General features: G+C 46.8%; 96 protein-coding genes (2 of these 96 running past the window's edge). 53 read left to right on the forward strand and 43 right to left on the reverse strand.

The window, feature by feature from the left end; all coding sequences use genetic code 11:
- Positions 1 to 628: the 5' portion of an LPS export ABC transporter ATP-binding protein gene (lptB, locus tag AC3WS5_RS01000; protein ID WP_492465324.1), read on the reverse strand. Its footprint begins 200 nt before the window's first position; the window shows 628 of its 828 coding nt (coding positions 1–628); the start codon lies at positions 626 to 628; its stop codon lies beyond the left edge, outside the window.
- A gap of 67 nt (positions 629 to 695) precedes the next feature.
- On the opposite strand from lptB, the gene AC3WS5_RS01005 reads away from it, so the two are divergent.
- From AC3WS5_RS01005 to AC3WS5_RS01060, 12 genes are all read left to right on the forward strand, one after another.
- Complete coding sequence (locus tag AC3WS5_RS01005) at positions 696 to 1,646, forward strand: methylenetetrahydrofolate reductase (protein WP_492465325.1); 951 nt, start codon at positions 696 to 698, stop codon at positions 1,644 to 1,646.
- Positions 1,647 to 1,684: 38 nt separating this feature from the next.
- Positions 1,685 to 3,112, forward strand: coding sequence for a 23S rRNA (uracil(1939)-C(5))-methyltransferase RlmD (rlmD, locus tag AC3WS5_RS01010; RefSeq protein WP_492465326.1), 1,428 nt, complete (start codon positions 1,685 to 1,687; stop codon positions 3,110 to 3,112).
- A 185-nt stretch (positions 3,113 to 3,297) separates the two neighbouring features.
- The gene (locus AC3WS5_RS01015) at positions 3,298 to 3,624 is read left to right on the forward strand and encodes a hypothetical protein (RefSeq protein ID WP_492465327.1); all 327 of its coding nucleotides are present in this window, start codon (positions 3,298 to 3,300) and stop codon (positions 3,622 to 3,624) included.
- Positions 3,625 to 3,792: 168 nt separating this feature from the next.
- The gene (locus tag AC3WS5_RS01020; protein WP_492465328.1) at positions 3,793 to 4,446 is read left to right on the forward strand and encodes a rhomboid family intramembrane serine protease; all 654 of its coding nucleotides are present in this window, start codon (positions 3,793 to 3,795) and stop codon (positions 4,444 to 4,446) included.
- A 43-nt stretch (positions 4,447 to 4,489) separates the two neighbouring features.
- Entirely contained in the window at positions 4,490 to 5,440 is a 951-nt protein-coding gene (locus AC3WS5_RS01025; RefSeq protein WP_492465329.1) for a rhomboid family intramembrane serine protease, read from the forward strand.
- A gap of 121 nt (positions 5,441 to 5,561) precedes the next feature.
- Positions 5,562 to 6,680 carry an endonuclease/exonuclease/phosphatase family protein gene (locus AC3WS5_RS01030; protein WP_492465330.1) on the forward strand — a complete coding sequence of 373 codons (1,119 nt, stop codon included), beginning with the start codon at positions 5,562 to 5,564 and terminating at the stop codon, positions 6,678 to 6,680.
- A gap of 158 nt (positions 6,681 to 6,838) precedes the next feature.
- On the forward strand, positions 6,839 to 8,341 hold the full coding sequence (gene cysS, locus AC3WS5_RS01035; protein WP_492465331.1) for a cysteine--tRNA ligase: 1,503 nt from the start codon (positions 6,839 to 6,841) through the stop codon (positions 8,339 to 8,341).
- Positions 8,342 to 8,409: 68 nt separating this feature from the next.
- Positions 8,410 to 9,699, forward strand: a complete 1,290-nt coding sequence (locus AC3WS5_RS01040; protein ID WP_492465332.1) for an ABC transporter permease — start codon at positions 8,410 to 8,412, stop codon at positions 9,697 to 9,699.
- A 53-nt stretch (positions 9,700 to 9,752) separates the two neighbouring features.
- Positions 9,753 to 10,016, forward strand: a complete 264-nt coding sequence (locus AC3WS5_RS01045) for a phosphopantetheine-binding protein (protein WP_492465333.1) — start codon at positions 9,753 to 9,755, stop codon at positions 10,014 to 10,016.
- 6 nt (positions 10,017 to 10,022) lie between these two features.
- Positions 10,023 to 11,237, forward strand: a complete 1,215-nt coding sequence (locus tag AC3WS5_RS01050; protein WP_492465334.1) for a beta-ketoacyl-[acyl-carrier-protein] synthase family protein — start codon at positions 10,023 to 10,025, stop codon at positions 11,235 to 11,237.
- 3 nt (positions 11,238 to 11,240) lie between these two features.
- A complete protein-coding gene (locus AC3WS5_RS01055; protein ID WP_492465335.1) occupies positions 11,241 to 12,389 on the forward strand; it encodes a beta-ketoacyl synthase chain length factor in 1,149 nt (382 codons plus the stop codon).
- 73 nt (positions 12,390 to 12,462) lie between these two features.
- Positions 12,463 to 13,230, forward strand: a complete 768-nt coding sequence (locus AC3WS5_RS01060; protein WP_492465336.1) for a hypothetical protein — start codon at positions 12,463 to 12,465, stop codon at positions 13,228 to 13,230.
- A gap of 173 nt (positions 13,231 to 13,403) precedes the next feature.
- Here the strand turns inward: AC3WS5_RS01060 and AC3WS5_RS01065 are convergent, their stop codons facing one another.
- The 4 genes from AC3WS5_RS01065 to AC3WS5_RS01080 all read right to left on the reverse strand — a co-directional run bounded on the left by AC3WS5_RS01065 (position 13,404) and on the right by AC3WS5_RS01080 (position 17,266).
- On the reverse strand, positions 13,404 to 14,225 hold the full coding sequence (locus tag AC3WS5_RS01065; protein ID WP_492465337.1) for a glycerophosphodiester phosphodiesterase: 822 nt from the start codon (positions 14,223 to 14,225) through the stop codon (positions 13,404 to 13,406).
- Positions 14,226 to 14,441: 216 nt separating this feature from the next.
- Positions 14,442 to 14,780, reverse strand: a complete 339-nt coding sequence (locus AC3WS5_RS01070) for a DUF4157 domain-containing protein (RefSeq protein WP_492465338.1) — start codon at positions 14,778 to 14,780, stop codon at positions 14,442 to 14,444.
- Positions 14,777 to 15,247 (reverse strand): thioredoxin-dependent thiol peroxidase, encoded by a 471-nt coding sequence (bcp, locus tag AC3WS5_RS01075; RefSeq protein ID WP_492465339.1) that lies wholly within the window; start codon positions 15,245 to 15,247, stop codon positions 14,777 to 14,779. The genes AC3WS5_RS01070 and bcp overlap by 4 nt, the downstream gene beginning before the upstream one ends.
- Before the next feature lie 42 nt (positions 15,248 to 15,289).
- On the reverse strand, positions 15,290 to 17,266 hold the full coding sequence (locus AC3WS5_RS01080; protein ID WP_492465340.1) for a peptidoglycan DD-metalloendopeptidase family protein: 1,977 nt from the start codon (positions 17,264 to 17,266) through the stop codon (positions 15,290 to 15,292).
- Positions 17,267 to 17,524: 258 nt separating this feature from the next.
- On the opposite strand from AC3WS5_RS01080, the gene carB reads away from it, so the two are divergent.
- The 3 genes from carB (at position 17,525) to AC3WS5_RS01095 (ending at position 23,821) form a co-directional block, all read left to right on the forward strand.
- On the forward strand, positions 17,525 to 20,428 hold the full coding sequence (carB, locus tag AC3WS5_RS01085; protein WP_492465341.1) for a carbamoyl-phosphate synthase large subunit: 2,904 nt from the start codon (positions 17,525 to 17,527) through the stop codon (positions 20,426 to 20,428).
- A gap of 276 nt (positions 20,429 to 20,704) precedes the next feature.
- Complete coding sequence (locus AC3WS5_RS01090) at positions 20,705 to 23,059, forward strand: S9 family peptidase (protein WP_492465342.1); 2,355 nt, start codon at positions 20,705 to 20,707, stop codon at positions 23,057 to 23,059.
- Positions 23,060 to 23,149: 90 nt separating this feature from the next.
- A complete protein-coding gene (locus AC3WS5_RS01095; protein WP_492465343.1) occupies positions 23,150 to 23,821 on the forward strand; it encodes a TapB family protein in 672 nt (223 codons plus the stop codon).
- Positions 23,822 to 23,911: 90 nt separating this feature from the next.
- Here AC3WS5_RS01095 and AC3WS5_RS01100 read toward each other — a convergent pair whose 3' ends face one another.
- The 8 genes from AC3WS5_RS01100 to gcvT all read right to left on the reverse strand — a co-directional run bounded on the left by AC3WS5_RS01100 (position 23,912) and on the right by gcvT (position 34,646).
- Positions 23,912 to 24,370, reverse strand: coding sequence for a hypothetical protein (locus AC3WS5_RS01100; RefSeq protein ID WP_492465344.1), 459 nt, complete (start codon positions 24,368 to 24,370; stop codon positions 23,912 to 23,914).
- 83 nt (positions 24,371 to 24,453) lie between these two features.
- Complete coding sequence (uvrB, locus tag AC3WS5_RS01105) at positions 24,454 to 26,493, reverse strand: excinuclease ABC subunit UvrB (protein WP_492465345.1); 2,040 nt, start codon at positions 26,491 to 26,493, stop codon at positions 24,454 to 24,456.
- A gap of 86 nt (positions 26,494 to 26,579) precedes the next feature.
- Entirely contained in the window at positions 26,580 to 27,056 is a 477-nt protein-coding gene (locus AC3WS5_RS01110) for a methylglyoxal synthase (RefSeq protein WP_492465346.1), read from the reverse strand.
- An 80-nt stretch (positions 27,057 to 27,136) separates the two neighbouring features.
- Complete coding sequence (locus AC3WS5_RS01115; protein ID WP_492465347.1) at positions 27,137 to 27,433, reverse strand: hypothetical protein; 297 nt, start codon at positions 27,431 to 27,433, stop codon at positions 27,137 to 27,139.
- Positions 27,434 to 27,607: 174 nt separating this feature from the next.
- The gene (locus AC3WS5_RS01120; RefSeq protein ID WP_492465348.1) at positions 27,608 to 28,675 is read right to left on the reverse strand and encodes a glycoside hydrolase family 5 protein; all 1,068 of its coding nucleotides are present in this window, start codon (positions 28,673 to 28,675) and stop codon (positions 27,608 to 27,610) included.
- Between the two features lie 135 nt (positions 28,676 to 28,810).
- A complete protein-coding gene (locus tag AC3WS5_RS01125) occupies positions 28,811 to 32,578 on the reverse strand; it encodes a DEAD/DEAH box helicase (RefSeq protein ID WP_492465349.1) in 3,768 nt (1,255 codons plus the stop codon).
- Between the two features lie 141 nt (positions 32,579 to 32,719).
- Positions 32,720 to 33,454 (reverse strand): 2-phosphosulfolactate phosphatase, encoded by a 735-nt coding sequence (locus AC3WS5_RS01130; RefSeq protein ID WP_492465350.1) that lies wholly within the window; start codon positions 33,452 to 33,454, stop codon positions 32,720 to 32,722.
- Between the two features lie 85 nt (positions 33,455 to 33,539).
- On the reverse strand, positions 33,540 to 34,646 hold the full coding sequence (gene gcvT, locus AC3WS5_RS01135; protein ID WP_492465351.1) for a glycine cleavage system aminomethyltransferase GcvT: 1,107 nt from the start codon (positions 34,644 to 34,646) through the stop codon (positions 33,540 to 33,542).
- A gap of 107 nt (positions 34,647 to 34,753) precedes the next feature.
- Between gcvT and AC3WS5_RS01140 the strand changes: the two genes are divergently transcribed.
- Positions 34,754 to 35,995, forward strand: coding sequence for a serine hydrolase (locus AC3WS5_RS01140; protein WP_492465352.1), 1,242 nt, complete (start codon positions 34,754 to 34,756; stop codon positions 35,993 to 35,995).
- A gap of 75 nt (positions 35,996 to 36,070) precedes the next feature.
- Positions 36,071 to 36,742, forward strand: a complete 672-nt coding sequence (locus AC3WS5_RS01145; RefSeq protein ID WP_492465353.1) for a sterol desaturase family protein — start codon at positions 36,071 to 36,073, stop codon at positions 36,740 to 36,742.
- 67 nt (positions 36,743 to 36,809) lie between these two features.
- On the opposite strand, the gene AC3WS5_RS01150 is transcribed toward AC3WS5_RS01145, so the two are convergent.
- Together AC3WS5_RS01150 and AC3WS5_RS01155 are read right to left on the reverse strand one after the other, a co-directional pair.
- The gene (locus AC3WS5_RS01150; RefSeq protein ID WP_492465354.1) at positions 36,810 to 38,024 is read right to left on the reverse strand and encodes a RagB/SusD family nutrient uptake outer membrane protein; all 1,215 of its coding nucleotides are present in this window, start codon (positions 38,022 to 38,024) and stop codon (positions 36,810 to 36,812) included.
- Between the two features lie 63 nt (positions 38,025 to 38,087).
- Positions 38,088 to 40,481 carry an efflux RND transporter permease subunit gene (locus tag AC3WS5_RS01155; RefSeq protein WP_492465355.1) on the reverse strand — a complete coding sequence of 798 codons (2,394 nt, stop codon included), beginning with the start codon at positions 40,479 to 40,481 and terminating at the stop codon, positions 38,088 to 38,090.
- A 127-nt stretch (positions 40,482 to 40,608) separates the two neighbouring features.
- Here AC3WS5_RS01155 and recO point away from each other — a divergent pair, with 127 nt between their 5' ends.
- Positions 40,609 to 41,367, forward strand: coding sequence for a DNA repair protein RecO (gene recO / locus AC3WS5_RS01160; protein WP_492465356.1), 759 nt, complete (start codon positions 40,609 to 40,611; stop codon positions 41,365 to 41,367).
- Between the two features lie 90 nt (positions 41,368 to 41,457).
- On the opposite strand, the gene AC3WS5_RS01165 is transcribed toward recO, so the two are convergent.
- From AC3WS5_RS01165 to AC3WS5_RS01200, 8 genes are all read right to left on the reverse strand, one after another.
- Positions 41,458 to 42,999, reverse strand: a complete 1,542-nt coding sequence (locus AC3WS5_RS01165) for a M28 family peptidase (RefSeq protein WP_492465357.1) — start codon at positions 42,997 to 42,999, stop codon at positions 41,458 to 41,460.
- Between the two features lie 250 nt (positions 43,000 to 43,249).
- Positions 43,250 to 43,705: a ribose 5-phosphate isomerase B gene (gene rpiB, locus AC3WS5_RS01170; RefSeq protein WP_492465358.1), complete on the reverse strand. Its 456-nt coding sequence runs from the start codon at positions 43,703 to 43,705 to the stop codon at positions 43,250 to 43,252.
- Positions 43,706 to 43,723: 18 nt separating this feature from the next.
- Positions 43,724 to 44,572, reverse strand: coding sequence for a twin-arginine translocase subunit TatC (tatC, locus tag AC3WS5_RS01175; RefSeq protein ID WP_492465359.1), 849 nt, complete (start codon positions 44,570 to 44,572; stop codon positions 43,724 to 43,726).
- Positions 44,573 to 44,699: 127 nt separating this feature from the next.
- Positions 44,700 to 45,950, reverse strand: a complete 1,251-nt coding sequence (locus AC3WS5_RS01180) for a hemolysin family protein (protein ID WP_492465360.1) — start codon at positions 45,948 to 45,950, stop codon at positions 44,700 to 44,702.
- 29 nt (positions 45,951 to 45,979) lie between these two features.
- Positions 45,980 to 46,615, reverse strand: coding sequence for a guanylate kinase (gene gmk / locus AC3WS5_RS01185; protein ID WP_492465361.1), 636 nt, complete (start codon positions 46,613 to 46,615; stop codon positions 45,980 to 45,982).
- A 37-nt stretch (positions 46,616 to 46,652) separates the two neighbouring features.
- The gene (gene murA, locus AC3WS5_RS01190; RefSeq protein WP_492465362.1) at positions 46,653 to 47,963 is read right to left on the reverse strand and encodes a UDP-N-acetylglucosamine 1-carboxyvinyltransferase; all 1,311 of its coding nucleotides are present in this window, start codon (positions 47,961 to 47,963) and stop codon (positions 46,653 to 46,655) included.
- Positions 47,964 to 48,025: 62 nt separating this feature from the next.
- The gene (locus tag AC3WS5_RS01195) at positions 48,026 to 48,565 is read right to left on the reverse strand and encodes a DUF420 domain-containing protein (RefSeq protein ID WP_492465363.1); all 540 of its coding nucleotides are present in this window, start codon (positions 48,563 to 48,565) and stop codon (positions 48,026 to 48,028) included.
- Entirely contained in the window at positions 48,558 to 49,361 is an 804-nt protein-coding gene (locus AC3WS5_RS01200) for an SCO family protein (protein WP_492465364.1), read from the reverse strand. The genes AC3WS5_RS01195 and AC3WS5_RS01200 overlap by 8 nt, the downstream gene beginning before the upstream one ends.
- Before the next feature lie 205 nt (positions 49,362 to 49,566).
- Here AC3WS5_RS01200 and AC3WS5_RS01205 point away from each other — a divergent pair, with 205 nt between their 5' ends.
- The 4 genes from AC3WS5_RS01205 to AC3WS5_RS01220 all read left to right on the forward strand — a co-directional run bounded on the left by AC3WS5_RS01205 (position 49,567) and on the right by AC3WS5_RS01220 (position 55,073).
- Positions 49,567 to 50,802, forward strand: coding sequence for a PQQ-dependent sugar dehydrogenase (locus AC3WS5_RS01205; protein WP_492465365.1), 1,236 nt, complete (start codon positions 49,567 to 49,569; stop codon positions 50,800 to 50,802).
- 117 nt (positions 50,803 to 50,919) lie between these two features.
- Entirely contained in the window at positions 50,920 to 53,025 is a 2,106-nt protein-coding gene (locus AC3WS5_RS01210) for a ComEC/Rec2 family competence protein (protein ID WP_492465366.1), read from the forward strand.
- A 34-nt stretch (positions 53,026 to 53,059) separates the two neighbouring features.
- Positions 53,060 to 54,583 carry a bifunctional phosphoribosylaminoimidazolecarboxamide formyltransferase/IMP cyclohydrolase gene (gene purH, locus AC3WS5_RS01215; RefSeq protein WP_492465367.1) on the forward strand — a complete coding sequence of 508 codons (1,524 nt, stop codon included), beginning with the start codon at positions 53,060 to 53,062 and terminating at the stop codon, positions 54,581 to 54,583.
- A gap of 166 nt (positions 54,584 to 54,749) precedes the next feature.
- A complete protein-coding gene (locus AC3WS5_RS01220; protein ID WP_492465368.1) occupies positions 54,750 to 55,073 on the forward strand; it encodes an HPF/RaiA family ribosome-associated protein in 324 nt (107 codons plus the stop codon).
- A gap of 6 nt (positions 55,074 to 55,079) precedes the next feature.
- Here the strand turns inward: AC3WS5_RS01220 and AC3WS5_RS01225 are convergent, their stop codons facing one another.
- The 5 genes from AC3WS5_RS01225 to mutY all read right to left on the reverse strand — a co-directional run bounded on the left by AC3WS5_RS01225 (position 55,080) and on the right by mutY (position 60,296).
- Positions 55,080 to 56,459: a LutB/LldF family L-lactate oxidation iron-sulfur protein gene (locus AC3WS5_RS01225; RefSeq protein WP_492465369.1), complete on the reverse strand. Its 1,380-nt coding sequence runs from the start codon at positions 56,457 to 56,459 to the stop codon at positions 55,080 to 55,082.
- 39 nt (positions 56,460 to 56,498) lie between these two features.
- The gene (locus AC3WS5_RS01230; protein ID WP_492465370.1) at positions 56,499 to 57,092 is read right to left on the reverse strand and encodes a DUF3109 family protein; all 594 of its coding nucleotides are present in this window, start codon (positions 57,090 to 57,092) and stop codon (positions 56,499 to 56,501) included.
- Positions 57,093 to 57,167: 75 nt separating this feature from the next.
- Complete coding sequence (gene gldE / locus AC3WS5_RS01235) at positions 57,168 to 58,526, reverse strand: gliding motility-associated protein GldE (protein WP_492465371.1); 1,359 nt, start codon at positions 58,524 to 58,526, stop codon at positions 57,168 to 57,170.
- Between the two features lie 84 nt (positions 58,527 to 58,610).
- Positions 58,611 to 59,021, reverse strand: a complete 411-nt coding sequence (locus tag AC3WS5_RS01240) for a single-stranded DNA-binding protein (protein ID WP_492465372.1) — start codon at positions 59,019 to 59,021, stop codon at positions 58,611 to 58,613.
- 180 nt (positions 59,022 to 59,201) lie between these two features.
- Entirely contained in the window at positions 59,202 to 60,296 is a 1,095-nt protein-coding gene (gene mutY / locus AC3WS5_RS01245; RefSeq protein ID WP_492465373.1) for an A/G-specific adenine glycosylase, read from the reverse strand.
- 127 nt (positions 60,297 to 60,423) lie between these two features.
- Here mutY and AC3WS5_RS01250 point away from each other — a divergent pair, with 127 nt between their 5' ends.
- From AC3WS5_RS01250 to AC3WS5_RS01260, 3 genes are all read left to right on the forward strand, one after another.
- Positions 60,424 to 60,747, forward strand: a complete 324-nt coding sequence (locus AC3WS5_RS01250) for an HU family DNA-binding protein (protein ID WP_492465374.1) — start codon at positions 60,424 to 60,426, stop codon at positions 60,745 to 60,747.
- A 65-nt stretch (positions 60,748 to 60,812) separates the two neighbouring features.
- Positions 60,813 to 61,685, forward strand: a complete 873-nt coding sequence (locus tag AC3WS5_RS01255) for a tetratricopeptide repeat protein (RefSeq protein ID WP_492465375.1) — start codon at positions 60,813 to 60,815, stop codon at positions 61,683 to 61,685.
- Positions 61,686 to 62,077: 392 nt separating this feature from the next.
- Positions 62,078 to 63,631 carry an Rne/Rng family ribonuclease gene (locus AC3WS5_RS01260; protein WP_492465376.1) on the forward strand — a complete coding sequence of 518 codons (1,554 nt, stop codon included), beginning with the start codon at positions 62,078 to 62,080 and terminating at the stop codon, positions 63,629 to 63,631.
- A gap of 41 nt (positions 63,632 to 63,672) precedes the next feature.
- Here the strand turns inward: AC3WS5_RS01260 and AC3WS5_RS01265 are convergent, their stop codons facing one another.
- The gene (locus AC3WS5_RS01265; RefSeq protein ID WP_492465377.1) at positions 63,673 to 63,921 is read right to left on the reverse strand and encodes a hypothetical protein; all 249 of its coding nucleotides are present in this window, start codon (positions 63,919 to 63,921) and stop codon (positions 63,673 to 63,675) included.
- Between the two features lie 153 nt (positions 63,922 to 64,074).
- Here AC3WS5_RS01265 and AC3WS5_RS01270 point away from each other — a divergent pair, with 153 nt between their 5' ends.
- Complete coding sequence (locus AC3WS5_RS01270; protein WP_492465378.1) at positions 64,075 to 65,184, forward strand: glycosyltransferase; 1,110 nt, start codon at positions 64,075 to 64,077, stop codon at positions 65,182 to 65,184.
- Position 65,185: 1 nt separating this feature from the next.
- On the opposite strand, the gene AC3WS5_RS01275 is transcribed toward AC3WS5_RS01270, so the two are convergent.
- Complete coding sequence (locus AC3WS5_RS01275) at positions 65,186 to 65,680, reverse strand: SixA phosphatase family protein (RefSeq protein ID WP_492465379.1); 495 nt, start codon at positions 65,678 to 65,680, stop codon at positions 65,186 to 65,188.
- Positions 65,681 to 66,247: 567 nt separating this feature from the next.
- Between AC3WS5_RS01275 and AC3WS5_RS01280 the strand changes: the two genes are divergently transcribed.
- The 4 genes from AC3WS5_RS01280 (at position 66,248) to AC3WS5_RS01295 (ending at position 71,767) form a co-directional block, all read left to right on the forward strand.
- The gene (locus AC3WS5_RS01280) at positions 66,248 to 68,119 is read left to right on the forward strand and encodes a SusC/RagA family TonB-linked outer membrane protein (protein WP_492465380.1); all 1,872 of its coding nucleotides are present in this window, start codon (positions 66,248 to 66,250) and stop codon (positions 68,117 to 68,119) included.
- Positions 68,101 to 69,459: a TonB-dependent receptor domain-containing protein gene (locus AC3WS5_RS01285; protein ID WP_492466461.1), complete on the forward strand. Its 1,359-nt coding sequence runs from the start codon at positions 68,101 to 68,103 to the stop codon at positions 69,457 to 69,459. The genes AC3WS5_RS01280 and AC3WS5_RS01285 overlap by 19 nt, the downstream gene beginning before the upstream one ends.
- Before the next feature lie 21 nt (positions 69,460 to 69,480).
- Complete coding sequence (locus AC3WS5_RS01290) at positions 69,481 to 71,247, forward strand: RagB/SusD family nutrient uptake outer membrane protein (protein ID WP_492465381.1); 1,767 nt, start codon at positions 69,481 to 69,483, stop codon at positions 71,245 to 71,247.
- A gap of 61 nt (positions 71,248 to 71,308) precedes the next feature.
- A complete protein-coding gene (locus AC3WS5_RS01295; RefSeq protein WP_492465382.1) occupies positions 71,309 to 71,767 on the forward strand; it encodes a DUF1573 domain-containing protein in 459 nt (152 codons plus the stop codon).
- A 167-nt stretch (positions 71,768 to 71,934) separates the two neighbouring features.
- On the opposite strand, the gene AC3WS5_RS01300 is transcribed toward AC3WS5_RS01295, so the two are convergent.
- From AC3WS5_RS01300 to AC3WS5_RS01315, 4 genes are all read right to left on the reverse strand, one after another.
- On the reverse strand, positions 71,935 to 73,782 hold the full coding sequence (locus AC3WS5_RS01300; RefSeq protein ID WP_492465383.1) for an amidophosphoribosyltransferase: 1,848 nt from the start codon (positions 73,780 to 73,782) through the stop codon (positions 71,935 to 71,937).
- 102 nt (positions 73,783 to 73,884) lie between these two features.
- Positions 73,885 to 75,825, reverse strand: a complete 1,941-nt coding sequence (locus AC3WS5_RS01305) for an alpha-ketoacid dehydrogenase subunit alpha/beta (protein WP_492465384.1) — start codon at positions 75,823 to 75,825, stop codon at positions 73,885 to 73,887.
- Between the two features lie 262 nt (positions 75,826 to 76,087).
- Positions 76,088 to 77,062, reverse strand: a complete 975-nt coding sequence (locus AC3WS5_RS01310; RefSeq protein ID WP_492465385.1) for a 2-hydroxyacid dehydrogenase — start codon at positions 77,060 to 77,062, stop codon at positions 76,088 to 76,090.
- Positions 77,063 to 77,180: 118 nt separating this feature from the next.
- Positions 77,181 to 77,663 carry a GxxExxY protein gene (locus AC3WS5_RS01315; protein ID WP_492465386.1) on the reverse strand — a complete coding sequence of 161 codons (483 nt, stop codon included), beginning with the start codon at positions 77,661 to 77,663 and terminating at the stop codon, positions 77,181 to 77,183.
- A gap of 386 nt (positions 77,664 to 78,049) precedes the next feature.
- Here AC3WS5_RS01315 and AC3WS5_RS01320 point away from each other — a divergent pair, with 386 nt between their 5' ends.
- The 3 genes from AC3WS5_RS01320 (at position 78,050) to lysS (ending at position 82,412) form a co-directional block, all read left to right on the forward strand.
- Positions 78,050 to 78,529: a PadR family transcriptional regulator gene (locus tag AC3WS5_RS01320; RefSeq protein WP_492465387.1), complete on the forward strand. Its 480-nt coding sequence runs from the start codon at positions 78,050 to 78,052 to the stop codon at positions 78,527 to 78,529.
- Between the two features lie 22 nt (positions 78,530 to 78,551).
- Positions 78,552 to 80,726, forward strand: coding sequence for a PspC domain-containing protein (locus AC3WS5_RS01325; protein WP_492465388.1), 2,175 nt, complete (start codon positions 78,552 to 78,554; stop codon positions 80,724 to 80,726).
- A 162-nt stretch (positions 80,727 to 80,888) separates the two neighbouring features.
- Positions 80,889 to 82,412, forward strand: coding sequence for a lysine--tRNA ligase (gene lysS / locus AC3WS5_RS01330; protein ID WP_492465389.1), 1,524 nt, complete (start codon positions 80,889 to 80,891; stop codon positions 82,410 to 82,412).
- Between the two features lie 42 nt (positions 82,413 to 82,454).
- Here the strand turns inward: lysS and AC3WS5_RS01335 are convergent, their stop codons facing one another.
- On the reverse strand, positions 82,455 to 82,928 hold the full coding sequence (locus tag AC3WS5_RS01335; protein ID WP_492465390.1) for an Lrp/AsnC ligand binding domain-containing protein: 474 nt from the start codon (positions 82,926 to 82,928) through the stop codon (positions 82,455 to 82,457).
- Between the two features lie 632 nt (positions 82,929 to 83,560).
- Here AC3WS5_RS01335 and AC3WS5_RS01340 point away from each other — a divergent pair.
- From AC3WS5_RS01340 to AC3WS5_RS01365, 6 genes are read left to right on the forward strand one after another with little or no spacing between them, the layout of a single operon-like run.
- Positions 83,561 to 84,493, forward strand: a complete 933-nt coding sequence (locus AC3WS5_RS01340) for a DUF3078 domain-containing protein (RefSeq protein ID WP_492465391.1) — start codon at positions 83,561 to 83,563, stop codon at positions 84,491 to 84,493.
- Positions 84,494 to 84,512: 19 nt separating this feature from the next.
- Positions 84,513 to 85,217 (forward strand): tRNA (guanosine(46)-N7)-methyltransferase TrmB, encoded by a 705-nt coding sequence (trmB, locus tag AC3WS5_RS01345; protein ID WP_492465392.1) that lies wholly within the window; start codon positions 84,513 to 84,515, stop codon positions 85,215 to 85,217.
- Entirely contained in the window at positions 85,204 to 85,395 is a 192-nt protein-coding gene (locus AC3WS5_RS01350; RefSeq protein ID WP_492465393.1) for a C1orf53 family protein, read from the forward strand. The genes trmB and AC3WS5_RS01350 overlap by 14 nt, the downstream gene beginning before the upstream one ends.
- On the forward strand, positions 85,367 to 85,780 hold the full coding sequence (locus AC3WS5_RS01355; protein WP_492465394.1) for an MGMT family protein: 414 nt from the start codon (positions 85,367 to 85,369) through the stop codon (positions 85,778 to 85,780). The genes AC3WS5_RS01350 and AC3WS5_RS01355 overlap by 29 nt, the downstream gene beginning before the upstream one ends.
- A gap of 57 nt (positions 85,781 to 85,837) precedes the next feature.
- On the forward strand, positions 85,838 to 86,233 hold the full coding sequence (locus tag AC3WS5_RS01360) for a hypothetical protein (protein ID WP_492465395.1): 396 nt from the start codon (positions 85,838 to 85,840) through the stop codon (positions 86,231 to 86,233).
- Between the two features lie 8 nt (positions 86,234 to 86,241).
- On the forward strand, positions 86,242 to 88,176 hold the full coding sequence (locus AC3WS5_RS01365) for a TonB-dependent receptor plug domain-containing protein (protein ID WP_492465396.1): 1,935 nt from the start codon (positions 86,242 to 86,244) through the stop codon (positions 88,174 to 88,176).
- 51 nt (positions 88,177 to 88,227) lie between these two features.
- On the opposite strand, the gene AC3WS5_RS01370 is transcribed toward AC3WS5_RS01365, so the two are convergent.
- Positions 88,228 to 88,896 carry a DUF4290 domain-containing protein gene (locus AC3WS5_RS01370; protein ID WP_492465397.1) on the reverse strand — a complete coding sequence of 223 codons (669 nt, stop codon included), beginning with the start codon at positions 88,894 to 88,896 and terminating at the stop codon, positions 88,228 to 88,230.
- Between the two features lie 149 nt (positions 88,897 to 89,045).
- On the opposite strand from AC3WS5_RS01370, the gene AC3WS5_RS01375 reads away from it, so the two are divergent.
- From AC3WS5_RS01375 to AC3WS5_RS01410, 8 genes are all read left to right on the forward strand, one after another.
- A complete protein-coding gene (locus tag AC3WS5_RS01375) occupies positions 89,046 to 90,113 on the forward strand; it encodes a glycosyltransferase (protein ID WP_492465398.1) in 1,068 nt (355 codons plus the stop codon).
- A 41-nt stretch (positions 90,114 to 90,154) separates the two neighbouring features.
- A complete protein-coding gene (gene gldC / locus AC3WS5_RS01380) occupies positions 90,155 to 90,505 on the forward strand; it encodes a gliding motility protein GldC (protein WP_492465399.1) in 351 nt (116 codons plus the stop codon).
- 65 nt (positions 90,506 to 90,570) lie between these two features.
- The gene (locus tag AC3WS5_RS01385; protein WP_492465400.1) at positions 90,571 to 91,023 is read left to right on the forward strand and encodes a GatB/YqeY domain-containing protein; all 453 of its coding nucleotides are present in this window, start codon (positions 90,571 to 90,573) and stop codon (positions 91,021 to 91,023) included.
- A 210-nt stretch (positions 91,024 to 91,233) separates the two neighbouring features.
- Positions 91,234 to 92,013 (forward strand): alpha/beta fold hydrolase, encoded by a 780-nt coding sequence (locus AC3WS5_RS01390; RefSeq protein WP_492465401.1) that lies wholly within the window; start codon positions 91,234 to 91,236, stop codon positions 92,011 to 92,013.
- A 29-nt stretch (positions 92,014 to 92,042) separates the two neighbouring features.
- The gene (locus AC3WS5_RS01395; RefSeq protein ID WP_492465402.1) at positions 92,043 to 92,702 is read left to right on the forward strand and encodes a CBS domain-containing protein; all 660 of its coding nucleotides are present in this window, start codon (positions 92,043 to 92,045) and stop codon (positions 92,700 to 92,702) included.
- A 122-nt stretch (positions 92,703 to 92,824) separates the two neighbouring features.
- Positions 92,825 to 94,219 carry a POTRA domain-containing protein gene (locus AC3WS5_RS01400; protein ID WP_492465403.1) on the forward strand — a complete coding sequence of 465 codons (1,395 nt, stop codon included), beginning with the start codon at positions 92,825 to 92,827 and terminating at the stop codon, positions 94,217 to 94,219.
- 1 nt (position 94,220) lies between these two features.
- Positions 94,221 to 95,099 carry an NAD kinase gene (locus AC3WS5_RS01405; protein ID WP_492465404.1) on the forward strand — a complete coding sequence of 293 codons (879 nt, stop codon included), beginning with the start codon at positions 94,221 to 94,223 and terminating at the stop codon, positions 95,097 to 95,099.
- 137 nt (positions 95,100 to 95,236) lie between these two features.
- Complete coding sequence (locus tag AC3WS5_RS01410; RefSeq protein ID WP_492465405.1) at positions 95,237 to 95,620, forward strand: hypothetical protein; 384 nt, start codon at positions 95,237 to 95,239, stop codon at positions 95,618 to 95,620.
- Positions 95,621 to 95,664: 44 nt separating this feature from the next.
- Here the strand turns inward: AC3WS5_RS01410 and rnhB are convergent, their stop codons facing one another.
- The 4 genes from rnhB to AC3WS5_RS01430 form a co-directional block, all read right to left on the reverse strand.
- On the reverse strand, positions 95,665 to 96,276 hold the full coding sequence (gene rnhB / locus AC3WS5_RS01415) for a ribonuclease HII (protein ID WP_492465406.1): 612 nt from the start codon (positions 96,274 to 96,276) through the stop codon (positions 95,665 to 95,667).
- Positions 96,254 to 97,192 carry a diacylglycerol/lipid kinase family protein gene (locus tag AC3WS5_RS01420; RefSeq protein ID WP_492465407.1) on the reverse strand — a complete coding sequence of 313 codons (939 nt, stop codon included), beginning with the start codon at positions 97,190 to 97,192 and terminating at the stop codon, positions 96,254 to 96,256. Before AC3WS5_RS01420 ends, rnhB begins: the two co-directional genes overlap by 23 nt.
- A gap of 79 nt (positions 97,193 to 97,271) precedes the next feature.
- Positions 97,272 to 98,321: a 3-oxoacyl-ACP synthase III family protein gene (locus AC3WS5_RS01425; RefSeq protein WP_492465408.1), complete on the reverse strand. Its 1,050-nt coding sequence runs from the start codon at positions 98,319 to 98,321 to the stop codon at positions 97,272 to 97,274.
- A gap of 49 nt (positions 98,322 to 98,370) precedes the next feature.
- Positions 98,371 to 101,349 (reverse strand): serine hydrolase domain-containing protein, encoded by a 2,979-nt coding sequence (locus tag AC3WS5_RS01430; RefSeq protein WP_492465409.1) that lies wholly within the window; start codon positions 101,347 to 101,349, stop codon positions 98,371 to 98,373.
- 71 nt (positions 101,350 to 101,420) lie between these two features.
- Between AC3WS5_RS01430 and mutL the strand changes: the two genes are divergently transcribed.
- On the forward strand, positions 101,421 to 103,277 hold the full coding sequence (mutL, locus tag AC3WS5_RS01435; protein WP_492465410.1) for a DNA mismatch repair endonuclease MutL: 1,857 nt from the start codon (positions 101,421 to 101,423) through the stop codon (positions 103,275 to 103,277).
- A gap of 6 nt (positions 103,278 to 103,283) precedes the next feature.
- Here the strand turns inward: mutL and AC3WS5_RS01440 are convergent, their stop codons facing one another.
- From AC3WS5_RS01440 to pheS, 3 genes are all read right to left on the reverse strand, one after another.
- The gene (locus AC3WS5_RS01440) at positions 103,284 to 104,327 is read right to left on the reverse strand and encodes an SDR family NAD(P)-dependent oxidoreductase (RefSeq protein ID WP_492466462.1); all 1,044 of its coding nucleotides are present in this window, start codon (positions 104,325 to 104,327) and stop codon (positions 103,284 to 103,286) included.
- Entirely contained in the window at positions 104,324 to 104,854 is a 531-nt protein-coding gene (locus tag AC3WS5_RS01445; RefSeq protein WP_492465411.1) for a hypothetical protein, read from the reverse strand. Before AC3WS5_RS01445 ends, AC3WS5_RS01440 begins: the two co-directional genes overlap by 4 nt.
- A gap of 234 nt (positions 104,855 to 105,088) precedes the next feature.
- Positions 105,089 to 106,138 (reverse strand): phenylalanine--tRNA ligase subunit alpha, encoded by a 1,050-nt coding sequence (pheS, locus tag AC3WS5_RS01450; RefSeq protein WP_492465412.1) that lies wholly within the window; start codon positions 106,136 to 106,138, stop codon positions 105,089 to 105,091.
- Between the two features lie 213 nt (positions 106,139 to 106,351).
- Between pheS and AC3WS5_RS01455 the strand changes: the two genes are divergently transcribed.
- From AC3WS5_RS01455 to metH, 5 genes are all read left to right on the forward strand, one after another.
- A complete protein-coding gene (locus AC3WS5_RS01455; protein ID WP_492465413.1) occupies positions 106,352 to 107,524 on the forward strand; it encodes a formimidoylglutamase in 1,173 nt (390 codons plus the stop codon).
- A gap of 332 nt (positions 107,525 to 107,856) precedes the next feature.
- A complete protein-coding gene (locus AC3WS5_RS01460; protein ID WP_492465414.1) occupies positions 107,857 to 109,101 on the forward strand; it encodes a 6-bladed beta-propeller in 1,245 nt (414 codons plus the stop codon).
- Between the two features lie 2 nt (positions 109,102 to 109,103).
- A complete protein-coding gene (locus AC3WS5_RS01465) occupies positions 109,104 to 111,944 on the forward strand; it encodes an outer membrane beta-barrel protein (RefSeq protein WP_492465415.1) in 2,841 nt (946 codons plus the stop codon).
- 335 nt (positions 111,945 to 112,279) lie between these two features.
- Positions 112,280 to 113,287, forward strand: coding sequence for a homocysteine S-methyltransferase family protein (locus tag AC3WS5_RS01470; RefSeq protein WP_492465416.1), 1,008 nt, complete (start codon positions 112,280 to 112,282; stop codon positions 113,285 to 113,287).
- A gap of 167 nt (positions 113,288 to 113,454) precedes the next feature.
- Positions 113,455 to 115,343: the 5' portion of a methionine synthase gene (gene metH / locus AC3WS5_RS01475; RefSeq protein WP_492465417.1), read on the forward strand. Its footprint extends 805 nt past the window's final position; only the first 1,889 of its 2,694 coding nucleotides appear in the window; the start codon lies at positions 113,455 to 113,457; its stop codon lies off the right edge, out of view.

Genomic DNA, 115,343 nt, shown 5'->3' on the forward strand with positions numbered 1-115,343 from the left:
TATGATCGGTAATTAAAATCCCGATGTTTTTGTATTTAAGCCGGGCTACGATGCTCTGAATATCTTCCACTGCAATGGGGTCAATCCCTGCGAACGGTTCATCCAGGAGGATGAATTTGGGATCTACTGCCAGTGCCCGGGCGATCTCCGTTCGCCGCCGCTCACCACCACTGAGTACGTCGCCATTACTTTTCCTCACGTGCTCAAGACGGAATTCCGCGATCAGCGATTCCCTTTTTTCACGCTGCTCTTCGCGGGTCAGTTTGGTCATCTCCAGCACTGCCGCAATATTATCTTCCACGCTGAGCTTCCTGAAAACAGAGGCCTCCTGCGGCAGGTAACCGATGCCCAGTTTGGCCCTTTTATACATGGGCAAAGGGGTGATATTTTCATCGTTCAGGAATACATCCCCTTCATCGGGTTTGATAAGTCCCACGACCTGGTAAAAAGAAGTCGTTTTCCCGGCGCCATTCGGCCCAAGTAAACCAACGATCTCTCCCTGGTTGACTTCAAAGGATACGTGGTCTACTACGGTCCTGGCACCGTAGCGCTTTACAAGGTTTTTTGTATAGATAGTAATACTCATCCAGGGCAAAAATAGCGAAAGCAGGAAGATTTGCCTTCCCAAAGGAAGAATTATGATTTTTTTACCGGCAAGGGACGGCCTGTTAACGAATATCTTAGATTTGCAGCCTATGAAGGTAATTGACCATATCAACCAGGCAAAAGATACGCTCATTTCGTTTGAAATTCTGCCTCCGCTGAAAGGCAGAGGTATTGAGGCGCTCTATGATCACCTGGATCCGCTGATGGAATTCCAACCGGCCTATATTAATGTCACCTACCATCGCAGCGAACATGTCTTTAAGAAAAATCCCGATGGAAGTTTCAAAAAAGTAATCGTGCGAAAGAGGCCGGGAACAGAAAGCATCTGTGCTGCCATTATGAATAAATATAATGTGGACACCGTACCCCACCTGATCTGTGGGGGATTTAGTATCAGCGAAACGGAAGATGCGCTGATTAATCTGAATTACCTCGGCATTGACAATGTGCTGGTGCTTCGGGGTGATGCAGCTAAAAATGAAACGGCATTTATACCAAACCCCGATGGCCATCATTACGCTTCGGAACTTCTTAAACAAGTGGTGAACCTAAACAATGGCATTTACCTGGAAGATGACCTCAAAAACAGGAAGAAGACTGATTTTAGTATAGGTGTGGCAGGATATCCGGAGAAACATTTTGAGGCGCCAAACATGGAAACGGACCTCAGTTATTTAAAAAGTAAGGTGGACCTCGGCGCAGATTATATTGTCACGCAGATGTTTTTTGATAATTCAAGGTTTTATGCATTTGAAAAAGCATGCCGTGAAATAGGTATTACCGTGCCAATCATTCCCGGACTAAAACCCATTGCTGTCAAAAACCAGATGACCGTGCTGCCGAAAATCTTTCATATCGACCTGCCCACTGATCTCTCCAGGGAACTGCAAAGATGCGGATCCAATGAAGATGTGGAGAAAGTGGGACAGGAATGGCTGCTGATGCAGGCAAAGGATCTGAAAAAGCATGGGGTCCCGGTGCTGCACTTTTACACACTGGGGAATCCCGATCGTGTTGGAAATGTGGTCAGACAACTATAACCAACCCCGTCAGGCTGATTACCTGCTATTTTTGTTGTATGGCTCGAAGGAAAAAAGATATCATTCTTGAAAAAGTCCGGATGGAAGATTATGCCGCCGAAGGAAAATCTCTGGCCCGGGTGGACGGGAAGGTGATCTTTGTGGAACAGGTTGTGCCCGGTGATATCGTGGATATCCGCCTTGTAAAAAACAAAAAAGATTGGGGGGAAGGATACCCGGTGCGTTTTCATCTGTTGTCGCCCGACCGTACCGACCCGTTTTGCAGCCATTTTGGGGTTTGTGGTGGGTGCCAGTGGCAAATGCTGCCCTACGAAAAGCAACTATTGTACAAACAGAAGCAGGTCACCAACAGCCTGCAAAGAATTGGGAAATTAAAAATCCCCGAAATCCAGCCGATTTTAGGCGCCGCCGAGACCATGCGGTACCGGAATAAACTTGAGTACACTTTTGCAACGGAGACCTTTATTCCAAAAGAAGAATTTGCAGCGCTGAAAGAAAAAGGCGCCGACCCTCACCTGGCAGGTAAGCAAAATGTGGCAGGTTTTCATGCAAAAAAATTCTGGGATAAGATCGTGGATATCCAAACTTGTCACTTGCAGCAAGAGCCTTCGAATGAGATCAGACTGGCTGTGAAGGCATTTGCTCTGGAGAACGGTTACAGTTTTTACGATCTTAGAAACCATCGCGGACTGTTGCGAAACCTCCAGGTACGTATCTGCGAAACCGGGGAATGGATGATCAATCTTGTTTTTGGCTATGACGATCCCGAAAAGATCAACGCCCTGTTGCAACATGTTGTTGCGAAGTTTCCGGGCATTACCTCCGTATTGTACACTATCAACAATAAATTCAACGACAGCCTGCATGGCCTTGAGCCGGTGGTATTTTCCGGAAAGGGCTATGTCATAGAAAAAATGGAAGATTTCCAGTTCAAGATCGGACCTAAATCATTTTTTCAAACCAATACCAGACAAGCAACAAAACTATATGAAGTGACACGCCGGTTTGCTGAACTGACCGGCAGGGAAACCCTGTACGACCTGTATTGCGGTACGGGCAGTATTGGGATTTTCTGCGGTAAAAACGTGGGTAAATTGATTGGTGTGGAAATGGTGGCAGAGGCGGTGGAAGACGCAAGGCTCAATGCCGAACTGAACAACTTGAAAAACAGTTCGTTTTACACCGGCGATGTGACTGATATCTGTAACGATGATTTTTTTGATGCACATGGCAGGCCGGACGTAATCATTACGGACCCGCCTCGGGCCGGAATGCATGAGAAACTGGTTAGAAAGATCAATGAAATGGAAGCACCAGTGGTGGTTTACGTGAGCTGCAATCCCGCTACGCAGGCGCGGGATCTGGCCATTCTTGACGAACAATACGAGGTAACCCGTATCCAACCCGTGGACATGTTTCCACATACTCTGCATATAGAAAATGTCGTACAACTCAAACGGCGGTAACTGGCGAGAAATAATAATGTGTGGAAGGTCGATTTATCTCAGTGTCAGGTAACAACCCATTATTTTTTACAAATTCACTTCTCATGCGGCCAGGGAAAATGCTCCCGAAAAATTTGTGGCAGGAAGTTTTGAGCGTGAGGGGAAACCTTAACGTTTAATTACCTAATATTGTGAACGTATTCACAATGAAAAAGGAGCATCTCACTTTTTACTGCCTTGTCATGATAATTTCAATGACCGTAAGTTCCTGTGGCGGTAGTGAAAAGAAGGCTCCACCGCCACTGCCCGACACGTTGATCCGCATTACGGAGTCCGTAGAATTGGACTCTGCAACCGTCAGGCTACCGGCAGATTCTGCCTTCCGGGCGCCGGTGGACAGCATCACGCGTACCGATAGTGCATTTCTCATGAAGAAAAGGCTGACTTCTGACACTGTCCGGAAAATCCCGGCCAGGGAAAAAGGAGAAATGGAAAATGTACGCAGATATATGCAGCGCAAGCGCGGCGGCTAATTGTTTGTGCAACTTTTACCCCCCGCTTGATGTGGTTTTCCTGGAAATGCCGGGTTGATGTTTGAATTCCGGGTCTGCTAAGGCGTAATCATGTTGAATTTGCGATAGTTTCTGCTACTTAATATGATTGTCCGGCTAAATTTTGTGACCATACCTTATTTTTGTTGAATGAGTAACTTCAGTTATCAGCGTCCACCTGAAAATTTTCCACCGGCGGTTCGAAATCTTATCCTCACAAATGTGCTTGTATGGGTAGCCCAGTTACTCTACGATCCAAAATATGACCTGACATCCAAGATAGGCCTCTGGCCGATCGGCACCTCTGAATTCAGGCCATGGCAGATCATCACGCACATGTTCGCCCATGCTTCTTACAGCCCCAGTGGCGGAATAGTGTTTTACCACATCCTGTTCAATATGTTCGCCCTGTGGATGTTCGGGAGAATCATGGAAAATGTTTGGGGTTCGAAAAGATTTTTGATCTTTTATTTGATCTGCGGACTTGGTGCCGCGGCGTCTCATCTCCTGATGCAATCTATACTTGGCTCAGGCGATGTTGCTGTGGGAGCATCCGGAGCCGTATTTGGCGTGCTTGTCGCCTTTGGGGTTACCTTTCCCAACACGGAATTGTATATCATGTTCATTCCCATTCCCATCAAGGCCAAATGGGCCATTCTGGGCCTCGTAGCATTGGACCTGTTCGGGGGCATCTCACAAATGTCGGGAGACAACATCGCGCACTTCGCGCACCTGGGAGGAGCAGTCACGGGATTTATTTTATTGAAAATCTGGAACAAAACCAATCGAAAAACGTTATTCTAGAAAGTGTTTACCGTGATCCGCGAGCGGGTCTAAATTTTTTCTTATGTCCATCTCAGACAGAGACTATGACAGTAGGTTGTCTTTCGGCACGACCGTCAACCCCCTGGTTGTTTTGATTGCGATCAGCATGATCCTGTTTGTCATTTTAGCGTTCTTTAAAGCTATCATCTACGTGTTCATGCCCGAAGGCGGTGCGGTAGCTGAGAATTTTAACCGCAATGTATTAAGCTGGTTCGCATTGTCTTCAGACCCGGGTAAAGCCATTGCGAGACCATGGACCTTTCTGACTTACTCACTGGTGCATCTCCAAATTTGGCCATTATTTGCCAATATGCTATGGCTGTGGTCTTTCGGATATATTTTTATCGACTTGACAGGAAACCGTAAGCTGATACCCATGTTTATATACGGTACCCTGGCTGGTGCTGCTGCATTCCTGGTGGTGGCCAGGTTCACTTCTGTGGGACAGGACACATCCGGGCTGTTTCACTATTTCGGATCGGCCCCGGCCATTCTCGCGATTGCTATTGCGGCTACGACCATTTCACCGGGTTATAAGGTATTGCCGGTTCTCGGCGGTGGTTTTTCACTATGGATCCTTACAGTCATCTTTCTGGTAGTAGATCTGGCGGGACTTTCTCCGGGCAATGCACCGATTCTCGTCTCCCATATTGTCGGCGCACTATCGGGTTTCCTTTTTATCATGATTCTGCGAAGAGGTTATGACGGCAGTGAATGGATGAATGCCCTTTACGATTGGTTTACCAATCTCTTCAACCCGGATAAAACCCGCAGCAAGACCGTCTGGGGCGGCAGTTCCTCCCTGTTTTATCATACACCTGGCCTGCCCTATCGGAAATCAACCCGCGTCACACAGCAAAAATTGGATGAATTGCTCGATAAGATCAATCAATCCGGCGGGTATGATAACCTGAGCAGTGAAGAAAAAGATATGCTGGAGCGGGCCAGCCGTGAGGAAGATCTGGAAAAATAACCATCTACAGGACATCGCAGTTTTCTACCGTTGAAATCCATTTCTTTAGACCGTTTTTAGGGTTGCTGGAATTAGGTTGAAAAGCGATACATGCTTATCTTTCAGTTAACGTGAATCATTCATGAGAAAATTCAAACGGATAAGCAATCGAGTGCTGCTCATCATCAACCTGTTGGTCGTGGGTCTGTTCCTGCTTGCCTGTATCAACCCATGGTTCAATCCGCGCATCTGGCCACTGTTTTCACTGATCGGCCTGGCATTCCCCATGCTGCTGCTTGCTGTACTGGTCTTCCTGGTCTGGTGGATCCTGGCCCGGAATAAACTTGCATTTATCTCACTTGCAACCATTTTACTGGGAGGTGGACAGATCGTTAACTTTTATGCCTTTCATTTTCCAGGCAGGTTCCGGGAAGAAAAGCAGCCAAACCATATTCGCATTGCCACCTGGAATGTGGCGAGATTCGTAGAAATGGTAAAAAACAATAATGCCGGCAGCCAGACCCGCTACAAGATGTTGCAGCAGATTCAGCGGGTGCACGCCGATATCCTCTGTTTCCAGGAGTTCAGTTCGTCCATCGATCCCGACTGGTACAATAACATCGTGGCAGTCAGCAAAGGATTGGGTTATCCTTATTATTACTATTCCCATGACTGGGATGGCGACCGTTTGTTTAACGGAAGCGTTATCTTCAGCCGTTACCCTGTTCAGGATACAGGTATTGTCAGGTTTCCCCGGCCAACCCTGCCCGAAGCGCTGATATTTGTGGATCTCCGGATCGGAAATCGGACGGTAAGAGTGTATACTACACACCTTCAATCAAACCAGTTCGAGAAGGGGGATCTTTCAAAGATTGAAGAATTGAAAGGAGGCAAAGGAAAAATAATGGATAATGCATTTCACATTTTCAGAAAACTCTCCGTTGCTATCAGTCACCGTAGTATTCAGGCCGATATGGTAGGAGATATCATGAAGAACAGTCTGTTCCCGTTAGTTTTTTGCGGCGACCTGAACGATGTTCCCAATTCCTATACCTACAGAACCTTGAAAGGAAACCTGCGGGATGCCTTCCTCGTCAAAAGTCACGGAATAGGCCGAACCTATAATTCAATTTCACCTACGCTCCGAATAGATTATATTTTACCCGACAACCATTTTAATGTCGCGCAGTTCAAACGGATCACGACTCCCTATTCTGATCATTATATGCTGGTAGCCGATATTGAGCTCAAAAATAACTAACCCTGATTGTTGGACATCAAAGAGGCCCGGAGAACCGGATCTTTCTCGGTTCCGGAGCGGGGAGACCGGCACTTATCGCTGAAATTCCTATTTTCGCCCTGGCATCAAACCCAAATGCTTTCTTTATTTTTGCACCCTTAGTAAAAGTTTACAAATCCATGAGTGAGTTGAAAATATACAATTCCATGACCAGGCGAAAAGAGATCTTTACACCTATCACACCCGGTTATGTGGGAATGTATGTGTGCGGCCCGACCGTCAGCGGGGAAAGTCATTTGGGTCATGCCAGGCCCTATGTCACCTTTGACGTTGTTTTTCGATACCTGACCCATTTAGGTTACAAGGTCAGGTATGTCCGAAATATAACGGATGCGGGACATTTTGAAGAAGAGGGACGTGAAGCGGAGGATAAGATCTCTTCTAAGGCCGTACTGGAAAAGCTTGAACCGATGGAGTTGGTACAGAAATATACCAATCTGTTTCACTGGGCCATGGCGCAATTCAATAACCTGCCGCCTTCTATCGAACCAACAGCCACCGGTCATATTATGGAGCAGATAGACATGATCAGGAAACTCATAGATGAGGGTTACGCCTATGAATCAAACGGATCAGTTTATTTTGATGTAAAAAAATATGCCGCAGGTCACGATTACGGCAAGCTGAGTGGCCGGAAAATAGAAGACCTCATGGAGGCAACCCGGGACCTTGAAGGTCAGCAGGAAAAGAGGAATTCAGCAGATTTTGCCTTATGGAAAGCCGCGCCGCCACAGCATATCATGCGTTGGAATAGCCCTTGGGGCCAGGGTTTCCCGGGCTGGCATATCGAGTGCTCGGCAATGTCAACCAAATACCTCGGCAAGAAGTTCGACATCCACGGTGGTGGTATGGACCTGCTTTTTCCACATCACGAAAGTGAAATCGCGCAAAGCACGATCTGCAACCACACGGCGCCGGTCCGCTACTGGATGCACAATAATATGATCACCATTAACGGCCGGAAGATGGGCAAGAGCTACAATAATGTGATCAAGCTGACGGAATTGTTCAGTGGTGATCATCCACTCCTGAGCCAGGCTTTTCATCCGATGACTGTTAGATTTTTCATCCTGCAAAGTCATTACCGCAGCACGCTGGATTTCAGCAATGACGCGTTACAGGCTTCGGAGAAAGGTCTGAAACGGCTTTGGGAGGCTTATCAAAACCTCCAGAAACTGAAACTGCGTTCGGGTGAATTAACGGAAACCGCGGGAGATGCGGACCTGGATAAAAAAGTGTCCACCCTGATCGAAGAATCCGACAGCTTTATCAAAGATGATTTCAACACAGCAAAGGTGCTGGCCAATATGTTTGAGCTGGCGCCTGTCATCAATGGAATCAAAGACAATATTTTGCCGGTCACTTCATTGTCAGTATCCACATTTGAACAATTACAGGATTTTTTCAAATTATACCTGGAAGATATTTTTGGATTGAAAGACGTTTCAGAAGCAGATAATGAAAAACTGAAGGAGGTCATGCAGGTACTGATGGATATCCGCAAAGAAGCGCGGAGCAGAAAAGATTTTGTTACTTCGGATAATATCAGAAACCGCCTCACGCAGGTCGGGATTTCCTTAAAGGACGACAAAGACGGCACGGTAAGCTGGAATGTTGAATAGTTTTCGCGTTACACAAACTCATCGGGAATATCACCGGTTGGGTACAATTACACATCTCCTCCAACAATATGTTTAAACTCTGGTCAAGCTTTCTGAAAGACTGGCGGATCCTTGTCCGCGACCGGATGGGCCTTGCGTTAATGTTCATCATGCCAATCGTCCTGGCCATTGTCATTGCAATGGTGCAGAACAGTACGTTTGAATTGGTCAGCAATAAGAAAGTCGTCCTGCTGCTGCTAAACAGAGACACCGGAGAGGCTGCAAAGCAGTTGGAGACTTCTCTCAGGAGTGGTGGCGTTTTCATCATTAAACAGATGCCGGATGGCAGCAGCGACTCCCTGCTGAAACAAAAGATAAGAGATAAAGATGCGCTCCTGGGCCTGGTGATACCGGAGGGATATTCCCGCCAGGTGTTGCAGAAAGCTGAAAATGTAGCTTCCCGTGCTCTTCAGGTGGCGCCTCTGCCGGTTACGGGTCAGGTTGTGGACAGTTTGGAAAACAAAATCCTGCCGGTACAGCTTTTTTACCACCCCGCGTTGCAAAAGTCATTCAGGCAGGGTATGGATGCCGCGCTGGGCAATGTTTTCCAGATGGTGCAAAGTAAATATATCATCCGGCAACTTTACAGCGGAATAAACGACTCTGCAGCCATCCCTGAGAATCTGGAGAAAGAGATCCTGGCCAACGAAACGCCCATCAATCAGCAACCAGTTTCAAGGGGAAATAGTGCAGTCATACCCAATGCAACACAGCACAATATTCCCGCCTGGACCGTTTTTGCGATGTTCTTTATCGTGATTTCGCTGGGCAGCAGTATCGTCAGGGAAAAAACTTCCGGAAGCTTCATGCGGCTGAAAACGATGCCCACTCCTGCGTGGTTGTCAGTCATTTCGAAGCAGATCACCTATATACTGATTACAATTCTTCAGGCTGTGGTCATTTTTGCCATTGGTCGATGGGTATTTCCGCAAATCGGCTTGCCTCCTTTAAATTTACCCGGAGATTACCTGGGTTTATTTCTCATTGTGGTAGTCTGCGGATGGTGCGCAACCAGTTTTGGGATATTAGTCGGCGTTTTTGCCCGTACACAGGAACAAAGTAACGGTGCCGGAGCCATATCTATCGTCCTTTTTGCTGCGATTGGGGGATTACTCGTCCCTGCCTTCGCCATGCCGGAGTCTTTTTCACTGATTATGAAGTTTTCCCCCCTCTATTGGTGTCTCGAAGCTTTCTACAACCTGTTCCTGGAGGGTGGCAAATTAAAGGATGCGATGGCCAGCGTAATCCCCATGCTGCTCATGATCCTTGTCTTCCAGGTCACTGCTCTGATCCGCATGAGGCGGGAAATGTATATATAATTAATACTTCCGATTATATTTGTAACTAAATATTCTGACAACTATTATTTAAAATGGAAAAAGAGCAGTTAAAACAGCAGGTGAAGGAACAGGTTGTAAAATTTTTGAATCTCAATACGATAAAACCTGAGGATATCAAGGACGATGAGCCTTTGTTTGGCGAGGGACTGGGGTTGGATTCCATCGATTCTATTGAGCTGATCGTTATGCTTTCCAGGGAATATGGGATCAACATCCAGGATCCCAAGGAAGGAAGAAAAATTCTGACCACCATTAATACCATGGTGGACTATATTGAGCAACACAGAACCAAATAGTTTGATTTGGAAAGAGTCGTGGTAACCGGAATGGGCATGATTACGGCCATTGGCGATCATGTCGCAATAAACCGGCAGTCACTGATCAGCGGCCGCAGCGGTATTGGGCCCGCCCGCTTTTTTCAGTCGAAATATACGAGCCTGCTTCCCTTCGGCGAAGTCAGCCATTCGACCGAAGATCTTCAAAATATACTTCAAATCGACAGCCCGGGTATTACCCGGACTGAACTTTTAGGCATGTTCGCTATCCGGGAAGCCATTTCAGATGCGGGACTTTCGGACGAACTATTGCAGTCACACGAGACAGCCCTGATAGGGGCGAGTACCGTCGGCGGAATGTGTCTGACGGACCAGATGTACCAGGACGCAAACCAGCAGGGAGATACAGGGTCTGCTTTTCTGGGTGCCTATTCCAACAGCGCCAGCACCCTTTTCCTACAGTCTCAGTTGAAAATTGGCGGATGGGTTGACACCCTGAACACCGCTTGCTCTTCTTCAGCCAATTCGATCATGTACGGGACAAGGCTCATACAGCATGGCCGGGCAAAAAGGGTGATTGCGGGAGGGATCGATAGTCTGTCGAAATTTACGGTGAACGGTTTCAACGCCCTGATGATCTTATCTGATGAGCCGTGCCGGCCATTTGACCGGGGTCGCAAAGGGCTGAACCTGGGTGAGGGAGCTGCATTTGTTGTGCTGGAACCGGAATCAGAAGTGGGGAGTAAAAAAATCTATGCCGAAGTTTTGGGATCCGGCAACAGCAATGACGCCTTTCATGCCTCTTCCACATCCCCTGAAGGGGACGGCCCATACCTCAGCATGCAGCGTGCACTCGCGTCGGCTGGTTTAAAACCGGAGGATATTGAGTTTATCAACGCCCATGGTACGGCAACAGAAAACAATGATGAGACGGAAAGCATTGCCATGCTTCGCTTATTTCAGAAGATGCCGGAATTTGCCAGTACAAAAAGTTATACCGGGCATTGTCTTGGTGCCGCGGGTGCCGTAGAAGCAATCTTTTCCATTTTGAGCCTGTACCACGGCGAAGTTTATCCTTCTCTGAATTTTGAAAACGTCATTGAAACCACAAAGCTGGCTCCCATCAGAGCCTATGCGCCACGAAAGCTCCGTCACGTCATGTCAAACTCCTTTGGCTTTGGGGGAAACTGTACTTCTCTGATTTTCGGAAATTCCGCAAAAGCATTGGAACAAACCCCCTGACCTTTGGTCAGATTCATTTACATTGTGTACATTGAGCTGGCGAGTATGCAGAAACCACGTAACCATACAAAATCCGAGGCATATCCCTCACTCCCGCAACAGGGAACTACGGGAGAGGGCTTGTATATTCTTGATCACCGGTGTATTTCACCCCAGCAAAGTTTCGGGACTACAGACCTGGATCATCCGGTCGTTTCACGGGCAGGTAAGCTGCAGGCCATTGAACCGCCGCTGGAAGGTGTGGCTCCCGGTATGTTGAGACGAATGAGCAAGGCGGTTAGAATGAGTCTGGGTGCCGGATTGCCCTTGTTGAGAGGACACGAAACCGACGGGATCATTATCGGCACTGCTTACGGCGGTATGGATAACTGTATCAAATTCCTGAACCAGATCATCGATTATGAGGAGGGCCTGCTGACTCCGGGGGATTTTGTCCAGAGCACCCCAAATGCCATCGCCGGGCAACTTAGCCTGGTTACAAAGAATCAAAAATACAATATCACCCATGTGCATTTCGGACTGGCGTTTGAAAACGCGTTAATGGACGCGATGATGCTGCTGCAGGAAAATCCCGAAAACCACTACCTGGTTGGGGGGGTAGATGAAATATCGACGTATAATTATAATATCGATAGACTCGCCGGTTGGTATAATCCAACGTTCAGCAGCGAACACCTGTTTGAGCGTCAAACAACCGGATCGGTGGCCGGTGAGGGGGCTGCCATGTTCCTGGCTGGCCTCACACCAGGAATTTCGAATATCAGGTTGGAGGCTGTGGAGATATTTCACGCCACTGATGTTGAAAAAGTGGCAAAATGGTTCGGGGAAACAATCGGTTCAACCCCGGCGGGGACAGGGGAGGGCAGGCTTTTCTTCAGTGGTGAAAACGGGGATATACGCATGGATCCCTTTAACCTGGCTTGCGAAAAGATCATACCTGACCTACCGGTGATCCGTTTCAAACAGCTTTGCGGCGATTACCCTACGGCCTCGGCTTTCGCTTTGTGGCTGGCCTGCGAGGTGCTTCAAGTGCAAACAATTCCGAAGCATCTGGTGAAAAAGGGAATTATTCCAAAGACGATCGACACGATCATCATCTATAATAATTATCAGGGGAAGCAGCATAGTTTTATACAGGTGGGCATAAAATAATATAGCCGGACTTCGTCGTTAAAAAATTAACATTAGTTTTGTAGTGTGTCAGATCAAGCCTGATATTCTCCGTATGAAATATTTCCTGATTTTATTTTATTTCCTGATACCAAGTTTTTTGGTACGGGCCCAGGGTTTCGACATAAAGTTGAGCGCTGGTGCCAACTCCACGTACATGCGGAACTTTGATGGTAATTATACAATCGAGACCGGCGAGCTGGGTGTTACGCCTAGTCTGAACCAGCTGCCATCTCATACGACTCAAGGCTTTGGAAATGTTCATTCAGTCGCGAATTATAAAGTGGGCGCGTTCGCGGATGCCGAGTTTGGGATTGAGTTCTGGAATAAATGGCGATTGTCATTTTCTCTCGGCGGTAACCAGATCACCTACACTTATGATACGAAGATACCCGCAAATAACTGGACCGGCAAGGACACCAGCGTAAAGGCCATGATTCCTTCTTACGGAGATACCAGGCTTCTTTATTTAAGTTCCAGATTTGCGAATCTTTCAAAATCCTTTGGGAAGATCTCGCTGCAGGCGGGCCCCGTACTGCACTACCTCCTGCATAAGAAATACGAGAGCGCTTTTTATTTCAGGGATACCGTAAACAAGACTTACAGCAACTTTATAGAGGAACGGGGAGCAGCTAATCATTTTCTCCTGGGCGGCAATCTGAATTTCCGCTACTCACTCATACGCGAGTTGGAAGTTATGGTGGGCACGCAATATTTCTTTAGCAAGTTGTACGACAAAGAAGGCACAGCCAAAGACCAGTATCAAAAAAGTAAACCTTTGCAACTTCAGGTTGGACTGAGCTACCGGATTGCGTATTTCTAGATGTTAGACGCTAGACGTTAGATACTAGACGCTAGATATTAGATATATGTAAATATGTCTTAAACTTAACCTTACCTCCCGGTTTACCCTCCTTCGGCGGGCAGGCCAGTCGAGGCAGGCAGGGGATTTAGATGTTATATACTACACTTTTTGATATGTAAACGTATCTTAACCTACATCGTAACCTTAACTTCAACTTCGTCCTGCAGTTTCTTCAGCAGCATTTCCGGTTCGTCGGTAGTGATCAGGTCAATGCCCTGTGCCAGTAGTTCGTCCATTATCGCCGGATTGTTGACCGTCCACGCATTGACAACAATTCCTTTACTCCGTGCATCAGCAATCCAACCTTTATTCTTCTGAAAGACGCTGAAATGATAATCCGCATCCAGCCCGTCAGCTTTTAGCTTCTCAGCCGATGCATCGCCGTTGAGATACTGAACCCGAGCACCAGGATCGATCTGTTTTACCTTTTTGCATATATCATAATCAAAAGATATATAAGTGACCCAGTTTTGTGCCTTAAGCCGGTGAACAGTCTCAACGACCTTTTCGGCCAGCCTGAGTGAATGCTCTTTTCCCAGGGTCGACACTTTAATCTCAGCAATAAGTTTTGTCTGCTTTTGCGACATGCCCGTTTTCAGATAAGCCTCAAAAGTAGGAATGGATTCGCCGTTTGACATTTTTTTCTTTAACAAGGCGGCATATGGATTTGAATCCACCGGTATCCCAAGGAAATCAGCGTCATGATTGATAACAAGTATCCCATCGCTCGTCATCCGGATATCAAATTCTGAACCACCGCAGCCAAGCCTGATGGCTTCACGCAAAGAAGCCAGTGAATTCTGAGGAGCCCCGGAATGCTTCCAGGCGCCACGATGAGCAATCACTTTGTTGGGCGGACTCCCCTGGTTGCCGGACGATTTGCGTGATTGCAGGCATCCCTGGGTCACAGCCAGCATCATAGTCATCATTAAAATATTAATTATTATCTTCATGTATAAATTTTTGTTTTTTCTCTGGTGATCTACCTTCGGCAGACAAGCCTACCTTCGGCAGACAGGCCTATCTACCGACAGCAGATTTACCATTTAAAACTTTACGCGCATTATTTGTTATTTATTTTAGCCCTTATGAGCGCTTCGCAGTTCATTTTGGTCGGATAAATCTGCTCGAAAATTTTTATCGACATTTCATATAAACAAATTTTCGCTTCATGCCCGGCTTTCTCTCCCCCGGTATTGAAACAAAGCCAGCAGATTCTCATCTTTTTCGGCCGCCCGTGCCTCTTTTTCAAAAGAACAATTCTCATAACCGTGGATAGCGCATTCCCAGAGATACTTTACCAGAAAGGGAAAAAATCCATGCCTTTCAAATTGCTGAACGTGCTTCAGCTCATGCCGGAGCCACCGCTCGTTGCTCAGGAATTCAGCCTTGCTCACACCATGCAAATGGATACGATGCCCCAGGACAATGGCTGCATTCGCTCCTTTCAGCTTCCAGGCTGCAAACCTGGCCAGGCCTGACTGTTCCCTGATTGAAAAAAAATTCACTTTTTGGGGATATTCTCAATGATCTCCGCAGCGTGATTAGCAGAATTGGGTTTCTGGAAAATTTTGCTGATCTTTCCTCTCCCGTCAATTAAAAAGGTCGTGCGCAAAACGCCCATATACTTATTTCCAAACATCTGTTTCTCGCCCCAAACGCCATATTTATCGATGATTTTATGTTTCGGATCAGGGAGAAGAGAGAAAGGTAAATCATACTTCCGGGTAAACTTCTCGTGATCCTCTGCTTCATCGGGACTAATCCCGATCAACTTCAACCCGTGTTGCTGAAGCTCAGCATAGTTATCCCTGAGATTACAGGCCTGAACCGTACAGGTTGGCGTGTCATCCTGCGGATAAAAATACAGTACTACTAGCTGTCCCCGAAAATCAGGCAGCGAGACCTTATTCCCAAGCTGATCCACGCCGGTGAATGAGGGCGCTCGCATTCCTTCCTTTAAATGTGTTGCCATATGTATAAATCGCTTTTTGACGAGTAATAAACTGCAAATTACTCATTTCTTCTTTTGCAGTTTCTTATGAGGCTCCTTCTTTGCACCGGCTACTCCCTTTTTGGCCGCAGATCCGTGGGAAACAGCAGCTTTTCTCTCATGCGATGTCTTTTTAGAAATAGTTGCCTTCGCTTTGCTGTCAGCAGCTTTCGAAGTTGACCGGGCTTGTATATGCCCACCGGTTTTTTTCCCAGCTACCCGAGGCGCCGCCACCGTTTCTTCGTCGCTTTCTCCCTCACCCTTAAACCCACGTTGTGCCGGCTCTTTACTCGTTACCGCCGCACCGCGTCTGAACCGCCAGGTTCGTTCAGTTTCATTTCCTGCGATATCAGTGACCGTTACCTTCAGGTTGTGTTCGCCGGGTGAAATTCGCCCATCAAAATAGTAAACCCAGGTCCGCCCCTTATCATTCGTAAACCGGATCCATTTCCCGTCCACCTCGGCCCTGAATGACGCAATACCAAAATTATCTGTCGGGGTGAAGGAGATGCGACCGGTTCTGTCAAAATTCAGCACTGTCCCACTTCCCGGCGAGGGAATGGTAGGCGGCACCGTGTCCAGAAAGGCCTCAAACCGACCAAAATCGCGGAACTGGGCGGTTAACCAGTCACCACTCCATTCCGCTTTCTGAACGGTATTCGTCCGCGCAAAACGTTTGATCACCACACGGTTCCTGTGTGATGCCGGAATCCCTTTATCCGGCTTGATCCTGACTTCAAAATAGTTCTGAACAGGAATATATACCTCACCCAGTTTGTGCTGAGCTGAGACACTGCTGCCACCCGTTGATGGCAGGCGTTCATACCCGCTGTTCATCTGGTCATAGAACGCAAACATGGGAAAATAGGCTTCAAAATCGTATTTAAAAAGCCTGTTTAACGTATTCGGCTTCCACTCGTACATCGCGGAAGCGGGGGGCTGAGCCCTGTCATTCCTGAGCAGGAAATTGAGGGTTGAAACGTTACCATCGGCATCGCTGACTAAAATACGGACCTCATGTTCCAGGGTATCATTCAGGTTGATCAGGTTGTTCGCGCCAAGATCATAATAGACCCCGCTCCGGTCGCCCGGAAGTTTATTTACCTGCTGTACCCACAGGCCATCTTCGGTCCTTAGTTTATAGTCTATCTGACAGTTCATATAACGCGTGTCGCCATAGCCGATGCTATCGAGATAAAAACTGCTGATCTCCCGGCCGTCCAGGAACAACCTGGCGCTATAGATGCCGTCCTGATTGCTGGTGCCGTTACGGGTATCGTAGGCCTGAATCGCAAACCCTGTCTTGTTGAGATTCGTCACGATGCTGCCACCTGGTACGGCATACTCTCCCTCACGCTTTGACAGGCGAATCATCTGAGGTGTCTGGTAATAGATCGATTTAGCCCTGTCATACATGACCAGCCTGACCAGGGTCGGGGGGATATTATCCCGGATCTCGTGCACAAAAAACGTAGGGTTCAGCCTTCGTTCCGAACGGGTGTCGAAGATTTCCCAATGCAAATGAGGACCCATCGATCCGCCGGTGGTACCGCTGTAGGAAATAAAATCTCCCTTTTTAACCGGGAATTTACCCGACGGTATCTCCGCTTCCAGTTCCCATGACTCATTTTTGTATTGCAGTTCTGTGATATAGGCTTCGAGTTTTGGTTCAAAATTGTTCAAATGGCCATAGAGTGTGGATAGTCCATTCGGATGCCGGATCACGATCCACCGGCCAAAACTCAATGGTTTTATCCCCACAAATGCGATATAACCGTCTGCTGCGGCTACAACCCGCTGGTTTACAACCTGGTTGGTCCGGATATCTAACCCCATATGCCAATGGTTGTTCCGAAGTTCACCCATGTTCGCGACGATATCAGGCCGGATGACGGTAGGCCACCGGAAATAGTTCTGGGGATAGACAGGTTTCTTGTAAAGTTGGGCAGATACAGCTACGGTCATCCATGTAAAAACGATAAGGAGGAAGGTTTTAGACATTGTGCCAAATATAATAAATCGCCCGTATTAGGGTGGGAACATGCCTGTTTTAACGATTATTTCAGGAACCCGAAAACCAGGTGCTTTATTCATTTCATATTCGCTGCCGGGTATACCGATGCGGAGGAAACCACCTAAAAACTATGACCATAGCAAGGTTAACCGGAAATTTCCGTCTTTACTTCCCGCCAAAAAACCTAATTTTGCGTCCCGATATCCATCGGAACACATTATATCATCTATTTTTTCTAATCTGAAATGCCCAGAGACAATTCCATTCAATCCGTATTGATTATTGGTTCAGGTCCCATTATCATTGGTCAGGCCTGCGAATTTGATTATTCAGGTACCCAGGCAGCCCGAAGTCTGAGAGAAGAGGGTATCCGCGTGGTACTGATCAACAGTAACCCCGCGACCATCATGACCGACCCGATGATGGCGGATAAGGTTTATCTGTTGCCGCTGACTACAGAAAGCATTGAACAGATCCTTCAGGAAAATCAAATTGACGCAGTGTTGCCGACCATGGGTGGTCAGACAGCACTCAACCTGGCAAAAGAAGCAGAGGATCTCGGCATATGGAAACAGTACAACGTGCGTCTGATCGGGGTGGATATCAAAGCCATCGATAAGGCAGAAGACCGGGAGTTTTTCCGGGACTGGATGATTGAGCTGGGTATTTCGGTGGCGCCTGCCCGGATTGCAAATTCTTTCCTGGAAGGAAAAGAATTCGCCCAGGAGATCGGGTATCCGCTGGTTATCCGTCCTTCCTACACCCTTGGCGGTACAGGCGGTGGATTCGTACATGATAAAGACGAGCTGGATGAAGCCCTGAACCGGGGATTACAAGCCTCCCCTATCCATGAAGTTCTGGTGGAAAAGGCTGTGCTGGGATGGAAAGAATTTGAGCTGGAGTTATTGCGCGATAGCGGCGACAATGTATGTATCATTTGTACCGTTGAGAACTTCGACCCGATGGGTGTGCATACCGGTGACTCGATCACCGTTGCCCCGGCCATGACCCTGAGCGATTCGGGCATGCAACTGATGCGCGACACCGCTATCCGGATGATGCGTAGCCTGGGGAATTTTGCCGGCGGTTGTAATGTGCAGTTTGCCATGAACCCTGAAACGGAAGAGATCATCGCCATCGAGATCAACCCAAGGGTGAGTCGGTCATCTGCACTGGCTTCCAAAGCAACCGGTTACCCCATCGCAAAAATAGCTGCCAAACTGGCCATCGGGTATAACCTGGATGAGCTGGAAAACCAGATCACGCAAACCACTTCGGCTTACTTTGAACCTGCCCTGGATTATGTGATCGTAAAAATTCCGCGCTGGAATTTTGATAAATTCAAAGGAGCCAATGACACCCTCGGCCTGCAGATGAAAAGTGTAGGAGAGGTTATGGCTATTGGCCGGAGCTTTAATGAAGCTATTCAGAAAGCCTGCCAGAGCCTGGAGAATAATGCCATCGGCCTGGGTTATTACGGTAAGAGCCTTAAACATGCCGAAGACCTTCTTGAATACCTGAAAGTTCCCAAATGGGATCGTATTTTCAGGATCAAAGATGCCCTGATGGCGGGTATATCTGTAGGTACAATTTCTAAGGCGACTAATGGTATCGACCGCTGGTTCCTGTCAGAGATCAATAAGATCTGTGACATAGAAAAAGAGCTCGCTAAATACGATCTGGAAACGCTTCCGATTGAACTGTTCCGGGAAGCCAAAGTCAATGGCTTTAGTGATGCGCAAATTGGAGACCTTACTTCCGGGCCAAGATATGACGAGGACGTGGTGTATAATCGCCGAAAAGAGCTGGGAATTGGGCGCGTGTATAAAATGGTGGATACCTGCAGTGCAGAATTTGAAGCGAAAACGCCTTATTTCTACTCTACTTTCGAAACACCGACGCTGATCCAGGAAACGTGTAAAAATGGCGATACAAAACTGGTTCCGTCGGCACTGGAACAAAACGAATCAAAAATCGACCCGGTAAAAAAGAATGGAAAAGGATCTATCATCGTGCTAGGGTCCGGCCCCAACAGGATCGGGCAGGGTATAGAATTCGACTACTGCTGCGTGCACGGATTACTGGCGGTAAAAGAGGCGGGCTATGAAGCCATCATGATGAACTGTAATCCCGAGACGGTAAGTACCGATTTCGATATGGCCGACAAACTTTATTTTGAACCAATCTACTGGGAGCATGTGCGGGAACTGATCGACTTTGAAAAGCCAGAGGGCGTTATTGTCCAGCTTGGAGGACAGACAGCCCTGAAACTGGCTGAGAAGATCAGCGACCTCGGCGTAAGGATCATCGGAACCTCGTTTGATAACATGGATATCGCGGAGGACAGGGGCAGGTTCAGTGATATGCTGAAAGAGCTCAAAATCCCCTATCCGGCATATGGCACTGCCCACACTGTGGATGAAGCCATCGAGACGGCAAATCGGGTAGGATACCCTGTTTTAGTACGGCCTTCTTATGTATTGGGCGGCCAGCGCATGCGGATCGTACTGAATGACGACGAAGTGGAAAAAGCAGTCATCTCCCTGCTGAAACATATCCCTGGGAACAAGATCCTGATAGATCACTTCTTAGACAGATGTCAGGAGGCGGAAATCGATGCCATTTATGATGGCGAGACCTTTCACGTCATGGGCGTCATGGAGCATATTGAGCCGGCAGGTATTCACAGCGGCGACAGCCATGCTATGCTTCCTGAGTTTAACCTCAGCAAAATGGAGGTTACCACTATGGAATACTATGCGGAGAAAATTGCCAAGGCACTGAATATCCGCGGACTGATCAATATCCAGTATGCGATCAAAGACGGGACGGTGTATGTCATCGAAGCCAATCCACGTGCCAGCCGAACAACACCGTTCATCGCCAAAGCCTACGGTATCCCTTACCTGAATATCGCCACCAAGATCATGATGGGGGTAAATAAACTGAGCGACTTCACCTTTGAGAAAAAACTAAAGGGTTTTGCCATCAAAGAACCAGTGTTCAGTTTCAATAAATTCCCAGGAGTAAATAAAGAACTCGGCCCTGAAATGAAAAGCACAGGCGAGTCTATCCGCTTCATCAAAGATCTCCGGGATCCTTACTTCAGGAAATTATACCAGGATAGAAGCATGTACCTGAGTAAATAGTTCAACATTATTCATAATATCCAGGCCGGCTGCTTTTTTCGCAGCCGGCTCTTTTTATGAGAACTGCGAGCAAATCGATATCCGGGCGGCTCACGCAGACCATCAACCGGGAGTAAACGGGGAAGAAAATTTCATCTCAATACTTCCATGGGGTTCAGTCAGACCATCGGCTGGGCGTAAACCAGTAGCGCTCGGCCGATCCCTAGCCATTGATTAAAAAAATGACCTGCTTAAAGTTTAGGTTCGTAACTTCCTCTTTTCCCAAAACAAGGGTCTATGCTTAGAAAAGTTATTCCATTGCTGTCGGTCCTGCTGTACACTACACTTTATGGTCAGCAGGCGCCCGGTGTGTTGCGCGTTGAGACCATCATGCAGGATCCCCGGTGGATGGGAACCTCACCCGACAATATATCCTGGGGTGCAGATGGAAAATCCATTCTTTTCACCTGGAACCCCGAAAAAGCGCCTTCGGATTCGCTCTACAAGATCACCCTCGGGAATACGGTGCCGCAGAAATTGAGTCCTGGCGGGAAAAACGAGCTCGTAACCCAGGACATCATGGAGTACAATAAACATCGCAATGCAGTAGCATGGTCACTACATGGTGATATTTATTACCAGAACAGTGGAGGGAAGATCGTCAGGGTAACCCAAACCCCCGAAACCGAATCGTCACCTGTTTTTAGCTTCAACGACACCAAACTGGTTTATGCCCGCCAGACTAATCTCTTTGCCTGGGATATCGCTACCGGGATTACAGAACAACTCACACAATTCATACCGGGGTCGGGCTTGCCAAAGGAAGTCATACCGACGCAAGAAGAAGCATGGCTAAAGAAGGATCAGCTATCCTATATGCAGGTTTTGAAAGAAAGGGAAGATAAGAAAGAGGCTGGCAATGACTATAACAAACAACATGGGATAAAAAAACTAAGGAGCATTGCGCTGGAGGGAAAATCGGTAGCTAACCTGCAGATCAGTCCGGACGGCCGGTTCGTCACTTATAATCTTTTTTCACACGGAACAGCTAAGGGAACCATCGTTCCGGCATTTGTTACTGAATCCGGATATACTACTGATCTGAGCGGCCGGACAAAAGTTGGGCAACCTCAGGGCACATCCGCATTTTACCTGTATGACAGGCGGAGGGATACGGTCTATGAAATAAAAACAGACCATATCCCGGGCATCAGGGATCTGCCGCCCTACCTGAAAGATTATCCCGAAGCACTACAGAAAATGCGTAAAGATTCCGCCCTGCGTTCGGTCTCCGTTTCCGGCATTTCCTGGTCACCAGGAGGGAAAGCAGGCATCGTGGAAATAAGAGCGAAGGATAATAAAGACCGCTGGATCATGCTGCTGAATCCGGAGGATGTGAAACTGACGCTGGTCGACCGGCAGCACGATGATGCCTGGATCGGAGGTCCGGGGATTTTTCGTAACCTGGGATGGATTGACCGTGAGAATCTTTGGTTTCAAAGTGAAGAAAGCGGGTACTCGCATATTTATATATATAATATTTCGCGTTATCAAAAGAAGGCGCTCACCCAGGGGGACTTTGAAGTGCAGCAAACAAAGCTATCCAATGATCAGAAATCGTTTTACATCATTACCAATGAAACCCACCCCGGTGAAAAACAATTATGGCAGGTTCAGATCAGCACCGGTAAAAGGCAGAAAATCACCAGTCTCCCCGGTGCCAATGAAGTCTTTATGTCACCCGATGAAAAACACCTGGCTATCCGCAATTCTTTTGTCGACCGGCCCTGGGAGCTATACATCCAGGAAAACAAAGCCGGGGCTTCGGCAAAGAGGATAACCAACGCCTCAAGAAGCGCGGCGTTTAATCGATACCGGTGGCGCATTCCTGATCTGGTTAAGGTTCCGGCCTCAGATGGCGCATCGGTTTATGCCAGAATCTATAAACCCGAGAATCCAAAACCGGGTATGCCGGCAATACTGTTTATACATGGTGCAGGATATCTGCAAAACGCCCATAAATGGTGGAGCAGTTATTTCAGGGAATACATGTTCAACAACCTTCTGGCCGATAACGGTTACTACGTGATGGATATTGATTACCGGGGGTCGGCAGGATACGGGCGTGACTGGCGGACGGGTATATACCGGCACATGGGCGGCAAGGATCTTAGTGATCAGGTAGATGCCGTAAAATTCCTGGTCAAAAATTTCCAGGTCGATCCCGAGAAGATCGGTCTCTACGGCGGATCCTATGGCGGATTTATTACGCTGATGGCCTTGTTTACCCAACCGGGGGTATTCAAATCAGGTGCAGCTCTCAGACCCGTCACAGACTGGGCAAACTATAACCATGGTTACACCAGTAATATCCTGAATGAGCCATTTACCGATTCTCTGGCCTATCGTAGAAGTTCACCTATTTATTTTGCAGATGGCCTGAAAGGAAATCTGCTGATCTGTCATGGCATGATGGATGTGAATGTTCATTACCAGGATGCCGTAAAACTTACCCAGCGGCTGATTGAACTGGGCAAAGAAAATTGGGAACTCGCCTCGTATCCGGTGGAAGATCATGGTTTCATCGAACCAAGTAGTTGGACCGATGAGTACAAGAGGATCTTCAAATTGTTTGAGACTACGCTTAAGTAGCATATCAGGATTTTCGTTCTCGTCATCGCCTATATTGGGTATATGACGAGGTACGCTGATGCCGTAACTTTCCTCCTTAAAAGTATCACTATGAAAACATCAGTCACGGTCCTGCTATTATTGATCTCACTAACCGGCTTAACTCAAAAATGCGGTTACTATTATTTCCAAAACAATAAAACGGTCACTATGGGGATCTTTAACAAGAAAGGCAGCCAGGAAGGGCGCATGGTCTATAAGATTCTGGACGTGAAACGGCAGGGTGGCTCTGTCACTGCCAGGATCAACTCGGCGTTTTATGATAAGAAGAACAACCCCGCAGCGGAATCGTCAGGCCATATGAAGTGCAACGGTGGTGTCCTTTATTCGGATATGCGGTTTGCGCTTCAACCGGGGCAAGGTGGCCAAACCCAGGAAACAGCAGCGGTAGGTTCGGGTGACTTCCTGGAGTATCCCACAGTGATGGAAGTTGGACAAAACCTGAAAGATGGCAACTTTGATATGGAGGTCAAAATGGGGACCGGTATCACGTCCCGGGTGAAAATGGATATCACGAACCGGCGAGTTCTTTCAAAAGAGTCTGTAACGACACCGGGCGGTACCTGGGAAGCTTATAAAATCGGCTATCACGCCAAGACTGTAGTGAATATAGGCATTTCTATCCCATTTAATACAGAATCAACGGAATGGTTTGTTCCTGATTTTGGTGTAGTAAAGTCAGAGTCCCGTACCGGCAGGACTGAACTACTTTCTATCGAATAAAAACGGGGCAGACATGCTTCCGGTTCTATTCCCCGAAAGGCCCTGCCTGCCCCTTCTAATGAAATCAACCGGCTAAGCGGTTCGATCGCTTTATTCCTGGGACCTGTATTGGGTGGTCTTGCCTCCTTCCTGAAGTACGGCGTCTTTCCCTTTCACTTTCCAGCTAACGCTGCCGTTACCGTAATCTGCGTTGATATCGTCCCCATTTTCCTGTTTCAGCGTAACGGCTGTAGATCCCGGTTTTTCAATCATTACAATCCCTTTATTATTGAGCTTGTATCCATATACTGCGGCAATCGATTTACCTTCGCTGTTCACGTAAAGAACCTTGAGGCGTCTCACGATGTCTTTATCGCCCGGGGCAACATCCAGAACGGAGATCTTGGATTCGTCTTTAATAGCGGGAGCAGCTGGCTTGGGCGCTTGCACATGTGCGCTGTCGGCCGGCGCTTCAGCTTCCACCTGTTCAGTTTTTTTATCTTCACCTTTGCAGGAATACAGTAAAACAACGGAAACTACTGCCAGTGCAACTAAATAAATTTTTTTCATTTCGATTTATTTTTGGGCGAATTTAAAGATTAAAGCTATGAGGGCCATAAATTTCAATGGTTCAATAGCAGCAGGTATTCCCTTCAGCTTTTCATGGTCTCCAGTTCTTTTTGTAGCCTGAACATTTCATCTCTCAGCCTTGCTGCTTCCATAAAATCAAGTTCTTTAGCTGCTTTCTCCATCGTCTTCCTGGTTTTGGCGATAGCTTTTTCCACTTGTGGGATGGTGGTGTATTGTTCCTCTTCCTCGGCTACCTGTCTCACCGGATCCTCGTCAAAACCGATTGCATATTTATCCTTCTGATCAAACCCTTTAATATCCAGCACGGACGTTTGCTGGAACACCTGTTGTTTGGATTTCACTACGGTCCGGGGTGTTATATGATGTTCTATATTGAAAGCTATCTGCTTTTCTCGGCGGCGCTCAGTTTCGTCGATCGTACGCTGCATGCTGCCTGTGATCGTATCGGCATAAAAGATCACCAGCCCGTCCACATTTCTTGCTGCTCTGCCGGCAGTCTGGGTCAGCGATTTCTCATTCCTCAGGAATCCCTCTTTATCGGCATCCAGAATAGCCACCAGGCTCACTTCCGGCAGGTCAAGGCCCTCCCGCAACAGATTTACGCCAACGAGTACGTCAATCTCGCCCAGTCTTAATTGGCGCAGGATCTCCACTCGGTCGAGCGTATCCACTTCGCTATGTATATATTTAGATTTTATATTTATCCGGTGTAAATATTTATCCATTTCCTCTGCCATTCTTTTGGTGAGCGTAGTCACCAGCACACGATCACCTTTTTTGATTCTTTTATCAATTTCGTCCAGGAGATCATCGATCTGATTCACGCTGGGTCTTACTTCTATCGGCGGATCCAACAAACCTGTAGGCCGCACGACCTGTTCCACGATGACGCCGCCTGTTTTCTCCAGCTCATATTTGTCGGGCGTTGCCGACACAAAAATTACCTGATTTTGAAGATTTTCAAACTCGTGGAAATTCAGGGGACGGTTATCCAGGGCTGAGGGCAGTCTGAATCCATAATCAACCAGGATCAGTTTCCTGCTGCGGTCACCTCCGTACATGCCACTGATCTGCGGCATGGTCTGGTGACTTTCATCGATGATGGTCAGGTAATCTTTTGGGAAATAATCCAGCAGGCAGAAGGGTCGCGTGCCCGGGTTCCGCCGGTCAAAAAAGCGGGAATAGTTTTCTATTCCATTACAATAGCCCAGCTCCCGGATCATTTCCAGGTCATATTCCACCCGTTCTTTGATCCGCTGCGCTTCTATGAGCCGGTTTTGCGATTTAAAATAATCTACTTGCGCGGACATTTCATCCTGAATTTCATGGATGACCTGCTGTAACATATCCTTTGGCGCCACATAGAGATTGGCAGGAAATATCGCCGCATTTTCCATTTTATTCATCCGCTTGCCGGTGACCACTTCAATGCTTTCAATTTCTTCGATCTCATCGCCGAAGAATGTGACGCGGTATCCAAAATCCAGGTAGGGCAGATTGATATCCACTGTATCACCCTTTACCCTGAAACTGCCCCGGTTAAAATCCAGGGTTGTGCGGGTGTAGAGCGAATTCACCAAGGCGTGCAAAAATGCCTGCCTGGAAAGGGTCTGCCCTTTATTGATCCGGATAATCCCGTTCTCATAATCCGAAGGGTTACCCATACCGTAAATGCAACTGACTGAAGCCACAACGATAATATCACGGCGCCCGCTCAGCAGGCTGGTGGTGGCCCTAAGTCTCAGCTTATCCAGTTCTTCATTAATCGAAAGGTCTTTTTCGATATAAATATCACTGACCGGCATATACGCTTCCGGCTGATAATAATCGTAGTAGGATACAAAATACTCTACCGCATTATCTGGGAAAAACTGCCTGAACTCACCGTAAAGCTGCGCCACCAGGGTTTTGTTGTGGGTGATGATCAGGGTAGGCTTCTGGGTGTTCTGTATCAGGTTGGCCATAGTGAAAGTCTTCCCGCTGCCCGTAACGCCTAACAGGGTCTGATATTGCTCTCCATTCAGCACGCCATCTGTCAACTGCCGGATAGCTTCAGGCTGATCGCCCGCCGGAGGAAAATCACTATGTAATTTAAAAGACAAAAAAGTAATTTTTTTTGATTGAGAATTTTTTGTATATTTATAAGTTAACCTTTATTCTCACTCACTTTCTTTAATTTCCCAGAGTTTTAGATCCCTTTTTCAATGTCCGGTAATGTCCGTTTCAGGTATGCGCTGTAATCGGTTTGAACTGCCTGATAAGGTTCATCCATCAGTGGGGAACTGAATATAAAATCTGCTGTTGCGGCATTACTGGCTAAGGGGAGGTTATAGACTGCAGAAAGTCGCTGCAGCGCCTTTACGTCAGGATCATGGGGCTGCGCTTCCATCGGGTCCCAGAAGAAAATCATGATATCCAGCTTGCCTTCTGCAATCATGGCTCCGACCTGCTGATCGCCGCCCAACGGGCCACTCAGAAATTTCGTAATATATTGCCCCAGGGCCTCTTCCAGTAATCTTCCGGTAGTGCCGGTAGCATAGAGTTTGTGCTTAGCGAGTTTTTGTTTGTTGGCCAGCGCCCATTGGAGAAGCTCATCTTTTTTATGATCGTGCGCTACCAGAGCGATCTTTTTGTTTGCATTCAGCGTTCTAGGTTCTACAGACATATTGTTCATTATTTTTTTTGATGTACTTCAATCCCGCCCCGTCACCCCAGTTTATTCCTGCCGGTCCTCACTTCTTTCGGTTATTTCTGTGAGGTATTCTTAACCTGCCAGAACTTATTAAAAATACCGATGAATTCTTCCCGGGTTCCCACCGCTATTTTCTTAGTATCCGGTGGCACAGACTCCGGAATAGCCACGTAGGTCGCCGTGACTTTAGCGTAAAGAAATTTATCCTGATAATCCACGATTGGCGGGACCTGGTTGCTACTCAGAGAACGGCTTGCATAATTTATAAAATCCTCCCGCGTAGGTTTTGTCAGGTAACAAACTACCATTAATACGAGGATTAGCAAAATAATGAGTCTTCTGAATTTCATACCTGTTCCATTAACTATGAAGGATTTTAAATCGACGCGGCAAAGTTAGGCATGGGTTAGGAATATTCAGCGCAGACTTATGGAAGCTGAGCCTACCGGCAGGCAGGCGGGGCTGAGATATTCAGTTTGACAATGATCCAAGGTTCAAAATGACTGCTCAATATTAAGCCAACCTCATAGTGCTGGCGGTGGCATTTCATCGCGGGTCAGCGCATTGACCAAACCCTGTCTCAATTGCTTTGCCGACGGATCATAAATACCGAAACCTGCGTTGAACTCCCAATAAGCCCAACTGAATCCCTGCTGTTCGAACCATCTTGCCAGGAAACGGGTCCAGCGGATCCTGGAATCCATATCTGCTTTCGAATAAGCTCCGAACTCTCCGATATGCACGGGGATCTTCTTTTCCTGAGCCACCCGGATCACTTCAGCAAAATCATTTTCCACCGTTTTCCGTTCTCCTTGCGTGTCCAGCCATTTCGTACCAAGCCAGGCATCCGAACCCTGTACCCAGGATGCTCCCTGGTGGGTAAAATGAAACGGATTGTAATAATGTATGGTCAGGATCAGTTGATCATCAACGGGGATTCTCAATTTTCCCACAGAACCAACTCCTCCCCAATTGGCCGTTCCGATAAGAACGCAGCGGCGAGGATTTGTCGCTCTGACCACGTTCAATGCAGATGGAAAATAGTCATTCCATAATTCGGGCGTAAGATTTTCATGTGGTTCGTTCAGCACTTCAAAGACTACGCTGTCCGGCGCTGATTTAAAAAATTCCGCTATTTGCCTCCATTGTGCAATAAATCTCTCTTTTTGTGCCGCGGGATCTTTCATCAGGAGGTCCTGGTGATGCATGTTGATAATGACGTGCAACTTGTGCCGAAGTGCGGCATTCACCACCTTTTGTATACTCGATAGAAACTCAGGGAAAATTTTGTATGGGGCAGTCGCCTCGCTCCGGTCATCCCGCTCCCACCGGATCGGTATCCTGACATGCGTAAATCCTAATCCCGCGATGATCCCAAAATCTTCCGTGTTAAAGTCACGCCCCCAGGACTTATCACCTTCGTAAGTATTACCTAGGTTTATGCCTCTTCCCAGCCTTTTGTTGATCTCCGAAGCGCTCGCAAAATCTTTTTGTGTATTTGCAAAATTAGGCTCGGGTTTTTCGGCCCTGCAGGAAGTTATCATTCCCATCAGACACAGGGAAAGCACGTAATGGTAAAATGTTTTAGACATGGCCAAGTATTTTCAGGTAAGTTTTGAAATACTAAATTACCGGAATATATCGATCTCCGGATCTTTAAATGGACTTTGCCCAAAAACCCAAAAAGGCGCAGCAACTCCAGGTTTATCAACACTGGTAACTACAACTTAGCTAAACAGGTATTCCACGTCTTCGCGGGTAAGCGATTTTACAAATCCGGATTCATCAGAAATCAGGTCTTTAGCCAGGGCACGTTTCTTTTCCTGGAGTTTCAGGATCTTATCTTCGATGGTATCCCGGCATATCATCCGGTAAGCAAAAATATTTTTGGTCTGGCCGATTCGATGCGTACGGTCGATCGCCTGTTGCTCAACTGCCGGGTTCCACCAGGGATCTACAATGTAGACATAATCCGCTGCGGTCAGGTTTAATCCGACACCTCCCGCCTTGAGTGAGATCAGAAACACCCTGATTTCTTCGTTGCTCTGAAAGTTCCGGATCGCCTTCTCCCGATCTGGCGCTGAAGTGCTACCATCAAAATACTCATAAGGGATGCCCAGTTCTTCCAGCTTTTGCCTGATCAGGCCCAGCATTCCCAGGAACTGGGAAAATATCAGTGCTTTGTGATCGCTCATATCTTCGGTTATCTCCCTGGCCAGTTCATCAATTTTGATAGAATGATTTTCATAGCTTTCGTCGTCATTCAGGATGGCAGGAGAATCGCAGATCTGACGAAGCTTCATCAGTCCCTGCAGGATAGTAAACTGCGACCTGGAGATTCCCTGATCATTGATTGTCCCCAGAATCCTCTGGCGATAATCGTTCCGGTACGTGTCATAGATCTTCCGCTGTTCATCCTGCATTTCGCACCAAAGGATCATTTCCTGTTTCTCAGGCAGGTCCCTGGCTACCTGCTCCTTCGTCCGCCTCAGAATGAATGGGTATAATAATTTTCTAAGATGCTCTTTGCGGTCGGGCTCACCTAATTTATCAATGGGGATCGCAAATTCTTGCCGGAAGAATTCGATACTTCCCAGCATGCCGGGATTCAGAAAATTCATTTGAGCGTAGATGTCAAACGTATTGTTCTGCAAGGGCGTCCCGCTCATACAAATCCTGTAACTGGCATCCAGCAAACCCGCGGCCCGCGTGACTTTACTGGCAGGATTTTTAATAGCCTGACTCTCATCTAGAATCACATAATCAAACCTGACTTCCATAAAGAACCGGATATCACTTCGAAGCGTGCCGTAGGTAGTAATCGTGATATCAAAATTCAGCAGGTTCTCGGTTGCTCTGTTCCGGCCGCTGCCGTGATGGATCTGATAGGTCAGTTGGGGCGTGAATTTCTTAATTTCATTTTCCCAGTTGTAAATCAGGGTAGTCGGACACACCACCAATACCTTCAGGTTCCCGTTTTCTCTTTTATAATGTTCCATGTAGGAAAGAGCCTGAACGGTTTTACCCAGACCCATATCATCGGCCAGGATACCTCCCCAATTTACCTGTTTAAGATAGTTTAGCCATTGGAATCCTGCAACCTGGTAGGGTCTCAACACACCCTTCAGGTGTTCTGGCGGCTCCTGCTCATTTATCTTCTCAAAGTCACGCAGCCGGTTGTATTTTTCTTCCAATTCAAAAGACAATTCCTGCTCATTCCGTAACTCGTACAATTCATCTATGACTCCTTTGTGGTAGCGGGACAGCTTCAATTGATCGGTATTCCCCTCGCCTACCCGGAACAGCAGTGAATATTTTTTCAGCCACTCATCGGGCAGTATCCCAAGGGTCCCATCATTCAGTTGTACGTATTGTTGTTTGTTGACCAGTGCTCTTTTCACCTCAGCTACGGATACTTTTTGATCGCCAAACAATATATCAACCCTCGCATCAAACCAGTCGGTATTGCTGCTGATGTAGATCCGCGTTTGAGGCTTAGCCGTATTGAAGCGGAAGTTCTGCAGCGCTTCAAATCCAAAGACAGGAACCTGCAGCTCTTTCATCGCATCTACAAACAAAAAGAACCAGTTGTTCTTGAGGATCTCGGTACCCTCAAGTGCCAGGCTGCACCCATCCTCTCCTTCAATAAAATTGGAATGAAGGTTTTTCAACCTGCTATAAAACGAAGACTCCTGGTCCAGGTTCCGGTGAATGGCCAGTATTTTGTCCTTATCGGGGATCAGCATGACCTGCTTGCCTGTGTGTCCTGTTTCATGACCGCAATATGAAAAGGTAGGACGGAACATCAGGTAATCGCCTTTTTCCACCAGGAACAATCTTATCTCGGGCGCAACACCTTTGACGGTCTGCAACATGGACGAGTCGAAGTCTACTTTATAGTCCTTTGCAAGCGGTAAAATAAACTGATTCAGGGTCTCCTGCCATTTTTCCTGCGGTATATGTATCCTGCCATCGGGCAAGAACTTTTCCAGAACCGAAACCGTTTCGGTGCTTTGAAACAAACAAAGCTGGTGATTATAAAGGAACATCAGCGGGTTTGGACTTTCGTTGTCTTCTATGCCGTGGAACATTCCTCCGATTCTAATCAGGCATTCAAAATTGTAGCCCACACCATTTTTTTCCACGGTGAAAGTCGGGATGGCGGGATCCCTGTAAATATCCACCTGCTTGAGGTTGTCGGTCACAAACTTCTTTCCCTGTGGAAGCACAAACCCGAGGGGATTTTCGCCGGTGTCACTCAATAGCCGTTTCAGCCTGGGCAGCATGTATTCATTCACCAGTTGCCTGGCTTCTCCGTTTAATTCGTTGACCGGCAGGTCTGTAGAATCTTCCCAGTCGGCGTGAAAAGGTGTATTCCGGATGATATACTTTTGGATATCCTGCTCCTGTAATTTCCTTACTGTATGCAGGACAGTAACATCTGCCGGGCCAAACCCCGAAATATCAATGTATTTGGCGATATCAAGTTGTTCAACTTTTCCTACAAACGCGTCAGCCTCATCATTCATCTGCCCTGAAACAACCTCAACTGAAAAAAAAGGATACCCTTTCTTATTCATGTTAAAAACGAAGCCCAAACGTTGTTGATCCCGCTCAACTGCAACCTCAGGTACCGGTGATTCCAGTACGGTTTCCACCTCTTTGGTGTGAACGACTTGCCGCGCCTGAACGGGCAGCGGCGTGTTAATTCGTTTAATACTACTGTCAAGGACTCTTAAAAACGGCTTGCCTTCTTTAAATACAAATTCGAATTTCCCTTTCAGATCGTCGTTCAGAGAATATCCGTAGGCTTCCAGCAATTTATTTTTTTCATTATCCCGATTGCGAATCGTATCAAAATAGTTTGATCCGTGAGCCCTGATCAGGTGCAAAAAGACAATCACTTTCGGGAGACACAGCGGATGCCCTGAATCCTCATATTCCGAGCTGGTATCGAAATTCCTTTCGTCATTTTTCCGGATAACGACGCTGTATTCTTTACCATCCAGCAGTACCGCTGCTTTCACGGTCTCATCTTTGGCCGACAATATTTTAGGCTTACGCCGCTGCAGATACTTTTCAGCTTCGTTGAAAACGTCCGGCGAGCACAGTTGCCTGACAGACCGTATATCAAGATTTCGGATTTTTACAAGTGTGTGGCGCTGATCATAAGCAACCTCTTCCTGTCCCAGCCGACCCCGGTCGATCAACTCCTGCAACTGGAACAACGCTGCCACTTCGTGCCTGCAAATCTCCCCGAGATTATATGGACAGGTACACCTTACGGAAACGGAACGGGCCTCACTGAATTTCGTAACATTAACACGGTAATAAGTGTCGTAAGCATCGTCCTTAACGCGAAAATTAACAGCCCCCGAAAGTTTATCATAGTCCAGCAACTCGATATTGCCCAGAGAAAATATTTTCTTCCCCCTCCTGATCACTTCATCGGTGCCGTAGGTATAAATATGTTTTAATAGATGTGGTAATGCCAATGGTCTTCTCCTGATTTAATTTCCCGGCCATATTTTCCTTTTTTTCCGATAAAATCCTTCAATTCCGGGCAATCGGCAAAAGTAAAGGAAAATTTTGCGTTTTTCCTTATTATTTGGTAAATATTTTTTGAATCGGGAATGTTACAACTTCGAACCGTCTATCAACTGACCATCAATGTATAGCGGCAAGACGTTCGCATTGTCTTCGGTCAGGCAATACCCAATATCTTCGATATGGCCGAACCGGTCAACCAACCGGTGGTAGTGTGTAAAGTTTTTAGCAAAACCGGGCAGATCGCTTTTGTGTTGCGTATACAGTAATTCCGCGGTAAAAGAGCTGTCACAATGGATGGAAAAATGGTCTTTTACTCTGGATATCAGCGCCCCCGCGAACAGGGTGTCCTCCAAATTGAAGCGGTCTTTCCATCCCGCACAGGCTATCACTACATTCTTATTTTGCTTAAGCACGTAATCCCTGACAGCACTGAGATTGCAAAAAGTACCGGTTACAATGTCGTCGGCGCCATTTTCGAGTGCCATGTGCAGGAGACGGGTACCATTCGTTGTTGTCAGCACTAAAATCCGGTTTTCCACAAAGCTGCGTTTATACTCGAGCGGAGAGTTTCCGTGCTGCAATCCTTCGGCCAGCATGCCATCACGCTCGCCGGCGGCGATACCCACCACTCTCCTACTGACTTCTATGGCTTTCGGAATAGTATCTACCGGGATGACACTTTTTGCGCCGTTATAAAGGGCTGCCGCGATGGTGGAGGTCGCCCTGAAGACATCCACAACGACGACAACAGCACGATGAAGATCGTATAAATGGATCAATGCGGGAGACACGCACGTATATAATGTTGGTTTTCTTGTCATTTCCTTTTACTAAATCGGTGATTTACACGGCTGAAACCTATGCAAAGCTAATTTGCCGGGTTTAAGGTTTACTGTTTACAATAAATTAATCAAATGGCAATTTCACCACAGTTCCGCGTAATAATTTATCGCGAACTTTTATGAAGAGCGGGGATCCGATAGCGTTATAGCCCGTTTGAAGGTATCCCAGACCGATTGCTTTGTTCAGAGATGGAGATTGCGTCCCTGAAGTTACATGCCCGATCCTGGTCCCTGACTCATTAAAAATTTCGTAGCCATGCCTGGGGATTCCTTTATCCAGCAGTTCAAATCCGCTTAGCCTGCGGTGCAGGCCATCCGCTTTTTGCTGCTTTAAAATATCACTGGCAGTAAATGGCTTGGTAAACTTGGTGATCCAGCCCAGTCCTGCTTCCAGCGGGCTGGTCGTGTCGTCAATATCATTTCCGTACAGGCAGAATCCCATTTCGAGCCGAAGTGTATCCCGGGCTGCCAGGCCCGCGGCTTTCAATCCTTTGGATGCACCAGCCTCAAAAATCGCATCCCATATTTTTCCGGCGGTCGGGTCCTTTTCATCGCTATCGAAAGGCGGCACTTTGAAATAGATCTCAACGCCGCCTGCACCAGTATAGCCGGTGGCGCTGACGATCACATTATCCACTCCGGCAAGCGTTCCTTTTACAAAATGATAATATTTCAGATTAAGCAAATCCAGCCCGGTCAGAGGCTGTAAAATAGCCGTGGCCAACGGACCCTGAACAGCCAGCAGGGCTGTCCTCTCCGAAATATTGTGAAGCTCGGCATGCTCCGTGTTGTGTGAGGAGATCCAGTTCCAGTCCTTTTCAATATTCGCTGCGTTCACCACCAGCATATACACCTTGTCTTTTTCGAGGCAGTACACCAGCAGGTCGTCAATCACGCCACCCTGATCATTCGTCATGCAACTGTATTGCACTTGTCCCTCACTTAACTTAGCCGCATCGTTGGTAGTAATTTTCTGAATCAGATCCAGGGCTTTGTCTCCCTTGACAATAAACTCACCCATGTGGCTGACATCGAAAATGCCGGCAGTGTTTCTGACTGTCTGGTGTTCATCTACGATACCCGTGTAGCTGATAGGCATATTATAGCCCGCATAAGCAGCCATTCTTGCGCCAAGGCCCAGGTGTTTTTCTAAAAAAGGAGTCTGCTTCATCCCGATTAATTTTCAGGTGGCAAAGGTAGGCAATTTAGAAGTTCGGCAGGGGGCTTATGGCAATGAGCCTCCAGCAAAATTAAACGGATTTATAGTACTTTAGAATTATGAAGCCGATCTTAATCCTGTTCATTAGTTTTACTGTCATGGGCACAGTATTTTCCCAGGTAAAAACCAGTCCCTGGCTGGAGAAACTGATCAGAACCGATGCTTCTCCACTACTAATGAATGTTCTGGATCAACCGGACACTTTTCGCTACCAGGTCATTTATACAAAAATCGACCGCACCCGGAAAAACGAACCCGTTTTTACCCATTATTATCTGAATGTGGATCGGGATCGCTATTTTAATCCCGCATCGATGGTAAAATTGCCCACAGCATTGATCGCGCTGGAGAAGCTGCATGAACTCAGCGAACCGGTCGATGCACAGACTACGATGCTAACCGACAGCTCACGTCCGGGTCAGACTGCAGTCGTTGCCGATTCAACGGCTAAGGATCTGTTGCCGTCGGTAGGACATTATATTAAAAAAGTATTCCTGGTAAGTGATAATGATGCTTATAACCGGCTGTATGAGTTCGTCGGCCAAGAGATGCTGAACGAGAGTCTGTGGGCAAAAGGATACCGGGATGCCCGTATCACGAGGCGCTTTACGGGCATGACACCCGATGAGAACCGCTATACAAATCAGGTCCGGTTTTTGAGTAATGGAAAACTGATATTGACGCAGCCACCGGCTTACAGCGATCTGATCTTTGACTTCAGCAAGAAAATTTTATTAGGGCAAGCTCATATGGACCAGCATGATAAACTCATTCATGAACCCATGGATTTCACGATGCACAATAATATTTCGCTTGAAGATTTACAGCAGATGCTGCAATCAGTTCTCTTCCCTTATTCGGTGGCGAGAAAAAAAAGATTCAAACTGAACCCTAGCGATTATAATTTGTTATATCGTTATATGTCGGAGAAGCCGTCTGAGAGCAAGTTCCCCGCGTATGACAAGGCGCGCTTTTTTGACAGCTATACAAAGTTTTTCTTTTTCAGAGACGGTAAGAGGGATATCCCCTCATATATCCGATCGTTTAACAAGACTGGGTGGAGCTATGGGTTTTTGACAGATGTTTGTTATGTGGTGGATTTTAAAAACAAAGTTGAGTTTATGCTGAGCGGAAACATTTACGTAAACAGCGATGGCATATTGAATGATGACAAATATGAATATGAAGAGATTGGTTATCCATTTTTCAGGGAGATAGGCGAAAAGATTTACAAGTATGAACTTTCGCGAAAAAGAAAAATGGCTCCTGATCTGCGTGATTGGGTACTTCGCTATGACTAACCTGACGATCCGCCCTATTCAGGGCCGGGAAAGTCAAATTTATATCATATGTATCTATAATATGAAACTTATACTATGGAATTCAAGAAGATTCACAACAAAGGACAGGCCAGGTTATTCAAAAGTAATTTCCTGGAACTGTTGACCAAAACACATCCCCTCATTATCTGGGGAATGTACATACCTGTAATCTGGTATATGTTGTACTACAGTCACAGCGACCTGGGCTATTCCACCGGGCGCGTTTTGTTATTTTTTTTCACAGGGATGTTTTCCTGGACCTTGTTTGAATATGTAGCACACCGTTACATTTTTCATTGGATGGGAGATAACAAAAAAATGCAAAAGGTTGCTTACATCATGCACGGAAATCACCACGAATACCCGAGGGACCGGCAACGACTGTTTATGCCTCCTGTGCCGAGCATTATCATTGCCTTTGTAGTGTTTAGCCTGTTCTATTTATTCCTCCGCAAACTGACCTTAATGATTTTTCCGGGTTTTATGCTGGGTTACCTGCTTTACGCCACCATGCATTACGCCATTCATGCCTGGAATCCCCCGTTCAAATGGATGAAGGGGTTGTGGCGAAACCATCACTTGCATCATTACAAGGATGAGCACAAGGGTTTCGGTGTCAGCAGTACCCTTTGGGATCATATTTTCGGGACGATGTTCGACCTGAAAAAGGAAGCAGAAAACAAGGAAAGGGTAAAGGAACTCATGTTTTCCAAAAAGAAAAACTGATACAGGCTTTTAAAAAGGCCGCATCCGAAATCCGGAGCGGCCTGATAAAACAATTTCTTTCTGACTTCTAATAGTCAGGGTTCTGCGTATAGTTAGGGTTTTGATTGATCTCGGCCTGTGAAATCGGCCAGATAAATCTTCTGTCACTATACGGGATGGATACGATAGATTTTGTGATAGCCGCCGTTGGGCCTGCACAGTTGTATATCCCTGGGACTTCAGTATGTGAAGTTCCTACTTTAGCCGGAATTCCGCCGCCCGGAATAGGCGCAAAATTAGGATCCAGGGCAAGCCTGTGGATATCACCCCAGCGTTTACCTTCTGCCAGGAGTTCTATCCTCCTTTCTTTTAAGATAGCGCTGATCAAATCATTTTTACTTATAAAGGCAATGTACGCGTTTGGTGTTCCGACTGCCCGGTTCCGTACTGCATTAAGTAGCATTAAGGCAGTAGCGGAAGGGAGCGCAGACTGTCGGGCATTTGCTTCCGCCAGGGTTAGCAATACTTCGGCGTAACGGATCATGGGCGCAGCATCGGAACTGTTTGCATAGTCCCGGTACTTGGACGTAAACACCCGCGTGATGTTTCCGCCAGTGACCAATGTAGAATATAAAGTGCTCCGGCGCGTATCGCTGCACAACCACTCCGGATCGCTCCAAATAACTGGGCCAACTCTTAAAAGTCCCCTCGCACCATTTGCAGGATTTCCCATCATAATGGCTATAGCGCCATTCACGCCTGCATTGTCGGTCGCGTCGTTCTTAATGGAGAAGATACTTTCTGCCGACGTATTATTGGCAAATGGCCCGTCCGGCGAAGCAGTGAGTGTCCAGCCGCCTATCGGACTCGTGAAACTCGTAGTGCCAGTCACTATTTTTGCACCTTCGGCGATGACTCCTGGCCAATCGCCCATATGCATTTTTACGCGCATTTTCAGTGCTATAGCAGCAGCCTTCGTCGCACGATAAGTTTTTAGAATCCCAGCGCGGGTCTCGGGCAGATTTGCCTCAGCATAATCGAGGTCTTCCAGGATCTTTGTGTAATTCTTGGCCACTGTAAAATCGCTCCGTTTCAGCGCTTTCGCATCTTCGATCGCTTTTTCATTGTCAATGCCTATTTCGCGGTAAATAATCCCCGTTTTTGATCCCGCCGCATCAGCAAACGGTCTGGCAAAATTAAGCACCAGTTCGTGGTGTGCCATTGCCCTTAGGAACCTGCATTCCGCATCATAGGCATTTGCAAAAGCCGCGGGAATTATCCCGGCAGTCTCCGCCCTTCTCACACCTTCCCTGGTAAGGGTGGAAAGAGTTAATCTATTTGATGATCCCGCTCAGTGAGTTTGAAATTACCTTCCGGATTTATTTTTAGCCGTTTTCTCGGGCAGAAGCCCCATCAACAACGCCGGCAAAAGAACCAGATTTGTGAAAGTGGCCGTCACCAAGGTGATCGACGTGAGCCACCCCAGCGCGAAAGTTCCTCCAAAGCTGCTGAAGCAAAAGATGACAAAACCTGCAATCAGGACCATGGACGTGTAAATGATACTGATACCCGTGCTGTGAATAGTCTGGGCCACCGTATCCCTCACGCTGTCATAATTCGGTAATTCCTGTTTGAAATTTACCAGAAACCGGATGGTGATATCTATGGCAATTCCCAATGCAACGCTGAAGATAAGGACTGTGCTGGGTTTCAGCGCAACGCCGGCCCACCCCATGATACCTGCCGTGATGACCAGGGGAATGACATTGGGGATCAGCGAACATAGCAATATGCGGAAAGAACGAAAAAGATAAAACATACACAACGCGATCAGCAGAAACGCCCAGAATACGCTTTCCTTCAGACCATTGATGATAAAACGGCTGCCCTCAAGGAAAGTTATACTGCTGCCCGTGAACCGCACGTCATATTTATCGGGAGGGAATAATTCATCGGTACGCTTTCTAACATTCGACAACAGGCCCGGCAGCTTATGTGATCCGATATCAGCCATATTCACGCTCATCCGTGCCTCTCTGCCGGTGCTGTCCATAAACCCCGCCAGCAACTTCACAAAGGCACCGGATTTACCTTCCGATCCCCCGGCGTTCTTCATGTTCAGATAGGATGAAAGTCCCGGCAGGTCAAATTCAGACGGCATCGCATAATTACTGCTATCACCATCATAGAAGGCCTGGCGGGCAAACTTCAGCCCATCAGTCAGACTCAGCGGCCGGGCAACTTCTGGAAGAGTTGAAAGGTATTGCGACAGGGAGTCCATCTTCACCAGGTTGTTGAAATTGCGGGTAATGCCATATTTCTTTTTGGTATCAATGATGATCTCGAGCGGCATAACGCCCTTAAAATTCCGCTCAAAAAACTCCAGATCCGTGTAAATTTTATCCGTCTTGGGGACATCATCGACCATGAATGCATTACTTTTCAACCTGAGAGTGCCCAATAGGGCCAGCAAAACAATTACACTGGTGATCAGGTAAACCAGTTTTCTATGCCCGAGTGACCATCGCTCCAGCCTGTGTAGCCATCGGTTAAGCCAGGGGTTATACAGATACCGTGTGTGTAAAGCTTTCGGCGCCGGCAAGAAACTCAATACTGACGGAATCAGGATAAGTGAAATGAAGAACAACATCATAATATTGATGCCCGCTACAATGCCAAACTCTTTCAAAATAGCGCTTTTAGTGAGGGCAAAAACGGCAAACCCAATCGCTGCCGCCACATTGCAAAAGAGCGTAACTACCCCCATCCTGGACACCATATCCACGATGGCTTTAAGTTTCTTTTTTCCTAAATTAAACTGCTTGCCTGGCGGCAAATTGTGCATGTTTTTTGTAATGCTATGCCAGCTTGCATGGTACTTATTCAGGAAATAAATGCAGTTCGGTATACCGATCACGACAATTAATGGCGGTATGAGGGCTGTCAGCAACGTAATGTTGAACTTGAACAAATGCATCGTTCCAAGGCTAAACACAACACCCACGCCCACCACGGTCAGGGAGAGCAGCATAGAAGTGAACGACCGGAAGAACAGCAGAAGAATAATTGCTGATAAAACGATAGATGCGATCAAGAAAAACTTCATTTCCTTAGCAATCCTACCAGCAAGCACCGTCCGGATATAAGGCAAACCGCTGAGGTGAACTTCCAGTTGGTGGTCGCTGCCAAATTTATTCGCCAGATCCGAGATCGCGCTCACCGCTTTGTCCCGTTTTGCAGAATTGATGACTTTGTGGTCCATCCGGAGGCCCATCAGCCAGGCGCCTGTAGCAGGGTTATACAATAAGCCCTGGTAAAAGGGAAGACTCAGAAAGACGGACGCCGCACTGTCAATCTGAGATTGCATCATAATGCTCTCGCGAAAAATCCGGTGTACTACGAGGCGGCCGGTAGAATCGTTTCGCTTCAATGTAACCGCATTGGGCACGCTGATGACATCTTCCACCCCCGTGACCTTTCTCAGGTCTCTTTGCAAGCGGGCATAATCGTTAAAGAATTTTTCAGAAAAGAGCTGCTTGCTTTGTATGCCGATAACCAGCACATTTCCATCCTCACCATATTTTTTTTTGAACGCCTGGTAAGCAATATTCACAGGGTGATTGGTGGGAATAGCTTTCGTAAACTCATAACCCAGCGTTACCTTGCTGCCCCAATACCCAAACACTGCCGTGGCCACAATTAAAATGCTTAATAACAGTAACCTGTACTTAATGATAAACTTACCGAGCTGCCGCCACATGCTGTATTTCTATTTTATGAAGTAGGAACTGCAAATAAACAAAAGTATCGGGGATTATACCCCACAAATTATCCTGTGAAATGCCCTACCTTCCGAAAAATTTCTCTATCCGTTAAAATTTCGCAAATTGGCGGGGATCCTACATAAGACCAGGGGTATCGTGTTGCGAACCGTACCTTACGGTGATACCAGTTTAATTGCCTCTATTTATACAGAAAAGTCGGGACTCAGATCCTATATACTCAAGGGTATCAGGAGCGGTTCGAAAAAGGGTAATCCAAAGTCTAATTATTTTCAGCCGGCGGCCCTCCTGGATCTGGTCGTTTATCACAATGAATTCAAACAGTTGAATCAGATCAAAGATTTTGGCTGGGCCCAGGTTTACCGGCATATTTTTACAGACGTGCTCAGGAATGGAGTTGTCCAATACATGATTGAACTTCTGGGGAAGTGTCTCAAGCAGCCGGAAGCTGACACCGAGCTATTCGCTTTCATGGAAGACAGCCTGCTGACGGTTGATCTGTGTTCCGATCGGGTCATGGCCAATTTCCCGGTTTTTTTCTCGATTCACCTGGCTCATTTTTTCGGTCTGATGCCTGCGAGCCTGGAGCCAGGTATCCCTGAAATGGAGACACGCGTTTTCGATCTTCAGGAAGGTGTTTTTTGCCGGGATGCTCCGGCACACCAGGCCTACCTGGAAGCAGAATACTGTAACCTTATGGCGGAAATGATGCGCGTGCGACAACCCGCTGAACTGGAGGGTATTACTGCCAACTCCCGGGCGAGAGGGCAAATCCTGGAGGCTATGCAAACCTATTATAGTATCCATATCCAGGAATTTGGGAAAATGAAAACCCTGCCGATCCTGCATCAGATTCTCCGGTAGAAAAATTCCTCGTTATTGGGGCCTGCACCCCAGTATCAGAAGTCGATAATAATTATCACTCAGTAGTGATAATGTGAACCGTCGTATAATCTACTGAACCGGAAGCTTAAGGTCACGCTTCATCATCTGTTCCCTGTTGGCGATTTCCCATGCTGTATAAAATACCAATTGGGCCCTTTTGGCCAGAAGGTCGAAATTGATTTTGTCAACGGTATCAGTGATACGATGGTAATCGGCATGAACACCATTAAAGAAAAATATGGCAGGCACGCCTTTGGAAGCAAAACTGTAATGATCGCTCCGGTAATAAAAGCGCTCAGGATCAGACGGATCATTAAACTTTCTGTCGAGTCTGAGCTTCGTATACTGACCATTGACCTTTTCTAAAACCGGCGTCAGATCCGTGCTCAGTTTATCGTCACCAATGACATATACATAATTTTCAGCATACGGGCTGGTCAGGTAGTCTGTTCCTATTCTGCCGATCATGTCAATATTCAGATCGGCGCTGGTCTTTTCCAGAGGAAAAACCGGATTAGAGCTGTAGTATCCCGATCCCCAGAGACCCTTTTCCTCACCGCTTACCGTCATGAATATTAAAGTCCGGCGTGGTCCTTTTCCGGCCTGCTTAGCTTTCGCGAAGGCCTTCGCTATTTCAATAACGGCAACTGTACCCGATCCGTCATCGTCAGCACCATAATAAATATTACCCTGCGCATCTTTTCCCACGTGGTCATAATGTGCGGTTACTATAACGAATTCATTTTTCTTGTCGCTTCCTTCTACAATGCCGATGACGTTCGACGCTGATGCAGCATGTCCCACCGCACTATACCGCATAACCACGTGAAAGTCGGTGACCATGGGTATCTGGAGGTCCCCGTTCAGTGCGCCTTTGATTTCATCCAGACCATGTCCGCTGATTGAAGAAACTACACGCTCGCCGATATAAAACAGCGGGATCTCCGACTTGAGACTTCCTTCCCGTTCAACAGCGGGGCGATACATGTTTGTCCGCTGATAACTTGAAGGCAGTGGCTCCCTAATCACCATCAAAGCGGCAGCACCTTTTGCAGATGCATTTCGGATTTTATTCAGCATGGAAGCCGGGGATAATCGTCCGGGCTGTGAAGGTTTATAGCTATCGGGCTGCCCTTCCAGAAATATAACCAGTTTTCCTTTAATGTCGGCTCCGCGGTAATCATCCCGGTCCCCATCTACGATACCATACCCTACGAATACCGCTGATTCAAACTTAATATCCAGTCTTTCAGGCAAATTGAATCCTGGCGTGAAATCCTCTCCCGGTTTAAATTTGACACCATTGATTTCCAAACTCATTTCAGCCATTGAATCTTTGATCAATGGGTAGGTCTGCCTGTAACTGCCTTTGTTACCAGGCAATACACCGGATTTTTTGAACTGCGCTGAAATATAGTCTGCTGCTTTCTCCAGACCTGGAGATGGCGTATTCCGGCCTTCCATGTCCGCACCCGCAATGATGCTCAGATGGACTTTCAGATCGCCTGGAGTAATGGATTTGGCAAATGTTGATGGATCTTGCCTCTCCTGTGCAGTTAAGGCTTGGGAGAAAAAGAACAGAAAGGAGTAAATGATCAACCTGAAATTCATATATTACAAAATTTATGTAAATGTAGATAAGTCGCTACAGGCAGCGCCTACCGTTCATCAAATGGCCCCCGGTCAAATTCCCGGACCTATTCACTTAAATCTGAAAGGCCAGCATCATCTGACAAAATGATCTCTTTCATACAGCTCAAACCTGGTAACGGCAAGCTTTCCGCAGAAAAAAGAACAAAACGGTCTATTATTTTATCCCTTATCAGAACTTTCCGGTCGGGGTGGTCTTCCGGACCTCAAATTACAAAGGAGGGATTTTGCCCACCCGTTGTGTGTGCCGCCCTTCTTCAAACCAATTGCTGGTGAAAACGTTGATCATCGTTTCAGCTACCTGTTCAGACACGAACCTCGCCGGAATACAGATCACATTTGCATTATTGTGTTTGCGTGCCAGGGCAGCAATTTCCTCATCCCAGCAGACAGCAGCCCGGACCGATGGGTGTTTATTTGCCGTCATTCCCATTCCGTTCCCACTGCCGCATAACAGAATTCCAAACGAATAAGCCCCCGATTCCATTGCCTTTGCAACAGGATGAGCAACATCGGGGTAATCCGACGCATCCGTCGAGTCGGTCCCAAAATCCTTAAATTTCAAATCCCTGCCTTCCAAATAGGAAATAATCAGCTCTTTCAGTTTGTACCCTGCATGATCACTTCCAATGGCAACGGGTTTACTGAGATCAAAATGTTTTTCCATAACCAGGGATTTAGCTGTTTAACTCCATTCCTGGTCTTCCCGTTTCTGATCTAGTTTTTCCCCTCTGGAAGCCAGGGCCACACTCACTTCATATAATATATACAAAGGTATGGTAACAACCCCTAAACTGAACGGATCTGTTGTTGGTGTAATAATAGCAGCAGCGATCAGCACCACCACGAAAGCATGACGCCGGTATTTTTTAAGCATTTTCGCCGTGACAATCCCCGCTTTAGATAGCAAGAGTACCAGGAGAGGCAACTGGAACAAGATTCCTATTCCAACGGTCGTATAGACCATATTCTCCAGGTAATCGGAAAAAGTAGGCCGGATTTCGATCTGTGAACTCAGCTTATAATTAAAATAAAAATTGACCATGAACGGGGTCAGGATCAGGTATCCGAAAGCGGTCCCGATAAAAAACAATACGGATACCCAAAATATAATACCGGAGGTCTGCTTCCGCTCTTTTACCGACAGGGCGGGCCTTACAAACTTCCAAAGCTCCCAAAACACATACGGAAATGCCAGGATAAAGCCTCCAATGAAGGCAACCGTGAACGTTGCGATGAACTGCCCGGTCATGGTAGTTTCCTGAAATTGTACCTTTGTGCTTCCCAGGCACAACTGATCTCCCAAACCTAATGCTTTGCCGATCCCGCAAAACCATTGTGCCGATATGAAATTGGGCTTGGTAGGTCCAAACACGATATTATCTACCAAAAAATTAGCAAATATGAAGACAAGAATGGCGCCAATCAATATCGCCACAATGGAACGAATCAAATGCCAGCGCAACACTTCGAGGTGGTCGATAAAGGACATTTCATCATCCTGACCACCACTTCTCTTATTTAAGAAATCCATTAAAGCCATTGTTCTGATATAAGTGTGCGCAAAGATAACAGGGAAAAGAGGTAGAGGTTCAAAAAATTTATTAGAGCACGGAAAGGCAAATAAGGGTCAGGAAACCTGTATTATGAAGTTTTCCCGGTCAGATCAGGATTTTAAGTTTCACCATTTCAATCCGGGTATCACTTACGGCCATAATATCAAACTCATAATCGCCAATGATAATCCTGTCATTTTGAAATGGAATAGTCTCATTGTGTTTGACAATGTATCCGGAGAGCGTTTCCGCATCGGCGCCTTCAAAATGAAGATCATATTTCTTTTCCAGATAGTCCAGCTCCAGTCGCCCGGAAAAGATATACTCATCTTCCGAGATTCTCTTTTCAACGAAACGTTCGGTATCATATTCATCCCAAATCTCGCCGAATAACTCCTCCAGGACGTCTTCCATGCTGATGATCCCGGCAGTTCCCCCAAATTCATCCACCACCCAGGCTATGCTTTTTCCTTCCTGGCTAAGTTTATTGATCAGGCTTACCGCGCTCATGCTCTCGGGTACTGCAGGAATCTCGAGCAGGATCTCTTCTATCGTGGCAGGCCGCGAAAACAAGTCGAGCTGGTGCACATATCCCTTGATATTGTCAATATGATCCTGATAAACGACAATCCGGCTGCGTTTGGATTGGTCAAACAACGCGACCAAACTCTCCACCGGAGCAGAAATCTCAACCGACAAAATTTCATTCCTCGGCACAAGGCACTGACGGATTCGGATATTGGAAAGCTCCTGTGCATTCTCCAGTAACTCCGTGCTTTTCTCCACCTTCTCAAGATCACTAGCCTCATCTTTAAACAAAAAACTCAGATCACTGCGGGTCAGAGGCGATTTGTTCTTATCCAGGCGCACGTTGAATACATATTTCAGCATCCAATTGGATAACTTGAACAAACCCGCGGTAACGGGGTACAACAACTGGTAGAAAAAATTTATAACGTGAGCCAGCAAACTCAGCAATACATTGCTGTTGGCACGGAAAAAGGCGCGGGGAATAAACTCAACGAATACAAGGACCACTACCACATTAAAAATTAATTCCAGCCCTATCTGTGCCGTTCTGGCCTGGATGCCCAACGCCCTCCAAACCGGTTTCAACACTTCATTTGTCTGCAGAACAAAAATGGTCAGACTAACAACAAATCCGATGATGGTCGTTCCCAGAAAAATCGCAGGCGAATCTATAAACCGTCCCAGCAGTTTTCCGGTATAGGTTCCCTGTCTCCTTTTCAGTTCAATGTTGAAGCGGCTGGCGCTGACAAAGGCCATTTCAATACCTGAAAAAAAAATCATCAGGAAGAAAGACACGATGAACCAGAAAAACAGCCTCCATTCCATAACTTCAAACTTACATTAAAATTACTGACTCAGGCTGGTTTAACCTGCAGAAATTTCCTTACCCATTTTTCAGCTTCAGTACAGGCATCAGCCAGTTCATCATTTACAATGATTTTGTCAAAGTGACGCATGAATGTCAATTCATATTCTGCTTTATTGATCCTGGCCTGGAGGGACTCTTCTGTTTCAGTGCCCCTGGATAGCAGCCGTTTCGACAACTCCTTGATTGAAGGAGGTTCAATAAACAGGGAAAGGCTTGAATCGGGATATTGTTCCTGTACGTGTATGGCGCCTTTTACGTCTATATCTAAAAGAGGCACTTTACCGGAATCCCATAGGCGGTGGAGTTCTGACTTCAGGGTGCCGTAATATTTACCCTCATACACCATTTCCCACTCCACGAACTCGGCTGCCTTGATCTTCTTTCTGAATTCGGATTCAGTTATGAAATAGTAGTCCCGGCCGTCCACTTCGTTGGACCGGGGTTTCCGGGTGGCAGATGAGACAGAGAATTTTAATTGCGGGAACTTCTTCAGCAGGAAATGAGTGATAGATGTTTTTCCGGCGCCTGATGGTGCAGTGATGACGATTATTTTACCGGCTGACCCCTTGCCCGCATCTCCCGTGGAAGGCGCGTAATGAAGTATTTGTCGAGAAAGGTTCATATGAGAAATGTAAAAATAAAATTCCTAACTTTAAAATTTAATAGTCTACCCTTTTTATGTCTGCCCCGAGGTTTCTCAACCGTTCGTCAATTTGTTGGTATCCGCGGTCGATCTGCTCGATATTCTGGATAATGCTTTTACCTTCTGCGCTGAGTGCAGCGATCAGCAGCGCAACGCCGGCACGGATATCCGGGCTGCTCATGGTGATCCCTCTTAATTTCTGTGTTCGTTCCAGTCCGATTACTACCGCGCGGTGCGGGTCGCAGAGGATGATCTGAGCACCCATTTCAATAAGCTTATCCACAAAAAACAATCTGCTTTCAAACATTTTTTGATGGATCAGGACACTTCCGTTTGCCTGAATGGCTGTCACAAGTGCAATACTTAACAAGTCGGGCGTAAACCCGGGCCAGGGATGATCATAAATGCTGAGGACACCGCCATCAAAATAGCGCTGTATGGAATAAGATTCCTGGGAGGGAATATGAATATCATCACCCCGGATGTCCATTTGGATGCCTAACGACCGGAATTTGTCAGGAATTACGCCCAAATCCTGGACGCCTGCATTTTTGATCAGGATATCGCCCTGCGTCATGGCGGCGAGGCCGATGAAAGAACCTACTTCGATCATATCCGGCAACATGGTATGCGAGGTGCCTCCAAGATAATCAACTCCCTCGATGGAGAGTAAATTGCTCCCGATACCGCTGATCCTGGCACCCATCCTGTTCAGCATCCTACATAACTGCTGAACATAAGGCTCACATGCTGCATTGTAAATTGTCGTGGTTCCTTCCGCCATGGTCGCCGCCATCACGATATTTGCTGTTCCGGTAACAGACGGTTCATCCAGCAACATATAGGTTCCTTTCAATTGTTTTGCTGACAAATGAAAAAAACCGTCCTCCTGATCAAAATCAAAGCTTGTGCCCAGTTTTTCAAAACCCAGTACATGAGTATCCAATCTCCGTCGCCCGATCTTGTCCCCGCCCGGGCGCGGAATGAATGCTTTCCTGAACCGCGCCAGCATCGCGCCAGCCACCATCACCGACCCCCTCAGCCTGCCACTTTTCTTTTTGAAACCGGGACTGCGCAGGTATTCCGTATCAACATTATCTGCTTTAAAAGTGGCTGAATTCCTGTCGATCCGGTTGACTTTTACATTCATCTCCTGCAGCAATTCAATCAGCAGGTTCACGTCCAGGATATCCGGGATATTGTATAACGTTACTTCTTCGGGAGTCAGCAGCGTAGCGCTTATGACCTGGAGCGCCTCATTCTTCGCACCTTGCGGAACAACCGTCCCCTGCAGTTTCCTGTCTCCCTTAACCTCAAATGCGTTCATTATTTATAATTTTTCACCATTGGGGAATATTGTAGATATTTTATCACCGAAAAGCGATAAAATCAGTAATAAGGACTGATCATCAGGTAAAGCACCGGGCCTGTAACAGCCACATAAAACCAAACCGGCCAGGTGATGACAGCCAGTCTGCGATGGGAGGCGTATTCTCCCACCAATGCCCTGTACGCTGTAAACAAAATGAAGGGCAGGATCACCGAAGCCAGAACGATGTGCGTGACGAGAATAAAAAAATACAGATACCTGATTGCTCCAGTCCCCCCGAAGCGGGTATCACCCGCCAGCAAATGATGAATTACATAACTCAACAGGAAGAACACCGACATCAGAATCGCGGCCAGCATCAGTCTCTTGTGTAACAGATATTTTTTCCGTTTTACAGCTACTAGAGCCGCTACCAGAAAAATAGCCACCAGACTATTGATCACTGCGTTAAACCGGGCGAAAATATGCACGTCAAACCCAGGATCAGTTTTCAGGGAAACTTTCCCCAATCCCGCAATAGTCAGGAATATCAGCACGGAAAAGCTGATGATAAGCACCTTCGCTTTTTTATCATTTTTTCTCCAGGCGGGTTTAAGCATGCCTCTTCTTTTTAAAAATAATCAGGAACAGACCTATAGCCAGTGCGGCAATCAGAAATATCACGGACGTTCCTTTCAGTATCGACGCCAGCCCGTTCTTCCGGCTCGGCGATTTTTCAAGGGTCAGTAAAACCAGGTCCGTTGAAAGTCTAGCCAGATCCGCAGAATCCAAACCATGATAGTAACCCCTTATGTTCCTGGAGCTGTCTATCAATACAAAATGATCAGTATGTATGAAAGCAGTGTCCAACCCCTGGCCATCCACAACCCCGAGTTTCATATCCCGGAGCGCCAGATCATAGATCGTTTTTTTATCACCGGTAAGCAAATCCCACTGTTCGGGATTGATCTGAAAACGGTCTGCCCAGGCTTTTAACCTGGAAACAGAATCCCGTTCAGGATCGATGGAGAAAGAAAGGAACTGGACAGACCGGTTGGTCTTATCACCTACCCGCTGTGCATTGGTAATCGATTCCTGCAATCGTTTCATGTTTCTGGTCAGGGGCGGGCAAATCGTAGGGCAATGCGTAAAAAAGAAATCGGCAATGATGATCTTGTTGCGGTACTTATCCAGACTAACCGCCTCGCCCAGTTGGTTAGTCAGCCTGAAATCCCGGATCTTATGCCATTGCGTATCCTCCACCTCTTTGCCGTTTCTGACCTCGCTGATAACGGAATCCGGAATATACCGCCTGGGCATTTCCAGCGCTTTGTCACTGAAATGCCTGATTAGTAAAAAGCTGACCAAGGGCAGCATAATAGCCATCAAAACCGCAAATAATGCTTTCTTATTCAATCCTGATTCTTTATATTAAATTCAATTCTCCGGTCATCACGAGCACCGAAACAACACAAAAATCGTAAATCCCCGATTAGTTTTCCGGTTTTTGACAAATTATTATCACCCCCATTTATCGCAACCCTCTGCCAACGGTGTTCCTGCAAAATACGCTATCTTTATTTTCAATTGAATAAATTCAACAAACTTAAATCAAACCCGGATGAAATTAATCAGCATTGCGCTCCTGATCCTGTTTTTCATAACACAGGGTTGTAACCCCACTACAAAATCTCCAGGTGATCCTGCTAAACCTGGCGATCTCCCGCCCGTGGAGACCAAAGCACCTAATAGCCCCGACTACAAACCCGCGTTTACCGGACAAACCAGGATAGCAGGAGTCAGTACAAAAACGCCCCTTGACGTAAAGGTGCTTACTGATCAACTGGTGAATCCCTGGGGGATAACCGTCCTGCCCGACGGAAAGTTCCTGATCACAGAGAAAGCAGGTACCATGCGCCTGGTAACCGAGGCCGGGATCGCCGGCACCCCCATCACCGGGCTCCCCAAAGTGAATGCTGAGGGACAGGGAGGACTCCTGGGCGTCACAACGGATCCTTCGTTCAACACCAACCGGATGATCTACTGGAGCTTTTCGGAAGACCAGCCCGGCGGTACGCTTACGGCGGTCGCCAAAGGCCGGCTTGCAGATGACGGAAGCAAGGTGGAACAGATCTCGGTCATTTACCGTGCCGTTCCGGCATTTAAGAGCACCCTGCATTATGGTTCGAGGATCCTGTTTGATAAAAAGGGCTTTCTGATTGTCAGTACCGGAGAGCGGAGCGATATAGTCTCCAGACCACAGGCACAACAGCTAAATTCCGCGCTGGGAAAAATCATCCGGATCGACATGAACGGAAATCCGGCACCGGATAACCCATTCATTCAAACAGCGGGCGCCAGACCTGAAATATATTCATACGGCCATAGAAACGTACAATCCCTGGCTTTTCATCCCGTGACGGGAGACCTTTGGGAAGCCGAATTCGGACCCAGGGGAGGTGATGAACTAAACCTGATCCATGCAGGGAAAAATTACGGCTGGCCGATCATCACTTACGGAATCGAATACAGCGGGCAAAAAATTGGCGATGGGATCACGCAAAAAGAAGGCCTGGAACAGCCTGTTTATTACTGGGACCCTGTGATTTCTCCCAGCGGGATGACTTTTTATAGTGGCGATATGATACCTGAGTGGAAGAATAATCTGTTCATCGGATGCCTCAGCGGATCGCATATTGCCAGGCTGGTGATAGAAAATAATAAGGTAGTTGGGGAAGAACGACTACTGGCAGGTGAGCAACAACGATTCAGAGCTGTTACGCAAGGTCGCGATGGCGCGCTGTACGCCATTTGTGATGGCGAGCACGGACGACTTTACCGGATCGCGAAGAAATAGGAACCACTTTCGGCCCCCCTGTACAAATAGCCGGATTGAATCTTTCCCGCGGTTTAAGGTCTGAAGCCGGGACAAACCCAGTCAGGATATTCGTTTCGAAAATAAACCATTGCTGCCATGGCGTCCTCCATAAAATCGGGCGTAGGCCTTTTTTTGGGGAAAACCCCATTTCTACGGCTTCTGATCGCCTTGATTATGGGAATTATCCTGCAATGGTACGGACAATGGCAAACCTGGCTTTCGATTTGTCTGATGTTATCCGGCGCTGCCTGGCTGATCCTTTACCGTTTTTTTAGCCTCCCTGCCAGGTTTCGATGGAGAACGTTTTCTGGTATTTGCCTTCACATGATCCTGGTGGGAACAGGTATGCTTTTGGTTGTACTCCGGGATGTCCGGAATCAGGGTGACTGGTTCGGCAGACACTATCAAACCGGATCCGTTATAAAAGCTACGCTGTCGGAACTGCCGGTGCAAAAGAAAAAATCATGGAAGGCGGGAGCGCTAGTCTATGCAGTTTACCGGGATAACCGCGAAATCACCGTCGGCGGAAAAATTGTCATTTACTTTCGGAGCGATTTTAGTGCCGGTCAACTCAAACCGGGCGACCAGATCATATTCAAAAAGGAACTACAGGAAATTAAAAAAAGCGGGAACCCCGGTGGGTTCGATTACCGCCAATTTAGCCTGTTCCGTGGAATTACCCACCAGGTTTACCTGGTCCCAGGCGATTTTTTAATCATGCCCGAAAAGAAAATCAGCTTTCTTCAGAACCTGCTCTACCAAATCAGAATCTATGTGCTAAGCACATTAAAACGAAATCTGCCCGGCAAAAAAGAACAGGGCCTGGCGGAGGCGCTTTTAATCGGCTACAGGGATGATCTGGACAAAAGCCTCCTTCAATCCTATACAAATACCGGCGTGGTGCATATCATTGCAGTCTCCGGTATGCACCTGGCATCGCTGTACTGGGTACTCAATCTTCTGATCAGCCCGTTACTTCGATTTCGCGCCGGTAGCTGGCTGCATCCATTGATTGTACTCCTGATCCTCTGGATATTTACGCTGGTCACCGGCGGAGAGGCTTCCATCGTGCGTGCTGCCGTGATGTTCAGCTTTATTAAAGCGGGAAAAATCATCAACCGGAACGCGTCTATTTATAATATTCTCGCTGCTTCCGCATTCTGCTTGTTGTGTTTCAATCCTTTTTTTTTGTGGGATGTTGGTTTTCAATTATCCTATTCTGCCGTGCTGAGCATTGTGGTATTTTTTAAGCCTCTATATAATTTGTTATCCATCCGGAATAAAGCACTGGACTGGTTCTGGCAACTGGTCGCAGTCAGTCTGGCTGCACAGATCCTGACCAGTCCGCTGAGCATTTACCATTTCCACCAGTTCCCGGTGTATTTCCTGCTCACGAATCTGCTTGCCGTGCCGGTTTCAACCGTTATTTTGATCGGTGAGGTGGCCCTTACTGTTGTTGCCCCGATTGGTCCTTTAGCCCGGGTGTTTGGAAAAGTGCTGAATGGACTTATTTGGTGGCTCAACAGCTTTATTGAAAGGATAGAAACGTTTCCGTTCGCATTATGGGACGGACTCCAGATAAATATTGTCCAGACTGTTCTTTTATACTTCGCTACGGCTTTTCTGGGATTCTGGCTTATTCAGAAAACCAGCCAGGCAGTCTGGCCGGCCTTAATCGCGATGGTATCTTTCGTGATTATCCGGTGGCATTCTTTTGCCCAGGCCGGAGCCAGGCAGCAAATAATCGTTTACCAGGTGCCGAGGTATCAGGCGGTCGATTTTGTCCGGGGAAGGGACTATTATTTTATGGGGGATACCGCACTTCTTTCGGACGTCGATCTCTGCAATTATTATTTAAGGCCCACCAGGATTCAAAACCGTCTTTCTGATATCGGTCAGGCTCTGCCAGCCTTGGGCAATAAACCGATGTTCCTTTTTGCCGGTAAAAGTATTATGATCATAAACCAGGATTTCTCCAACCCCGATCCTTCAATTCCTTTGCGGGCCGACATAGCCATTGTTTCGGGTAATCCGCCAATCAATCTCAGGAGGTTACCACACAAACCAGAGATCGGGCAGATTGTGCTGGACGGGTCGGTCCCTCGCCGGAAATCCAAAAGCCTGCGAGAAGACTGTGATTGGCTGGGAATAGCCTGCCACGATGTAAACCTGGCCGGTGCTTTTGTATTGCAGATTCGTTGACGTAAATTTGCCGTTCAGTTTTAATTAGATTTTCATGACAAAAAAGATTAACTCCGCTTTAATTTCGGTTTATTACAAGGATGGCCTGGAACCCGTGGTAAGAGAATTGGCACGGCTTGGCGTCACGATATTTTCTACCGGGGGCACCCAGGCTTTTATTGAGCAGCTTGGAATCCCGGTGACACCGGTTGAAGAACTTACCGGTTACCCTTCCATACTGGGCGGGCGTGTAAAAACCCTGCACCCTTCTGTGTTTGGAGGAATCCTCGGACGTCGTGATCTGGAAAGTGATGTCCGGGAGATGGCTGAATTCAAGATCCCGGCGATCGACCTGGTCATAGTGGATTTGTACCCGTTTGAGGAGACACTTGCCGGCACAACAGATGAAAAACTGATCATTGAAAAAATCGATATTGGAGGTCCGTCCATGATCAGGGCCGGTGCCAAAAACTTCAGGGATTTACTGGTTGTCGCTTCCAGAAATGAATATCCACAACTGGTGACATTATTGAAACAACAGGACGGGGAAACGGATCTTCAGCAGCGGAAGGAATATGCAGCGAGAGCTTTTGAAGTGGTGGCCAATTACGATGTGGCGATCTCGCACTATTTTAGCGGCAACAACGGTGATTATTTTCTCGCCTCCGTGCACGGACCTCAACCCATGCGCTATGGTGAAAATCCACACCAGGAAGGGGTCTATTTTGGGAATCTGGAAGACTGGTTCAATAAACTGAACGGCAAAGAGCTTTCTTACAATAACCTGGTGGATGTAGACGCTGCCGTCCAACTGATTTCGGAGTTTCCCGTTTTACGGGACGAAGTATGTTTCGCTATTATTAAACATACCAATGTTTGCGGTGTAGCCGTGAGGAGCACCGTATTTCAAGCCTGGACCGATGCACTGGCCGGAGATCCGGAAAGCGCGTTTGGCGGTATTCTGGTTACCAATGGAGTCGTGGATGAATCCACAGCGAGCGCCATAAACGACCTGTTTTTTGAAGTGCTGATTGCACCGGATTTTGATGAGGCCGCTCTGTCTGTCCTAAAGTCCAGGAAGAACCGTATCTTACTGAAAGCCAAAAAATTCCCTGAGAGATCGGTCCAGTACAGGTCGCTGCTAAGTGGAGTACTGCAACAGTCGGTAGACAAGGGTAATTACCAGGAATGGAAGGAAACGGGTGGCAGAGAAACCACACCCGAGGAGAAGGAAAACCTGATTTTTGCAAATATCATCTGCAAACATTTAAAAAGTAACGCAATTGCACTGGTCAGACAAAAGCAGCTAATTGGCAAAGGCTGCGGCCAAACGAGTCGAATTGATGCACTCAGGCAAGCCATTGAAAAAGCTAAACAATCGGGCTTTGGACTGAAGGGTGCAGTTTTGGCAAGTGATGCGTTCTTCCCTTTCGATGACTGCGTAAAAATGGGACATGCCGCTGGCATCGAAGCATATATTCAGCCCGGAGGCTCAATCCGGGATAAGGACTCTATTGAGTATTCCCAGCAGCATCAATTGGCCATGGTGCTGACCGGTATGCGACACTTCAGACATTGATCACGGTTTTACCGCTGAACCCGCTAAAGTAGCGAATACCAACAGGGTGCTTTTGGAAGGAAATTTCGTTCTCTACTCCGGTTGTGTTTGACCCGGTATGAATTGAACCTTTTCGCAGATAATTTTGTTATAATATATAGTAGTTGCCACTGATTAAAAATATATTATGGATATAAAAGTTAATACAGACAGCCACATTACCGGCTCGGAAAAATTTGCGGAGCGCTATAGTGAAAAATTAGCCTCGAAACTAAAACATTTCGATGAGTTTATTATGAGCGCGGATATCTTCTTTGCAGATGAAAACAAGGGAAAATCCGGAGCTGACGACAAGCGATGCACCATTGAGGTGAGGATCAGAAATCTGAAAAATGAAGCGGTCACCCATTTCGCCGATACCATTGAACATGCATTTTCGGGAGCTGTTGAGAAAATGAAGAACCTGCTTGAGAGTATCACCGGTAAATTGCAGGAACACACCGATAATTAGTACATGCTAACCACTTTTTGCGTTTCGTGCCTTCCATTGTTCGTTGAATGACTTACGCGGGAATTTCAGTTCACTTCGGCGACTGGTCCAGGAACCTGCTACCTTATTCAGGAAACTCGTTTTAATATCACCACTAGCCAGGTTGATAAACCTGCGGCTCAACATAGCCCGTTTCCATACCTTCCAGATAACTTTTTCAGCAAGTGGAGCATATCCCTGATCTGCGGCCTCGCGCCGGTTCTCCAGCAATAATTCGTGCAAATTGATGTTGACCGGGCAAACCTGGGTACAGTTCCCGCATAATGTGGATGCATGACTCAGGTGCTTCCATTCTTTGAGGTCCTTCATTTGGGGAGTAATCACCGCTCCGATGGGCCCGCTATAAGTGGTGTCATAGGTATGGCCGCCGATATTTTTGTAAACCGGACAAGCATTGAGGCAGGCGCCGCAACGGATGCAGTAAAGCGCTTCCCTGACCCGGTCATTTGCCAGCAATTTTGTACGGCCGTTATCCAGCAGGATCACGTACATTTCTTCAGGCCCGTCGTTTTCACCAGGTTGCCTGGGACCGGTAATCACCGTGTTGTAGGAAGTAACCCGCTGTCCGGTCCCGAAGGTAGACAGCAATGGCCAGAAAAGCGAGAGGTCGACCAGCGATGGCAGGACCTTTTCGATTCCTGCCACAACGATATGTGTTTTCGGAAGCGAGCAGCTAAGCCTGGCATTACCTTCGTTTTCTGTAACCGCCACACCACCGATATCTCCGATCAGAAAGTTAGCGCCGGTAAGGCCCACCTCAGCTTCCGCATATTTTTGCCGTAATTTTTCCCTGGCCACCTGGGTTAACTGAGCAGGGGTCAGTGACGGATCGGTTCCCAGCTTCCTGGCAAAAAGCGCAGCAATTTGCTCCTTGCTTTTGTGCATGGCGGGAGTTACAATGTGATAGGGTGGCTCTCCATCGAGCTGCTGGATATACTCACCAAGATCGGTTTCTATGCTTTCGATCTCGTTTTCTTCGAGATGTTTATTCAGATGAATCTCCTCGGTGACCATGCTCTTGCTTTTCACCAGGGTTTTGCAGTTTTTCTCCCTGCAAATTTTCAGAATGGCATCAACGGCTTCTTTTCCGGTCTCGCACCAGATCACTTTTGCACCACGCTTTGTAATTTGTGTTTCAAAATTCTCAAGCTGGAGATCCAGGGTTTCCATGGCCTTCCATTTCAGGTTCTTGGCCCGCTCTCTTGCCAGGAAGATATTCGAAAATTGCTTCTTGCCATTTGGCACTGCCGCGTTATACTTACCAATATTAAAATTAATCACTTGCCGGTGATCCCGGTTTGCCGCCATGGCGGCACTTTTCTTTTGAAATGCTTTTGATGTCTGCATCAGACGAATATTTTTTGCCGATCACTCAGCTCCTAAACGTTATTTTTCTTTTTCCTGTTTGTGCAGGGCCACCTGTTTCAGGGCTTCATAAAACTCTTTGCCATATTTCCGGATCAGAGGTTCTTTCAGAAACTTGTACACCGGGATTTTGAGTTGCTCCCCCAGCGCGCAGGCGGGGCTGCAAAGTTTTTCACGAGGTTCATAGTTGAGCCTTTCGTAGTCCCCATGTTTCCCCTGATAGGCAATGACCGGATATAAATGACAACTCATGGGTTTCTTCCAGTCTGATTCACCATTATTGTAGGCACGTTCAAATGCACACTTGATCACGCCATTGGCCTCACGATAGGCATAGACGCATATGCCGTGGTCGTCCTCGATGGTGGGCGTCACCCATCCGAATTCAATGCTGTATTCGTATTTACCTTTCTTCTCTATCTGGTCAATAGCCTCAGGGGTGAGATAGGGTTTTATTATCTCATAGTTTTTAACTACGAGATCCAATTCTTCTTCGGTCAATGGAGCTCCCGCGTCACCATCTTCGCAACATCCCCCTTTACATTTTGAAAGATCACAAACAAATTTTTCTTCGATGATGTCATCACTGATGATCTTATTCTCTATTAATATCACAATTATTCAGTCTGTTTTTTGTATATATGTTAATTTAAAATTGTTCAGTGGTGGTTTGAGACCTAACCTGATTTTTCAGGCGGCTTGTCTGGAGAAAATGGTCACTTTAACCAGTTTCACCCTGTTCTTTTCAGTCTCCAGTACAGTAAATTCAAAATCCCCTGCCCGTACTGTATTACCATTCTGTGGTAGTTCACCGGAAAGCTCAACAACGAGGCCGCCCACCGACTGGCTGGCTCCCCTTACTTTCTCAAAAGTATCAGCGGGGATCTTCATAGCCTTACACATATCCTGGATGACCACGCGTCCTTCAATAATGTATGTGTTCTCATTAATTTGTTTCACCAGGTTCTCTTCCTTATCGAACTCATCCTTAACTTCACCTATCACTTCCTCGATGATATCCTCCAATGTAACAATACCACTCGTTCCCCCGAACTCATCCACAACAACGGCAAAATGAATTCGTTTACTTTGAAAGTCGGTCAGGAGGTCCTCAATCAATTTCGTTTCCGGCACAAAATACACGGGCCTTATCTTTGAGCGCCAGTCGTAAGTCGGGTCATTGCGATACAAATCGGCAAGAATATCTTTGGTATTCAAAACGCCCAGGATATGGTCCAGGTTTTCGCGATAAACCGGGAGCCGGGAAAAATGAGTCAGGGCAATCTTGTGTACGAGGTCGTTAAAAGAAGTATTATATTCAACTCCGTTGACGTAAAGCCGGCTCTGCATAACTTTTTTAACAGAGATCTTTCCAAACTTCACGATCCCCTTCATGATATTTTTCTCTTCCGGTGTAACTTCCTCATCCGTTTGAACGTCAACAGCTTCATCAAACTGCTGGATACTTGTCTCCTCGGCCTTATCAGCTCCCACGCCCTTTCCCACACTTTCCGCGATAGCGACCACACTTCGGCTGATCTTGGCAAGGAAAAGATGTATCCCCTCCACCAGCATCACGAGTATCGACCATTCGTATGCAAATCTCAAATTATTCTGCGAAGCCCATACTCTTGGAAATATCTCGACGAGGAAGAGAAGCAGGAAAGCTATCAGGATAAACTTGAGCACAATTGCCAGCGTGCTGCTAAGATAGTGTTCGGGGACATAGAGGTTGATCAAATAATTGGACAGAACAATGATACTTATATTAATAAAGGTCTTGGAAATCAGCATAGAAGTAAAGGTCTCCCTGGGTTCTTCGAGCAGACTCAAAATCCTTCTTGCTGAAGATTCCTGTTTGGTCTTCAGAAGATCGACCTCTTCATCTTCAAGTGAAAATATGGCAGCTTGTGTCCCTGCAATCGCGAATGAAAAAATAACCAGGATACAAAGGATAACGATCAGAATTGTTGCTCCTCTGACATTTTCCGGTAGCTCTGACCCCAGAAAATTCCCGCTCGCGATTATTAAGAAAGGAAAAAGACTCAAAATAAACGAATTAAAGTTACAATACTTCTTGAGAGCCGGTCACAGGTACAGGTACGGGCAAAAATATTGATTTTTACCGATCTGCTAAAACGGGTTCGGATCCAACCCCTCCGCACCCGGTGCTGTATTTAATCCGTGCTCCTCACCGGATATAGTTCCTTCCGCCTTTTTGTCAAGCATAATGAGGTTCTCTCCAACAACTTCTGTGATATACTTCTTTTGCCCTTCTTTATCATCCCAACTCCGGGTCCGCAATCTTCCTTCGATATATACGAGGCTGGATTTATGCAAATATTTTTGAGCTAGTTCGGCGAGTCCGCGCCAAAGTACAACGGTGTGCCATTCAGTTTGTGAGACAAGCTTGCCTGTACGATCTTTAAATGTTTCCGTGGTAGCTAACGGGAATTTTGCAACGGCAATATTTCCTTCAAGCACCATTATGTCCGGATCTTTGCCCAAATTTCCGATCAACATAACTCTGTTAACGCCTCTCATAATTATAAATTTATCATTTTACCCATTTAAAGGGTATCAAGTACCAATTAAAATTAATTTTTTTGGATCATTAAACAAAAAGAATTGTTTGACCGGTATCCTCCCGAATTATTTTTCCTCCCCACGTTGAACTTTTGAGCTACGGATGCTGAAAATTCGTATTTTCTGGAGGGCATCGGTTCAGGGAAAAATCGTCTCAGGGCTGTTGAGATAATCCTTTACAATCCTGGGAAAAGCGACCCGGTGAAGTTCTTCGGGTTTCACCCAGCGAAAGGATTCTTTCATGCCCGACCGGAAAAATCTTGCCCTGATAAAAACCGCACTAATGCGTTGATGAGTAAGCGTCTGGGTATACGGAGCGCTGATATTACCGATATCCTTAAGGTGACGGATAAAACCCCGGTCAATACCATCCTCGACCATACCGGCCTCAGTCATCAGGGATTCGCTCTCTTTTTCAATCATGGGGAATTCAAAAAGATTTTTCCAGATATCATTCTCTTTCCGTTCTCTTATGGCTATTTTCCCGCCGTCTTCGAGAACCCAAAAGTAAAAAACCCTTTTCCGCAGTTTGGGTTTTTTGATTTTCACCGGTAAAGCTGCCACCTGGCCGGTCCTGAAAGCTATGCAGGATTTTTTAAATATACAGTTGTCACAAAGCGGTAAAGCCGGTTTGCAAACGGTAGCTCCAAAATCCATCATGGCCTGGTTGTGAATCCCAGGCCGCTTCATATCGAGCAACTTGTTGGCGAGCTCGTGAAATTTTTTCTTTCCTGAAGTTTCTGAAAAAGCAAGTCCGATGCCAAAGACCCTGGCCAGAACCCGGACTACATTTCCATCAACCACAGCATGGGGCTGGCCAAAAGCAAAGGACGCAATGGCGGCGGCGGTATAGGGACCAACACCTTTCAGTTTCAATATATCCTCGTAAGTATCCGGAAAAACTCCCCCTTTGTTATGAGCAATATCTGCCGCGGTCGCCAGTAGGTTACGGCACCTGTTGTAGTAACCCAGACCCTCCCAAAGTTTGAAAACCCGTTCAGGCCTGGCGTTGGCGAGTGCGTAAACATCCGGGAAATTTTTGATGAAAGCGTGGTAATAATCAACTCCCTGTTCTACACGGGTTTGCTGCAGGATAATCTCGCTCAACCATATTTTATAAGGATCCGATATACCCTTCCAGGGCATCTGCCTTTTGTTTTCCGAATAGTGCCATTTTAATAGTATTCTTGAAAACTTGTTGGATAACAATAGATTATGTATTAAATTTGTCAAAAACCGGCCTAAAAGTATTTAAATTTTTATTTTTGGACTTAAAATTGCGTGTAACTTATTGAAAAACAAAAAACAGATGATCGTGTTGTTAATTAAAATATCCTCATTAACTTAAATAAATGATCTTATGCGCAAAGCGGATTTAGTTAACAAAATTTCAGAGAAAACAGGCATTCCTAAAGTGGATGTACTGGTAACACTCGAAACCATGTTCAGGGAGGTAAAGGATACGTTGGCTTCGGGTGAGAACATTTATATTCGCGGATTTGGCAGTTTTATCACTAAAAAGAGAGCTGCAAAAATTGGCCGGAATATCAAGAAGAACGTTGCTGTTCACATACCAGAGCACTACATACCGGCCTTCAAACCCGCCAAGGAGTTTACTGCCGATGTCAAGAAATTAAAGGAGCCCAAGGCTGACCAGGATCAGGGCGAGCCACGCGATTTCTGATTCCTTGCAAAACATAATGCTTTTTGTCAAATTGGGGTTATCTTCGCATTTTCCGGATTTCAAATATGAAGAAACCGCAATTTTATGTCCTTTCTGCCGGCGTTGTGCTGGTCGCGTTGTTGTTAGTACTAGGTGGTATGCTACCTGCCATCAAAGGGCATAAGGATAAAGAAAAATCAGCACTGGGGCCTAACAGGGGCAGTCAGGGTGGAGTAATCGCCGACCTTTCAATAGATTCGCTGATTACATCAGACAAAAGAAACCTACCTCCGGATCAGTTGTCAAGAGTAGAGTCTTTAGAAAAATCCCTGTCGCCCGGGAGTGACAAATCACATCAACCCGATATTCTTCATCAGTTGGCCCATTTCTGGAGAGATACCGGCAGGGCCTTTGTTCCCTATGCCTGGTACACGGCTGAATCAGCCCGGTTGGAAAATTCGGAAAAAAGTCTGACCTTTGCAGGCCATCTTTTGTTGAATCAGGTGCAAAGGGAGGAAAATCCTGCGCTCCGGAGGTGGATGGCATTGCAGGCGAAAGACCTGTTGGAGAGATCTTTAATAATAAATCCGGCCAATGATTCGTCAAAAGTTGGTATTGGTGCGGCCTATCTGTTTGGCGATATTTCTGTCGCACCCATGGAGGGGATCGCAAAGATCAGGGAAGTCACCGATCGGGACAGCACAAATATTTACGCCCAGATGACGCTGGCTCTGGGTTCGTTGATGTCCGGCCAGACTGAAAAAGCCAGGGAGCGACTGCATACGGTGGTACGGATGCAACCCAATAATATACAGGCGCTTCTTATGTTGGCTGATCTTTATGAACGGGAGGGTGACAAAGCCAATGCTTTGACCTGGTACCGGAAATTATTGCCGGAGGTTAATCGTAACGATCTAAAAGCCGAGATTGAAAAGAGGATTAAGGTTCTTGAAAAATAGACCCTGATCCGGATATATTTTAAAACAATTTTAAAAAAATTTTTGTAGTATGCCTTGTGGTAAGAAAAGAAAACGTCATAAAATCGCGACTCACAAACGCAAAAAAAGACTGAGAAAAAACCGCCATAAAAAGAAGAAATAAGCTGATTTTATTTTTTTCCGGCCTGAATACCGGGGATAGTATGAGACCTTGCATGTACTGGTGAATAACTACCGGCCCGCGCGGGTGTTCATACTATTCCAGGTTATTGTTAACAAGGTTGGTCGACCTGGTGCGTGCAAAATCACTCCTTCATCATTGCCATATTCATTCCTTCCGCATGCAATAGAAAGGTTTACCGGCCGGGATTAATGCCCGTTTTCGGGGTATATTTACGTATGATGAACATTTCATGAATAAAGAAGTGATAATTAATGCTGCCCCCACAGGTGTGGAGATAGCATTACTGGAAGATAAAAAGCTGGTCGAACTGCACAGTGAAAAAAATGATGCCCGTTTTGCAGTCGGAGACGTTTATTTGGGGAAGGTAAAAAAACTTATCCCCGGGCTCAATGCCGCGTTTATAGATGTGGGGTATGAGAAAGATGCCTTCCTTCATTACACCGATTTGAGCCCCTATGCCAGGTCGCTCCTCAAATTTACAAACCTGGCATCCAGCGACAGCGGACCTGAGCCGTTTGATTTCTCAAAATTTGTACCGGAACCGGAAATCGTAAAAACGGGAAAGATCACCGAGGTTTTGGGTGGTAAGCCATCCGTGCTGGTGCAAATCCTAAAGGAGCCCATCGCGGCGAAAGGACCCAGGTTAAGTTGTGAACTCTCCCTCCCGGGGCGCTACGTGGTCATCACCCCTTTTAACAACATCGTTGCCGTTTCAAAAAAGATACATTCTGCGGAAGAGAGAAAAAGGCTGCAAAAAATCATTGAAGCGGTCAAACCGCACAATTTCGGTGTCATCGTAAGAACAGCCGCTGAGGGTAAGAATACCGCAGATCTGCATGAAGACCTGACGAACCTTGTAAAGTCCTGGTCTATTTTGCAACAAAACCTGAAAGGCGCCAAGGCCCCAACTAAAATATTAAGCGAACAGAACAAGACTAACAGTATCCTTCGCGACCTGCTCACTGCCGATTTTAACAAGATTGTCGTTAACGATAAAAGTCTTTACAACGAAACCCGGAATTATATACAGAAAATAGCTCCGGAAAAAGCAGATATCGTTGACCACTATCAAAGTCCGGGTAATGTTTTCGATTCATTCGGGGTTACCAAGCAGGTTAAGGGGTCATTTGGCAAAACAGTAAACCTCAATAGCGGCGCTTACATAATCATTGAACACACAGAGGCCCTCCACGTTATAGACGTAAACAGCGGGTACAAAAGCGTTGGCAATAACCAGGAGCAAAATGCCATTGAAACCAACCTGGAAGCAGCAGAAGAAATCGCCAGACAGCTACGGTTGCGTGATCTGGGTGGTATTATTGTAGTGGATTTCATTGACATGAAACTCAATGAGAACAAGCGAAGGTTATATGAGAAAATGGACGACCTGATGAAAGTTGACCGGGCAAAACATTCGGTGCTTCCTATCTCAAAATTCGGACTTATGCAAATCACGCGTCAACGGATGCGCCCCGAAGTCAATATAAACACCCAGGAAGTCTGCCCCAGTTGTAATGGAACCGGAAAAATATCCTCATCGCTTGTACTCGAAGACGAAATTGAAAGGAACCTGCATTACCTGATCACTCATAAGCATAAAGGCCTGAAGCTGGTTGTACATCCGATCATGTATGCCTACCTCACCAAGGGTTTTTGGTGGAGCAGCAAGATTGCCCGGTGGAATAAGAAATTTGGTCAGAAACTACGAATGGATAAGGACAGCAGTTTTTATCTGACGGAGTATCATTTCTTCGATATCAATGATGAAGAAATAAAAATGTAAGCTATTGTATTGCGTATTTAGCCCGGACATCATAGTCCGGGTTAATTTTTATTGATCAGAAATCTGAAAGGCTTTTCCTCCGTTTCGCGCAGAAACTCAAGAATTCTGGTCTTGCTGGCAGTGATCCGGTTGCGGTTCAGTAACTCAAAAATCCTGCAAAAATTATCTGCTGTCTCCTCTGCTGCCACGATGGAGTGGAGGTCCTCCAATTCGGACTCAAGCTGCCCCGGGGAGAGAACATGACCCCGAGTCAGATAAATGATTTCCCTTTTGTTCTGATTCTTGTTCATAAAATTTCGGAGTTGGTTGAAGGCGCCTGGGTCAGCATGTTCATACACAGGTTACCTTAATATATATAAAACAATACTCTATGCCCTGGAGTTCTATTTTTTTAAAATAAAGTACATTACACTCCAAACTCAAATAATTATAAAGAAATTATCATGCCTGTTTGGGGACCTGCCGCAGCGGAAGCAAAATTTACCATTCTCGTCGCACCTTTAGACTGGGGTCTTGGGCATACCACCCGGTGTATTCCCGTAATCCGGGGGTTACTGCAAAAGGGCGCGGATGTTATACTGGCGGGCAATGAAATTCAGAAAAAGATACTGAATCCCGAATTCCCGGATTGTCAATTCCTGGACCTGCCCGGTTACAATATTCGCTATTCACGAACTGGGAGGGGGTTTAGTTTCAGGATCCTGCGGCAACTGCCTGGCATCCTCCGGTCCATTCAAAAAGAACGGCGATGGCTGCGGAAGGTAACAGATCAACACAAGCTGGATGCCGTGATCAGCGACAATCGATATGGGATGTACAACCCCCGCATCCCCTGTATTTTAGTTACACATCAGCTCAGGATCAGGATCCCATACTCCCGGATGCTTGAAGACCTGATTCAAAAAATTCTTTATCGATGGATTCAGCGGTTCAGCGAATGCTGGATACCCGACTTTCCCAAAGCTCCGGGTCTGGGTGGTGAGCTTTCCCATCCGCAACAAATGCCCTCGGTTCCCTGCCGGTACACAGGCCCTCTTTCGCGTTTGAAGTATTTCCCGACAAGTAAAAAAAACAACAAGGTTCTGATCCTTCTTTCCGGACCTGAGCCTCAGCGCACCCTGTTTGAAGAGAAGCTTTTAAGTGACCTTCAATCAGGTATTATCGAGGCAGACCTCGTGCGGGGTCTGCCAGGCGATCAAATCTCTCTACCGCCTATTCGGGGCGTGCGTTATTTCAATCACCTGAGTTCGGAGGAGATGAACCGGGCTGTCCTGGAAGCCGGTTATGTGATTTGCCGCAGTGGATATAGTTCAATCATGGACCTCTACTCGGCTGGTGCAAAGTCAATTCTGGTTCCTACGCCCGGTCAAACCGAACAGGAATATTTAGCAAGTCTGCTGGAGCGAAACCATTTTGCTCCCTATTGCAGGCAAAATAAATTTAGTCTGAAAACTGCTTTAAGAAACGCGAAGGACTTTCATTACCAGTCAGGCGACCCCGAACTCAGCAATCTTCTGCCGGAGATCCTGGATCATTTTTTGGGGAGATTATAGGCTACCGTCCGTACACCAGCGATGGATAGTCTACCTCCACCAGTGTTTTAGCTGCCCGGTCAAAATCCTCCCAAATATTGCAATCCACCCGGATAATGGCAATGCCGGACGTGGGTATATTGTCGATATGTGAGCGGGTGATATCGTTCGTAAAATTAGTTACCCCAGGGTTATGCCCCACTACTGCCAGTGTATTAACATTTTCTCTCAACCATCTTGCCGTTTCCATGTAATTGAGGGTATCTCCGAGATACAGTGCCCGGAAATAATTGACATGGTCAGCAGAAATGCGATGTACCCGGACAAAATGTTCTGTTGTCTGTTGCGTGCGCATAGCCGGACTGGAAAAAATCCTATCAATTCTGTAGCCTTTTTCCAACAATCTTTTGGCCATCAATTCCGCATCCCGGTGTCCCCTTTCGGTAAGCTTCCGGAAAAGATCGCTTCCAAGGCTCTGCTCCGCCTTTGCGTGCCGAATAATGATCAAAGTCTTCATAAATAGTTTTTTCCAGAGTCTAAGTTACAAAATGCCTGCAATGTAACCTTGGGTCTTGCGTTAAAAAATTCAGTTCCACTACAAAGAAAAGACTGATTTTAATGGGCGCGCACAATATCCCATTAGAGATTGCTTTCCAGGCGTATAGAAGTAAATTGCTAGGACCCCAGAATCTAATTGAAGCATTATTTCTGCCTGCCGGATGCATAAGATTATCTGTAATCCACACATGCTGAAAAATGTGGATAAAAATATTTTATAATCCTTGATTTTTCACTTATTTTTATGAATTGCTATATCGCATTATTCCTTAATAAGCCAAAAAAAGCTATATGAAGCTTACAGTTTCGCAACTTAGAACCATCCTATTTATAGGTGCGGGTATGGTTTTAGCCAGAATTAAAGAATCGACAGAGTCTCCATAATGAAAGTCCCCCGGTAGCTGCCGAAAAGACTTAAATTTCATCTATTGTGCGCTTGTCCCTCTGTGTGAAGGATGTAGATGCTTGCTTATTGCGTGTCCCCGCCTTACTTTTTCGAAAGTCAATAAATCAAAAAACAATAAATATGAAAGTAAAAACCCTTGCTTACATGCTGATACCGCTGTTTGCTCTTGGCATTAGCACTCATTTGCTTGCGCAAACCAAATCCGTCTCCGGTACGGTATCAGACGAGAACAACAATCCCATTCCTAACGTATCGATAACCATAAAGGGTACAACCACGGGTACAACCACGGATGAGAACGGCCGATACACCATCACGGCTAAACCCGCTGATGCCCTGCTTTTTTCCGCGGTTGGCTATAAACCAATGGGGATAGCGGTCGGCAGTGGCTCAGTCATCAATATGACTATGGTACTTGACGTGACCGGTCTTGGTGAAATAGTTGTGATTGGTTACGGCACGCAACGAAAAAAAGATCTGACGGGGGCTGTGTCGGTTGTAAACGTAGACGACATCAAAAAGCAACCTACAGCCAATGTGGTCGAACAATTGCAGGGCCATGCTTCGGGTGTGACCATCATTCAATCGGGACAACCGGGCGAGGAACCCAGTATCAAAATCAGAGGGATCAACACTTTCGGTAACAACACGCCCATGTACGTTGTGGATGGGGTTCCGACTTTTGGCATTGCCTCTTTAAATCCTGCTGACATAGAGAGTCTCCAGGTATTGAAGGATGCGGGAGCGGCGTCAATTTACGGATCTCGTGCTTCTAACGGCGTGATCATCATCACTACAAAAAAAGGTAAGGGAAAGGTAAATATTACCTATGATGGTTATTACGGAATGCAATATGTGAAGAAAGGAAATGTTTTTGACCTTTTGAATCCTCAGGAAATGGCCAACCTGAAGTGGATGGCACTGAAAAACACTCCAGGAAGTTTTCCTACCGATGATCCCCTCTACGGCAAAGGTGCTACACCGGTTCTGCCTGACTATATTATAGCCGGGAAAGTGAACGGTTTGGCTGTAACGCCCGCGGATGCTGATCCTTCCAAATACTACGTGAACCCTAATTATACAACGGGATCTGATTTTGACCGTTTTTACCGGATCGTAAAAGCGAACAAGAGCGGGACTGACTGGTTTCATCAAATTATGAAAGATGCACCTATCACCAACCACAACCTTACCATGTCCGGCGGTGGTGAACAGGGTACCTTTCTCATGTCACTCAACTATTTTGATCAGGAGTCCAATCTGCTTACTAAATATTATAAAAGGTATAGCGCCCGCGTAAACACCACCTACAAACTTGGCAGAAGCATTAGGGTCGGAGAAAACATGGCCTTTACGCTGAGCCGGAATCCCAGGGAAACAAACAACAGCGAGGGTAACCCCGTCAGCATGTCGTACCGGCAGCAACCGATTATCCCTGTTCATGATATCATGGGAAATTATGCCGGCACTTACGGTGGTAAACTTGGCAACGCCACGAACCCGGTCGCCAACCTGATGAGAAGCAGCGACAACGTGGATTATGGATCCAGGCTTTTGGGAAATCTGTATGCCGAGGTCGATCCTTTCGCAGGGCTTACCCTTCGGACCAGCTTTGGTGGAGAGCTTAATTACTGGAATGGAAACTGGTTTAGCTTCCCTGCCTATGAGAATGCAGAAAATGGTCAGTCTAATACTTATGGCGAATGGTGGGGTAGAAATTATACCTGGACCTGGAGCAACACGGCTACCTACAAAAAGGTGATCGGTATTCATGATTTCACGGCGCTGATCGGTTCTGAAGCCGTAAAGTATCGTGGTATGGGAATGGATGGCTCCAGAACAGGCTATTTTTCATTTGACCCAAACTATACTAACATGGGCAATGGATCCAGTTCGCCGAATGTAAGTTCGTGGAAAGACTACAACTCCCTGATGTCTTACTTTGCCAGACTCGATTATAGCCTCTTGGATAGATACCTGTTGAGTGCGTAAGACGCGATGGGGCTTCGAAGTTCGTTAACTATCCCTGGGGTACATTCTGGGCGGTAAGTGCCGGCTGGCGCGTTTCTCAGGAATCCTTCATGAAGACCATTGACTGGCTCACGGAACTGAAGATCCGGGGCAGCTACGGTATCATGGGTAACCAAAATGCAGGTTCAGGAAACTCATTTACCACTTTTGCATCAAACATAAACAACTCCTGGTATGATGTCAATGGAACAAATAATACGCTGGTTCAGGGTTTCTACAAGAACTTTATCGGCAACCCCAATGGCATCTGGGAAAGTGATGTGAATGCTAATATAGGCTTCGATGCCAATATTAAAAATGGATTAATCGATCTTTCAGTCGAATACTACCGCAAAGACATCAAGGATCTTCTCTACACAGCACAGCTACCGGGTACAGCGGGCGGCGCAGGCCGTCCGGCGGTAAATATTGCCAAAATGAAGAATGACGGTATTGATATCCGGTTGGGAACAACGACGGTTCTGGCACGGGATCTGACCCTCAGAGGGGACCTCACATTTACCAGTTATCATAACAATATCGTAAGAATTTCTGACGGAAGTACTGAATTTTTCGGTAACTGGGCCCGGAACGGTGCGAACACCATCAACAGAGTTGGTGAGCAGGTAAGCTCTTATTTCGGCTACCGGGTAGTTGGATTCTGGAATAGTCAGGCAGAGATTGATGCAGCCAATAAACAGGCGCAGGCTAAAGGCGCAGACGTTTATCAGGGCGGCATGGGTGTGGGCCGCTTCAAATATGACGACCTTGGGAAAGGTTTTGTAACCCCCGGTAGCCGGGTTATTCTGGGTAGCCCCAATCCTGATTTTTCATATGGACTGAATCTGGCGCTGTCGTACCGGTTCCTCGACTTCAGCGCCTTCTTCTATGGCCTGCAGGGAGCAGAAATATACAACCAGGTTAGGTGGTGGACGGACTTCTATGGCGACTTCGCCGGTGCCAAGAGCAAGACGGCCCTTTACAATTCCTGGAGGCCGGACCATATGAATGCGAAAGCACCGATTCAGGAAAACAAAACCACTTTCAGCACCAGTGATGTGGCCAGCTCATACTTCGTAGAAAATGGCTCTTACTTACGTTTGAAGAATGTTCAAGTGGGTTTTAACTTTCCAGCTGAACTGTTAAAAAAGGCCCATCTCAACCGGGCACGTATCTATGTACAGGGTGCAAATCTTTTCACTGTGACAAAATACACCGGCCTGGAGGTTGAAGTAGGTGGCGGTACCACCGGTGTGGGCAGGGATGAAGGTATGGTACCTATTCCCCGGCAAGTTATCGTGGGTCTCAATCTGAACTTTTAACCCATCTAAAATCATTTTGATATGAAAACATTTAATATATTCAGAATCACTGTTACAGCAATTGCCCTGGTTTTTCTGACAAATTCCTGCGGCAAATCTTTTCTCGAATATAAACCCCAGGGCAGTTTAAATGAGCAGACGCTCGCCACCCTTCCGGGACTCACCGGTCTGTTGATAGGAGCCTATGGTGCGCTCGACGGTACTTATACCGTAGGCTGGGGTTCCTGGTCTACATCCCAGGACAACTGGATCTACGGGAGTATTGCTTCCCCCGATGCACACAAGGGAAGTGATGCCAGCGATCAGCCACCCATGAACTCCATTACAAACTGGAGTACCGACCCCAGCAATGGGTTTATGAGCGATATGTGGCGCGCCATGTATGAGGGTATTGCAAGATGCAATTCGGTATTAAAAGTCGCCGGCGCCACTAAAGATGTGCCCGCTGAACAAATGAAACTGTTGGTTGGCGAAGCCAAGTTTCTGAGAGGAGTGTATTATTTTCAGCTAAAGAAAATGTTTAATATGGCGCCTTGGATCGACGAAACTACGACCGATTATAAACAACCCAACGACAAAGATATCTGGCCGAAAATCGAAGCCGACTTCAAATTTGCGATGGACAACCTGGGTAATACAGCTCCCTCGGTAGGCAGGGCTAACAAATGGGCAGCAGCGGCCTATTTAGCAAAAGTCTATCTGTACGAGAAAAAATACAATGAGGCCAAAGCGCTTTTTACAGATGTAATCGACAATGGCGTTACCTCACAGGGAGCCAAATATGATCTGTTACCAGAATTCGAAGACAATTTCAGGCCGGAAAAAGAGAATGGACCGGAGTCTGTTTTCGCTATTCAAATGTCGGCCAATGACCAGTCACCGGAAATTGCACATGCAAACTTCGCGTGGATGCTGAATTTCCCCTATGGTGGACCGTTCGGCTGTTGTGGTTTTTTTCAACCTTCCTTTGATCTGGTGAATTCTTACCGGGTAGATGACAACGGACTTCCAATGCTGGATACCTATAACTCCGAAGACGTAAAAAGTGATTTCGGTATCACCTCAGAGACTCCATATAGTCCCGACGAAACAAATCCGATAGATCCCAGGGTCGACTGGACCGCAGGCCGCAGGGGCATCCCCTATCTCGACTGGCAGCTTTACCCCGGCATGTCATGGGTGAGAGACCAGGCTTACTCAGGTCCGTATGCGCCCAAAAAGAATGTGTTCTGGAGAAAAACTTCCGACAAATACTGGGACAAAAGATCCTGGGCTCCCGGTTCCGCTATTAATGTGTTACTGATACGATTTGCAGACGTGCTGTTATTGGCCGCTGAGAGTGAAGCACAGGCCGGATCATTGGAAAAAGCGCGGCAATATGTAAATAGGGTGCGTACCAGGGCCGCTAATCCTGCCGGCTTTGTTTACAAATTTGTGAACAGTACAAAACCTGAACTCGGTTTCTCCCCAACACCCGCGGCTAATTACAAAATAAGTAATTACCCGGCCTCTTATTTTACGAGCAAAGCGGCTGCATTGAAGGCCATCTATTTTGAAAGAAAGCTGGAGCTTGCCATGGAAGGCCATCGCTTCTTTGATTTGTCGAGGTGGGGTGAAGCCAACGCGCAGATCAACGCGTATTATGCCTTCGAGGGAAAAAAGACCCCGGATATACGACAGGGAAAATGGACGCAAGGAAAAAATGAGTACTACCCAATACCTTTGGATCAGATCGATGTAAGCAAAGTAAACGGCACTGCTACATTAAAACAAAACCCCGGATATTAAATACAATTTAACCTATTTTTGACGGAGGCACAAGTGCCTCCGTCTTTTTAATTATTCCCAAATGAAGAAATATTTTTTCCCAATAGTTATTTTCTTTTTAGCCCTTTCATTGTATGCATGTAAACAAGGGGGACCGCGGATAAATCCATACGAGAATACACTTCATCTACAACCGGCTTTCCTGGCGATGCTTGACACGCCCAATTACACGAAAATAAAATTTGATGATAACCAGTTTGAATTTGGGAACCTAAAGGATGGTGACAGTGTCAGTCATACTTTCACCTTCACTAATATTGGCAGAAAACCGCTTTTCATTAATAAAGTATCGTCTACATGCGGTTGCACCGTCAGCGATTATACCCGGGACCCGGTGTTTGAAGGTGAATCCGGAAAAATCAAGGTCACGTTTCACAGTAAGGGACAGAAAGGTCCTGTCCAAAAGGTTGTCACTATTGAATCCAACACCAGTAACTACGCGCACCATACGCTGTATGTTCACGGAGAAGTGATGCCTTGAGAAGACGGGTCGTCTGAATAATAGACGATAGATATTAGACGCGGGATATTAGACATTAGACATTAGATACTAGACGTTAGATACTAAATTTAATATATATATATATATATATATATTAAATCTTAACCTGCCTACGGCAGGCAAGCCTCAGCCTAAGTCTCAGGTTATTAATAACCTCTTTCGTCCTTGCCTTCCATGTAATTCATAAAGGCCTGGTTAACCACCCGGTTACCCCCGGGCGTAGGGTAGTCCCCGGTAAAATACCAGTCGCCCAGGTTATTGGGACAGCTTTTGTGCAGATCCTCAACACTCTGAAATATCACTTGTACGGGAATATTTATTCCTGCGGGCGTAATCATTTCGGCAATCTTATTGCTCAGTTCAACCACCGTAGTGCCTTTATAAAGTTGCTTCACTACATTCTCGGTGTGCAGGAGATTTGCAGCTTTCAGTTCCTTGCACCGGTCCCAAAGCTCGTCCAGGCGCTCTTCCTCGCCCTTATCCTTTAAAGCTTCCACTGCAGCATTAAAAGCAATAAAATCGCCCATTTTGCTCATATCAATACCGTAACAATCGGGATAGCGGATCTGAGGCGCAGAGGACAAAACCAGGATCTTTTTAGGCTGAAGCCTCGCCAGCATCCTGATAATACTCTGCTTCAGCGTAGTACCCCGGACAATCGAATCGTCTATCACAACGAGGGTATCCACACCCGGGCGCACAGTCCCGTAAGTCACGTCGTACACGTGCTGGACCATCTCATTCCTGCTTGCATCTTCCGTGATGAATGTTCGCATCTTCACATCCTTGATCGCAATCTTGCCGAAGCGGATGCGGCGGTTGATCATTTCACTCAGCTTTTCTTCATCATAGTCCTTCCCCCAGTTCAGGATCCGCTCCACCTTGATCTTGTTTAGATACAACTGCATCCCCTTAAGCAGACCAAAAAATGCTACTTCCGCAGTATTGGGAATATAAGAGAATATCGTATTCTTCAGGTCAAAATCGATGGCTTTCAACACCTGCTCACTCAGGTTGTATCCCAGCGCCCGTCTTTCCCGGTAGATTTTTTCATCACCACCCCTGGAAAAATAGATCCTCTCAAAACTGCAGGCCTTTCGTTCTTTGGGCTCAACGACCTCAACAATTTCGAAACTGCCGTCTGCCTGCACGATGAGTGCGTTCCCAGGCATCAGTTCTTTCACCTCATTTTCGCCAACGTTAAATGTCGTACGGATTGCGGCTCTTTCTGAAGCCGCCACGATCACTTCATCATCCACATAGTAATAACAGGGACGAATTCCGTGCGGGTCGCGAAACACAAATCCTACAGCGTCGCCGGTAATGCCTCCCACTGTGAACCCCCCGTCAAATTTTGGGATTACTGTACGCAACACATCTTTGATACAAACCTGTTCGGGATTCTTTTCATCAGCATCCACCAACGCCTTATGGATCACCTCCATCATGGCCGCCAGATCGCTTGATTTCTGAAAATCGCTGGGGACAATGCCCAGGTCCTCAAACAACTCATCTGTATTGACCAAATTAAAATTGCCCGCCAATAGAAGGTTGCGGGCAGGAAACGTGTGTCGTTTAACGAAGGGGTGGCAAAATTCCACATTATTTTTGCCGTGGGTTCCGTACCGGAGATGCCCCAGCATCACCTCTCCTAAAAACTTGACATGCCCCTTCATTAGTCCCGGATGGTTGACAATATCCGGATTCTGCTGCTTTAGGTCGTTTACCTCGTCCCCGATGCTCTTGAACAAAGCCGAAATAGCCTGGGGTTCAGCGCTGCGGCTCCGGTGCATAAACGGATACCCAGGCTCCACATTTAACTTAACGGCCGCAATTCCTGCCCCATCCTGCCCCCGGTTATGTTGTTTTTCCATAAGCAGGTATAGCTTGTTCAGTCCCCACATAACCGTACCGTAAGCTTTCAAATAATAGGAAAACCTTTTGCGCAGCCTGACGAAAGCAAGGCCACATTCATGTTTTATAGGATCACTCATACTTGTAAAAAAGAAAACCGCAAAATTAAACTAATTTTACGAATTAATTTCTTTTCCCGTATTATCCCCCGCCATGCGCCAGCCAAACACGACGACAGTGGGTCAGTAGTTGATCAGATCCTCTACCACTTGGCTCAATCGTGCCTTTGCCAGATAATTAAGTTCCAGCTCCCGGTTAAACGGGACCGGTGTGTCCAGCGAACCACAACGCATTACCGGAGCATCCAGGCAACCAAAGCAATTTTCCCCGATCCAGGCGGCAATTTCCCCCCCTATTCCACCGGTAATATTGTCTTCGTGAAGGATCAGTGCCCTTCCGGTTTTGTAAACGGAGGCCCTAATTGACTCGCGATCCAGCGGGGCCAGGGTTCTCAGATCCACAATCTCTATCGAGATTTCCGGGTGCTCCCCGGAGAATTCTTCTGCCCAGATAACGCCCATACCATAGGTTATGATTGAAATATCATCGCCCTCGTGAACGATCCTTGCCTTGCCAAATTCAATTTCATAGGGTCCGTCCGGAACCGGACCGCTGACACTTCTGTACAAGCCTTTATGTTCAAAAAAAATGATGGGATTAGGATCGCTGATCGCAGTCATCAGCAAGCCCTTCGCATCAGCGGGGTTTGAAGGATAAACGACTTTCAATCCCGGAGTATGGGTAAACCAGGCCTCATGGCTCTGACTATGAAAGGGGCCCGCACCCACGCCCGCACCGGTTGGCATACGAACCACCACATCTGCCGGCTGACCCCAACGGTAATGAATTTTCGCCAGGTTGTTTATAATCTGGTTGAATCCCATGGTCACAAAATCTGCAAATTGCATTTCCACAACAGACTTATACCCCTGGATACTCAGGCCCAGGGCCGATCCCAGTACCGCGCTTTCACAAAGAGGTGTATTCCGGACCCGGTCCCGTCCAAATAGTTCAGCCAGTCCTTCAGTTACTTTAAAAACGCCTCCATATTCAGCGATATCCTGTCCCATGAGTATCAGGTTGGGGTACTGCTGCAATGATTGTTGAAGTCCCTCACGTATCGCATCCACAAATCGTTTTTGATTTACCGGCCATTGGTCCGAATCTATCTGTGCCGGGGCCGGCCGATAGGCCATAAACAAATCGCCGGTTTCTTTTTCAGTGTTCACGATAACCGGAGGATCATTTTCCGGGATTGCGATCTCCTCTTCAATTTTTTCTTTGAGATTTTGTCTAAGATCATTCGCGACCTCATCATTCAATACGCCGATTGATAGTAAATACTGTTCAAAATTTGCGATGGGATCATTCCCTGCCCAGAGTTCAAACAAATCAGCGGGAACATAGTCCGTGCCACTGGCTTCCTCATGACCGCGCATCCGGAAGGTCATGCACTCGACCAGAAAGGGTTTTTGATACCGCAGACAATACTCCCTTGCACGCTTAATAGTATCGTAAACGGTGAGAATATTATTTCCATCAATGGTAATCCCTTCCATACCATAACCTTTTGCCCTGTCTGAGAGCGACACGCAGCGGTATTGCTCCTGAGTGGGCGTACTAAGCGCGTATCCGTTGTTTTCAATCAGGAATATGACGGGTAGGTCCCAGACAGCCGCGAGGTTAAGGCCTTCGTGAAAATCCCCTTCGCTGGTAGCTCCTTCCCCCGAGAATGCCAGGGTAACCTTATTGCTGCAGGATAACTTATGCGCTAGCGCAATACCATCCGCTACTGCAAGTTGCGGGCCCAGGTGGGAAATCATCCCGCAAATATGGTGTTCGCGGCTTCCGAAATGAAAACTGCGCTCCCTGCCTTTGGAATACGTATCCTGATGCCCCTGCCATTGCCTGAACAGGCTGTGTAACGACATATTTCTGGTGGTAAAAACACCTAACTGACGGTGCAGGCTAAGTATCCACTCATCCTGTTGCACAGCAAGCGTGGCGCCTACGCTGATCGCTTCCTGGCCGATACCACTAAACCACTTGCTGATCTTACCCTGACGTAAAAGTATCAGCATTTTTTCTTCAATAAGCCTGGGGTATAACAAGCTTTTATACATGTGCAGCAATTGGCCGTTGGATAAATTCTTTTTATCAAAAGTCATATTACAAACCTACCAAAGAAAATGGCTTCTGCCGAAAATGATTCGCAATTCAATGACGAATTACGAATTACGGAATTACGAAATTAATAGCCGGAACTTAAAGTAGACGTAAGCCAAACAAGTTTCTACTATATCAAATGTGACATTTTTAGACACGGTTCTCTTAATTACAGACCAATCGTAATTCGTCATTGATCATTTGTATTTGAGTGCCGCTCTAACCGTAAACTTCGGGATTTACAATGTTCAGAAGTCTTTCGCCTTTCAGGCCTGCGATGGCGTTCCGTGCTGCGATGACGGCCATCTTTTCACGGGTTTCTACGGTGGCAGACCCAATATGGGGAAGCACGCAAACATTAGGCATCAGCAACAATGGATTATTCTTATCCATAGGTTCGGGGTTCGTTACATCAAGGCCGGCACCCCAAATCACATTATTGTCCAGCGCCTCTTTCAGGTCTGTTTCGTTGTGTACCGCTCCCCGGCCGGTGTTGATAAAAATAGCGGTAGATCTCATTTTTGCGAAAGCGGCTTTGCTGAAAACGCCCCTGGTTTCGGGAGTCAGGTTGACATGCACCGAAATAACATCACTATCACGCAGCAATTCGTCAAATGATACGTAACGCGCGTCAAGCTCCTGTTCAGCCTTTTCGTTGTGGTTCCGGTTGTGGTAAATGACCTTCATGCCATAAGCGGCTCTGCATTTTTTTGCCATCTCAAATCCAATACTCCCGAGCCCGTAAATACCCAGTGTCTTTCCGGTCAGCTCGGTACCGAGGTCCGCCAGCGGTTCAAACTCTTTCCATTCCCCATCCAGAATTTTCTTATAATTATGAAAGGCCTTTCTGGACACAGCCAACAATAACAGGAATGCGATGTCTGCTGTTGCTCCGCTCAGAATACCTGGCGTGTTCCCTACCGGAATACCGAGCTCTGTAGCCGCAGCTATATCCACGTTGTCGTAGCCAACAGAAAACAGGGATACGACTTTCAGTTGCCTGTTTTCAAGCAAGAACTGACGGTCAATCCTGGATTTACCAACGACCAGCAGTGCATCAAATTGCCGGGATGTTTCCAGCAATTCGTTGTAGGAAAGACTCCCCGCCCTGTTGTTCGTGGCAACCTCGAGTCCGGCTTGTTCCAATGTATGTACACCGGCGGCGGGAATGGGTCTGGTTAAAAAAATTTTCATCTGAAAATATACCTTTTGCGGTTAGCTTCAAAGTTCAGAAAATCCATTGATGAAGACACAACAATTTTTGACGACAATCTCAAGGTCTGCTACCGGACCAAATCACGGCCAGTATGATTTAAGGAAGTTCATTGGTCACCAGCTCCGTGAACCTGAGTCCGGATTCTCCAAAATTGATCAGCAGGCCGCCAGGCAGGTTCAGTGCCTCCAGATAATGATTAGCCTGTTCAATATGAAAATCTTCAAGCCTGGGTATCGCTTTCAATTCCAGGTAAATTTGTTTCTCGACAAGGAATGCTACCCTGCGTGTACCAACGACTTCATTCCTGTAGTGCACCGGCATTTCAATATTCTGTACGAAATCGAGTTCCGCAACCTGCATTTCCAGATCCATCGCGTTTTGGTAAATCTCCTCTTCAAACCCGCCACCAAGCGTGACATGGACCGACATGGCACAACCAATGATCCTGGTCATGACCGCTGCATATCCGGGTGCCTCGTGGTTCATTTCTTTAGTCAATATTTTTTGCGACAACCGCGAAGTCTTCAGATTCGCATGGCTGTCCAGGTTTAGAGTTGTTAGGGGCCGGCTTGAATTCATAAAACGACAAATTACAATCATTATTTGATAGGACCGATCAAACAACGATTGATGGGCAATGACCAAATGATAAATCTCCTGTTTAGTTGCAATCTGAATTTGACCGCAAAAAGGGACTTGAACAAAAATCAGGCCGAAGCGCAAATATCGTAAATTCCCGGATATTTTTGTCTCTTTTTTATAAAAAAAAACCCGGCATCATTTCTTAAAAGGATCCAATGTCCTGAATAATGATCTTTAACGGGCAAAAAAGCAAACAAATAACGAAAGACATCAGGCTGTGAGTATAATTATCAACAGTTGGTGAAAAATAATAACTAAATTATTCACCAACCCATGAAGATGAAGATTTTGCACCGGCAAAAGACCCGTATTGCATTCAAAAAATGCTGTCTTATCTAACAGCCGGTCGGGTACCGGAAGACAACCAGTCACCGCTGATTAACCGCCGCTTACCGACTTATTACGCCTATAACAGTACTTTGCATTGCCTAATACTACCCGATACCAATATCTTTGTACCACAATTCCAGAAAATGAAAATCGAAAATACACAAAGTCAGATGCGAAGAGGAATTCTTGAGTTTTGTATCCTGTCGGTGATAAAAAGGGGGGAGGCTTATCCAAGCGATATCATTGAGGAGATGAAGCGCGCAGGTCTGCTGATACTGGAAGGAACACTTTACCCACTGCTGACCCGGCTAAAAAATGCGGAAATGCTTACTTACCGATGGGAGGAAAGCCCAGCCGGCCCCCCAAGGAAATATTTTTCGCTGACCCCAAAAGGTGAAAAATTCTATGGCGAACTGGAATTAACCTGGAAAGAACTATCAGAGGCTATCAATACCCTTACCGCAAAATTGTAAAAACCAACAAACCCCATAAAAAATGAAAAAAATCATCCAAATAACCCTAGGGGGCCGGAATATTGCCATCGAAGACACAGCCTACGAAAAGATCAGGGCCTACATCGACAACCTCCGGGAGCACTTCAAAAATGAGGAAGGCCGGGATGAGATCATAGCCGATATCGAAAGCCGGTATTCCGAACTCATGAGTGATAAAATCCGTAAAGGTGCTCCGCATATCACGGAAGCAGACGTGGAGGAAATGATTGCATCAATGGGTCAGCCCGAAGACTTTGACCGCGAGGAAAACGCCGGAGAAGAGGAACACACAGCCGGCACTGGATTCAAGGAAAAACGCCGTCTTTACCGCGATGCAAACAACAAGATACTGGGGGGAGTCTGCAGCGGAATCGCCAACTGGCTGAACACCGATCCTACACTAGTTCGGGTATTGTTTGCCATCATTGCTTTGGGCGGTTTTGGCACCGGAGTATTTATTTACCTCGTACTCTGGATCGTCCTCCCGGCACGCAATATGAACGTTTATCACGGTAAACGTTTGTTCCGGAATCCGGACGATCGCGTCCTTGGGGGAGTTGCCGGCGGGCTGGGCGCTTACTTCAACATCAATCCCAATCATATTCGCCTGGTGTTATCCATCCCCCTGATCCTGAGCATTTTGAAAAGCATGCATTTCTGGGGCTGGAACGATCACTTCGATCTGTTTCCCAACCTGTTCTTTGGCTCACTGACGGGAACTTTTATCCTGGCTTATATTGTACTTTGGATCATTCTGCCCGAAGCAAAGAGTCCGTATGAAAAAATGGAAATGTATGGCAAGACCGTAGACCTGAATACAATCAGGGAAAACGTTCAAAACACAATGGGTGATGTGAAGGAGCGATTTCAAAACGTTGGTAAAGAAATGCAGGATTCCGCCCGCAAATTCGGCCAGCAGGCTGGAACCTTCGCCAGCACGAGGGGGCGTGAATTTGGGAAAGAATTTGGCCAGGCGGCCCGAAGAGGTGGCACGGGCGCAGGATATGTCATCGGCATGATTTTCAAAGCTATCTTTATTTTCATTGCAGGAACCATTGCCATCTCCCTGTTTATTGCATTCCTTGCTTTTGTCTTCAGCGGACTAGCCTGGGCGCCAATAAATAATTTTCTTTGGACAAGTGATCAGCAGCAAATGTGGGCGTGGGGGACCCTGCTGTTTTTCGTAGGCGCACCCATTGTTGGTATTTTGGTCTATCTGATCCGAATGATCTTCAGCATCCATACTCCCGGGAATTACCTGAATTGGATGTTCGGGGGTTTGTGGGTAGTTGGATGGGTTTGCCTGATCATGTTCGTAACCAGCGTATCCAATGACCTTAAAAGAGACGAACAGACGGAAACATCGGTCAATATTTCTCAGCCGCCGAATGGAAAAATGTTCCTGACCGTAACCGAATCGGGACTTGAATATAAGAATGATTTTCGGTGGATGAACCGGGGAGACGACATGCGGGGATTCAGCATGACTGATGATACGCTTCGGCTGTCTACCGTGAATATCAAATTTGAAAAAAGTGCCGATTCGATTTTTCACGTCACACTCCGAAAAGAGGCAGTTGGCAAAACAGATGAAGAAGCCATGAGCCGTATCCGGAAGATTAGTTACCCCATTAGCTTCAAAGACAGCGTACTTGATCTTCCCAGTGGTTATGCCATCGATAAAAATAGCAAATATCGCTTTCAGAACCTGACGGTGTTAGTGCAGGTACCCGTAGGAGGGAAAATACAGATTGACCCCAGTGTCAGGTCAAAACTCAATAGCGGACAGATAACCTTCAACCGTAACCGGGGTTTTGTCAGCGGCAACTGGGGTGACATAGGTGATTTCAACCGTTATCGGACTAATGTGGAATACACTATGGATGCCAGTGGTAATCTGATGAAGGGTAATGAAATAGTTGCAACCGATTCAACAAGATCCGGAACATCTTATAGTTGGGGTGAACCAGGTAGTGCAGCCTCTGCAAAAAACCCGGCTTCGGAGAGCTCGAAACCTTATCGGTATCAGGACGCCATCTCCCCAAATGGAGCGGGAGGTAACAGCGGCACCATCGCTCCGCCAAAAGACGATGATGCGTCAAAAGCTGCTCTCCGCAAAGAAATGGAGCAAAAGGAACGGGAGTTGCAGGAACTGAGGAAAAAGCTGGGCCAGTAGCCAACCTAAATCAAGTCGAAGATGCGCGGGGCGGGCTCGCCTCGCGCATTTTTTTGTGAACGCCGGTCCTTCCACCAAAAGGAGTTCTACGAAAAGCAAATCCATTCAGTCGCAGGCTTTCCGGCTATTCATTTATCTTTGCCCCTTTCAATGATAACGTTAATGAGCACACAACAATTCTCGGAACAGGAACTGATCAGGAGGGAAAAATTACAGAAACTCAGGGAGGCGGGGATCGACCCCTATCCTGCCGCTCTTTATCCCGTCAGCCACTATTCGGCAGATATAAAATCAAACTTTACCGAAGATAATAAAGATCTATATGCAGACGTTTGCGTCGCTGGCCGCATTATGAGTATAAATGATAAGGGGAAGGTCTTCTTTATCAAAATACAGGACAAACAGGGCATCCTCCAACTCTATCTCCGGCGTGATGATCTCTGCCCCGGAGAAGATAAGTCGTTTTGGGATGTCGTTGTAAAACATGGGCTGGACCTGGGCGATTTTATTGGTGCAACCGGGTATGTATTTATCACTAAAACGGGAGAAACTTCCGTACACGTCAAAACGTTGACGCTCTTATCAAAATCGTTGAAGCCGCTACCGGTGGTCAAGCGCGATGAAGAGGGTAATGTATTCGATGAAGTAACTGACCCCGAATTCAAATACAGGCAACGTTATGCAGATATGGTCATCAACCCGGCCATCAGGGAGACTTTCATCAAACGTACCCGGCTTATTGACTCGATGAGAAACTTTCTAAACGCGCAGGGAGCACTGGAAGTGGATACGCCTGTGCTGCAATCGATCCCAGGGGGAGCTGCAGCCCGTCCTTTTATCACACATCATAACGCCCTGGACGTTCCTTTTTACTTGCGGATAGCCAATGAATTATACCTGAAGAGACTGATTGTGGGTGGATTTGACTGGGTTTACGAATTTAGCAGGAACTTCAGAAATGAGGGTATGGACAGGACACACAATCCCGAGTTCACCATCCTGGAATTTTATGTAGCGTATAAGGATTATTTCTGGATGATGGAGACCACGGAACAGATGATGGAAAAAGCCGCCATTGAAGTATGCGGAACAACATCAGTAACCGTGGGCGATAAGACCATTTCTTTTAAAGCGCCCTTCAAACGTATAAGTATTTTTGACGCCATCGAGGAACATACCGGACATGACATCAGCGGGCTGGATGAAGAAGGATTGCGCAGTTTTTGCCGCGAGCTTGGGATTCACGTGGACAATACGATGGGTAAAGGCAAACTGATCGATGCCATTTTCGGCGAAAAGTGTGAAGAATATTATATTCAACCCACTTTCATTGTGGATTACCCCGTTGAAATGAGCCCGCTAACCAAAAAACATCGCAGTAAGCCGGGGCTCGTAGAAAGATTTGAGCTGATGATCAACGGCCGCGAAATTGCAAATGCCTACAGCGAGCTCAACGACCCGGTTGAACAGCGGGAGCGCTTTGAAGAGCAAGCCAGACTGATGCAGCGCGGCGATGAGGAGGCAATGTATATCGACAACGATTTTCTCCGGGCACTGGAATATGGCATGCCACCCACGTCGGGGATCGGAATAGGCATTGACAGGCTCGTCATGCTGCTCACTAACCAGCCTTCCATTCAGGATGTCCTGTTCTTCCCGCAGATGCGGCCTGAAAAACAGGATTAATCCGGATCTGTTATCGGGGAATTTTGAAAGCGTCCGGCGACGTCAATCCAATTTCATAACCTGCACATTCCTGGAAAAACTTTCATCAAGGCTGATTAGGGTTTCGGTTCTTTCAATGCCTTTGATTTTTTGGAGTTTCTCATGCAGCACAACACGCAATTCGCTGATATCCCGGCAAACAATCTCGGCAAACATGCTGTAATTACCCGTCGTGTAGTTCAGTCTGACTATCTCCCTAATTTTAAATAGTTCCTTTGCGACCGAATCGTAAAGCGAGCTTTCTTTCAGGTAGATGCCGATAAAAGCAATTACATCATAACCAAGCAGTTTCAGGTTGGTATTCAGTTTCGTGCCCAGGACAACGCCATCTTTTTCCAGTTTTTTGATCCGCACGTGGATGGTGCCACCCGATACAAACAATTTTTTTCCCAAATCTGCATAAGAGATCTCCGCATTATCAGTCATGTGCTGAATAATCTGCAGATCCAGTTTGTCAAGATTCAATTTGTTACTCATTTCAGCATTGTTTTTTTAACGATTTTAAACTAATGGCACAAATATTTGAACGTTTTCTAAACTTTCCAAATTTTCATTAAATTATTTGCAATCATTAGTTTATTTTATTTAATTTTGTCTTATCAAAGTTCTTTTATACTGTGGGGTGATGAAATTCTTGGCAGACATACCCTCTTGTCTCGGGGGTGGAGAGCACAGGATAAACACTGCATAAAGCCGATGGCGCTGCAGCGCCACCGACTGGGGTTGACCACCAGTAGGTTGAAGGTAGCACCTTCTACAAGTTTGTGCAGCAGCTAACTGCTCCGTGGAGGTTCGAACCCTCCCCCTACAGCTCAATCTTTATGACAAACCCTTATATCTCAACGTTATAAGGGTTTTATTTTTTATTTGCTGGCCGTTTAGATGACCGTTTTTCTCCAACGGATAGCTTACCAGACTTATTTTCCCCGCGTTTCGCCCTTCAAACTTAAGAAATGTCTATAAACAAATGTCCATTTATTTTCCCTAATAACCTGATAAGCCTTTACTTCCAATCTTGGCGGGCAAATCTGGGAACCACGTAGTGCGTGTTCAATAACGGCTGCATCAAATGGCCCGATCTGCATACATTTGCAGCAAACCTGAACGCTATGCATAAAATCATGTTAGCTGCCGTTTTACTCTTGAGCATGGCCGTCCAGGCCCAGGACAAGATCGTTAAAGAACTTAAAAAAGAAGCCGCAAGATCTATTTCCAAAAATCCGGCGGACACTTCCAACAAAAATTGGAAAACCGGCGGTATTTTCAATATTAACGTAGCGCAGGGTTCCCTCAGCAACTGGGCCGCGGGAGGTGATAAATTTTCACTGGCAATCAACTCCAATCTAAACCTGAACGCTCATTACAAAAAGGACAGGCGATATTGGGATAATTTGCTCAACCTAAACCTCGGCTTCATGAATACCACTAGTCTGGGTACCCGTAAAAATGATGACCGGATCGATTTTTTAACTAAATACGGCCATCAGGTATCTCCAAAATGGAATCTGGGCCTGCTCTTCAATTTTCGCTCCCAAATGCTGAAGGGATTTACTTATGATAGCGATACCACAAAGACGCTGACTTCAAAATTTATGGCTCCCGGTTATTTTCTGGTCAGCCCCGGACTGGAATTTAAGCCGGATGACCATTTTTCAGCATTCGTCTCACCTGTGACCGCACGGCTTACCGTGGTGGCCGATGATACCCTCTCTGCTCACGGCGCCTACGGTGTTGACACCCTTAAACATTTTAAAACCGAAGTGGGAGCCTTCGCATCCCTGATTTACAATAAAGCATTTAATAAGGTCTTCTCCTACAATGGGCGCCTGGACCTCTATTCCAACTACCTGCACAACCCGCAAAATGTAGACCTGTTCTTTACCAACCTCCTCGCAATGAAAATCGGGAAGGCGTTCGCGGTGACTTACAACCTCGACCTGATCTATGATGATGACGTCAGACTTTTCGGACCTGAGAAAAAATCGCCGGCACTCCAGGTTAAATCAATTTTCGGCGTCGGGATCATGTATAAATTCTTGTAAACACATTTAACCAGGTTTCGTGGGACAAAAAAAACTAATCAGATTTGAGGAATTAAAGGGCTTTCCAAACGTATTGCAATACCCCGAAGAGCGGCCCGTCAACTGGAAACAACTTTTCGAAAACGAACATCCGCTGGTCCTCGAACTGGCCTGCGGCAAGGGCGAGTACACTGTTGGACTGGGCGCGCTGTATCCCGAAAAAAATTTTATTGGTGTGGATATAAAAGGCAACCGCCTTTGGGTGGGTGCAAAAAAAGCACTGGGGCAAAAGCTGGATAATGTGGCTTTCCTGAGGACCCAGATCGAAATGATACCTCTTTATTTCGAATCAGCCGGCGTGGATGAGATCTGGATCACATTCCCCGATCCCCAACTCAGATTTTCCAAAGCCAAAAAAAGACTGACTCATCCAAAATTTCTGAGACTGTATCACCAGGTACTGAAACCGGGCGGTATTATTCACCTGAAAACGGACAGTCCCAACCTTTACCGTTTTACCAAAACGGTCCTGGACATGTATGGTTGTCGGCTACTCCGGGAGTTTGACAATCTTTACCAGGAGAAAGATCTCCCGCCGGAATATTACATCCGCACGCACTATGAGCAATTGGACATCGCACAAAGTGAGCGCATTCATTATTTATCCTTTACTTTGCCGGCCCGGCTGCCGGGTCCGGAAATGGATGCGGACCTGAAAGAAGCAATCAGGTATGAACTGGATTGAAGGCGAACATTATTATTATGACCAGAAAGGCAGGGTGGTACTGACAGAAAAATACCACCTGATCCGTGGTTATTGCTGCAGTAATGGATGCAGGCATTGTCCTTATAATTATGTAAATGTGCCCGAACCTGAAAAATCCCGTTTATTGCATGAAAGAAAGAAACAAAAAGAGCAATAAGAGTGAGAATCCCAGGGCCGTCAAGCCCTCCGGTTCCAGGGATCTGGGCTTTTTTGAGCAGGTATTTGCTGTTGTACGGCTGATACCCTATGGGCGGGTCACTTCCTTTGGGGCTGTCGCAAAATGTCTGGGAACAGGCAAATCTGCCCGGATGGTCGGCTGGGCGCTCAGCGGAAGCAGCGGCGTTGAACCTCCGGTACCTGCCCACCGGGTGGTAAACAGCCAGGGACTACTTACCGGAAAATTCCATTTCGAAACGCCGGTGACCATGGAAAACCTGCTGCGAAGTGAAGGGGTACCGGTAGAAGACAACAAAGTGACTGATTACAAAACAAGGTTCTGGGACCCGGTCAGCGAATTGTTGCACTCGGGCGACGAGGAATAAATCAACAAGGCTGCTGAATTTTAGCGCCTGCTGCAAAGCTTTCATTTATACACAAACATGATTCAGATTCGTTCCAGGCTGGTCTCGCTGCGTTTCAGACATTGGAGCAGAAAATCCTTTGCGGCTTTTCACAGCACTGGGAAGCATGTCACCATTGGAAATCTTAAAACGATTATCGCGGACAGGCTGCTTGGTAAGCAAAAAAGTACGGCCCAGGGAGCTGAATCGGATGAAAAGAATTTTGACCCGGGGATTATTGCCCTAGCATCGGAAGATCCGCCGGAAGATAACCTTGAATTGATCATTCCGGAATTTAGACGAAATAAAAATACGACACCCGGCTGCGAACCGGCGCGGGTTCGTCGTGGACTTCATTATTCAGCATGGCTGAAAGCTCTCGTGATGATTGCTTCCGGCCATTTTTATTTTAATCAATCAGCAAAAAACAAATGATAAGATATATGAAGAAAGGATTTTTAACAGTTTTGGCAATGACAACCTTATTTTCTGTGCAACGGGTAGCTGCGCAAACCGGAGATACCGATGTCGTATTGGATCCGGTCACGGTTTCCTCCTCATTGGTTGAGCGAAGAAGTTCTGAGACGGGCCGTAACATTACCATTATCAAAGGTGAATCGCTTGCTGGCGTTCCGGTCCACTCGCTGGATGAATTACTGAAATTCGTACCTGGCGTGGACGTGCAAACCCGCGGGCCGCTGGGTGCGCAAAGCGACATAACCCTGCGCGGCGGTACTTTCCAGCAGGTCCTGGTGATCCTGGATGGCATGAGACTAAACGATCCGAACACGGGTCACTTCACGGCTTACTTCCCCATTACGCCGGCACAGATCGACCGGATTGAAATCCTCAAGGGACCGTCAGCCGCTATTTATGGCGCCGACGCGGTTGGTGGTGTAATCCATATTATCACGAAGGCGTTCCAGCCGGGCACGCAAAACAGAAACGGTATCAGCGCCGAAGCCTCCGCCGGCGAATATGGGCTGGTACATATTCAGGGCGGTGGCTACTTACAAACGGAAAAAATGAGCCTCGATGCAGGCGTTCTCAGTAATCACGCAAATGGCGTGCAGCAACGGGGCACGCGGGGATTTGTCCACAATACAACTGTCTCCGCGGGGGCAGGATTCCGACTAAGTCCCCGGTTTTTTCTTAACTACCGTGCATCCTATGACAACCGGGATTTCGCGGCGCAGAACTTCTACACTTCAAGTGTTGCCGATACAGCTTCTGAAAAAGTCACCACCTGGTGGCAACAGGCAGGGCTCCGGTACGAGAACGGGAACACCAGATTATCACTGAGTGCGGCCTACAAGAACCTGGATGATCAGTTTGCCTTTAATCCCTCTTCAATGGCCAATAGTAATAAAACGGATTTGTGGCAATCCCGTCTGCTCTGGAGGCAACGGATTTCAGATCAGAGTACACTGATCACGGGTGCAGATTTTATTCAAAAATCGATCGCTTCCAACGACCGGGGCGATCACACGCTGCGCACAGGCGCTCCGTTTGCCAGTCTGGTTCAGAAAGCCGGCGAACATTTCACAATCACGCCTTCTCTCCGGTTGGAAATGATCGGTAGTCTGCCGGCAGAATGGGTGCCTCAGTTGACTCTCTCATACAAAATCAACAGGCTTCAGTTGCGCACCAGCGGTGGAAAAACCATCAGAGATGCTGATTTCACAGAACGTTATAATAACTATGGGAAAACGTTGGTCAGCGCCGGTCAGCGCGTGGGCTTTCCCGGGCTGCATTCGGAAAGGTCCTGGGGATATGAAGCAGGCTTCGATCTGTTTTTGCCCGTCTTCAGGCTTTCCTCTACCTTTTTCCAACGTTATCATACGCATCTTATCGACTGGGTGACAACACCTTACACTGAGATGCCGCGCAAGGATAACCTTTCGCCCTCTGCATCTTACGGACTTGCCAAAAACATTTCTTCCGTCAACACCACCGGCTGGGAAACGGATTTTCAATATCTGGTGAAATTTAATGCGCAACATCAAATTTCACTAACCAGTGGTTTTATTTGGTTGTACAGCAGCAGCAGTGAGGCGCGGCCTTCTTTTTACATCTCTTCACATGCCAGGCTCCTGAGTAACTTCATGCTTGAGTACAGGTACGGGGCGCTGAAGTTTAACTTTAACGGCATTTACAAAGATCTGCAGGATCAGCAACCGCAGGGAAACACGGTTGGTGCCAGTAAGGATTATTTTCTGTTGAACGGACGTGCTTCCTGGCATTTCGGGGATAGAGTACCGGGTCTCTTTGTCCAGATGGACAATATATTTAACCGTGTATATCGCGACTTTGCCGGCGTACAAATGCCCGGAAGGTGGGTGCAGGCGGGGGTGTACTTCAACTTCAACAAGCACTAAAACAACAAAGCCGGTGAGAATCTCACCGGCTTTGTAATATTAAAAAGTAATTTAAAACCGTTTCTTCTTATACCCATTATTCCCGTTGCCATTGCGCCGGTTACCTGTATTACCGTTGCCTCTCTGCTGAAATTTGCTACGTTTTGTGTACGTTGATCTTTCGCGGGTGGTTTCAGGCGTGCGGAAAACCTTTACAGATGGCGTATTGGTAAAGGTCAGTTCACCGTTTGCAATCTCATTAAGTTCAGCCTGGATAGCGTCATCATGCACAATCTCCTTATGCCAGTTGCTATAAGCCAGTTTCATGTAATAAGCGATAGCGTTGGCCAGGCCTTGTTTCTTTTCCGGATCCTCCTCTTTCAGCGCCTTCTCAATGATCTCTTCCAGGTTACGACCGAGGTGCGCCAGCTTGGATATCCTGTTGGGATACGGCATCGGCTTGGGTCTCACCCGAAGCGTTTCCCTCGTCGGCCTTGGATAAGGCGAATCAACGTCCAGTTTGAAGTCAGAAATCAAAAATAAGTGATCCCATAGCTTATGTCTGTAATCTTCTATATTTTTAAGATGGGGATTCAGAAAACCCATGAGCTCTATCAATGCATTGGCATTTTTCTGCCGCTGCTCCCGATCCTCAATGGTCATCAGGTGCTCTACCATTTTTTGTACATGACGGCCATACTCTCGCATAGCCAGCTTATTTCTCGTGGTATTATATTCCATAAATAAAAGTCGGAGTTGAACGCAAAGAGTTTAGTACGATTAAAGTGTTTTATGCGTCATACCTTTGCAGCTAAGCGACAAAGATAAACGGAAATTAATATTCTATAAAAAAAAAGAATTTAGGGTCCACAGCCCGACTATCAAAACCAATGAATATCGGAATCCTGACAGACAGCTATTTTGAAAGATCTAAAAAGGGGCAAATTACGAAATTGATAACCAACTATTTATGCAAAGAATGGCAGAATGGTACGGTCTTCTTATTTTCAGAGACTCGAATGCCCAGATCATCTAATATTCCCTCAAATCTTCGCGCGGAAGTCCTTCCGTCCGGAGGGCCCCCATTTCCCGGGCGCAAATGGAGGCGCAGGAACCAACTGAAGAAGAAACTAAAACAACACGGGATCAGTACAGTTATTTCTTTCGACGGGGACGGGCCCGAACTGCCTGGATTTAGGCGGTGGCTGGTGATAGATGATCCTGAACTTCTGACCAGCGGGCAGGCCGAAAAACTGCATAAGGCCGAGGGAATCCTGGCAACCTCACCCTGGCTTAAAGCGAAATTAGAACTACAGATGGCCGGGCATGAAAACAAAATACTGACCGTCCCTGGCCTTCGCCCCGAATCCACCCAATCGATTACTTTCGATGAAAAGCTTGAGATAAGAGAGCGATACACAGACCAAAAAGAGTATTTTATTTGTTGTGATGCTGACCTTGACACGGGGGGATTTGTTCTTTTACTGAAAGCTTTCTCATTGTTCAAACAACGGCAACAAAGTGGATGGAAAATGTTCGTGGGCCTTCGCTCGGGCAAAAACAAAGAAGCGCTTACTGAAAGCCTGTCTACTTACAAATACAGGTATGACGTCGTGCTTAAATCCCTCGACAACACCGGGGAAATTACGGGATTATTAGCGGCTGCGTATGCTCAGATAACGGTGTCGGGGAGCGAACGCTACCCACTGGAGGTCTTTGAGGGGCTGACGGCGGAAATACCGGTTATTGCCCTGCCTGGCGGACCGGTTGAAGATTATTCAGATATTGTGCTGACAGCATCGGCGGCCCAGCCTGCTGATCTGGCAGAAAAAATGATGCAGATTTATAAAAATGAGGCGATGCGGGAAAAGAACATTGAAGCCGGAAAAACCCGTCTTGCCGAGATCGATCCGCAGGAGATTATCCGGGAAATGACCCGGCGTCTTTTGCAGGCCTGACCTGAATTTCATAAATTTGCAGAACCGGCAATTTTCCTGTTATGACAAAATCAACTATTACCATAGATATTCAGCTTGATGAAAACCGCTTCCCGGATGAGATTTCCTGGCAGGCCACGGAAAGTTCTATCCGGGATCCTCAAAAAGCCAAAGCGCTGATGCTCTCCTTTTGGAACGGCGCCGAAAAAGAAGCGCTTCGCATCGATCTCTGGACGCAGAAAATGATGGTAGATGAGATGGCCGACTTCTTTTACCAAACGCTGATGACCATGGCGGATTCCTTTGGCCGGGCAACTAAATACACGGATCAGGCTGAAGACATGAGAAATTTTGCTAAAGACTTCTATAAAAAATTTCAATCCAGGCAACTACAGGAAAATAAAGCCGGATGAGAACTACGTATTGACAACTCCAAAACACAGCTTGAAATTGTTTAACAATTTAATAACAATTCACGATGGCACTTGAAGAAATAATCAACAATGATATAAAGGTCGCAATGCTGGCCCGGGACGAAGTTGGCCTGCGGAGCCTGAGAGCAGTCAAAGCCGCAATCCTGCTGGCGAAGACTGCGGAAGGAGCTTCGGGTTCAATTTCAAAAGATGAGGAAATTAAACTCCTCCAAAAGCTGGTGAAACAACGAAAAGATTCTTTCGAGATTTTCGACAAGCAGAACCGGCCGGACCTGGCAAAAAAGGAACAGGAAGAGATCGAAGTTATTGAAAAATACCTGCCTGCACCGCTTTCGGCTGAAGAACTCCGGGAAACAATTGCCCGGATCATCCGGGAAACCGGAGCCACTACAATGGCGGATATGGGCAAGGTAATGGGCCTGGCAAGCAAAGAATTATCAGGTAAAGCAGACGGCAAAGCCATTTCAAGCGTCGTGCGCGAAATGCTGGCTTCCTGAATTTGACCCCGGGTTTCCGGCCACATGAGAGCGGGAGATCCGGCTTAAAATGATCTTTTTTTCATCTTTACACAGCTTCGATTCCCATTTCGGGCCCTTAGACAATACCAAACCAAGATAACTGAAAGAATTTTTTGAAGATGATTTTAAGTATTTCCGTTATACGGAAGATTAAAATCAATAAATTAGCAGCCATATAGGCAATACACAATGAATTACGAGATAAAACAACACGAAAAGTTTAAATATATTGAAGTCGGAGAAGGGGAACCGCTCGTAATGTTACACGGCCTGTTTGGAGCGCTCAGTAATTTTTCCGCACTGATCGACTATTTCAAAGATTATAACAAAGTTGTAGTGCCAATGCTCCCTTTGTTGGATCTGGATATCCTGCATACGAGCGTCAGCGGACTTGCCAAATATGTAGGCCGTTTTATTGAAACCAGGGGATATACCAACGTTCACCTCCTGGGTAATTCACTGGGCGGTCATGTGGGGTTGATCTACCTGCTGCGCACCGCTTCACCACGGATCAAAACAGTGATTCTAACAGGGAGTTCCGGCTTATTCGAAAGCGCAATGGGCGACAGTTTTCCAAAAAGAGGTGATCGGGAGTATATCCGGGAGAAAACTGAATATACTTTTTACGATCCTGCTATGGCCACTGAAGAACTGGTTGAAGAAGTGTTTTCCATCACCAATAACAGGGTGAAGGCCATTAAAATTATTGCACTCGCAAAAAGCGCCATACGCAATAACCTGGGAGAGGAATTGAATAAGATCCGGATCCCGGCGCTTTTGATCTGGGGATCAAACGATAAAGTAACACCTCCTTTTGTTGCTGAAGAGTTTCATAAACTTTTGCCCAACAGTGAACTGTATTTTATAGAGAATTGCGGTCACGCCCCCATGATGGAAGTGCCGGAAGAATTTAATAAAATTTTATTTAATTTCCTTAAAAAGCATTCCGCCGTTGCAACAAAAGTCTGAGCAGGCCTGTCTTAAGTGTAAATGTGAACATGTTTGTAAAATCCCTCCCTTATGATGCGATCCCTGTACCGGAAACCAGCGATCTGATATGGCAGGCACTATCTTTCATGCAGGACGAGCAACTGAGACATCTGCCTGTTACGGAAGCAGGCATATTTTCCGGGATTTGCAGTGAAAATATCCTGCTCAACGCCGATGCCAATCTACCGCTTAAAGCCTTGGAATACACGTTTCTCAATATTTCAGTGAAAGAAGATGATCATTTTTTGAAAGGTGTGGCCCTGGCTTCGAGTTATGATCTGACCATCCTGCCGGTGACCGATAAGCAAAACCATTTGATCGGAAGCCTGGGGGCGGCTCGTCTGTTGAAATCAGTAGCCACTTTTATGAGTCTCGATAGCCTGCAGGGGATTCTGGTGCTGGAAGTAGACCCGCGCCAGTACTCATTTACTGAAATCAGTAAGATCATCGAAACTAACGATGCTCAAATTACACAACTCAATACCAGCACGGATCCGGACAAAGGCTCTCTCCTGGTTACCCTGTGTCTGAACAAACTTGAAATTTCGGATATTGTGGCAAGTTTTCAACGCTACGATTACCTGGTGAAATATTATTCGGGCGAAGAATTGTACGTTAATGAGATCAAAGAAAACTATGAGAATTTGATGAATTATCTTAACATTTAATCCTGAGCGGTTGTCAGAAAAATTTTGAGACCGGTGCCCCCAACATGCTGATTGTCCAAAGATATTTACTGGTACCAGTACTGATATGCGCGGTTTCTGTTTCGTGCCAGGCACAATTATCTGTGGGATCAACATTCGATGCCGCTACTTCCGGCCCAATGCTCGATTCTTTTATTCTCGCCAACAAATTACCTCCAACACTGGATAGTTCCTTTGTGATCCGCAAGATTCAATTTGAAGGAAACAAAAAGACCCGGGATATCATTCTCCAGCGTGAACTTCCTTTCAAGACGGGGGACTCGCTGAAAATCAGGGATTTTCCCCGGGCTTTCGCCCAGGCCAGAAAACAATTGATGAATACCGCTCTTTTCCACGAAGTGACCGTATCCGTGAATGGATTCGAGAGTCCTTTTGTAGATATTCAGGTAGTTGTCAGAGAACGGTGGTACCTGTTCCCTATTCCTTATTTCAAACCCGTCGACAGAAACTTAAGTCAGTGGCTTTTTGATAAAGGTGCCAGGATTGACCGGCTTGATTATGGAATTAAATTAATGTACAATAATATCACCGGAAATAATGATAACCTCCGGTTTAACTGTATTACCGGCTACACGCAACAGTTACAACTAAGTTACCACCGGCCGTTCATCGACAAAAAATTAAAATGGGGGATGAACGTGGATTTTGCATTTGGCAAGACAAAAGAAGTGAACTACAAGACGATCGGAGATAAGCAGCAGTTCCTGAAATCCAATCAATATCTGAATAATTTTTTCACTAGTAAATTAGAATTCACTTATCGCCCGAAGTATTTCACTACACACACTTTTGGGATTGGTTTTAACCATGTTCGTGTGTCGGACAGTGTGCTAAAGCTGAATCCTGTGTACTTCTTTAACGGAGTCACACAAGTGAGATACCCTGAGCTTTACTACCGCCTTTACTATCAGAACCTGGATTATATCCCTTATCCGACGCGGGGATATGCCGTTGATATTTTTGTAAAAAAACAGGGCCTGAACCACCTCATGAACTTGTGGCAGGTTACAGCCAAGGGGCTGGGCAACTGGCATCTCAGCAAAGAAATGTTCTATAGCATCTCCGTATTAGGCTGCCTGAAAGTACCTTTCCACCAACCTTTTTATTCTATGAGAATGTTGGGGTACGGCGACTTTTTCCCAAGGGGCTACGAATATTATGTAGTGGACGGAGTAGCTGGGGGACTGGTCAATGCCACACTTTCCAGACAGCTTACAAACTTCAGCTTCCATATTCCTGGCACCAAATGGTTAACCGGGCGACTCATACCTCTGAAGATCTATGGAAAAGTTTTTGGCAACGCCGGCTACGTTTACAATCCAAGGCCGGAAGATAATATGCTTCCCAATACCCTGCTTAGCGGCGGCGGAATCGGGCTTGATATTTTCACCAGTTACGACTTTACCCTGAAACTTGAATTTTCCATCAATAAGTTAGGTCAAAACGGGTTATATTTACAGAAAAAGAGCATGTTCTGATATGAAGATAGCCGTTTACAGCAGAGGAATCGAACCCGATCAGTATGAAGATGTAAACAGGTTCTTCAGGGAATTGGAAGATTTCAACCTGGACTATCTGGTGTATAAACCATTGGCGGAAGATTTAACAGCACCCCTGAACCTGAACTTTGAAAACAAGACCTTCTTATACACCGAGGATCTGGATTCCGACGTAGAGTGTATGGTCGGTCTGGGTGGCGATGGAACCCTGCTGGATACAGTCACGCTCATTAAAGACAAACCCATCGCTATCATCGGTATCAATTTTGGCCGGCTGGGTTTTCTGTCGAGTATCGGGCGCGACAACCTGACGCTGGCGATCAAAGCGCTGTCCTCCCGGACCTACATCACCGAGAACCGGACCCTGATCCACCTGGATGCGGACAAACCGCTGTTTGGCGATATCCCCTTCGGGTTAAATGAATTCTCTATCCATAAACGGGATACAGCGTCCATGCTGAAAATCCATACGTATATCAATGGCGAATTCCTGAACACGTACTGGGCTGATGGGTTGATCGTTTCCACGCCCACCGGTTCTACCGGTTATTCGCTGAGTTGCGGAGGACCTATTGTTTTCCCGGATTCCAGCAACTTTACCATTACACCTGTGGCCCCCCACCACCTGAATGTGCGATCCCTCGTCGTAAATGATACAAGCATCATTTCCTTCGTGATTGAAAGCCGGACCGATGAGTTTATTTGCGCGCTCGACTCCAGGAAAGAGGTGGTCTCAAAAAATGTTTCTCTCGCTGTCAGAAAGGAAAAATTTATCGCCCGCCTCATTCGGCTTAGCGAAAACAATTTCCTGCAAACTATCCAGAATAAACTTATCTGGGGCCTGGACAGGAGGAACTGACATTAGACACTACTCCCCCAACGTACCACTCAGTACGCCTGCCCGACAATGCGTCCGCCGCAGCGGACGGGGGCGGGATAACAGATACTAGACTTTAGATTCTAGACACTAGATATTGATTATCAGAAAAATATATTATGAACATAATATCTAATACGCTGATTATCATTATGTTGCATTTAAAGATGCCTAATGCCTTTGCCGAAACTCCTGGAAAAATGTTAGGTGATACTTTACCTTCCTATCACCCAAAATCTGATTTAAACGTTTCTAAGATCACGGATGCGGAGGCAGAGGCGGCCGCGGTGGTCTCGGCGGGCGCGGTGGTAAAGGAGGTCGTTCCGGCCTACCGGAACGGTACCGGGCTGTATGACCGTGATGATGTCTTGATTTATATTTCTTTGCCTTGTAATGCCGCGGGTGCGGCGGGCGTGGTGGTCTCGGCGGGCGCGGTTGCGAAAAACTTGTCGCAAAGCCACCCAGAAACAACACCAAAAGGAGCAATACTAACCTTTTCATAATTTCAGATTATTTCTTAAGAACTCAAATTCGATGCCATTTGCTATCAGAACAAGGCTGTCTGTACCGGTACAATGTTAAAACTTTTTCGGTGATGTTCTGAAAGGCCAAATCTCGCAATGGCCGTCCTGTGTTCTGCGGTGCCATATCCTTTGTTCCTGAACCAGTTATATTGCGGAAACTGACTGTGTAAAGCCCGCATATAATCATCCCGACTGGTCTTTGCCAAAATACTCGCAGCCGCAATATTGGCCAGCTTGCCATCTCCCTTGATAACGCAACGGTAGGGGAGATCCCGATAGGGGACAAAATAATTACCATCTACAGCAACAAACCCCGGGCGCGGGTTCAGTTGGTCGAGCGCCAGATGCATGGCTTTCTGAGATGCCTTTAATATGTTTATCCGATCTATTTCCTCCACTTCCACCCGGGCGACGGCCCAGGCGCAGGCATTCATCTCAATATGAATACGAAGTTCCTGCCTGATCTTAGCGCTGACCAGCTTGCTGTCATTCAACAAGGGATGAAAAAAATCTGGCGGTAGTATCACCGCAGCAGCAAATACCGGACCTGCGTAGCAACCGCGGCCCGCTTCATCGCAGCCCGCTTCAGGTATTTCCCTTTGAAAACAGCTATCAAGATTCTTTTTTACTTTCATGATTCTGCCTCGGCGCATTTACCAGCAACCTGAAAGATTTCTTTTCGACCTGTATCCGAATATTTGATTTCGTACTTACCGGGTCGCCATCAATATGAAGTGGTGCACCATGTAAGTTGTGAATCGTCATTTCTTTGGTTTGGAAATAAATAACACCCCCTTTTTTACTGACAGGCTCGCCGATACCCAGTTCAGTCATTCCGCCGACCTGCAACATGGTATTATACAACAAGGCGATTTTCGATTGTTCTGTGACGATGACAACATCCACCAGTCCATCACTCAGATTTGCTTTAGGGGCAATCGTAAAGTTATTGCCAAACTGATTGCTGTTAGCAACGCTGATGAAATAGGCTTCTGTCCGAAAGGACTCATTCTTCAAAGAAATTTCGAATGAGTAGGGCCGCGCATCCAGAAAATTCTTAAACACCTGCCGGACATAGGTCCGGAGCCCCCTTTGAGGCTGAGCAGCGAAATCATGTGCAACCTGTGCATCAAAACCCAGCCCGCAAAGCATGCACGCATATTGCCCATTCACCCTGAACCCGTCAACCCAGATAGCATGATTTTTAAAAACGGTTTTCAGGGCTCTTTTGGGAATTCTTGAAATCCCGGCGCCAAATGCCAGTCCATTACCCGATCCGGCCGGAATTATTCCAAACTGGAGGGGAAGCTCTTTCAGGCTGTCCACGACCTGGCTAACCGTCCCATCGCCCCCCACAACCACCACATCAGTAATATTCTCTTCCCTGATAGTATCTATCAAATAAGTATAATCGCCGTTTGCAACCGAAGGAAAAAACTGAAACCTGATACCGGCTTTCAAAGTTTCGGCAGCAATGACATTCAGAACCGCATCCTTGGAACCGGCCCCGGAAATCGGGTTGACAATATATATTATTTTTCTACGTAACATGATCAACGCCCGTTTGAATGATCGCCGGATACAAAAATTCCTTTCCTACATTAAATTTAAGAAAAATATACATACGTTTTCACCACTTCAGGAGGGCACTTGCCCAGGTAAACCCACTACCAAACGCCGCAAGGCAAACCAGGTCGCTGGTCTCAATTTTTCCGGATTCCCAGGCCTCACAAAGCGCCAGCGGAATGGATGCGGCAGTCGTATTTCCATATTTCTGGATGTTATTGAAAACCTGTTCGTCTTTCAACCGTAGTTTTTGCTGAATATAGCCTGATATTCGCAGATTAGCCTGGTGGGGAACCAACAATTTCAAATCCTCTGCTTTACATTGATTTGCGTTTAACGCCTCGTTGATCACTTCGGGAAGTTTCTGTACCGCATACTTAAAAACCAACTGACCGTCCATATAAGGATAATAATCCTCCCTATCCATCAACTCGCTGTTCACAAACAGGTTACCCCAGGGTTCCCCGGCCTCGCTGGTTCTCCATACAGGGTTATGCACGCCGGCATGGAACCCCGGATTAGGCATACACAGTACTTCTGCCTGGCTTCCATCACTGTGCAGATGCGTACTGAGAATACCCCGGTCTTTATCTGTCGTGGGCTGCAGGACGACTGCACCCGCTCCATCGCCAAAAATTACGGATACGTTTCTACCCCGGGTTGTGAAATCAAGGGCGTAAGAATGCACCTCCGAGCCAATCAAAAGAATATTCCTGTACATCCCCGTTTTGATAAACTGATCGGCAATACTCAGCCCATAAACAAATCCGCTGCATTGATTCCGGATATCAAGGGCGCCAATGTCTTTTAATTCAAGCATTCTTTGTACGAGAACCCCGCAGCCGGGAAAATAGTAATCGGGACTGAGGGTGGCAAAGATGAGGAAGTCAATTTCCTCCGGCTTAATTCCTGCCCTTTCAATAGCGATCCTGGCAGCTTTAGCTCCCAGGATCGCAGTAGTCTCTTCGTTCCGGTCGGCATACCTGCGCTCTCCAATCCCCGTGCGCTCCCGGATCCAGTCATCACTGGTGTCCATCACCTTAACGAGATCCTCATTAGTAACCACTTTTTCCGGCACATAACTTCCAATACCGGCAATGACCGTTCTTAACATGTGATCAGGTGTTTTTTTAGCAAGTTAGTAAATTGACTTTAAAAATCAATTAACCTGGTACACCCAGTGCCCGGTAAATTGCATCCTGAATCCGGCCCCGGATCCGCAAGGTCCCCAGCCTGGGATTATCTCTGGTGGGATTTACGCGATTAGATAAGAATATGTACAGTATCCCATTCTTAGGGTCCACCCACACGCAGGTACCGGTAAATCCGGTATGACCAAAAGTGCTGCCCGACGCGAGGCTGCTGGGATAGGGGTCATTGCTGTCCGTGTTATCTCTTTCGGGTTTATCAAAACCGTAGCCTCTACGGCTAAATGAACTGTGGTAAGAGGTAAAGTTGCGGATAGTTTCAGGTCTAAGAAATCTCTTCCCATTCAACTCACCTCCGTTCAATAGCATCTGATATAGTTTGCCCAGATCATAGGCATCTGAAAAAAGTCCGGCATGACCGGCTACGCCCCCGGCGAGCGCCGCACCTTCATCGTGCACCGTACCCTGGATCAACTGATTCCTGAATCCATGTTCCCGTTCGGTGGGCACAATCTGCTCCCTACGAAAACGCTCCAATGGATGATACCCCGTCGTCTGCATATTCATCGGGATATAAAAAGCTTCCCGCACGTATTTGTCCAGGGGTTTTTGAGTAACATTTTCTACGATCTTTCCCAGAAACCAGAAATCGTTGTCGCTGTAGATATATTTCACGTTTGGCTCGGTAACCGGACTATCCAGGATCCTCTTCCAGATAGTATCCACCCAATCGTTCCGGAGATAGAGGCCTCTTGCCACCTGGGTTGTAAAGTTATTTTCAGGAACAGAACGGTACAGATCCTTTCTGGGATTCCCCGCTGAATCCAGGGTCTCTTTGTAAAAAGGGATAAAGGGAACCATACCTCCCTGATGCAACAGAAGTTCTTCCAGTGTCAGGTTCGCTTTATTCGTCTTTTTTGCCCAGCTCAGGTAATCTTTCAATTGCCCTTTGATGTCTAACCTGCCTTCCTCATACAACTTCATGATGGCGACGGTCGTAGCCGAGGTCTTTGTGACCGAAGCCAGGTCGTAAATACTATTCAGCAAGACGGGTTGGGACGACTCATATTCATAATGGCCAAATGCCTTATGATAGACGATCTTCCCATGCTGGGCAGCCAGGATCACACAGCCCGGATAGGCTTTCTTAGCGATGCCTTCCAAAGCAATGGAGTCCACAACGGCGAAACGGCTGTCTCCCACTTGCGTAGTCCCGGCTTGTAAAGTAAGTCCGGTCCCTGACTTCCAGTTGCAGACAGATACCGGCAATGTTCCGGAAGCCTGAAACTTCCCTACCAGCCAATCGGCCGCTGCATGTTGAAATATTTCGTCATCTTCATAGGCCACAGCAAGCGAAGTTGCCGAACAAAAGCTCCTTAAAGCCAGCGGGATCCCAAAAACAAGGGTCAGTGAATTGGTTTTATTCAACCTCGCCCAATGCTGTAAAGCCTGCGGGGAGATACCGAAATTATCGTTTCTGTTTCTTAGCCCGATATCATGAAATCCCATCACCACCGCGTCATACTGCCCATCCTCAATGATTTTCGCCGTTTTTTCGTCCTGTTCAGGAGAATCGGCGTAATTGATTTGGAAAAGATCAGCGCCCAGCTCTTTTTTTAACCGATCGGCAAAAATATCCGGAAGTCCTTTGCCGAATGAGACACAGGCGATTTTCTGACCTTTTATCAGCGGCCAGCTAAAAAACTGGCCTTCAAAACTGTCGGGAGCGGATTTTGCGACCACCGTCAGCGCCTTCTCCGCCACTTTAGCGCGGATATTCGCCGTTTTACTGTTGAGATCATTGAGCAGGTTGGTGGTGTCAACAGGGCTTAAATGATTGAGACCTAAACGATATTTGGCCATCAATACCCGCTTGACTTTTTCCTCAATATCCCTCCAGGATAATTTTCTTTTCCCGATGGCAGTCTTCACCGCTGCCAGGGTTTCAGGCACCGATTCGGGCAGGCAGAGCATATCGTTGCCGGCAACCAACGCCTCCACCGAAATCGTACCACCGGGGAAAAATTTTTTAACGCCTTCCATCTCAAGTGCATCGGTAAAAACCAACCCCTGGTATCCTAGGTCTTTCCGAAGTAATCCTGTGACCGCTTTTTTTGAAATAGATGTGGCTCGGTTCGGACTGTTGTCAATGGCTGGTACGAACAGATGTCCGATCATAATGCTTTGTACCCCTCCTTTGATCAATTCACGGAACGGATACAATTCCAGGTCGTCCAATTGTTTCCGGGTTTTATTGATGACCGGAAGATCCAGGTGTGAGTCCACATTTACATCACCATGACCCGGAAAATGTTTGGCACAAGCCATGATTCCCGCGTCCTGCATGCCCCGCATATAAGCCAGACCTAACCGTGCCACACGTTCCTTATCCTCACCGAAAGATCGGTATCCGATCACGGGATTATCCGGGTTATTATTCACATCCACCACTGGTGCGTAATTGACATGAACACCGAGGCGTTTGTGTTGCTCGCCAACGGCTAGTCCCATTTGATAAACCAGGCTGGTGTCCGACAGTGCACCAAGGGTCATCTGGTAGGGAAATTTCATAACGCTGTCGAGCCGCATACCCAGACCATACTCTCCATCAATAGTGATCATCAGGGGTGTTTTTGCCAGCCCCTGGTAATAATTGGTGAGCTGCGCCTGGCGTACCGGACCGCCCTGAAAAAAGCAGAGTGCGCCTACATTATAAGTGCTGATCAGGTTGGCCACCTTACTCACATGATCAGCGCCCAGGTTACTATGGGCCCTCACTACGATCAGTTGAGCGATCCGCTGATCTTTTGTAAGGCTCTTGTAGACACTATCCACCCACTTTTTTGCTTTTGGATCAACAGGGACCATGTTCTTGTTAGCTTTATCAGACCGGCCGACAGATTCCCCTGGCTTTGGAAGATCAGAAATCCGTGGGAGATTTTTGGCAGATGTCAGAAAAAGTACGGTTAACGGCAACAAGAGGTATCTCAACATATGTATCGCTTAAGTGTATTTACAAATGTAGCGGAAATTCTTTTGTACATTTACCGATTCAAAGGCAGAGCGTGGCTGACAAAATAGTAGTATTACCAGAAAATATCGCGAATCAGATCGCCGCTGGTGAGGTTATTCAGCGCCCGGCGAGCGCAGCAAAGGAATTGCTGGAAAATGCTGTGGATGCAGGCGCCACCCAAATCAACCTTATCCTCTCCGATGCGGGCAAATCCCTGCTCCAGGTAACCGACAATGGCAGCGGGATGAGCGAGACTGACGCACGGCTGTGTTTTGAGCGCCATGCAACAAGCAAGATCAAAGAAATTGATGACCTGTTCCGAATTCGCACCATGGGATTCAGGGGTGAGGCACTGGCCTCGATTGCCGCAGTTGCCCAGGTAGAGCTGAAGTCCAGGCGCGCGGAAGATGAAGCAGGTACATTGATAGAGGTGGAAAACAGCCTGGTCATCCGGCAGGAACCTGTAGCGATGCCGCAGGGAACCAGCATCGCGATGAAGAATCTTTTCTTTAATGTCCCTGCCCGGAGAAATTTCTTAAAGAGCAATTCAGCAGAATTACGGCATATCATTGAAGAATTTACCCGGGTGGCGATGGCATTTCCCGATATACTCTTCACGCTCACGAGCAACGGCCAGCAGGTCTTCCACCTGGAACCAGGAAGCCTGAAACAGCGGATCGTGCAGCTTTTGGGGAACCAATACAACACGCGGATGGTCCCGGTAAAAGAAGAGACCGACTATATGAATATAACCGGATTTACCGGGAAGCCCGAGACAGCAAAAAAGACCAGGGGTGACCAGTATTTTTTTGTAAATAACCGGTTCATCCGAAGCCCATATCTTCACCATGCGGTGATGAATGCCTACCAGGAAATGATCGCCTCCGACAGCTTTCCGATGTATGTGTTATTCATTGACCTGGATCCGGAACAAGTGGATGTCAATGTCCATCCTACCAAACAGGAGATAAAGTTTGAGGACGAAAAGATCATTTATGCTTTTATGAAAGCCGCTGTCCGGCATGCACTGGCGCAGTTCAGTGTTACACCTACACTGGATTTCGATCTTGATGCGTCCATACAACAATTGCCTTCCGTAACCCAACCCTTTACAACAGTTCAGCGGGACACTGTGGCGGGGTCATCCATTTTCAAAGGTTTTACACAAAAGAACCAGGCGCACTTCATAGAACCGTCATCCGGCGCGGGGCTCAAAAGCTGGCGCGATTTCTATGCCCCTCGTGAAAAACGATCCGAAAGTCTGGCCCCTCAGCCCCCGATCTCTGATCAGGGCCCTCTAAAGACCGGGAATACGCTGTTTGAAAAAGGATTTAGTGCGAGTGAGCATGCCGCGGCCATACAGGTGTTCAACAGCTACATCATACTGCCCGGTCCGGAAAGCTTTTTACTGATCAACCAGCAACACGCGCACGAAAGAGTTTTGTATCAGCAGATGATGAGTATCCAACCCGGCAAACCGGCAAGTGTTCAGCGGAGTATGTTTCCCCTGATGCTGGAGTTGTCCCCGTCTGATACGGTTATCCTGACTGAGCTGCTGCCGGATCTTAGTGTGCTGGGATACCTGGTAGAACCCTTTGGAAAAAATAGTTTCATTATTCAGGGAACACCAGCCGGATCCGAGGCTGGGAACGAAAGTCAGCTTATTGAAAAAACACTCGAACAGTTTAAGAATTTCAACCCGGAGGCTGGATTTTCCAGCCGCGAAAAACTGGTCAGATCGATAGCTGCCCACAAAGCAGTTAAAGCCGGCACCCACCTCACCGACAAAGAAATGCACCGGCTGCTGGCGGAACTGTTTGCTTGTGATCCGTTCAATATCTCGCCCAGCGGGCAACCTACTTTTCTTGAATTCAGCAAGGCACAGATCGAAAAAATGTTTGGGAGTTAAGGAGATTCAGGATTTTGACATCCGGACATCCCCCAGGTACCTGGAGCAGGCCTCTTTTATTATCTGTTCCAGGGAATGGTAATGGAACGCCGGAAAGATTTTCAGGAATTTTGAGCTGTCAAATAACGCACTGGCATTAGCAACCTGCGCGCTCTCCCTGGTAATAAGCGGCGCCCGCCTTGTAAAGAGGCTCTTCAGTTTCTCATAACGCCAGGCCAGCGCAGCTATCAGTGGTGTAACCTCGCGCGATGGCCGTTTGCGGCCAAATCCGTCTGCCATGGTTTCCAGCAGCGTCTTAAATGACCAGTTATCGTTACAAATAATAAATCGCTCTTCGGTAACATCTGATTCAAGCAGGGCTGCCACAGCACGGGCGGTATCTTCAACGCCCGCAAATCCGTTGATGCCTCGGGAAAACCATCCGAACTCGTCATAAACGTTCTTGAAAATAGCACAACTTCCGGTATGCCAGTCTCCATACCCCAGTATAGTTGCCGGATTTAGGATCGCTCCTTTCAGACCTTCGGCAAATCCTCTCCAGACTTCAAGCTCGCCGCGATATTTGCTGATGGCATAATGTGTCTGCCCGGGATCCTGTTGCCATTTGGATGTTTCATCCAACCTCCCCGCTACCGCCCTCCTCCCCAACGCTGCTACAGAACTGATTTGTAAAAATCTGCGAACTCCTGTTTCCAACGATGCATTGACGATATTCGCGGTTCCTTCCACGTTGACCTGGTACATTCTTTCCCGGTCATGTTTTGAAAAGGATACGACCCCGGCTGCATGGACAACCGCGTCAATCCCTTGAAGCGCATTTTCCAGAGATGGCTGATCGAGGATATCTCCTTCCACCCAATCAACCTGATCTGAAAGATGGCTGTCCATAAACTCGGGCCATCTGCCGGATGGTCTCTTAAGTGCCCTCACTTTGTAACCCTGCGCGACCAGTTCCCTGATGATGTAAGCGCCAAGGAATCCGGTACCGCCGGTGACCAGTATATTTGATAGCTGAGATTTGATACGGGTAGTTTTTGCGAAAATAGCTATAAATCAACATTCCTAAATGGATCGGGGGACTTCCGACTTTGGATAAATAGCATTACATCTGCCAGCAAAAAGATGGCGACAACCAGCAACCACGACAATGGCGAGGAAAATATCGCCTGTGCCAGAATACCCGGATAGTTTTCGGGACCCGACAGCATTTGTAATATCGAAGTGCTACCGGAATCAATGAGCTCATGACCACTGTCGGAAATTGCACCAATCAGAAGCCCCAGGACACCGAGCCATCCGATTCTCTTGATGGTTTTATAATATCGCTCATTCCAGCTTTCCAGTTGAATGACTCTCCTGACGATCAAAAAAATGAGATACCCCTGCACCAGGAAAATCAGGATTTTCAGAAAATCCAATATCGAAAGTAACAAAACCGAACGCTTGTACACAGGTTTGTCTGTGGAGTCTAACCCGTTGATATTTACCAGTACCATAATCAGGTTTACCAATACAGCCACTCCAAAAATGCAAAGCATCAGGATGGTATTTGGGTTTAACCGGAATTTCTTATCCATTTATCTAAACAATTATTTATATACAAAACAATTAATACATATTGCCTGTTGTTATATTGGCATCAGCATACAATCCAATTTCGAAATTATTGGAGGCTCATCGGCATACATACTGAAAAATTCTTCTGAAAGTCCCGTGTGTTAAGGATCATATTAAACCATAGGTTTACGCGTCTCGGCTCCTAATAAACAGTCTTGGGCATTTCTACGGTTCAAATACCCGGATACCCTTTGTCAGGTAGCCGTGGTAAACTGCCTGAGGAATCGGATATCATTTTCACTAAAAAGCCGTATATCATTAATACCATATTTCAGCAGGGCCGGCCGTTCCACACCCATACCGAAAGCAAAACCCGTGAATTTTTCCGGATCTATGCCACAGTTTTTCAATACATTGGGATGTACCATACCGCAGCCCAGGATCTCAACCCAGCCGGTCTTCTTGCATATATTACAACCCTTCCCGCCACAGATAAAGCAACTCACATCCATCTCTGCGCTCGGCTCTGTGAACGGAAAATAAGACGGGCGGAACCTGACCCTTACATCATCGCGGGCATCATTGTACATTTCTTTCACAAAAAAGTACAGGGTTTGTTTCAGGTCTGCAAAGGAAACATTCTCGTCAATATATAAACCTTCTACCTGGTGAAAGAAACAGTGGCTCCTAGAGCTGATGGTTTCGTTGCGGTAAACCCGGCCCGGGCAGATCACGCGGATGGGCAGTTTTCCCTTTTCCATCTCGTGCACCTGGGTATTGCTGGTGTGGGTACGCAGCAGCCAGGGGATGTTAGAAAAAGAATCTGACTCCACATAAAAAGTGTCCTGCATGTCCCTCGCGGGGTGGTATTCCGGTATATTCAGTGCAGTGAAATTGTGCCAGTCGTCTTCAATCTCTGGGCCTTCGGCCACAGCAAAACCCAGCCGCTGAAAAATGTTGATGATGCGGTTCATCGTTAGCGACACCGGGTGCCGGCTTCCGAGCGGCGTTTCATCGCCCGGCAGGGAAACATCAGGCCCGGCCTTGGTCTCTCCTGCTCCAGCACTCGCTGATTTGATTGCTTCATATTTTGCTTCAGCAAACTGTTTGAATTCATTCAGCAATCTGCCCGCCTCTTTTTTATCTTCATTCAGCAGGTTCTTCATTTCGCCCATAGCGGCTTTTACGAGTCCCTTTGTCCCCAACCATTTGATTCTGAATGCCTCCACGGATTGCCCATCAGTTGCTGAAAAACCGTCAATTTCGGCTTTCCAGGCCTCGAGTTTACTTTTCAAGTCCTGCATAGGGCGCAAAGATAGCTCGATTTCATCAGTTGTAAATCAGGATTTTTCGATATACAACCGGGGATTTTCCATGTTATTGTAGTATCCGCCGCACTTGCCTGGGAGAGCGCACACTCCAGCCAAGGATGCCTTTTTGAAGCTGGCGACCTGGCCCTTTTACAATTAACGGCCCGATCTCAAACATCACGTTTCTGCAATGCTTATCTTGCAGCCATGTCAGACTATCTCAATATTGAATCTTTTTTACTGCCTGTCAACATCCGCCAGATAACTGGTGACGAGAGTTATAAATCCGGGCAAATCGGCGCGCTTATTAAACGGTACGAGGAAGAGCTTCCGGATTTGGAGGATGTGGAAATTGTTATCCTGGGTTGTGGAGAACAACGCGGGAAGGGATTCATGGGACCACCCTCAGCAGGTCCGGATGTTATCAGGCGTCATTTTTATGCCCTTTATGGCTGGCATGAAGGCATACGGCTGGCCGATATCGGGAATCTGAAGCAGGGAGAAACCTATAACGATACGCTGGCTGCGTTAAAAACGGTCATTTCCGAACTGATCGAATCGGGGAAGACCGTAGTCATCCTGGGCGGTTCCCATGATCTTACACTCGGACAATACCAGGCGTATAAAAGCAGTCAGACGCTGATGGAAGCGACACTGGTGGATGCGGTGATCGACCTGGATATGGAGTCTCCCTTTTCAAACGATCATTTCCTGATGGACATGTTTACCAGTGAACCCAACTACCTGAAGCATTACAACCATATTGGTTTTCAGAGTTACCTGGTACATCCGGGTATGTTACAAACCCTTGACAAACTCAAGTTTGATTTCTACCGGCTGGGGCATGTACGGGAAAATTTAGAAGAGATTGAGCCCAATATACGAAGCAGCAACCTGTTTTCTTTTGATATCAACGCCATTGCCAATGCTTATGCGCCTGTAAACAGCCTCACCCCCAATGGATTCACCGGCGAAGAAGCCTGCACCCTGATGCAGTTTGCCGGCATGAGCAGCCAAGTAAATTCTATAGGGATCTACGGGTACGATGAAACGGCGGACCGGGACGAGCTGACGGCCAAACAGATCAGCCACATGCTCTGGTATACTATTGATGGCAGGCATAGGAGAAAAAAAGAAGCATCGATGGAAGATCGTGATTCTTTCAATGAGTTTCAGGTTATCTTTTCTGAAATTGAGACCCTATTTCTACAAAGTAAAAAAACAGGCCGCTGGTGGATGCAACTGCCCAACAGACATTTCGCTCCCTGCAGCTACAAGGATTATCTGATGACCGGAAACGATGAGATTCCTGAGAGGTGGTTTCGTGCCCAGCAAAGGAATAGCCCCCCGGAACACACCAGCACGCCAAACAAAAGCTAAGAAGCCTCCCATATTCACATAATTCTTTAATCACCAACTGGTTACCTTTTGTCAGATTTTCTTCAGTTCTTTAACTGAAGATCCTGGTCAGGTATTTTTCTGACGCGAACCGGCTTCGGCTTAGTATCCGATCGCGGGAGCACCCGGCGCTGCTATACGCCGGGAATCCTCAATCGTTTTCGCAGTTAGACCAATCCAAAGATGAAAGCCGGTGGAATTTGTTTTAACTTTCCGCCACTGATGCACCCGTTCATCCTTTTTGAACATCGGCTTATCAGCATATAAACTAATATTGCGGGCAAAATGGCAAAAAGTGCCTGCCAATACGATTTATGAAAACAATCTTTCTGGCTATTCTCCTGCTCATCGTCATCACTGGTTACAGCCAGCCGCAGAAACTTTACTTTGATCCCAATTATGCCGGGGGCTCGCCACAGTCCCAACTTTTTGAAGAAATACACTACATCCCCCTGGAGACTACCAGGGGCAGCCGTTTTGGGCGGATCAGCGAATTGATTGTTACACCTCAATATTTTATAGTGAGAGATAATGACACCGATGCGGTGTATTTTTTCGACAGGCATGGAAAATTTCTCAAGAAATACTCGATGAAGGGTTACCGGGTAATGTCCATTCAACTGGCAGCTCAAAAAAATGCCATCTATATTTCGTTCATCACCAAAAGCTACAACCCCACGCAGGCAGAAATAAAAAAATGGACGGGTGACCCTAAAGAAATATCAGGATCAGGAGTTACAAGGGCTGTGTACTACGACCTCAAAGATGTAACCAGAGGAAAAGTGTCGCCTATTGCCAATTTCAGTCTCGCTATCCTGAGACCCACCCTGCTGAAAAACGGACAGTGGGCTTACAGTCACATCTATGCCGACAAAAAATGGGAAGACTCGACTGATTACGAGCTGAAAATTTCGAACGGCCAGAGAACCCTGAAGGCCTACTTCCCATTCAATATGCAAAAGTCATCTGAATTTTTCGATGAACCGGCGCGCATTTATTTTTACTCAAATCCTTCTGATGGAACAATCCTGTTCTCCCGGCCCTACCATTATACCCTGTACCAGTTATTGCCTGATACCATCACGGAACGTTACACGCTTGTGCTTCCAGCGGAAAGTTCCCTCCCTGCATCTTTTTTTACGCAGAACTTCGAGTCCAAAACAGCATTGCTGGATTTCAAAACAAAGCATACCCAATATAACCTGGCCATCCGGAATGTGACGGAAACCGGGCAATACCTGTTCTTTGGGCTGGAATACTTCAGAGGCGGGCGCGACCGGAGTTACCTGTTTGACAAAGTCAACAATCAATTCTACAATCAGTTCCGGATTTCTTCAGACAGTAACAACTACTTTTTGCCGGTGATGCCTAATGGTATTCAATACAACGATGGTGCCCGGCTATATAGCAGTGTCTCATCAGCAGCTATGTTCCAGGCAAAAGAAGCAGCCCGGACCAGGAACCTCGAATACAATGCAGTTCTCAAAAATTATTTTGCCAGAAGTAACCGGGACGGGAATCCCGTTATCGTACTGCTAAAGCCAAAAACCAAGCGGTGATTATGAGAGTTCCCATTTTTATTTTGCTGGTGCTGTCCCTCCCTTTCGCAGGATCCGGACAGACCAAGGACTCCCTTAAGACCGGTACTCTAACGGGGGTCATTAAAGACTCTGTCGGCGGTAACGTGATGCAGTACGTTACCATCAGTCTTTTCAGAAAATCAGATTCAACGATCCTGGATTACCAGTTATCCAGTCCCCAGGGTGAGTTTCATTTTAAGTCGGTGCCCCTGATGACACCCATGATCCTTGATTTTTCCTTCACAGGGTATAAATCCGCTTCGAGGGTAATCACCATCGATTCCGCTCATAAAACGTTCAAAACGAAAGATGTGTTTCTGGCACGAGGTTATGGTACCCTGGAGGAAGTGGTGGTGCAGGCGGTGGTTCCCATCAGAATGAAAGGGGATACCCTGGAAGTCAACCCGGGCGCATTTAAGCTGGATTCCAACGCAGTTGTGGAGGATATGCTTCGACGGGTACCCGGTATGACCCTCTGGGGCGATGGTTCTATCACGGTAAACGGCAAAGAGGTAAATAAGGTGCTGGTCGACGGTAAGCAATTTTTTGCCAATGACCCCGCTATCGCCACACAAAATCTGCCTAAAAATGCCATCGATAAAATCCAGGTTTACCAGGAAACGGACTATTCGAAAGACAACGCAGAAGTCTCCCCCTCTGATTCCCTCCTGACAATGAATATCAAACTTAAGCCAACTAAAAAGTCGGGCTATTTCGGAAAAGCCGGGGGTGGCCTTGGCACGGGCAATCGGTATGAAGCCGATCTGGCGGGACAGGCTTACAATAATAAATCCAGGTTTGGCCTGGTTGCCAGCGCGAACAATATTAACAAAAGCGCGGATATGCAATCCATTCAGCAGCAAAGCACGTTCCGAAGCTTTAATCCCCGGAACCGGTACGTGGCCAACTTTGGCGGGCAGGGTATCAATGAAATCAGGTTCCTGGGGGCTAACTTTCAGCATAATTTCGCCGAGACAAATAATAACTGGTACAATAACCAGGCAAATGCCTCCTTCACTATCCGTCAAAACATCAATGAAATTGACAACCTTACGAATTCCAGGAGCAGCGCTTCGGGCAAAGTATTCCTGACCAATACACGGTATCAGTCGCAGGGTGATAATATCTCACGTTCATTTAGCGCGGGATACAACAACCGCAACCGAGTCCGCGATTTTTCGACAGATCTGAATGCTAACACAGGCTCGGGCTCGGGTACTTCCAGTTCGGTGACCCACTCAGACGTGGAAGGAGAAGGAGCCGTAAGTGAAAACAACGCACGTACCGTTTATAAAAATGACAACCAGGGCCTAAATTTCACCGCTCGGTTACGAAACAGGGGAGATGATGAACGAAACCTGAAGAGTTTTTCGCTCAGCAATTCGATGGCTATGTCTTCCAGCCGGGGTGAGCGAAACACACAAACGCTTTTTGAGTCACTGGCCGACATATCAAAGAACAAGAACATCAACCGCCTGTATGAAACCGCATCGTCCAGCTTCAGCAATACACTGAGTGCAAATTACAATGCCCTGAAGAGATTACTATTTGGCGGAAACAGCCTCTGGAACATCAACATGGGGGTCTCGAACGATCTGACATTTTCCAGCTCATCATACACATCGGATGTACAGGATTTTAATAAGCTGACGGGGAACTATCAACTCAACGGCTATCTCACCAACCACAATCAATTAAACCGGTTTGAAGACCGGCCCAGTTTCAATATTTCCAAAAGTTTCAATAAAAACCTGAGTGATCGCTACAGCCGGTGGATCAATATTTATCTGAACCTGCGCGGCCAGTTTCTGACAGAGCATAACTCGTCCAGTATCGCCAACCGCAACCTGACTCGTTCCTTTGGCTTTTTTATCCCGGGATTTTCTTTGAATTATAATTACCTGCGTCATAACAGGTACAGAATTGATATGAACCTCTCGCAGAACAGGTCTGCTTCCATTCCATCTGTTGACCAGTTATTTCCCATCATTGACAGCACGAATACTTATAGTTTTAACCACGGCAACCCCTATCTGAGTCCCACGTACAACAACAATTACGGGTTCAATCTGAATTATAACCGGCAGAACCGGCAAAGGAAGACGGATATTGGTTTTGGCGTGTACGGGAATATGAATATTTCCAGGGATGCTGTTTCCGATAGTTCTTATTATGATAACCTGGGGAGGAGAAATATTTATCAGATCAACGTGAGCGGGCGCAGTAATTACAGCTCGGGATTCAACATGAACACTTCATTTAAGTTTAAGAAAAATATCCTTCAACTACGTTATTCGGGAAATCTGAACAATGGCAATGCGCCTACGTATATCGATGGGATCTATTCACTGTCCAGGAACAATAGTATCAGCAATAATTTCAATGTGATGTATGCGATTGCTGACGTTGCAACCTTCCAGGCTTCGCAAAGTATTGCTCTGACTAATAACACGCAGAGTGGCAAAAACCTGAAGTCGTTCAAAAACACAAGTTATATAACGAATGGCAGCATCAACATCAAGTATCCGAAAAATGTTATCTTCAGCAATTCGGTCAATTATGTAAAAAATAAAAGTACGCAACAGAGTGCTGTTTTATGGAATGCTTTCCTGACCTATCGCTTCCTGAAGTCGCAGCAGGCTGAGGCAAAATTTTCGGCGATGGATATTCTGAAACAAAACAAAAATATCTCCACCTATGCCGGCGTTAACAATCTCACCACGACCGTGTCGAATGGCTTGCACCAATTTTTTATGATCACACTTTCCTATTACCCCAGAAAGTTTGGAAAAAATGAGAACCGTGGGCGGAATAGAAATTAGGGTGCTAACAACAACCGGGCTGAAAGCCTTCGCAGTAATTACCCCGCCGAAAAGCCCGCGGCAACCGGAATTTCGGGTAACTATTTGCGGGAGTTGATGTGATCGGTCGCGCAGGGAATCGGGGGCCATGATGGTTCCGGTCGTCCGGCAATCAGGCCGTAATATAAAAAACCAGCCATATATCCGTCGGATTCTATACCTTTGTCTCCTTGCAGGCGGATTTGTTTATTGTTCAGCCTGTTTAAATTATTCTGAACTAATAAACGTCCGATCGCCTCCTACAGGCTCATCCCTCGTTTATTTTTCGGTAGCTAACAACTTAATTTTTTGAATAAATGAGTAGCATCAGAGAATTACTGAATCAAAGGATTCTGTTGCTGGATGGTGCCATGGGGACCATGATCCAGCGTTATGCATTGCAGGAAAAAGATTTCCGGGGAGATCGTTTCAAAGACTGGCCGTCTGACCTGAAAGGAAACAATGATCTCCTGAGCCTTACGCGTCCTGATATTATTAAAGCTATCCACAAAGATTACCTGGCGGCGGGATCGGATATCATTGAAACCAACACGTTCAGCAGCACGTCTATTGCCCAGGCAGACTACGGGATGCAGGAGCTGACCTACGAATTAAATGTAGCTTCTGTCAAATGCGCCAGGGAGGCCATTGCGGAATATATGGATTCACTACCTGCAGGCGAAAAAAGACCGGTTTTTGTAGCTGGCGCTATTGGTCCGTTAAACAAAACCCTGTCCTTGTCTCCCGACGTCAACAACCCCGGGTTCCGGGCTGTAACCTTTGACCAGGTGGTTGATGCCTATTATGAGCAAATCAGGGGATTGGTGGACGGTGGTGTGGATCTCCTCCTGATCGAAACAATATTTGATACGCTGAATGCGAAGGCGGCCATCTTTGCTGCCAGGAAGTTTTTTGCCGATAATCCGGACAGGGAGAAAGAGATCATGATCAGCGGTACCATTACCGATGCATCCGGAAGGACGCTCAGCGGGCAGACGCTCGAAGCCTTCTATATTTCAATCGCCCACGCCCGGCCATTGAGTGTTGGCGTCAACTGTGCCCTTGGCGCAAAAGAAATGCGTGCCCATGTGTCGGAACTATCACAAATCGCGGGCTGCTATGTCTCGGCCTATCCAAATGCCGGCCTGCCCAATGCGATGGGCGAATATGATGAGCACCCGGAGGAAACTGCCTCTTTTTTAGGCGATTGGGCAACGGAGGGATTTGTAAATATTGTTGGTGGGTGCTGCGGCACAACACCGGATCATATACGAAAAATAGCGCAACAGGTAAAGGGATTGAAACCCAGGCTGGTCCCCGTTTAACCTTCGCCGGTTAAGGTGCCTGCTTTCCCAGGTTCTGGCAGAAACCGTTCTGACAGGAACGCCGTTAAAGAAAATAACGGGCATACCTAAAAATTAATTAAACGTTGGCATGCCTCCTGAAGGCTTCAAAGGAAGTATGTTTTCAATGAATGTTTAAAGTGAAATCAATGAAAGAAATTCAACCATATCTGACCTTAAGCGGGCTGGAACCACTGATAGTACGCCCGGAAAGTAATTTTATCAATATCGGTGAACGGACGAATGTCACAGGGTCCAAAAAGTTCGCCCGTCTGATTCGGGAGAACAGGTATGAAGAGGCCCTGAGCGTTGCCAGGCAACAGGTTGAGAATGGCGCCCAGATTCTTGATGTGAACGTGGATGACGCGTTGCTCGATGGCGTACAAGCCATGACACGTTTCCTGAATCAGCTTCAGAGCGAGCCGGATATTGCTAAGGTTCCCATCATGATTGATTCATCGAAATTTGAGATTATTCAAGCCGGCCTTAAGTGTGTACAGGGAAAATGTATTGTAAACTCAATTTCCCTTAAAGAGGGTGAGGAGAAATTCATAGAGCAGGCCACCATTTGCCGGAATTTTGGCGCTGCAGCGATAGTTATGGCATTCGATGAAAAAGGCCAGGCAGATACCGAAGAGCGCAAAGTGCAAATCTGTGAACGCGCTTACCAGGTACTGACCACAAAGGTTGGTTTCCTTCCCCAGGATATTATTTTTGACCCCAATATTTTTGCTATTGCAACCGGGTTGGAAGAGCACAATAATTATGGGGTCGACTTTATAGAAGCCACCCGGGAAATTAAGAAACGCATGCCCCTGACACATATCAGCGGAGGTGTCAGCAACCTTTCCTTTTCCTTCCGGGGCAACGAGCCGGTAAGGGAAGCTATGCACGCGGTATTCCTGTACCATGCGATCCAGGCAGGCATGAGCATGGGCATTGTGAATGCAGGTCAGCTCACCGTGTACGATGAGATAGACCCGGAACTTAGGACCCTTTGCGAAGACGTGATCCTTAACAGGAATAATGAAAACAATGAAGCTACAGAGAAACTGCTCGCATTTGCCGAAACGGTGAAATCACAGGGAAAAACTCAAAAGAAAGATGATGCCTGGCGAAAAGGCAACGTGGAAGAAAGATTGAAGCATGCTTTGGTGAACGGTATCACAGATTATATTGATGAAGATACCGAAGAGGCTCGTCTGACCTATCCAAGACCGCTAGATGTTATCGAGGGCCCCCTGATGGCAGGTATGGATGTGGTGGGAGACTTGTTTGGTGCCGGTAAGATGTTCCTGCCCCAGGTTGTGAAAAGTGCCCGGGTAATGAAGAAAAGTGTTGCCTGGCTAACCCCTTTTATTGAGCAGGAGAAACTGGACAATCCGGATCTGGATGAGAGCAAAGTGCCAAAAATTCTGCTGGCAACCGTTAAAGGCGATGTGCACGATATTGGTAAAAACATTGTTGGCGTGGTACTAGGATGCAACGGTTACCAGGTGCTTGACCTCGGCGTGATGGTGCCTGCTGAAAAAATCCTGGACACTGCCGTTAAAGAAAACGTGGATATCATTGGGGTGAGCGGACTGATTACTCCTTCCCTGGATGAAATGGTGAACGTGGCGCACGAGATGCAGAGACGAGATATGCAGCAACCGCTTCTGATAGGGGGGGCCACTACATCCCGGATGCACACGGCCGTTAAAATTGCACCTCAGTTCAATAATGGTGTCGTTCACGTGCTGGACGCCTCACGCAGCGTAAGTGTGACCGGTTCACTACTAAACCCGGAACTGAAAGGAAGTTTTCTGGCTTCCATCCGCAACGAATACCAGAAACTCGCTGAGGAATTCGCCAATAAAAAGACCGTCAAGCAATTCCTCCCATTCCATGAGGCCCAGCAAAATAAGGCCCCAATTAAATGGGATAACTACGCGCCAACACCACCCCGCTTCACCGGCGTAAAAATTTTCGAAGACTTTGACCTTTCGGAAATTCGGAAATTTTTCGACTGGCAGCCGTTTTTCATTGCCTGGGAAAT

It is taken from the genome of Niabella sp. CPT15-335-S11, assembly GCF_058792415.1.

What these genes read in the sequence shown, in the direction of transcription:
- AC3WS5_RS01005 (WP_492465325.1), top strand. Translation starts at nt 696, where the DNA reads ATGAAGGTAATTGACCATATCAACCAGGCAAAAGATACGCTCATTTCG.
- rlmD (WP_492465326.1), top strand. Translation starts at nt 1,685, where the DNA reads ATGGCTCGAAGGAAAAAAGATATCATTCTTGAAAAAGTCCGGATGGAA.
- AC3WS5_RS01015 (WP_492465327.1), top strand. Translation starts at nt 3,298, where the DNA reads ATGAAAAAGGAGCATCTCACTTTTTACTGCCTTGTCATGATAATTTCA.
- AC3WS5_RS01020 (WP_492465328.1), top strand. Translation starts at nt 3,793, where the DNA reads ATGAGTAACTTCAGTTATCAGCGTCCACCTGAAAATTTTCCACCGGCG.
- AC3WS5_RS01025 (WP_492465329.1), top strand. Translation starts at nt 4,490, where the DNA reads ATGTCCATCTCAGACAGAGACTATGACAGTAGGTTGTCTTTCGGCACG.
- AC3WS5_RS01030 (WP_492465330.1), top strand. Translation starts at nt 5,562, where the DNA reads ATGAGAAAATTCAAACGGATAAGCAATCGAGTGCTGCTCATCATCAAC.
- cysS (WP_492465331.1), top strand. Translation starts at nt 6,839, where the DNA reads ATGAGTGAGTTGAAAATATACAATTCCATGACCAGGCGAAAAGAGATC.
- AC3WS5_RS01040 (WP_492465332.1), top strand. Translation starts at nt 8,410, where the DNA reads ATGTTTAAACTCTGGTCAAGCTTTCTGAAAGACTGGCGGATCCTTGTC.
- AC3WS5_RS01045 (WP_492465333.1), top strand. Translation starts at nt 9,753, where the DNA reads ATGGAAAAAGAGCAGTTAAAACAGCAGGTGAAGGAACAGGTTGTAAAA.
- AC3WS5_RS01060 (WP_492465336.1), top strand. Translation starts at nt 12,463, where the DNA reads ATGAAATATTTCCTGATTTTATTTTATTTCCTGATACCAAGTTTTTTG.
- AC3WS5_RS01065 (WP_492465337.1), bottom strand. Translation starts at nt 14,225, where the DNA reads ATGAAGATAATAATTAATATTTTAATGATGACTATGATGCTGGCTGTG.
- bcp (WP_492465339.1), bottom strand. Translation starts at nt 15,247, where the DNA reads ATGGCAACACATTTAAAGGAAGGAATGCGAGCGCCCTCATTCACCGGC.
- AC3WS5_RS01080 (WP_492465340.1), bottom strand. Translation starts at nt 17,266, where the DNA reads ATGTCTAAAACCTTCCTCCTTATCGTTTTTACATGGATGACCGTAGCT.
- carB (WP_492465341.1), top strand. Translation starts at nt 17,525, where the DNA reads ATGCCCAGAGACAATTCCATTCAATCCGTATTGATTATTGGTTCAGGT.
- AC3WS5_RS01090 (WP_492465342.1), top strand. Translation starts at nt 20,705, where the DNA reads ATGCTTAGAAAAGTTATTCCATTGCTGTCGGTCCTGCTGTACACTACA.
- AC3WS5_RS01095 (WP_492465343.1), top strand. Translation starts at nt 23,150, where the DNA reads ATGAAAACATCAGTCACGGTCCTGCTATTATTGATCTCACTAACCGGC.
- AC3WS5_RS01100 (WP_492465344.1), bottom strand. Translation starts at nt 24,370, where the DNA reads ATGAAAAAAATTTATTTAGTTGCACTGGCAGTAGTTTCCGTTGTTTTA.
- AC3WS5_RS01110 (WP_492465346.1), bottom strand. Translation starts at nt 27,056, where the DNA reads ATGTCTGTAGAACCTAGAACGCTGAATGCAAACAAAAAGATCGCTCTG.
- AC3WS5_RS01115 (WP_492465347.1), bottom strand. Translation starts at nt 27,433, where the DNA reads ATGAAATTCAGAAGACTCATTATTTTGCTAATCCTCGTATTAATGGTA.
- AC3WS5_RS01120 (WP_492465348.1), bottom strand. Translation starts at nt 28,675, where the DNA reads ATGTCTAAAACATTTTACCATTACGTGCTTTCCCTGTGTCTGATGGGA.
- AC3WS5_RS01130 (WP_492465350.1), bottom strand. Translation starts at nt 33,454, where the DNA reads ATGACAAGAAAACCAACATTATATACGTGCGTGTCTCCCGCATTGATC.
- gcvT (WP_492465351.1), bottom strand. Translation starts at nt 34,646, where the DNA reads ATGAAGCAGACTCCTTTTTTAGAAAAACACCTGGGCCTTGGCGCAAGA.
- AC3WS5_RS01140 (WP_492465352.1), top strand. Translation starts at nt 34,754, where the DNA reads ATGAAGCCGATCTTAATCCTGTTCATTAGTTTTACTGTCATGGGCACA.
- AC3WS5_RS01145 (WP_492465353.1), top strand. Translation starts at nt 36,071, where the DNA reads ATGGAATTCAAGAAGATTCACAACAAAGGACAGGCCAGGTTATTCAAA.
- AC3WS5_RS01155 (WP_492465355.1), bottom strand. Translation starts at nt 40,481, where the DNA reads ATGTGGCGGCAGCTCGGTAAGTTTATCATTAAGTACAGGTTACTGTTA.
- AC3WS5_RS01165 (WP_492465357.1), bottom strand. Translation starts at nt 42,999, where the DNA reads ATGAATTTCAGGTTGATCATTTACTCCTTTCTGTTCTTTTTCTCCCAA.
- rpiB (WP_492465358.1), bottom strand. Translation starts at nt 43,705, where the DNA reads ATGGAAAAACATTTTGATCTCAGTAAACCCGTTGCCATTGGAAGTGAT.
- tatC (WP_492465359.1), bottom strand. Translation starts at nt 44,572, where the DNA reads ATGGATTTCTTAAATAAGAGAAGTGGTGGTCAGGATGATGAAATGTCC.
- AC3WS5_RS01180 (WP_492465360.1), bottom strand. Translation starts at nt 45,950, where the DNA reads ATGGAATGGAGGCTGTTTTTCTGGTTCATCGTGTCTTTCTTCCTGATG.
- gmk (WP_492465361.1), bottom strand. Translation starts at nt 46,615, where the DNA reads ATGAACCTTTCTCGACAAATACTTCATTACGCGCCTTCCACGGGAGAT.
- murA (WP_492465362.1), bottom strand. Translation starts at nt 47,963, where the DNA reads ATGAACGCATTTGAGGTTAAGGGAGACAGGAAACTGCAGGGGACGGTT.
- AC3WS5_RS01195 (WP_492465363.1), bottom strand. Translation starts at nt 48,565, where the DNA reads ATGCTTAAACCCGCCTGGAGAAAAAATGATAAAAAAGCGAAGGTGCTT.
- AC3WS5_RS01205 (WP_492465365.1), top strand. Translation starts at nt 49,567, where the DNA reads ATGAAATTAATCAGCATTGCGCTCCTGATCCTGTTTTTCATAACACAG.
- AC3WS5_RS01210 (WP_492465366.1), top strand. Translation starts at nt 50,920, where the DNA reads ATGGCGTCCTCCATAAAATCGGGCGTAGGCCTTTTTTTGGGGAAAACC.
- purH (WP_492465367.1), top strand. Translation starts at nt 53,060, where the DNA reads ATGACAAAAAAGATTAACTCCGCTTTAATTTCGGTTTATTACAAGGAT.
- AC3WS5_RS01220 (WP_492465368.1), top strand. Translation starts at nt 54,750, where the DNA reads ATGGATATAAAAGTTAATACAGACAGCCACATTACCGGCTCGGAAAAA.
- AC3WS5_RS01225 (WP_492465369.1), bottom strand. Translation starts at nt 56,459, where the DNA reads ATGCAGACATCAAAAGCATTTCAAAAGAAAAGTGCCGCCATGGCGGCA.
- AC3WS5_RS01240 (WP_492465372.1), bottom strand. Translation starts at nt 59,021, where the DNA reads ATGAGAGGCGTTAACAGAGTTATGTTGATCGGAAATTTGGGCAAAGAT.
- AC3WS5_RS01250 (WP_492465374.1), top strand. Translation starts at nt 60,424, where the DNA reads ATGCGCAAAGCGGATTTAGTTAACAAAATTTCAGAGAAAACAGGCATT.
- AC3WS5_RS01255 (WP_492465375.1), top strand. Translation starts at nt 60,813, where the DNA reads ATGAAGAAACCGCAATTTTATGTCCTTTCTGCCGGCGTTGTGCTGGTC.
- AC3WS5_RS01260 (WP_492465376.1), top strand. Translation starts at nt 62,078, where the DNA reads ATGAATAAAGAAGTGATAATTAATGCTGCCCCCACAGGTGTGGAGATA.
- AC3WS5_RS01265 (WP_492465377.1), bottom strand. Translation starts at nt 63,921, where the DNA reads ATGAACAAGAATCAGAACAAAAGGGAAATCATTTATCTGACTCGGGGT.
- AC3WS5_RS01270 (WP_492465378.1), top strand. Translation starts at nt 64,075, where the DNA reads ATGCCTGTTTGGGGACCTGCCGCAGCGGAAGCAAAATTTACCATTCTC.
- AC3WS5_RS01275 (WP_492465379.1), bottom strand. Translation starts at nt 65,680, where the DNA reads ATGAAGACTTTGATCATTATTCGGCACGCAAAGGCGGAGCAGAGCCTT.
- AC3WS5_RS01280 (WP_492465380.1), top strand. Translation starts at nt 66,248, where the DNA reads ATGAAAGTAAAAACCCTTGCTTACATGCTGATACCGCTGTTTGCTCTT.
- AC3WS5_RS01290 (WP_492465381.1), top strand. Translation starts at nt 69,481, where the DNA reads ATGAAAACATTTAATATATTCAGAATCACTGTTACAGCAATTGCCCTG.
- AC3WS5_RS01295 (WP_492465382.1), top strand. Translation starts at nt 71,309, where the DNA reads ATGAAGAAATATTTTTTCCCAATAGTTATTTTCTTTTTAGCCCTTTCA.
- AC3WS5_RS01300 (WP_492465383.1), bottom strand. Translation starts at nt 73,782, where the DNA reads ATGAGTGATCCTATAAAACATGAATGTGGCCTTGCTTTCGTCAGGCTG.
- AC3WS5_RS01305 (WP_492465384.1), bottom strand. Translation starts at nt 75,825, where the DNA reads ATGTATAAAAGCTTGTTATACCCCAGGCTTATTGAAGAAAAAATGCTG.
- AC3WS5_RS01310 (WP_492465385.1), bottom strand. Translation starts at nt 77,062, where the DNA reads ATGAAAATTTTTTTAACCAGACCCATTCCCGCCGCCGGTGTACATACA.
- AC3WS5_RS01315 (WP_492465386.1), bottom strand. Translation starts at nt 77,663, where the DNA reads ATGAATTCAAGCCGGCCCCTAACAACTCTAAACCTGGACAGCCATGCG.
- AC3WS5_RS01320 (WP_492465387.1), top strand. Translation starts at nt 78,050, where the DNA reads ATGCTGTCTTATCTAACAGCCGGTCGGGTACCGGAAGACAACCAGTCA.
- AC3WS5_RS01325 (WP_492465388.1), top strand. Translation starts at nt 78,552, where the DNA reads ATGAAAAAAATCATCCAAATAACCCTAGGGGGCCGGAATATTGCCATC.
- lysS (WP_492465389.1), top strand. Translation starts at nt 80,889, where the DNA reads ATGAGCACACAACAATTCTCGGAACAGGAACTGATCAGGAGGGAAAAA.
- AC3WS5_RS01335 (WP_492465390.1), bottom strand. Translation starts at nt 82,928, where the DNA reads ATGAGTAACAAATTGAATCTTGACAAACTGGATCTGCAGATTATTCAG.
- AC3WS5_RS01340 (WP_492465391.1), top strand. Translation starts at nt 83,561, where the DNA reads ATGCATAAAATCATGTTAGCTGCCGTTTTACTCTTGAGCATGGCCGTC.
- AC3WS5_RS01350 (WP_492465393.1), top strand. Translation starts at nt 85,204, where the DNA reads ATGAACTGGATTGAAGGCGAACATTATTATTATGACCAGAAAGGCAGG.
- AC3WS5_RS01355 (WP_492465394.1), top strand. Translation starts at nt 85,367, where the DNA reads ATGAAAGAAAGAAACAAAAAGAGCAATAAGAGTGAGAATCCCAGGGCC.
- AC3WS5_RS01360 (WP_492465395.1), top strand. Translation starts at nt 85,838, where the DNA reads ATGATTCAGATTCGTTCCAGGCTGGTCTCGCTGCGTTTCAGACATTGG.
- AC3WS5_RS01365 (WP_492465396.1), top strand. Translation starts at nt 86,242, where the DNA reads ATGAAGAAAGGATTTTTAACAGTTTTGGCAATGACAACCTTATTTTCT.
- AC3WS5_RS01370 (WP_492465397.1), bottom strand. Translation starts at nt 88,896, where the DNA reads ATGGAATATAATACCACGAGAAATAAGCTGGCTATGCGAGAGTATGGC.
- AC3WS5_RS01375 (WP_492465398.1), top strand. Translation starts at nt 89,046, where the DNA reads ATGAATATCGGAATCCTGACAGACAGCTATTTTGAAAGATCTAAAAAG.
- gldC (WP_492465399.1), top strand. Translation starts at nt 90,155, where the DNA reads ATGACAAAATCAACTATTACCATAGATATTCAGCTTGATGAAAACCGC.
- AC3WS5_RS01385 (WP_492465400.1), top strand. Translation starts at nt 90,571, where the DNA reads ATGGCACTTGAAGAAATAATCAACAATGATATAAAGGTCGCAATGCTG.
- AC3WS5_RS01390 (WP_492465401.1), top strand. Translation starts at nt 91,234, where the DNA reads ATGAATTACGAGATAAAACAACACGAAAAGTTTAAATATATTGAAGTC.
- AC3WS5_RS01395 (WP_492465402.1), top strand. Translation starts at nt 92,043, where the DNA reads ATGTTTGTAAAATCCCTCCCTTATGATGCGATCCCTGTACCGGAAACC.
- AC3WS5_RS01405 (WP_492465404.1), top strand. Translation starts at nt 94,221, where the DNA reads ATGAAGATAGCCGTTTACAGCAGAGGAATCGAACCCGATCAGTATGAA.
- AC3WS5_RS01410 (WP_492465405.1), top strand. Translation starts at nt 95,237, where the DNA reads ATGAACATAATATCTAATACGCTGATTATCATTATGTTGCATTTAAAG.
- rnhB (WP_492465406.1), bottom strand. Translation starts at nt 96,276, where the DNA reads ATGAAAGTAAAAAAGAATCTTGATAGCTGTTTTCAAAGGGAAATACCT.
- AC3WS5_RS01420 (WP_492465407.1), bottom strand. Translation starts at nt 97,192, where the DNA reads ATGTTACGTAGAAAAATAATATATATTGTCAACCCGATTTCCGGGGCC.
- AC3WS5_RS01425 (WP_492465408.1), bottom strand. Translation starts at nt 98,321, where the DNA reads ATGTTAAGAACGGTCATTGCCGGTATTGGAAGTTATGTGCCGGAAAAA.
- AC3WS5_RS01430 (WP_492465409.1), bottom strand. Translation starts at nt 101,349, where the DNA reads ATGTTGAGATACCTCTTGTTGCCGTTAACCGTACTTTTTCTGACATCT.
- AC3WS5_RS01445 (WP_492465411.1), bottom strand. Translation starts at nt 104,854, where the DNA reads ATGGATAAGAAATTCCGGTTAAACCCAAATACCATCCTGATGCTTTGC.
- pheS (WP_492465412.1), bottom strand. Translation starts at nt 106,138, where the DNA reads ATGCAGGACTTGAAAAGTAAACTCGAGGCCTGGAAAGCCGAAATTGAC.
- AC3WS5_RS01455 (WP_492465413.1), top strand. Translation starts at nt 106,352, where the DNA reads ATGTCAGACTATCTCAATATTGAATCTTTTTTACTGCCTGTCAACATC.
- AC3WS5_RS01460 (WP_492465414.1), top strand. Translation starts at nt 107,857, where the DNA reads ATGAAAACAATCTTTCTGGCTATTCTCCTGCTCATCGTCATCACTGGT.
- AC3WS5_RS01465 (WP_492465415.1), top strand. Translation starts at nt 109,104, where the DNA reads ATGAGAGTTCCCATTTTTATTTTGCTGGTGCTGTCCCTCCCTTTCGCA.
- AC3WS5_RS01470 (WP_492465416.1), top strand. Translation starts at nt 112,280, where the DNA reads ATGAGTAGCATCAGAGAATTACTGAATCAAAGGATTCTGTTGCTGGAT.